Origin of the sequence: Enterobacter sp. MALB-1, from assembly GCF_041021625.1 — a bacterium.
Taxonomy (GTDB): domain Bacteria; phylum Pseudomonadota; class Gammaproteobacteria; order Enterobacterales; family Enterobacteriaceae; genus Enterobacter; species Enterobacter oligotrophicus.
Window position 1 is genome coordinate 1,144,761 of the sequence record NZ_JBDPJL010000001.1, and the last position, 115,343, is coordinate 1,260,103.

The window sequence follows — 115,343 nt, forward strand, 5'->3', positions numbered from 1 at the left end:
CATCCATGACGGGCATATTGAGGTCGGTGATGAGCAAATCGTAGCGGCCTTGCCGGACGAGCTGTAAGGCCTCTTCGCCATTTTCGGCTTCATCGGCGATAATCCCCAGCGTCGCGAGCTGACGTTTCAGTAGCAACCGGCTGGAAGGGTGATCGTCTGCGATCGCGACGCGCAACGCACCCTGAATAACCGGTGGCGGAGGCACGTCCACGGGGGCCACAATGGCCTCCGGCGACGTTTGCACGGGCAGGGTTAACGTCAGGGTGGTTCCGTGATTAACCTCGCTTTGCAGTGCGACCGTTCCCCCCATCTGCGTCATCAACGCCCGGCTAATCGCTAAACCCAGACCTGAACCGCGATGCTGTTGTCCCGTTTTTCCCTGACTGAAAGCGGTGAACAGGCGACGCTGCTCTTCGGTGCTGATGCCGGGACCGGAGTCACTTACCGACAGGAGCAGCGTATCGTTATGCTTTGTCGCCGAGACCCGGACGTAACCCTGCTGAGTAAATTTCACTGCATTGCCAATGAGATTGGTGAGCACCTGTCCCAGCAACTGCGGGTCCAGCCGCATCGCTTCTTTCGGTTCCAGCTGCGAGTCATAACGCAGGTCGATCCCTTTTTGCGCAGCCAGGGCGCTAAACAGCGACATTTTTTCTGTCACCAGCGCATCAATATTTACCCACTGCGGCACCACGTCTATCAGCCCCGATTCAATCTTTTCCAGATCGAGGATTTCGCCAATGAGCTTTAACAGCGAGCGAGATGCCTGAGCAGCCTGGTCAATGGAGGCTTTATCCTCAGGCGTGAAGCGTGCGGGAGACAACTGCAGAAGCTCCAGAAAACCCATAATCGCGCTGACCGGGGTACGGATTTCATGGCTCATATGCGAGAGAAATTCCCGCTTCTCTTGATTGGCCTGTTGCGCTTTGTTCCGTTCTGCTTCCAGTAAACGTTGAGAACGTTTTTTTTGACGAACTTCCCGCGCAAGATAAACGGCCCACAGCAGGCTGCTCACCACCAGCAGAGTCGCGAGTATCGTTACCCAATAGAACGGCCGGTTGTACAACTCCCAGGTGTCGATTTTGACATCTGGCAGGCGTATCCATTTGCTGACGATCTGGAAAATCTCTTTTTGCGGAATATCGTCAAGCGCTTTGTCCAGGATCTGCCGAAGCTCCGGCTCGGAACGGGGAACCGCAAAACTGATTGCGGCGGGATCTTCACCCGCAACAGGAAACCAGCTGAGCCGATCGGGATAATAATGCTCACTCATATAGCGGGCGGTCAGTTGATTGGTAATGGCGGCATCGACTTTCGCCGTCGCCACGAGATTTAGCGCAACGCTGGAGTTCTCCACCTCTTTCCAGCGGATGCCTGGGTAGCGGGCTTTAAGTTTCGCCAGTAAAACGTGATCGGAGCCGATCGCCACATGCATCCCCGATCGCAGGGCGCTCTCCTGTGCATTCTCTTTTCTGACTACCGTGACAAATCGGGTGGTAATAAAGGGATGGGTAAAGGAGAGATAGTTTTCGCGACTTAAATCGTAGGTTGCGGCCTGCACAATATGCCAGTTGCCTTTCTTCATCTCTGAAACCATCTCTTCATTCGATTTCACGATAATGGTTTCAAACCGCATGCCGGTTTGCAGGCCGATCAGGTTAAGAATATCTCCTGCCACACCGCGCATTTCCCGGTTACTGTCGACCATCGTGTACGGCGCAAACCACGGATTAACAATGACGCGGAGCGTTTTGTGAGTATGCAGCCACTGTTTTTCTCGCTGGGTCAGGTTCAGCGGTTCTAACAGAAAGGAGAGATTGCCTTTGTCGATCATTGACTGGGCAATTTGCCCGTGAATATTTTCATCGATCGCACTGAGCGTGTTATTCACAATGGTTCGCAGGCGTTCCTGCGTTGGTAAAAATAAAAATGCGCTTTTTTTCTGCGGCTCAGGCCAGTATTTCACCGTTGCCAGCGCCAGACTAAATTCCTGAGACAGCCAGGTGCTGGTGGTCAGCGAATCGCCAATGAACCAGACGTTTTGGCCGTGAGCGACGGAGCTTAACGCTTCCTGATAGCTGGAGTAATTTGCGATCTCCGCATTCGGAAATGACTGGCGGATAAAATCGTTATCAGGGTAGTGATCCACAATTGCGACGCGGGTCGGTTGTGTGCTCTGCAAGGGAGCCATCACGTTCGCCAGCGACGTCACCAGATTGGGCCATGAATGCACCAGCGGCTGCGAGGCCTGAATCCCTGCTTCAGCTAAAGGCAGAGAATCCAGCCCGGTCAACACCATATCGGCCTTGCCCGTTTTCAGGGCGTTAATTGCCGACGCTTTATTCGGCCAGGCCGTCACGCTGACGCGGATATTGAGCGAATGCTGGATCAGCGCAAGATAATCGGCATTCATCCCACGGTAACGCCCCGTGAGCGTGGTCTGAACGAGAGGAGGCTGCGCGGGTTGATAAACCGCCACCTTAAGCGTTTTTTTCTGCTTTAACCAACGCCTGTCATCGTCACTCAGATAAACGGTGACCGGCGTGGTGTAATTGTAGCCCGACAGTTCCAGCTCAACGGGGGACTCATCCTGCGCATAAACGACTCGCCAGGCAACGGATAACATGATGAGCACGACAGCGAGCCATTTGTTCATTTTCAGGTCAGCTTATTTTGATGGGCAAATGAGAGCAATTCGATTAATGATTTGCAGCCTAACTTTTCCATTAAACGTGTTTTATAGGTACTGACCGTTTTACTGCTGATATGCATTGCATCGCCAATCCGGGCATTATCAAGGCCGCTAAGCATATAACTCATGACCTTCATCTCTTGCGCTGAAAGCGACTCCAGCCGTTGCGCATCCGTGAGCGTCACAGACGGTTCTTGCGGGAAGAAAGGGAAATAGCTGTAGCCCTTTTGCGCCGCGTTAAGCGCTGCAAGAATATTGTCCAGATCCTGTTTTTTGCTGATAAACGCGTTAGCACCCGCCTGGGCACACCGTTTACTGTAATAACGATCGTTTTTGGCTGACACGACGATCACTACACCGGTGAAGTGCCGCGCCCTGAGCTTTTCGACCAGTTCAACCCCATTCACGCCGGGGATCTCGACATCGACGACCACAATGTCCGCTGTCGTCCTTGCCAGCGCGTTTAACGCAGCCGTCCCGTCTTCAAATTCATTGATAACGGTGATGCGCTCTTTCTCCAGCACGCCACGAATCGCCAGACGCGCGAGAGGGTGATCATCCACAATGATTGCTGTGTGTAACGCTGCTCCGCTCATGTTCAGCCTCAACGTTGCCGTTATGAATATAATATCTCATTGCCTCATGCCCGTGTTGTTAAGGATTGCCTTACCTCTCGTTAAATGATATTAATTATCATTCTTATAATAAAACAATAATGACAGTAAAAAATATCTGGCAAGGATGTGAGCTTAACGATCAACCACTTTTAAGTTAGGCATTTATTAGGGAATGGGTATGAGAATTAACAAGATCCTCTGGCCGCTAACTGCGCTCCTGGTAGGGTTGAATAGTCAAGTATCAGTAGCCAAATCCTCCGACGATAACGACGAGACCCTGGTGGTGGAAGCCACCGCTGAGCAGGTACTCAAACAGCAGCCGGGCGTGTCGATTATTACTAGCGAAGATATTAAAAAGAACCCTCCGGTCAACGACCTCTCCGATATTATTCGCAAAATGCCTGGTGTCAATCTGACCGGCAATAGCGCCTCGGGCACACGCGGTAATAACCGCCAGATCGACATTCGCGGTATGGGGCCGGAAAACACCTTAATTTTAATTGATGGTGTACCGGTGACGTCGCGCAACTCCGTGCGTTATAGCTGGCGTGGAGAGCGTGATACCCGCGGCGACACCAACTGGGTGCCACCTGAACAGGTTGAGCGTATCGAAGTGATCCGCGGCCCTGCGGCGGCGCGCTACGGTTCGGGCGCAGCGGGCGGGGTGGTGAACATCATTACCAAACGCCCCTCCAACGACTGGCACGGTTCGCTGTCGTTATACACCAACCAGCCGGAAAGCAGCGATGAAGGCGCTACGCGTCGCGCCAACTTCAGCCTTAGCGGGCCGCTGGCTGGTGATGCGCTGACCATGCGCCTGTACGGAAACCTGAATAAAACCGATGCCGACAGCTGGGATATTAACTCCTCGGCCGGTACGAAAAACGCGGCCGGGCATGAAGGGGTGCGCAACAAAGATATTAACGGCGTTGTCTCGTGGAAATTAAACCCGCAGCAAATTCTCGATTTTGAAGCCGGATATAGCCGTCAGGGGAATATCTATGCGGGCGATACGCAAAACAGTTCTTCCAGTGCCGTCACTGAAAGCCTGGCGAAATCCGGCGAAGAGACGAACCGCCTGTACCGGCAGAATTATGGCATTACGCATAATGGTATATGGGACTGGGGACAAAGCCGTTTTGGTGTCTATTACGAGAAAACCAATAACACCCGCATGAATGAAGGATTATCCGGCGGCGGTGAAGGGCGTATTTCGGCGGATGAAAAGTTCACGACCAATCGCCTGAGCTCCTGGCGAACCAGCGGCGAGCTTAATATTCCGCTGAATGCGCTGGTCGATCAAACGCTGACCGTGGGGGCGGAGTGGAGCCGCGATGAACTCGACGATCCTTCCTCTACCAGCCTGACGGTGGATGACAGTGATATCGGCGGCATTTCTGGCTCGGCTGCGGATCGCAGCAGTAAAAACCATTCCCAAATCAGTGCGCTGTATATTGAAGATAATATTGAGCCGGTTCCCGGCACGAATATCATTCCAGGCCTGCGCTTTGATTATCTCAACGAGTCCGGCGGTAACTTCAGCCCCAGCCTGAACCTCTCGCAGGAATTGGGCGATTACTTCAAAGTCAAAGCGGGGATTGCCCGAACCTTTAAAGCACCAAACTTGTATCAATCCAGCGAAGGTTATCTGCTCTACTCGAAAGGCAACGGTTGTCCAAAAGATATTACATCGGGCGGCTGCTACCTGATCGGTAATAAAGATCTCGATCCGGAAATCAGCATCAATAAAGAAATTGGGCTGGAGTTCGCCTGGGAAGATTACCACGCCAGCGTGACCTACTTCCGCAATGACTACCAGAATAAGATCGTGGCCGGGGATAACGTTATCGGGCAAACCGCTTCAGGCGCATATATTCTCCAGTGGCAGAATGGCGGGAAAGCGCTGGTGGACGGTATCGAAGCCAGCATGGCGTTCCCGCTGGTGAAAGATCGTCTGAACTGGAATACCAATGCCACCTGGATGATCACCTCGGAGCAAAAGGACACCGGTAACCCGCTGTCGGTCATCCCGAAATATACCATTAATAACTCGCTTGACTGGACCATCACCCAGGCGTTCTCCGCCAGCGTCAACTGGACGTTATACGGCAGACAAAAACCGCGTACCCATGCGGAAACTCGCAGTGAAGATACTGGCGGTCTGTCAGGTAAAGAGCTGGGAGCTTATTCGCTGGTGGGGACGAACTTCAATTACGATATTAATAAAAATCTGCGTCTTAACGTCGGTGTTAGCAATATCTTCGATAAACAGATCTACCGATCTTCCGAAGGGGCGAATACCTATAACGAGCCTGGCCGGGCTTATTATGCCGGTGTTACCGCGTCATTCTGATCGTAGTATTACAGGTGTACTGCCCGCGTAAAGGCGGGCAGTGTTTAGCGGCTTAATTAATGACAGCCTGCTGTGTTACCTGCGTTTTCACCACTGATATCTAACAGCGCTCCGCGGAAGGAGGCGTTGAACATCGGCCCGTGTCCCAGGTTCGGGAAATCCCAAAAGGCGGCATTGACGCCTTTATCTTCCAGCGTGGCGAGGGTGGCATGAATTTTCGTCAGCACCCCGGCAGCATGCGTTTCCCGGTTATCGCCCGGCGTCGCCGAACCTTCCATTATCGCCAGGCGCTTAGCGCAGTATTGCGACGGCTCAACCGCCGTGATGCGGCTTAGCAGAGCATCATTGCCTCTGCCCAACGACGGGCTGGCGCTGTAGTACGTCCGGAAGTAAGAGGAGGACAGCCAGGAATCCAGCACGAACAGGCCGCCGTAGGAGTGCCCCCACAGGCCGCGGCGCTGCCGATCGATATTCAATCCCTGTTCCACTTTTGGCGCAATACGCGTTTCCAGTAACTGGCGGAAGTCGTTGCTGCCACCACTCTTACGGCTAAAACGCCCGTTGCGGGTATCAGTTTTGCCGCTTTCTGCTGCCGGCGTATAGTCGTAGGCCCTGCCGTTGAGATCGAAGGGGAGGTTGGTCTGATACCCGATAGCCACGATCACCGGCGGTGATTTTTCTGCCAGCTGTTTGAGCAGTTCGTCATTCAGGCGGTCCATAACTGCGTTGCCGTCGAGCATATATAAAATCGGGTAGCCCGATGCCGGTGCGGCTTTATTCGGCACGGCCGTCCATACCCGATAATGGCGGGTGCCATCGGCGGAGTCGAACGGGTTGACGCTGAAATGGTAAAACGCGGAGCCTTTATCGGCGATATTCGGCCCCAGCGGCTGCATATCCGGCTTCGCAAAACCTTGCGCGCTACAGATAAGAGTGAGACCAGAAAGAAGAGAGAAAAGCGCCTTGCGCGGGCGTGTCGGGCGATACTCGCGGGCATACATCTGATGATAATTCCTTTTCCGCAGGTGACATTTTATTTATTCAGGAAGCCTATACAGTTGCCTGAAAGTGTTCGCGGGTCAAGTCAACCCTGCAGTAAACCAAGCCCGTCAATCAATGCGCCGCGCCACCATGCGTAATCGTGACCACCGGTATAAATTGCGCAATGGCTGTCGACGCCAGCGGTAAGCAGCCGCTGATGAAGCTGCTGAACGTGCGGCACCGTCGAACCTTCCAGCGATCCCACGCACAGGCGGATGCGCACGCCCTGCGGCGGGGCCGAAAGCAGATGTTCGCTCACCCATGACGTATCGGTTTCGCTGAACAAGTTTGGTCGGCTGGCACCTTCTGGCGTCCACCACATTGAAGGGGAGTGGCTGAGCGCCAGGCCGAACGTTTCCGGTGCGTGACGAGCGGCCATTAGCGCGCTGACCCCGCCGAGGCTCTGCCCCGCCAGCACGGTGCGCGAACGGTCTGCCCACTGCCGCTGCGGTTGTTCGGCGCGAATCGTCGGCAACAAATGCCCGGCGATATCTTTTATCAGCTCGCTGCGCCCGCCGAGTATCGCAGTGCGCTCGTGTTCATCGATGTTGTCGATGCCCAGTACAGCCATGGGCACGATGCGTCCGTTATTTATGGCGGCGTCAATTGCCGCGCATACGCCAAGGTGATCGAACCAGGTTTCACCATCGGGCAGCACCACCAGACCGAGGGGCTGCGAAACATCAACGTCCGGCAGATAGAGCCGAACCCGGCGCGATTGCCCGGCGATAGTGCGCGCGGAGGTAAGCAATTGCCCGGTGGGTGAGCCGCCGCGCCATTCGGACTGGGCGGGGGCTTTATCAAGCGCCAGCACCGATTCCTGTGCGCCTCCCCGAACGTTGATCCCCGGCGTTTTGTTTAGCGGATCGGCCTGCCCGGCGAGGGTGGCAAAGCGGCCTCCGGACTGTGCAATCGTCTCGGCCGGGGTGCCGGGGGGGATTTCCACCAGCGAATAGGAGCCGCAGTAGCTTGCGGGTAAACGCAGCGTCAGAGTCCAGATATCCGTCGCGGGAAGGGCGGTCATCATCCCTTTTACTACGTGCTCTTTATCCGTCACCCGATTCAGACGCAGATAAACGCCCTGCAGAGGCTGCCGGGCGCGCCACAGAAAGGTCACTTCACGCTCGTCTTCCGCCCCTTCGACCGGCGTCACCAGCGGTACATTCAGCGACTCAGCGTCGCGCCAGAAGTCAGAAAGGTTAGCAATGTGGCCTGCTGCCAGCTGGCTGCGCAGCCTGGCGATAGCAGAGGGATGTTGTTGCATGTTCAGCATTCACTCTCTTTGAAAATTAAGGGTGTCAGTATAAATAGCTAAAGCGGCTATTCCCGGAACAGCCGCTTCAGAGCGTGTTTTTTAATGTCTTACGTGCGCAATAACTATCCCACGATTTCCCCCGTGATGTCGTGCTGGCGATGGGGAACAGCACTGCCGACGCTGTCATGCCATAAGCGGGTATAGAGGCCGCCCGCAGCTAATAGCTGTTCGTGGGTGCCGTATTCCGCAAGCTGCCCCTTATCGATAACGGCAATCAGATCGCAGCGCTGCGCGGTGGTCAGGCGGTGCGCCACAATCAGCGCCGAGTGCTTCCCGGCGTGCGCAACGTCTGTTAACGATGACATCAACCGCTCTTCTGATGTGCGATCCAGACGCGACGTAGCTTCGTCGAGCAGCAGGATGTGAGCATTCGCCAGTTGCGCGCGAGCCAGTGCAATCAGCTGGCGCTGACCTGCGGACAGATCGGCACCGCCGTTATTCACCGGTGTCCGGAATCCCTGCGGCAGATTGCGCACCGTCTCATACAGCCCTGCCCGCTGTGAGGCAATCTCAACGTCGTCATTGGTGCTGGATGGCCGTGAATAACGAATGTTTTCCGCAATATCACCACTAAACAGCGCCACATCCTGATCGACCAGCCCAATCTGGCGACGGTAATCGGCAAGCGAAGCATCATCAATCATCCGATCGCCGATGCTGATCCTACCGTGGGTGGGGGAATACAACCCGGCAATCAGCTTAATCAGCGTTGACTTACCCGCACCGCTGCGACCGACTACCGCGACGACCGTTCCCTCAGGGATCGTCAGGGTAAGTTTGTTCAGCGCCGGTTCAGGACTGTCGGGATAACTGAACGTGACCTCATCAAGATGCAGCGCGCCGGTGGCGGGCGGTGCGGAAGAGGGCTCGACGTTCTCTGTGCCTTCGGTCGCCAGCAGTTCATCGATATGTTTGCCGCTGGCCGTCGCCTGTTGCCAGGCGTCGACAATCCCTGATAACTGCTGAACTGGTCCGTAGAATTGCCCCAGCAGCAGGAAGAAAGCCGCCAGCACCCCGGCGGTCATTTCACCTCCGGCGACCCGCGATGCACCCACCAGCAGAACGGCGGCATAGGAGGCCTCGGTGCAGAAGGTCAGGAACGGGAAATAGACGGCAAGGTATTTTTGCGCACGCACGCGGGTCGCGCGGAAGCGATCCGATAACGCACGCAGCCGGGCGGCCTCCTGTTCCTGCTGACCATGCGATTGCACGACGCGCAAGCCGGAGACTTTCTCCTGCAGGGTGCTGTTGACTTTGCCTATTTCCAGCCGCGCCTGCGCATAAGCAGGGGAGCTGAGGCGGCGATAAATCCAGGTTGCCAGTGCGACCACTGGCACCGCGCTTAATGCCGTCAGCGCCAGGAGCGGGTCGAGCCAGAACATGGCGGCGGCGATAGCGAACATCGTCACCAGACTGGTGGCCGCACCGGCAAGGCCGTTTTGCAGAAAGCGGGCGAGGGAGTCCACATCAACGGTCATGCGGGTCAGACGCGAATCGACATGCTTTTCATGCCAGGGGAGGCCAAGACGCAGCATATGGCCGAAGCTGCGCAAGCGCACCGTATGCTGGACCGACTCCGCCGCTCTGGCGGCGAAGACCGTCTGCAGCGAATAACAGCACCAGCTCACGGCCACCAGGCACAGGGCGAGCAGGGCGCAGAGGCCGATAGTCGACATATCGCCTGCGGCGACGCCGGAGTCAATGCCGCGCTGCAGCAGTATCAGTACCCCGACGCCGGCCGCCGAATCGAGTGCGATCAGCAGGGCGGCGATGACGAACATCCACGCCACGGGCTTCAGCAGCGACGTGACTTTGCGGCCTTTACCGGACAGCGCCTGCTGTACTGCCTTTTCCGGCACGCGGGTCATACGGGCGACAAAGCCTTTATCTCCCTTCTCCGGCGCATCGTCTTGTGCCGCTGGTACGGTTGGCCACAATTCGTTATGTCCACTGTGGGAAGGCGCGAGGAAATCGCCGTCGCCGGTCATCAGCGCACGGAACGCCGGACAGCGCGCTTCAAGTTCTGCCTGGGTTCCGGTATCCACCACCCGGCCCTTATCCAGCACCACAATTCGGCTGGCTAACTGAAGCGTTGAACGGCGTCGGGCAATCACCAGCAGCATATGCTCTTCGTCAGCATAGCGACTCAGCGCGGTGTTGATCTCCGCTTCAGTACCGGCATCGACCGCCGAAGTGGTGTCATCGAGGATCAACACTTCCGGCGCGGTAATGAGCGCCCGCGCCAGCGCGATTCGCTGCCTCTGCCCGCCGGAAAGATTCGTGCCGCGTTCGGTTAACCGGGTATCGAAGCCTTTCGGCAGGGCGTTGATAAAATCGCTGGCTCCTGCTGCCGTCGCCGCGCGGCGAATGTCGTCCGCCGTTGCCTGAGGGTGGCCATAGGCGATATTTTCCGCCACCGTACCGGCAAACAGAAAAGCATCTTCAAACACAACGCCTACCCGACGACGAAGCGCCTCCAGCCTGAGATCGCGGAGGTTCTGTCGGCCTGCGCTGGTGTTGAGCCATATCTCTCCGGCGCTGGGATCGTAAAAACGCGCCAGCAGCATCAGCAGCGTCGATTTCCCGGAACCCGATGCGCCCACCACCGCCACGGTTTCACCGGCGCGCAGGGAAAAGGAGACATCGCTGAGGATGCGTCTGCCGCCACGGTAGTCGAAGCTCATATTCTCCAGTTCCAGCCCGACAACCTGACCGTTAACCGCCTCCGTCCCGTCTTCCATCTGCGAACGGGTGTCGATCAGAGCAAACACTCGCTCCACGGACGCCTGGGTGCGCTGAGCGATAACCAGAAACGATGCCAGTACGCGGGTTGGCCCGGTCAGCATCGCGAGGAAGCTGGCAAACGCCACGAAGGTTCCGAGATCGATCCGCCCGTGCATGACCGACCAGCCGCCGTAGCACAGCAGAACGATTTGCCCGAGCACCGGTAGCGCCAGCATGGTGGCACCTGGCATCGCCTGCGAGATGGCCGCGCCGATGCGTACACGCACCATCTGCCGCGACTGGCGATCCAGCCAGCGCGTTTCACGCAGCTCCGCCACGCAGGATTTCACCACGGAGATCTGCGCCAGCACCTCGCGCATATGTTCGGTGAGATTCGCCAGGCGGTCCGAGGCCAGACCGGTCTGCGCGAAGACCCGACGACGCGCGCGCAGCGCAGTGATCGCCAGGCACGCCAGTACGCACACGACGATGAGCGTCATGGCGGGTGACATCCACAGCATCACGGCAATGCCGGCGATGTAATAAGTGAATACTGCCAGTGGCACCGGACACATCTGCAGCAGGGTATGCACCTGCTGCAGATCGCTGTTGGTCCGGGAAATCACCTGCCCGGTGCGCAGCGCGTCCTGGCCTGCGCCGTCAAGTTTCTGAATACTGTCGAATGCCCGTCCTCGCAGGGTGTGCTGTACCCAGAGCGAGAGCTCCCCGGCATAACCGCGGCGCACGTAGTTACCGATGAAATCAAAAAAGGCGATCAGCAGTAGCCCGCAGGCCAGCCACGGCAGGCGGGCCGGATTGCCCGCCAGCGCGTCGTTCACCGCTTGCCTTGTCAGCAGCGGCGTCAGCGCGGCCAGCAGAATAGTCGATACCGACGCTACCACCACGATGATGCTAAGTTTCTTACGTTCCCAGCACACGCGTGCCAGGCGAACTATCCAGGACCGCGCAGGTGTGGGAGAGTGAGTCGCAGGCATTAAGCCTCCTCCGTCTGTAAAAAATACGATCCGAGCCGGATCGCTCCGCAAAAAAAAAAGCGCCAGCGCGATCCGGTCCCGCATTGTTACGGGTGTATGACTCCTGGATGCGTGCTGGCGTATGATCGTCATGACGGCGTGGTGGCTACCCTTTCTGTACCATCGCGATCAGGCTTTTCGCCACTTCGCTCGGGCAGGGTTGCGCCGCCATTTCCGCCGCTACCTCTTCAGAGGCGTCGCGAAGCGCGCGATTGTCGAGGAAAGCATTGATCATGTTGCTCGACAGGCCGCCGTCGCCGGGGATGATCCCGCAGCCGCGCTCGACAACAACGCGGGCATTTACCGGGCGATCGGCACCCTGGCCGAAGACGATCTGTGGAATACCGGCGTGTAGCGCCGTCAGGGTATTGCCTGCGCCGCCATGATGAATGAAGCCATCTGCGCCGTTCAGGAAGGCACCCATGGGTATCCAGTCGACCAGGCGGACATTTGACGGCAGCGAGCGTAGATCGGACCGCGCATTGGCCGAAAGATGCAGGATGATCTCGGCATCGACTTCACTGGCGGAATCCATCACCCAGGCGATCAGATCAAGGCCGTCGACCATCGGTTTGACGGTGCCGAGACTCACCAGCAGACGTTTACGATCGGGCTTCCTCTCCCACCACGGTTCCCACACCGCGCCGCCGTTGTACGGGACGTACTGCATAGGAATAATGGGTTCGCCGTCGTTTTCCAGAATGCTCATGCTCGGCGGTGTTACGTCGATCCAGGCCATATCGCGCGGTGCGGCCCCGACGCCGTGGCGATGATAGGCGTCCGCGAGCGAACGCGTTACGCCTTTGATATGCCAGGGCGTATGGCCGAAGCCGACGGTTTGCATCACGACCGGGATATCGTATTTGGCCGCAATCAGCGGCCCGATGACTCCGAGCGGAGGGTAGATGATGAGATCGGGCCGCCAGTGTCCGGCAAACTCTACCAGGTGGTCGGCCATCTCTTCGCTAAAGAATGAGAAGTTGCCCATTTTGGTGCCGATGTTACTTTCTTTTCGCTGTGCCTCGCGACGGCGATAGTCGGCTTCGGAATCAAAACCGGGTGCGGCGTCGAACACCACCAGCCCTGCCTCTGCCGCTTTTTGGGCGAATTTTCCTCCGCTGGCGATCAGCACTTCATGGCCGTTAACGCGAAACGCCTGTGCCAGAGACAGCACAGGATACAGCAGCCCATAGAGAGGCGGGCCTACAAACAAAATACGCATGAGAAAATCCCTCTCCGCTTGACGATCTAAATCAGGAAGTCGACGCAGTCATATGCCAGCAGCAGGACGTTAATTTCGTTAAGCCTGCTTTGACAGACGCTGCGCCATTTTTGAGTTTCACCAGCGTTACGGACGGTCCTGTCGGTGACTTTTCCGTGACGTACGCTGGTGAATCGGGTATTCCGTGTCCCGACTTCCATTAACGCTTGCGCGCCGTTGTCCTGTTGAACAGCCCAAACGGCGTCGTGCTGCCACGCCGCGGTGTTCTGACGCATTTGTTGAGTGTGAGACCGGTCAACAAGCCTGGAGCGGTTTGTTTCCTGATACCTCTGTATACCTTGCCAGATAAACCACCAATGCAAATGCTAATGATAATAATTACTAATATCATTTGATGATTGCAACTATAATTAAGCACTTAATGCACAGTGAAACGGTTATAGGAAAAATCGCAGGTGGGTTTCAGGAAAGGGGGGGAACCAGTCTTCCGGATTTAAGCCTGGTGAGCAATTGCAGCAGCAGCGTGCTGAAGTTTCAGTGTGCGTCACCCTGGCAGGGGACTGGGTAACGCAGACTGACCAGACAATCAGTGAAACGTCTGTGGTGCCAGGGGAGCGATTCGCAAAATCAAACCATTACCGTCAAACAAGTTGATTTCGGTGTCAGTGAGTTTCGTGGCGAGCTTTGCCATTAGGGGACCCTCGGTTTTTGGGGCCTTCTTAGTGGGTTCCATTCAGGGGGCCATAAGTGATACTTATCAGCAATTCTCATTGGACGACAATTGACGTAAAAAAGGCTGGCGTCCTTGTAATTGGTGGGGGAGGTGGTTAAGTTTGTTGGATATTTTGATTTTTTGCGCGAAGGGGAAGGCGCAAAAAGAGTGGCGATGATGTTGATATGGAAGGAGTTTTTTTATCTGTTTGATTTTTAATTTGATTGTTGGGAACGGGATTTTCCGTGCTAGTTTAGGCTCTGGTGGACGCTATAGGCTTGTCGTTCGTTTCCGGAAGTGAGCGTTTCTGTCGGATAATTCACTCTCTTGAATTTTCCAGACTGTAGACCATGCTCATCTAATACACGTGAAAAACAATAACGTCATCTATCGCAGAAGGCGATACAGGTAGATGGCCTTTGGTATATCTATGATGTCCCTTTAACAATAAGAGAGTACCATGCTTGAACTTCGTCCTAATTGCGAATGCTGTGATAAAGATCTGCCACCTGAATCAAAAGAGGCATACATCTGTTCATTCGAATGCACATTTTGCGTCGATTGCGTGACCCAACGACTTAATGGCCAGTGTCCGAACTGCGGAGGGGAACTGGTGCGACGTTCAATACGCCCCGAAGCATCCCTCCTGCGACATCCTGCATCCAGTCAGCGTCACTATAAATAGTAGAGATGAAAACTATGTTCGCTCCTTGCTTATAACGGCCTTCGTGCTCCTCCTAGCCGTCCGCTTAGTGCCAAAAGAGGACATCGCTAACATCTACAAAGAACAGTCTGCGGGGAAAAGATTAGAGAGTACGCGCATACTACTCTAAAACAGGCCATAAAGTGAAGATAGTTATAGTGACATTGAATATGGAAGTTGGTTATAATTGGATTTTACAATAGATTGTAGACTCAAAAGGAAGTTAAGAAATTAATTTATGGTTTAGTTTTAATATTTAAATTAGGAGTGTAGCGTATGAGTAAAATAAAGACTATTTTTATAGAGAAAATGTGGGGTTATAAAAACGTCCACCTAGAATTAAATGAGTCCATTAACTTTTTAATAGGAGTTAACGGTTCAGGTAAAACTACAATAATAAATATTATTAGCAATGCACTTTCTGTTGATGTTGGGCAGTTGCTGGCGATGCCATTTAGTGAATTAGCAATTCTATTTACAGAAGGAGAAATGATTAGGGTCGAAAAAACAAGCAAGACTAATGTGATTTTTTTTATTAGTTTCAAGGACAATGTATTTACATTCAATCTAGAGGATGATGAGTATAATTTCGCCATGGACCAAAAGATAGATGAGGCGAAGTCTATAATTTCTAAGTTTTCAATGATTGACTTTTTGCCACTATCCCGAACCGGGAGAAAAGAATATGAACACGATCCTTTTTCTGACTCACCGTCCGACCCAGTAAATAATAAACTAGACATAATAAAAAATGAACTCGTCAATAGGTTCTCCAGACAGTCAAAGATTTATAACAAAATTGCTAGCAACTTCCAAAGAGATATATTTAATAAGTTACTGGAGATTCCTGGAGAAGATGAGCTTAAATTTTATAATAACTACTCCAACTTAGATAAAGAAGAGGCTTCCCTTCGTGAAATATCTAACTTTATGTCTCCACAAAAAGAGGGGGTTACCAACAAAAGATTAGAAAATTATTTTCATAAATTACGCGGCGTTATGTCTAGCTTTGAAAGGAAAGAGCATAATTTTTCAGTGACAGATCTAGGGATAATATTTAATGCTTGGAGGACCAGTTCATTAATCGCAGATTACGAAAGCCTTAAAAAGAAAAAGGATGATATTTTTAGAAGCCAAAATGAATTCTTTGAAGTATTCAAGCTCTTTTTTCCTAAAGAAAAAGAGATAATACTGTCAAACCAAAATGACTTGGTAATGAAAACTAAAAATGGTCATATTATCTTGAATGAACTTTCATCAGGCGAGAAGCAGATGATAATTTTACTTGGTCAGATTTATCTAAGTGAAAATAAACCAATTCTATATATTGCCGATGAACCTGAAGTATCACTGCATGTAAAGTGGCAAGATAAAATAGTTGATGCTCTTTTGACTATCAATCCTAGAGCTCAGTTTTTATTAGCAACCCATTCTCCTGATGTTATTGGGAGAAGAAGAGATTTTGCGTTAAAGGTATAGAACATGGAAGATGATTTCATTTCAAGAACACCAAATGGATTATTTGCCGAAGCAACGGTCAGAGATGTTAATTTCATTTTCCATATTGAAGGTAAAGGTGACAGCAAAGACATCACTAAACTTCCAGACTATATCTATTATGACTCAATTATATCTAACTTCTTTGATGGGAAATATGAGATAAAAGTTGAAGGAGGAAAAACAGCCCTGCAATCCATGGTGGAGAACTTATCGACCTTATCAGATAGAGATTCCCATATCATTTTCATGGATAGAGACCATGACGAAATGATATCAAATGGTTTATTTAATGATGATTTCGTTTTTTATACCTTAGGATATAGTTATGAAAATGATTTTTGGACAAGTAAAATACTGAAGAAAGTATTAACCTCTCTTTTGGCGGAAAACCCAATAGTTGATGTATTTATAATTGATTGGAAAAAATTAGAAAAAAAGATAGCCTTCATTCATAAGTTTAACCTCCTGTCGAAAGTTAATGGTCAACAAATTTTCAAATTCAAGGGGTTGTGTGGAGTCATATTTGAATACAAGAATGGCTCTTTTATTGTTGATTCTGAATGTCTTTTACGGTTAAAGAGCATATGGGATGGATTTGGTGTGCGTTTTACGCCACAAACAAGAAAGACCAATAAGTTACTTAAAAAAAAATTCTACTCGCATCCGGGATACTTAATCCAGGGGCATGCGTATGAGTCTTATGCACTAGAAGCCATCCATCAATTAAACAATTCCTGCCAATTATTTGAGCAGAATATAAAGAGCTTTTCTATTTATAAGAATATTGCTTTTTCTCATTTTCGTTCATCTCCACGTTGCTACATGTCTACTTCAACTATCGATTATTACGAAAAAATATTTTCCAATATCCAGCAAGTCTAAAATTAAATATACTCGGCCCTTTTTTAAGGGCTGTTTTTCCACATAAAACGTTTATGTTATTTTCGAACTGAATTGCCCTAATCTATATTAATATTATACATTTGCAGTTGAGGCATAAGGTCCGCTTTTTGCTCAGGAGGTTGTGTGAAAACGTTAGTGATTACATAACCGGCCAGGAATAGAGCCGAAAAATGCCCTTCTTACGTAAAATTTGACGTTGTTGACCAGTCGATCGATTCCAGATTTTGCATAGCCTCACGCATTTCGGTTTTTGGTTAGGGTTTTCACACAGACTGCGCTCTTAAAGGACGTTCCTATTCTGTGATAGCAATTCCAGCCAGAGTTGGTTAAAATCCGGTCATCCCAGAGTATTTATTTACCATGCCTGCAAACCTGCTCAATATACCTCCCGCGACCATCCCCATGCCCTAGATCCGTGGATGTTACTGCCAGCGCCCAGGCATAGCGCAGGGAGTGAGGGGGAGTATTCCCCCGTCAGCCCGGCATCGCGGAGATGGTTGTGCCAGTAGTCCATCGCTGATTTCAGATCCGGTTTGTCAATCAGATGCCCGTCACGCTCCCCGGCAATCTCAAGTGCCGCTTTCACCGCCTGGCGTACCGCTTCCCGGTCCGTCACCTGCGTCATGCGCGGTCGTCCGCCTTTGGTGTCAAAGATCACCGACAGACGTTCAGCCCCTTTTTCCAGCTGTTTATCCCAGGTTTTCAGCGACTGGCAGTGTAAGCATCCCTGCAAACCGAACCATTCACTTTTAGAGATCTTCCGACATACTGATTATGTCCCCTGAGGAGATCGTCATGCGTAAAGCCCGATTCACTGAACACCAGATCATTGCCGTTCTGAAGTCCGTCGAAACCGGACGTACCGTCAAGGATGTCTGCCGTGAAGCCGGTATCTCTGAAGCCTCGTACTACAACTGGAAAGCAAAATATGGCGGTATGGAAGCCTCTGATATCAAAAAGATGAAAGACCTGGAGGATGAAAACCGACGCCTCAAACAGATGTTTGCTGATCTCAGCCTTGAGTGCCGGGCACTTAAAGACGTCATCGAAAAAAAACTTTAAAACCAGCGATAAAGCGTGAACTCGTCAGCTATCTGACGGCGCAATTTGCCATGAGTTTACGCCAGGCTTGCAGGACGTTATCGCTGAGCAGGACGGTGTATTTTTATCAGCCTGATACCCGGCGTGATGAACCGGTGATCCACGCGCTGGCTGAGCTGGCAGAACGCTATCCGCGCTACGGTTTTAAGAAGCTGTTCCATCTGCTGCGCAGGCAGGGCAATACCTGGAACCATAAACGCGTTCACCGAATTTACTGCCTGCTGAAACTGAATTTTCGTCGTAAGGGAAAACAGCGGCTGCCGGTGCGTAATCCAGCACCACTGGCTACGCCGCAAGCGTTAAACCAGAGCTGGTCCATCGATTTTATGCACGATGCGCTGGTCTGCGGCAGACGCTTCCGGACCTTCAATGTGGTGGATGATTTTAACCGTGAAGCGCTGGCGATAGAAATCGATCTGAATATCCCGGCTCAGCGAGTCGTCCGGCTGCTGGACAGGATCGTGGTAAACCGCGGCTACCCGTTGAAGATGCGGATGGATAACGGGCCAGAACTGGTCTCGCTGGCGCTGGCACAATGGGCCGAAGAACATGGCGTGCAGCTCGAATTTATTAAGCCGGGTAAGCCTACACAAAATGCTTTTATCGAACGGTTCAACCGGACATATCGGACAGAAATCCTGGATTTTTATCTATTCAGAACACTGAATGAAGCACGGGAAATTACAGAGCGCTGGCTGATGGAATATAACAACGAGCGGCCTCATGAATCCCTGAACAACCTGACGCCGGAAGAGTACCGGCTGATGGCTGAAAAACCGGAACTCTCAAAAAGTGCGTGGAACTAAAGCTGGGATGCTTACAAATGGCGAGGGTTCCCTTTTAAGGGGTCCGCTATTGTTCTTGATGAAACATAGATTAAAAATTTTTATGGGTGGGTGATTCACGTAGTGAAACATTCCACCTATTAGACCGTCTTAGCTCGGCCTTACATGAAAAAGTATATTCTTAGATTTTCTGAAATATTCTTGGTACAATCATAAATTATTCTTTAGCGGTACTTCTCTTTGCATGTAAATACCGTCTTTTGGGCGTTTGCGCTCTTCAAAATGGATAGCTAATGATAGATACATTATTGAGTTACGAGCTAAGCCAATGAGCTGCATAATTCTTGATTCGAATTGGCTTATTGGCACTAAAAGACAATGTGATGATAGTTTTTCTTTTTCATGGATTTTTGCTTTTAAGTCTGTATGCTTAGTATTTAGTTTGTTAATTTTTTCTTTAAGATGTTTAGATAAATGAGGGTCATTATCTTCATTTATTTTTTTTAGCTTTAATTCCATTTCTCTAATTTCATCTGGTATCGTATTGACCTCTCTTTGCAATTTTGTAAATTCTTCATCATTGTAAGTATTATGTGATGTTGCGAGTTCATAGCCAAAATCATCAACAATTTTCAATGAACGATGTTCCATAGCATTTCTAATTTCAGCAAATGCTACAGCATTTGGATCTAACCATTTTGATACTGAATCAGAGCTACCAACTTTGCGAATGTCTTTTAATATATAGAATAAAGCATGGATAAAATGATTATCACTATCCTTAAGTTTTTTATGGGGCTTCCATTCATTATTCTTTCCTGTGAAGTCACGAAATAAATTGTCGATGCTTATTTTTCTGTCATGCTTTAAGTCGTTTAAATCAAAAAAATGGCTAATTAGGTATGCTATTTTGTCAAAAAGTGAATATATTATTCTGAATGCTGATTTGTACTGGGCAACCTTTAAATTGCTAATTGAGTAAGTCATATCTTCAACGTGTTGAAAAGTTGAGTTGAATATATGAGGAGTGTCGTCCGGTATATCCTTTGAGGAATATATTAAATATCGCGCATAACAGTAATCATTTTTTAATTCATCATAATTACCATGGTAGGATAATTCTTCATGCATTGTAAGTGCACTATTAAGAGATTGGATAAATGATGGTAATGAAAAAATATCTTGGTAAGTAATCTGGTAATCGCAAGCATCATTTAAGTCGTTAAGAAAAAGTTTATTTTCTGCACACCATTCAAAATATTTTTTCTGTTTTATTGATGTGAGTTTTTCAGTGTACTTCATGAAATAATCGAAAGATGATATCTCAAAATTATCCTCAAACCATTTTTTGAAATTGTGTAATCTCCCCCCATCCTCAAGTGATTCTTTTTGTTCTGGATATTGTTTTTTGAAATTATCGAGTCCTTTTTTTAAAAGATTATAAGCAATGAAATAATGATATTCAGAATGTCCTTCATCGTAAAGTGAATGGCCAAGAAATAATTCATTATTGGCTTTTGATATAATTGCTGCGGGATTATTATCTATAGAAATAGCTTTGTCATAGTGAGGGATACAGCATAGTGCTCTTCCCTGTGATGAAAGACGATTAGCTAAATTTGTCTCAATCATAGATCTAAGACTATCATATGCATGAGTGTTATTTACGTGTTCCTGCCAGTTTGCTTTAGGGAGGGTATGTATGGCTTTTCTGTAAAAGATGACCGATTTCATCAAATCATCTGAATACCACTCTGTTTTACGTGTTTCATAAAGTTCGGAATAACAATTTCCTAGACAGTAGAGATAATGGGCTTCGTACAAGGGGTGAGAAAAGGTGAAATCCTGTTTTGTATAACTTTCGACTAACGCAGCTAAAGAAGTGTGATCACATGTCATGATGTATTGATCCGCAAGTTTACTGAACTCCTCAAGTTCATCTTTTACCATTAACATGGGAACTCCTTAAATATTGATAATTATTGATTACCGAACTTCGATATTAAATGATAGTATACATTTCTGTGTTTTATCATGCGGCAATAGAATTATATTTTTGTATTTGGACGTAATCACTCCACCATTGCATTAACTCGGCACGCTCGGCTAAATATTCTGCACGGTTGTATGCCGCAATGATTTCATCTTTTTTAGAGTGAGCGAGGGCTGCTTCAAGAACTTCTGTTCTGAACTTACTGGATTCCTCGGCGGCTGTTCTGGCAATAGAACGCATACCATGTGCCACCAGTTCACCGCCAAAACCCATGCGGATGATCGCTGCGTTAGCTGTTTGCTCGTGCATATGGCTAAGAGGAGCTTTGATACTGGGGAAAACCCACTCACGATGACCGCTGATTGGTTTCATGGATTCAAGAATACGCATAGCTTCTTTACTCAATGGAACCTTGTGGGGCCGTTTCATCTTCATGAACTCAGCGGGGATGTTCCAGAATCGGTTCTCTTCGTCGATGTCAGTCCAACGAGCACGGACAGCCTCTCCGGGGCGAACCCATGTAAGAAGTTGCCATTCAATCAGCAGGCGTGTTTCTAAGCGTATAGATGCGTTTGCTAAAGCCACTATGAACCTTGGTTACTCGTTGGGGGGGAGAGCTGGCATGTTTTGCTTTTTTGGCTTGCTGAAACGCTGTGTGAGATTATCTGCGGGGTTGAACTCGATAAGCTCTTCTGTGGCCGCATAACGGAAAATTTCGTTCAGTCGGGAAATTATACGGCGTAGAGTTTCAAGAACACCTCTTTGCTCGATAGGGTCAAGATGTTGTTTCAACATCTTAGGGCGGATCTCTTTAATAGGAATATGCCCCAATGTTGGAAAGATGTTTCGTTCAAGGCTACGCCAGATATCCTTAGCATGATCTTGCGATATGCCTGATGTTTTAATTTTTTCATCAAGCCACTTTTTCGCCACTGTTTGGAATGTGTGTTCAGTGGCATCTTTGAGCGCTTGAGCTTTTTGCTCATTGTGGGATTGGGGATCGATACCCTGTGCGGCTGGCGTCTCTGTGCTTTGAGTTATATCTTGTTGATATTTAATATTTTAGTTTAAATTCATTTCGTAGAGGGTTCCAAAAAGGAACCTTAAAATATAACCATAGCACGTTGAATGGTTCCAGTACGCCAAGTGAATTTAAAATAACATGCCAGTGTAGTCATGTCTGCTATGAGCTAGGTGCGGACACTGGGTTTACCGTTTCGGCAAAACTTAACTGGCAGATATCGATACGACACCAGACCCGCTAAACAACATGCGGATACCGAGGCTTATCATGACAACGCCAGGGTGTTTACCTGGCCAGTTTTCAAATGTTCCTGATGCCTTCACGACTGACCTCAGGGAAACAATTCCAGCCAGCTTCTAGATACTGCCCAAGACAAGAAATTGCAGCCAGACAGGATCCGCGGCGGGATCGACAAACTGAGGAAGAAAAGCAAACTCGTTGCAGTTGAGCAGTTGAGCCGCAAGAGACAGAGGATAGTATTCCAACAGGTTTTTTAGAGCATTGATGCATGTTCGCCTTACACGCCACCGACTTGAGAAAATAGGTGAGGCAAGCTGCAAGGCATGATCACTTTTCTCCCCGTCGGGATAGACTCAATTCTCTTATTATACCGCTTTATTTCAGAGCAAAAGTACAACTTAGGTACTATCGGGTCGATAAAATAAATATCATCATCAATGTTATTTTTCGCGTAAAGGAAATTTTTTGATGTTTTTTTGTGGACACACGAAAAAATATGGGTGTAAAATCACGTCTATCAGTGACAGTGATAGGAAATGGTCGTGAAAAAATCAAAAGTGGCAGATCTCATTGTTCAGCATGTTCAAAAACAACTCTTCATGGCCCTTTCTGACGCGATTTACGCGGCATCAAAGCGTTCTTACGATTATGCGCAAAAGAAGAAGCTAGACCACAGAGCGACCGCGCTTGGTTATGATCGTCATTTAAACCTGAATGAAACTATTTATGAGGTGTTTGAGGCCAACGGTTGTAATCCCGGCAAGCTGCGTGGTAACCGTATTGTAGAAGGCCATAGCGGTATTTTCACGATTGTTCGTGAAAGCTACAATGATAACCAGTGGAAGAGACTATTTCGCAGCAAACGTAAGCAAGAGCTCATTGCCGAAAACGTTTCTGTGGAAAAAGTGGTGCAACCGGATTTATTCTCCGATGGTTCTGATGTACCGAAAGCTACACTGTTCGTAGTATGCCGTTTTTCCGGTTCATTGCAGAATCAACCCGAAGCCCCGATGTCTATAGAGCTTGTCGTTCCAAGTTCTGACGGGAAGAGCTGGGTTTTCCATGAGCCACTTGAACTTTTTTTAACCCGATATGATGTAGTTCCATTCCAAGAAGATAATGCATTCTCTGCACTCAAAAAGGGCATTATCAAAAAAGATGGAACCGAGGAAGATGATGTATGAGCCGAGGCATCGCTGAATTTCAACCGGATAGGTTAGTGCAAGTACTAGCCGCCCGGCGGCTATCCCAAACTCAATTAGCTACGATGGTTGGCGTATCGCCAGCAACCATCAGTAAATGGCGTTCTGGCCAGCAGGCTCCAGAATCCGAGGCCTTAGAACGCTTGGCTACAGTCGTAAATGTTACTCCTGAATGGTTTACGCGCCCTCTGTTGCCGGGTATGTCAAAGCCCCTGTTCAGAAGTAATGCATCAGCCCATGTAGCAGCACGAGCAATGTTAGAAACTCGAATCCATTGGGCTAATGAGTTCGTTACTAAGCTGACTGAGTTTGTAGATCTGCCGGAGCTAAAATTACCGCACCGTAGTTTTACAAACATCGATGAAATTAGTGATGCAGATATCGAAGATGCCGCTAGTGAGTGCCGTGCCCTTTGGAATCTTGGTACAAAGGAAATACCGGACCTTACTTTAGCCGCAGAGAGTAACGGTATTATCGTTGTCAGAGAGGAAACAGGTGTCGCGCAGATTGAAGGGCTTTCCGCCTGGAGTGAGACTCTAAGTGTTCCTTTTGTTCTCCTCTCTTCGGATAAAGGTAATGCTTTTCGCAGCAGATTTGACCTTGCTCACGAAATTGGACATCTAATCCTTCACCGCTACGTTGGCAACGAGCTCGAAGCTGAACGTTATAAGCTGAAGGAAAGCCAGGCTCATAAATTTGCGGGGGCGCTGCTGCTTCCTGCCGAGACATTTGCCGAAGAAATTAGAACCCCGGTCACATTAGATAGCTTGCTTTTAATTAAACAACGCTACGGTATTTCTGTCGCGGCAAGCATCATGCGTTTGCATGTGCTGAATATTATTACTGAAGAAGAGAAACAAAATCTTTATAAACGCCGTTCAGCACGTTGGGGAGTGAAATCAGAGCCGGGAGATGATTATCGTGAGCCTGAAAAACCACGTTTGTTGAAACGTACTATTGAATTGTTGGCGTCTTCTGGAATTATTTCAGTTGAACGGCTTGCTGCCTTTGCGGGATTGTCTGCTATCGATGTCGAAATGATGGTTGGTTTACCAGAGGGCTATCTGACCGGCAAGAAGGCTGCTGTTGTGCATCTGGCAAAATTAAAATCTATGCTGGCCGAGCGGCGTGAAGAGCAGGCTAACGAGCATAAAGGAGCTTTGGTACAATTTACGAGACCACCTAAGCGCTCTAATTCTTAAGGTTCACATAGCCATGCATGTTAAATGCATGGCTTCATTATAGTAGAAACAATCATGGACGGATTAGTTACAAAGCTTGCCAAAGACCTGCGGAGTGTCTTTGAAGAAAATTTCGATTATTTTGATGAGTCGGGTGTGCCATTCTTCGGCATGTTTCCTGAGAATTCTTGCCAAGGTGCATCTGTATTTCTGGGGATGCTTCTTAGCCACTTTTTTACCCGCGATATCATAAAAGTAGTACATGGCTCTACTCGTAATAGGCTATATCATCATTTTTGGGTAGAGGTTGATTCAAAAATCTATGATCTTACCTTGGACCAATTCTATAAAAATATGGGGGATAAGTATACTGGGATCGAATTTCCAGCATATGGCGAAGATAAACATCCACTAAGACAATACTTTTTCTATAAAGAAAAAATGAGTGCGGTTCTGGCTTTTTCAATCTTCGTACAAAAACATGCGAATCTGGAAGAGATACTACCTGCATACCAATTCATTTGTAGAGAACTCGAAGTTATGGGATGGAAAATCCCATCCCCAGAATAAATTTAATACTTACGGCGGTATTTATCGATAAACGCTTTCAGATTGCGCCGTTCATAGCGCATCCCCTTCGCAGAAAACCGGAACGGTGCCAGCAATTGGCGTTACCGGTGCATATTGCTCCGTTCATAAAGTGTCTTTTGGGTTATCCGTAGGAGCCCGCATACCTCGTCTGGAGTGAGTAGATCATCATCTTTTTCACCGGGTTTTGTCATGATGCCCATCCCTTTATGTTCGGAGGGTAATTGTATATTTCATCATTAATGGTAAAGTTATGGCCACATGTATAAAGAATTAACAACGGCTCTGGATACCCTCAACGCCTTCAATTCGGTGGTTCAGACAAAACTCTGCGAATAAATATCATAGCCTTCCACCGTTTTTGACTTTTGAAATTTTATTTTTAGCATGTTTGAAATTTCTAGATATTTCTTTTTGCTCGTAACTGGTTTTGTATTTTAATATATGTTCATGATTTTTATCATCAGAAATTTTTGTAAGATCAATGAGGAAATTATTTCTTATCATCCACTTTACAATTCGCTTATCTATATCTTTGTAAAGAGGAACACCGTCATAATTATAGAAATTAACATCTTGAATGTCACTGATACAATCAAGAGTGCTTAAAATATCTTTGTAATCGCTAATGTAACTGTTAATTACGAAACGGTCTTTATTGAGCTCAATTTTGAATCCAAATTCAGAGAGTTTATATAAAAATAATACTGAGTTGGTATTGCAAAAATCGACATGCAACGTTCTTCTTTCAAATTTATCAATATGGCGGAGAATGATATTATGCAACTCATCGTCATATTCCTCTTCAATAAAACCTTTTCCTGCATGATTAATATGATTGACATTGCATCCGGAATCTATTGCTATGGATAAAACTTCCGGGGAGAGGGGCAGGAAGAGAATATTTCTTTCTTTGTTATCGACGTGATTTATATCACAACCTGCATTAAGTAATACTTTTAGTCCTTCAGGGTCCCTGTAATGTGCAAAAATGCAGGTATAGCCCTTAGTATCTGTATGTGAGGTGTCTAAACCCAGATCAATCAGCTTCTTCAGAATTTCTGGATTTTTTTGATGAAAGAGCGCATTTTGTCCCTCCTTGTTGATATGGTGTATATTGACTTCATTGCTAAGTAGAAAATCCAGTGCTTCCAGTGTCCTGCAGCCAAAAATAGCACTGTTGCCGCTACTATCAACAGTATTAATATCATAACCCGCTTTTAAAGCGTACTTTAGGTTATCAGGCGACTCTGCATTGAAGAATAATTGTGATGTGATGAAGTCGAGAGCCCTTTCGGTTAATCCCTTTTCTGATAAGTACTTTAATAAGTCCATAAACAACCCCATGAAAAAATGCTTTAATTTATTAGATATCAGAAATTCTGTGAAATGCAACAGCGGGGACAGGCGTTTCTGATTTAAGGAAGTAAAATTTTAACAAACCACTCTTGGATACGTCAGAAACACCTGCAGTAAATTTACGCCTGCAACCTGCCATTCGGACAATGGGACCAAACCTTCACAGGAGATGCTGTTCTTACAACAGCAATGTTGGACCGGACTTTACATCACTGACACGTCGCACAAATAAAAGGAGAAAGCTATCGACTGAAGTAAAAACGGAAATCCGGTGTTATTGCTGAGTTAACAAGCAGGATCAATATTAGGTCGTTGGTGGAGGCAGTAAGTTACCTGTTGTTGATCCCCGGCGCTCTCTGGCCATTTCGAGTGCTTTGATTGTGAGTTTGCTGTCAGGTGAGAATGACATTGCTCCCCCACCGGTTTTCTGACGAACAGGTCGAGAACAACGGCAAGATACGCCCAGTGTTTTCGCGCCCAGAGCAGAGTAAGAGGCAGAGTGTAGTCGGACTATTTCCCGGCCTCTTCTCTCAGAACCGAGCGTGCACTCTGGCGAGGTGCATTAAAAGATAACAAATTTTTCCGTTCAACTTCCTTCTGACAGGTGAACTTGCAGGCAGGAACTGCTTTTCATCGATTAGTGAATACGGTAGTTTTTTCAAACTAACTGAACCCTATTCGTATGACTTAAATCTTTAAGAAGGCAGGAGATTTGAATTTTGAAAAACTGGTCACCAGAGCATACTAAAGAAATCAAAGCTTGGCTTGACATAGATAACTATCGCAAGCTCGAAGACATCAGTTTAAATGCCTTGTATCACGAACTTTGGGCAAGAGCACTTCTGTACAAGCCATGGCCTACTGAAGAAGAAAAGAAAGGGCTGTGGGTGTACATGACTGAAATTTTCAGTGGTAATCCCCATCTATTCAAAGGGAAGCAACTCGATTATCCAACCGTTAACGATACCCTCTACAGTCCTCCACACATTTTTATCACCGATATCACCAGACTTGCTGAACTTAGTGTAATGGCCCTTAGTGTCAATCTTTTCAGCTGGGAGGAAGGAAACGATGAATATTGTGTTAATGCGCCTCATCATGAAGCTTATGTGTCACAACTCTTGTCCCCCTTATGTGAGAAAACGGTGTTGCTTGAAATCGATCTTGGTAGTGGTACTGACGATGAAATAGCCGAATCGATAAAAGCGGCCCTGCCACAATGGAGATCGGTGAAAGGAGTGGAAGTTAATGAAACCGGTATCGTTCGTTTCGGCTATGGAACCATTAAAAAAATCATAAATTACAGGTTGGTTGCGATGCTGGACATCTTACTTTGGGCAAAAAGGAAAGAACTACGAATCTCAGATGATCGCCTCTCCCGGCTTCTTTATACTGATGAAGATGAAGAAACAACTATCCGTTTAGGATATCACATTAAAGACTCGGATCGACCGCTTGCGATGAAAGCTGCAACGATAGACTTCATTAGGCAGTTCAATTTTTTCATGAACCGAAATCCCCACCTGAAAAATATGAGAGTTTCAGATGTGATGAAACTCTCTGATTCTAACTAATCCCGAATTCCCGAAGTCTACTACTGCAGGGCAGATCGTAACCCTGCAGTTAATAAGCTCGCTTCTTTCTTTTCCCAACTGTTCGTATAGTGATCCCATCACAACGACAAAGGGGAAATAAAATGAACAATCAAAATACCCGCCTAATTCGCTTGCCAGAAGTTATGAACAGAACCGGCTACGGCAAAGCATGGATTTATCGTTTGATTAGTGAAGGCTTATTTCCAAAACCGATAAAAATTGGCACGCGTGCAATTGCATTTGTAGAAAGCGAAGTTGATGAATGGATCGCATCTGCAATTGAACGTTCACGTAAAAATGCAGCCTGATTACGGAGTTAATAATGAAAATGTTAAATTCAGGGTTTAAAAATAAATGGTGCTATTCAGCAATGGGCAGAGGCCCCCCTGATACTTAATAAATATTACTAGGTCAAATTTAAGTATTAAGCAGTAATAGCAATAGTTAGTAGTAAGAATCATGGTGACTTTTTTACCATGACATTCAAGATTAAAAAGTACAGGAGAGTTAAAATGAATAATTCAATCAGAGTGCCGGAAGATAAAGATTTTGTATGTGCGTTTGTAACTTCACCGGATAGTTTTTATGAGGCTATTGAAAGTTATCGTAATTATGTGGATCCTGTCGGAGTGATAGAGTTTCATCGTGTCCTTATCTTTATGCTGTATGCTATACTTGAAGTAGGTGGCGCTGAGGTTTCCATTAATGACGAAGTGCAGAAATGTATTGAGCACATTATTAATGAAAAAAATATCATCAGAAAAAATAATGCATGTAATAATTCGTGAAATTTGCAACGAATTATCATGGGTACAGACAGTATAAGTCTGTACCTTTTTATTTTAACTTTACTGGTAATGGGATGTAAAATGAAAGGATATACTTTTGATAGTAATTTATAATGGATATGCGGAGTTTGCTATGGAAAGTGTTTTTGGGAAAGATATTTTTAATGTTTCCCTAATTGTTTTATTTAGGAAAACTGAAAAATTCAGGGTTTAAACGATACTGGTATTTAAATTCAGTACGCATAATAATATTTGTATCAATCAGTTTATCGATGGCCTGATAAAATCGGGCTGGTGTGATATGTATCTCTTCATGTTGTGCGATGGATGTTGCACGGTGAAAACTCAGGTAAACAGTGCTTTTATCTGGTGTGTATGAAGCAATTAATGTGAGAAGCCAAAATGCATTGTGAGCAGTATTGTTCAGATTGCTTTGTTCATCTGATAATTTATTCTGGTAAAGGTAAGTAGGGAGTCTATTCTTCATAAAGATATCCTTTGTTTTGTTAAGTTTTTCGCTGGCATGGGGCATAAAATCACCAGCGCTGTTATGTCTTTTAAAAGGGAATGCCGTCAGTTGGATATCTGTTTCTGGATTTTTTTACAGGCTTTGTTTTGCGCCCTGCGCGATAAAAGTTGAATGAAGTGCCAAAATCTTCAGTCTCAAGTCTGGATTTACTAAATTTATCCATCAGATCTTCATTGAAACGATGAGGAATTCCTTTTACACATAAATTAGAATTCAGGTAAACCTGACCGTCTTCAGCGTTACGGATCAGTATTTTCCTCTCAAACAATTCTCTGAATGCACGTGAAACATTCGATTTATTCAGTCCTAACTCTCTGGCAGTACGTGACTGTGAAAAGTCAGGGATAATATTTCCATAATCAATGACTGAGAAGAGATAAATAACAATTCTGAATGCCGTCGGTGTCAGATCCATTCTGGCGAGTGTGGCTGTATTATTTTTAAAGACCATCGAAAAATCGTCACGAAAGGATGTCTTTTTACAGGCACTTGCTTTAACTTTTATTTCTTCCAGATCTTCGGGCATAACATCTAATGCTTCTGCAATTATTGCTTTTTGTTCTTTAGTTAACATAACACTTGTGTTTGACATAATGGCTCCTTTTTTATTATTGTGATAACAGATATGGCATATTAAATTTGTTTGTCAATATTATTAGTAATAAAAATTCAAAAAAACATTAAATTTATTACTCTGTGTTTTTTTGGGGTGGAATATTGATGGTTGTCAGAGTTATTACGAAGGGTGCTAAATTTCACCATCACCTGTTATGTTATTAATAATTTTTGGTTCTGAAAGATATAACCAGATGTTATCTTAAATTGTTGATATAATTTATTAATTTTCTTCGTGGATTTGCAAGATAAAAGAGTGATAAAGAAACAAGAAACCGAAATTTTGCTTTAGACTGACACAAAATTCCTTTGTACACAGTTTGATAAACACTGCCATTGCTGATTTTCCTTCGTAATATTATTCCTTAAGTGAAGCCTGCGCACCTGTGTGTTGCGCCACTGGGCTTCAGAACATTCTATAGTGTTTAACTGTCAGTAGAAATACGCTTCGCGCAAAATGTCAGAAAACTGAGTTTAGCGGAAGAGCGGAACCGACTACATGATTTACCCGTTAACTTAAGACGGCTCACGCCTAGACCCTCACGGAAAAATCCTTTCTGCTTCAGCGAGTGAGTGCTGAGGGCACTCAGCGGCGCTGCAAGGAGGATTAAACGTTGGGTTTTCATCTGACGGGTAAAAATAATTAACATATATCTGTCGTCGGGGGCGTGAGCCGGTGCGTAGCACTCTCTCAAAAAAAATTCCTGAGGGGTTTTATCTGAAATCTGGAAACTACTTGGTTTTTGAAAAAAGAAAGTGGTAATGCAATCGATCGGACTCAACCTTGCAACAGCGAAAGCTGTTTCCAGTATTAACAGGATAAATAGTTGTCATTTTAAAATAAAATATTTTCAATTTTGTATTGATTTAAATTTTAAAGCTGATAGTACTTAATTATAAAAACAAAAAAGGAGAGGGTTATGAGTAATATTTGTGTTTCTTCTCAGGAAGAAAAGTTTATATTTGTTGTTGATAAATATATAACACACCATCGCGACAGTGTTAATAACAATAATTTTTACAGAAAACTTTATGTGCTTTTCGCTGGATACCATCTGAAGTATTTTTATTCACGGGCGCAATATCGCAATTCGTGTTATCACGTTGATAATATCATGCAGATGTTTATGGGTGTCGTTTCTACCCTGAAGGCCCCTCTGCTCAGGCAACTCGCAAACAGTGACACATTGCTGCATTGCCTGAATTCGCTCGTGAATTATATTTCAGGCAATCTGGATGAAGCAGAGCACATCTATGCTGATTTACTGGCACAGTATGAAAAGAAACGCATTGCACGTTCTCTGGCTTATACACCACCAGGATCCGTGGTCAGGAAAAGGCTGTGAGATAGCGGAAATGCGCCGGACAAGGCTGAGTATGGCTGAATGACATAAAAGCAGTCGTTTCCCGCAAGACATTACCGGGCATTAAAAAGGCAGGAGCCACCGGTTTGGTGTCCTGCCAGGCGGGATTGTTTTACTGTGGTCTTACTTATCAACGACCTGCCAGCCATCATCCGTTTTAACCAGCGTGACAGCCGCTGTGCGTTTTTCGTTATCGACAACAGCTGTTACATTGCATTTATAGCTTTTATCCGATAGTTTTTCGCAGTCGTGTTTTTTGACTGATTTTAACGTCCGCAGCATGTCAGGCGTGATATCGTTTCTCGCTATGGATTTAACGATGGCATTCGTCTGCTCCACGACCTTATTCATCGCAGTGTAAATATCCTGCTCAGACGGTTCACCGGTACAGCCGCTCAGCAAAAAGATGGACGCAATGAGTGTGGTAAATGTATATGTTTTCATAAAATAATCCCAGACTGTAGAGTACGTTATTGAATAAGACCGGTTTTCATCTTGCTGTTGTTTTCAGAGAACGTCCACTTGCTGACCGTTTCGCCTTGAAATTCGATTTCCAGCGTTTTGGCCTGCGTCTGTGAACCCCCTGTCAGCAGTCCAATCACGGGAATGAATGTGGTGGCATCAAACTGATTGTTATCCATCGAATAAGTCCATTCTTCATTTCCACTATCAAGTGTAGTTTTGGTTTCGGGCTCACCGAATGCGGTAATGATTTCTGATTTCGTTGTTTTATTTTTGATAATTTTCGACTGCAGACTTTGTGATGTTTCTTTTTTTAGATGCTGGTTGCCTGATATTGAACAACCAGAAATAAGGAAAACAGAAATAAAAAACACAGAAATCATGAATCTGTTCATAAGTTCTCCCATATTGATTTTTTATGTTTGCGGTGGTGTGAAATTAATATCACCGTATAAAAACAACTCTGTCTGCATATTTCTTTTTAATTATGCAGATAAGAATAATGACGCTGGCAAAAAATGTAATGACTGAGACAGGAGTGCTGTCGGTCAATGAAAATACTAACCAGGCGAGACCGAATGCCACGAATTGAAACAGGAATGCCACACTGAGCGGACTTTCACCATAGGCCACTTTTGCATGGCAACCTTTGCAAATCCGCACGCCGTGCGGGCTTTGTGTAAAGCAGAAGGGGCAGCTAATCGTTTTATTATCCATCATGACTCCGTGGCCTGATTTAAGGTGATGTATTTATGAACATTTTCGATGAATGATCTGCTTTAGTAAAATTGCTTGTACCGATCGATGGATTCCTGTTGATAGATAATGGCTATCATAATAAGATTATCGATCTATATAAACGATCAATATTTTATTGACTATCACTAAAGTATGGACTAGGTAACTTATAGTGCAGGATGGGAGTTATTTTTAACTAATTGTTCTTTAATGGGATTTGTTGTCATGGAATGACAGGGTGTCAGAAGATGCAGGTGCAGGATTTGGTGGAAAGGTTGTACAGTGGCATGTAACAGAGACATACCCCTGCGCCTGAGAACTGCCACAATATGGCCAAGCAATGCAAGCCACGAATACAGCCGACGCTGGCGGGGTATCTGACGAGCTGTATTGTGCAGTTTGCTCCTGAGTTGAATGACTCTCACTGTTTCCTGTTGTCTTTCCAGGCGAATTTTTTCTTCAAGCTGAAGGATTTTCTCCAGAATCGTTTCCCGGCTTGCAACCTGTTCTTCAGGCTCGCATGATGGCACTGGCACTGGCACTGGCACTGGCACTGGCACTGGCGCAGTCTGCTGTTGCTCTTTTTTCAGTAACGCCAGGCGCTCTGGTGTAAAATCAATCTGCGTTTGCAGAGAAGACCAGCCATACTTTTTTCCAAGCTGAGATGCTTTAAAGGCAATGCCCTGGTACTGAAATGAAAATCCATTCATTTTTCCGGTCGACGCGATATTGGGTTTACAGGTCACACCTTTCCGTTCCAGCATGTCGATAAAAGTCAATAAATCGGGACGATGCGTTAAGACATTATCAATCAGACCCTGCAGGGCTGACCTGGGGCAGGGCGTTGCCGTTCGTTCCGCCATCTTCAGCTCATTGCGGGAAGGTTTACCTTTATCCCTGCGACGGCTGCCTGTGGCGGGGGGCGTTTCAGTGAGTCCGTGTATTCGCTCCAGTTCGCTGATAATGCGGGTGCTGATGAGATTTTCATTTTTCCCCAGGTACAGCTTTCCACCGGCCATGTTAATGCGACTTGCAATGATATGGATATGCTGCCCGTCGGCATCGTCGTGAAGGATATAACAGCGAAGGTGCGTTTCAGTGAACCCCATCCGGGCCATATAATCGTCGGCGAATGCCGCCCACTGTCTGGCTGACAGTGTTTCTCCCTTTGGCAGGCGAAGTGAATTATGCCAGACGGGTTTGGTGACATCGGGACGCAATTGTTTAGAACTTTCAAACTCACTGATAAGCTCAGCCACCGAACTTCCGGTCATATTACCACCGATGACATAAGGCATAACGTTGTGGTGTGGGCCGGATTTGAGGCTGTAAAGCAACACGCCTGCAAACTGTTTACCCCTTTTTATTTTCTGCATGCCTTTCATCGGTCTGGCTCCAGAAATGTTGAGGGAATAAGGTGATCCCGAAGAGTTTTGATTTGTCTGCGCAGGGCAAAGAGTTCTGTACGGGTTAGTTCGCTGTCAGGACTTTTCTTGTCAAGATGATTCAGCAGGTAATTTAAATCATGGGAAAGGCTGCCGAGTTTAATCCATGCTTCGCGATTTATTTCGGGCAGAATCGGTGGGAGTTTATCCAGGGAAGCCATTCTTAGCCATTCCCCTTTTTTATACTGGCCTCTTTTACTGTCGAGAATAGTTAATTCTTCTTCATTTAATCTGACACTGACACAGTGGCTTCGTATTTCATCAGGTGGAAGTTTGTCAGTATGGAATTTTCCACGCCTTGATAACCTTGTTATGTCATTATGATTATTTATTTTATTATTCATAGTCATCCTTGTATTGTGTATTTATTACTACAGATAATGGATGAAATAAATAAGTCAAGCTGTTGCGGTGCAAATAATAAAATTAATCAGTAAATGATAAAATGAGTAAGCCATTTGTCAGAAAACTTACTCGTCAGGAATTATCCGATTATTTATCATGAATGGAGCCTTTCAGGCCGGACAGGGAATGATTAACGCAGAAATTTCATATCCTTTTTTTCTTCGGTACCGGGGTGAGTTCAGGTTTCATGACCCTGAATAAGTCCTTTTTCTCTCTTCCTGCTATATAATCAAAGACTTTATCAGAGTCGGCACGTTTTCTCAGAATGTCGTCATCCATTCTGATACCATTCCGGATAAACCATTTGATGATTTCAAAACCGGTATAGCTGCAAATGTGTTTATTTTTATCATTATAAAAATGAACATGACTGATGCCCGTGTATGTTTTTAATTTCCCGAAAAATTCTTTCATATCTTTTACATACAGCGAAAGGGTACAGTGGTCAGCAATGGTAAAGTTAAGTCCTTTCTGATGAAGTAAAGCTATCAGGGATAATCCTTCAGCAGAAAGATGCCTGAACAGAACAGGGGTGTTATCTATCCTGTCGATATGACGATTGACAGCGCTTAATTTATAATCATACACAATCCCTTTTCTGTCTGGCAGGTGCAGTGCAGTATTACCGTCATTATCCCTGTGGTTAAGGTCACAACCCGCATTTACCCAGTAATCAAGACTGTCATGCCTGAACAACCGGTAAAGAAGCGTTTGTCCGTCATTATCGGTACTGTTAACATCCACCCCGGCTTTAATGAGAATGGCGGAACATTCTTCATTATGCCACTGATGGAAAAGGCAGGTCTCTCCCCGGTTATTTATATGATGAATATTAATGCCGGAGTCGATTAACAGTCTGAGTATTTCCGGCGTTGTTCCACGAAACAGAACCGTATTGCCGTGACTGTCTGTGTGGTTCAGGTTTATTCCCGCTTCAATCATGGCCTCAATCGCACTGAAGTGATAGTTGTAAAATAATGCATTTTTACCTGACTGGTCCAGCGCATTAATATCGATTCCTGCTGCAATGCAGTCTAGGACGTCTTTTTTTGTCTTACTGAAAAATAAACTGTTAACTGTATGATTATTCACGGGGGTTCTCCTTTCTTAAGCTGTTATTTTTTTATAAGTGTCAGGATTGTGTCCATAATCTTTTATCCTTACGATATCGTCACAGACGCCTGAAACATAATGAAGGTAAAAGTCCTGTGCTTCATTGTACTTTTCGGTGAATTCAGACAGGTAAGGATTATACACTCTGCAGAGTTCTGTATTATTTTTTTTGTTTTAACAGGATAGCTGGTCAGTGTCGGGTGACAGTGTTTTTTCATTCTTATTCTCCTTTTTTTTTATGATAATAATATATATTATTAAATTACTATAAATCAAATTTATTTTTTTTAATTAAAGGCTGTATGATGGATTTGTATTTGTTATGTTGTTTTAATATGATGTTTTGCATGATAAATGGTTTAATTTAACTAAAAGTAATGTATTTACTGTGGAATTAAATGGTGTTGCTTTCCTTGAGGGCGCAAAAATATACCGGTCAACATTGTTGTATCAAGTAAAGATGCTCTTTTGAAAGACTGGATGTAGCGAAAAATGAATTGCCATGGCTGATTCAGACATCTCTGGGACGCTGATAATATTGATGTTTATATTCCCCTGGTGACAGCTGAACACCCGAACGATAATGCAGAGTGCACGCTGACCTTGTCCTCAGCCAACGAAACTGAACTGACTGTATTTCGTCGAAGTTTTATTCAGTACGGTGATACGGGCGAGGTAATCCTGAGACATCGCCACTTTTATTACGCAGCCATGATTTTTTTCAACATTGTTAGCGAGTTAAAGCGGGATGTTTCTGGCCGGTGTCACTCCGGTTTATCAGGCAGAATTACCAGCTGCGAAAGAGTAATGGTCACCTTTCCGTCATGCACTGCAGGCCAGACGAACCACCATTCCTTAATGAGGGGAAGACCATCTCATCACTTACAAAAAGTCGGCGTTACGAATCGCATATTCAGTTTCGTAAAATGGAGTCTGATGCCAGAAAAAATATTGGCTTTAAAGCGCATAGATGGGTTGAAGAGAGACGCACCGTTGGATGAACCTCTTGGATACTGATCCGTTGGGAGAAAAAGATCGAAAATTATGAAGCGATGCTGCGTTTAACCTGTGGCATCATTGTCTGCAAAAAATTCTGTTGGGACAGGATTTAAAATATATAGATTTAAATGTTATTAGTTTATATATGGATTACATTAGTATTTAATAAAGGTTGCACAAAAAAGCAAGATCCGACCAAAGCGGTAGTGATGTTGGTTGCAGGAGTCCGGGATGACAGGAAATTGAAGGTTAGCAAAACAGACGAGCTCATAGCATAAGTAGTATCTCCGTTAAGAAACATAAAGTGTCCCCGACTGATGGCTCAGTATGGAAGTTTATTGATCGGCAATGAAAAATATCAAAAAATGGAATCTAATTAGCAAAAACTGGAGAGTGCCGATAAGTTACATTTTCGAGTTCGGTGACCATATGAGTGATTAATACAGTGGCAGTAACACAGAGTTGTTTACCTGTTCCTACAGGAACAGATCTCTTGAGCGTTTAACATTCATTTTTTTTAAAGAATTAAGGGTGTGGTTGTGAATCGTATTTGGATTATAACCCAGGTTCAAATATGGCGAAGATTTTACAGGGTGATTCTATATATTGAAGAGCAATAATGTCATCCGATTTTATCAATTTGCAAATGTTACCTGGATCAAGGTATTCAATGCCTTTTTGGACGTAATTATCTTCATAGATAATGATTGTTTTATCGGGTTCTGTTTTTATCATGGAGTTATCCTGTGTTTTTCTGATACTATGATTATAATTTTATTGCTGAAAATATCAAGTATTACAAGCGTTATACTGGATTGATAGATTCCCGATTGTAATGGATTGATATTATTTTTTGCATAAAAAAAGTGTTCCTGGCGATAATGGTTACCCCTTGTTCATTTCTGGTGATGTTTACGATATTGCAGAGGTGATTCCCCGATGCCTTTTTTAAAGGCAGTAATAAAGTATGTCGTATCGGAATAGCCGACCATATTTCCTATCTCATTAATACTCAGCTTGCTTCGCAGCAGAAATTCACAGGCCTTTCTTAACCGATAGGTGGTGATATATTCATTCATTTTTTCTCCTGTTTCAGTGTGAAATCGTCGGGAAATATAACTTTTTGACTTTTTCAAATCTAATGACATATTATCCAGACTGATTTTTTTCATATAATTTTCCTCCACCCATAACATCACCTGAGCAGAAAGCTTGTATTCATCCACCTGAATATCTCGTTCTTGCGATGGAAGCATACTGAACAGGGAAAGCAGTAAAGTAGCAACATTTTCTCTGTCCAGTTCATGCTCTTCTGCCAGCATACTGTAATGTGTGAACAGTGTATTAAGCCAGATGTGCAAATCGGTAAGGTCGGCAACAAACGCCTCACTTCCTCGTGCGGATAACTGACTGAATTTCTGCTGATGATGTGGAAAGGCATCGAAGGCATGAAACACCGCACTCTGGTCAACATGAATGATTGTCCGACGATATGCATTGGCTGTGCTTTCCTCCACCATAATTTTATGCAGAGTAAAAGGAGGGAATATGAAAAGCCTTCCCGGACGCAAAGTGTAATGCCGGTTATTGGCAATAACGACCCCATATCCTTCCTCCACATACATGACTTCAAGGCACTGATGCCAGTGATGATATCGGACCGGATTTGCATTCAGCCGGCTGAAAGAAATGATACTGTCCCTGAGAGGGATATGTTCAAGCCTGTCGGCAATGGGTGTTGGATGCATGGTGCAATATTTTCAACTTTTTGAGCAGATGCTGTCATTAATAAAACGTATTTTTAAATTTTCAATAACGGCGTGTCATAACTGTGCCGGATATGTGATATTGATAACATTTTAAGCAATAAGGCCTCCCTATCCTCTGTGCATCCACCGACTCTGCGTTATGACCGGATATTTCTGTACTGATGCAGGCGGGAAAAGAGACGATACACCAGAGGTAACATCATGAGTTGCGGGAAAATCAAATCAAATCCCTTGTCCTCCAGGCAGGATGTCATTCAGTTCCTTTCCACACTTCTGGAGCCGCTGAATAACCATTTTTCTCCGGACAATGCCGGGTTTTCGCTCGGAGATACTTGTGCGCATTACGGACCGGAAATCGCCCGCATGGAAGGATTTTCACGGGCTCTGTGGGGAGTATTCCCCCTTATGGCTTCCGGAGAGGCAGAGCATTTCAGCAAGCACTATATTGAGGCAATTAAAGCCGGAACAGATCCGCAGTCGCCTGCATACTGGGGAGACGCCGGTCCGTACGACCAGCGTCTTGTTGAAATGGCGGTCTATGGTCTGGGACTGGCGCTGTTACAGGACAGACTGACGGAGCAATTCTCTGAAAAAGAATTGTCGAATTTATATCACTGGCTGAATCAGATCTCGACATCCGTTATGCCGGACAGTAACTGGAATTATTTTGCCATTATGGTTCAGTTGGGCTTTAAACGGGCTGGTTTACCCTGGGACAATGACGTCATTAATCAGCGTTTCGAAATGATGGAAGCCTATTATCTGGGGGGCGGATGGTATTCAGACGGTAATGGCCGTCCGCGTGATTATTACATTTCCATGGCATTCCACTTCTATGGGCTGATTTATGCCACGCTGAATGAAGACGACGATCCGCTACGGGCTGAAGAGTTGCGTCACCGGGCACGGCTCTTTGCAAATGACTTTGTCTATATGTCCGCATCAGATGGTTCTTCCATTCCTTTCGGCCGGAGCCTGACTTACCGGTTTGCCACCGTCGCGTTCTGGTGTGCCGTGGCTTTCTCCGGGCTGGACGTTCTCAGCCCTGGACAGGTGAAGGGGATTATTCTGCGCAATTTACGATGGTGGCAGAATAAACCTTTCCTTGATCGGGACGGCATTATGACGCTCGGTTATGCCTACCCCAACCTGGCATTCTGTGAAGATTATAATTCACCGGGTTCACCCTACTGGTCACTGAAAAATTTTCTGATCCTGGCCATCCCGGAGGATGATGAATTCTGGTTGTCTGCTGAACAGTCGCTACCGGCGATGAAAGAAAAACACGCCATTCCACAGGCTTCGCAGTTAATTATGCACCCGGCAGACAGCGAACACGTTTATATGCTGACATCCGGACAACTGGAACTGAACAATTACGTCAATACCGAAGCCAAATACACTAAATTTGCTTATTCCAGTCTTTTCGGATTTACCATTGAACGGGGACGTTACGGCATTAAACATGCCGCCTGCGATTCCATGCTGCTTCTGAGTGAAAACGATGATTACTGGCGTGGAAGGAGGGACTGTGAGCTCGTTTCTGTTCATGATGACTATATCTGGTCCCGGTGGTCACCATGGCACGATGTCCATACAGACACCTGGCTTATCCCCTGCGGGGAATGGCACGTCCGTATTCACCGTGTTGACAGCGCACGAAACCTGAAATCGGTGGAAGGCGGTTTCGCTGTGATGAACGGTACTGACATATTCACACCTGATGATGACCGGGAAAGTCGGCTTTGCGCAGGAAACGGTACCAGCGTTATCCGTGACTTATCGCCTTATATCCGCCGGGTATCGGGTTATGTTATCACCCCGCCCAACAGCAGCATTATGTTTGCTGAATGTGCAGCAATTCCCACCTTGTCCGGGCTGGTTCCGCAGGGAGTCAGCTGGCTTGTCAGCGCTGTTGCTGCTGAAGGTGAGGTAAACAGAAAATACACTACCAGACCTCAACTGAGTATTCGTGATAATACCCTGTGTATCCGGCATGCCGGTACAGAAAAAAATATCTCTGTCAGTCTCTGACCCCGCAATGAATGGCTGCATTTTAACGAGGCGTTTATGAAAAATATAACATCAGCAAACCGGTCTGAATATTATAAAATCAGCTCCTTTATTTTCATGTATTTCTTTACCTGGTCTGCAAGTATTGGTTTGCTGGCTATCTGGCTGGGGCAAAAAACAAACCTCAGCGGTACTGTCATCGGTACTGTCTTTGCCGTAAATGGTGTTTTTTCCGTTATCCTGAAGCCCATCTACGGGTATATTCTCGATAAGCTGGGAATGAATAAATACCTGCTTTATTTTGTGGTTGCCATGTCAGCCCTGATGGCACCGTTCTTTATTTATGTTTACCAGCCCCTGCTTATTTCCAGTACCATGCTGGGAATTATTGTCGGCGCAGTGTACCTGAGCTTTGCCTGGTATGCCGGTGTGGCTGCCTGTGAATCCTATACGGACCGCTACAGCCGCCTTAACGGGATGGAATTTGGACAGATAAGGATGTGGGGATCACTGGGCTGGGCTGTGGCCTCCTCTTTTTCCGGTATTCTGTTTAATCTTTCTCCGGCTTACAACTTTATCCTAGGCAGTGTCACCTCGGTCATCATGCTGTTTGTTCTGTTCAGTCTGAAGGTCAACACACATACCACGCATGCCAGTGAGGTGCTTTCGAAGGAAAAAATTGTTCCGGCTGATGTGTACGCGTTGCTGAAAAGCGGTAAATTCTGGGCGTTCTGCATGTATATCGCCGGTGTGGCCTGGATGATGTTCATCGCAGAACAACAATTCTCTCGCTATTTTGTGACCTTCTTTGACGATGTGCATCAGGGGAATGCGGTATTTGGATACCTGGGCACCGTGCAGTCAGGTATGGAATTTATCATGTATATGATTATTCCGGCCTTTGTGAATTATGTCGGGGCTAAAAAGGGTCTGCTGATTGTCGGCCTGGTGGTGGGTGCCCGTCTAATTATCTCAGGTATGTGCGATTCGCATCTGTTGATTTCCGTACTCAAGCCTCTTTACGGGCTGGAAATCTGCCTGTTGCTGGTGTCCATTTTCAAATACATTGCCGAGCATTTTGACAAACGTGTGAATGCAACCATGTACCTGCTGGGCTATCAGGCCATGCTGTATGTGGGGAACGTTGTAGTATCGGCACCTGCCGGTCAGCTCTATGACAAAATCGGCTTTGAAAAGACTTACATCATCATGGGATGCATTGCACTCGCATTCACGCTGATTTCGTCCCTGACACTCTCTGCCTGCCGGAACAACAGAGACCGTCCGGCCAGCGTCAGCAACCCGAATACACCCGAAAAAATCCATCAATAAACAGGTAAAATGCAACCTGGCCGTTAAGGAATCGAAATATGTTAAATAATATCGTGAAAGAGCCGTTACGTGACATGACGGATGAATCGCCGGAAGACCGTCAGTTTTATGATGAGTTAACTCAGGCACGTCTGCGGGTTCTTGAGCTGATCAGCCGTAATTTAACGGATTTCGGTGAGCGCTTTCCCGCAGAGACCTGCGTTGGTGGCTATTATCCGCTGACAGATAACGTGGAATGGACAACGAGTTTCTGGACCGGCCAGTTATGGCTTGCCTGGGAGATGAGCGGGGATGAGAAATACCGCTCAATGGCTGAAAAAAATGTCCGGTCCTTCGGGCTGCGTATTGCCGGTCGCCACGACACCAATACCCATGACCTCGGCTTTCTCTACACACTCTCATGTGTGGCGGCCTGGCGGCTGACAGGGAACAGGGATGCCCGCAGTTTTTCACTGATGGCCGCAGAGGCCCTGCTGGAGCGCTTCCATGAGAAAGCCCGTATTATTCAGGCCTGGGGAGACCTCTCTGATCCTGAACAGGCAGGCAGGATGATTATTGACTGTAATATGAACCTCCCGCTGTTGTACTGGGCCAGTGAGCAGACTGGTGATCTGCGGTTTGCGCAGGCCGCGTACGAGCATGTCTGCCAGGCTGCACGTTATCTTATTCGTGAGGATGCATCGACATTCCACACCTACTATATGGATATCGTGACCGGAAAACCCCGGTATGGTAATACCCAGCAGGGTTATGCGGATGATTCCTGCTGGTCGCGGGGACAGGCGTGGGGTATTTACGGTTTCACACTCAGTTATCTCTATACCGGCGACAGAGAATTGCTTGAGCTGGCGAAACGACTGGCAAATTATTTTCTTAATCGCCTGCCGGAAGACTATGTCTGTCACTGGGACCTTGCCCTGGTGGGTACTGACGCCCTTCGCGACTCGTCGTCAGCAGCCATTGCGGTCTGCGGACTGCTGGAGCTGTGTAAACATTTACCGGTGACCGACCCGGAACGGAACCATTATCTGAATGCATCCAGAAAGATTATGTCTTCTCTGACCCGGAGCTATCTGGCCGATAAAAATGAACCCTGTAACGGGCTGCTTAAACATTCAGTCTATCACCTTGCCAGTAATAAAGGGGTGGATGAATGTGCAAGCTGGGGGGATTATTTCTATGTCGAGGCTCTGATACGTATGACCCAGTCATGGAAAACATACTGGTAACACAAGATGATGGGACCAGCATGGTACATGAGATATTTCGTTGACGAACCATGCAGAAATCCCGGAGCAAGGATGCTCCATTTTCTGGATAAATGAAAATTATACCCCTGTGTTAATCTGGAATGTTAAACCGCATCCGGGAGCATATGAATACATGAGGTGTGCGGGAATGCAGAAATAAATAGAGGGCTGATTCTGACAATAAATACCCATGTATAATGAGGATGTACGCATATCCTTTACAAGGAAATTCACTGTTCCGGGCGGTGTTTCTTTTCCGGAAAGTAATGGAGGGGGGATGATTGAAAATGTGTTATGTCTTTTTACAGTACAATTTACAGTACAACTGGAGGAGTGATACATAATACGCTGATATAAAAATAATGTTGTGTCTGAAATTTGAAACTGTGCTGGTTACATATAAATATATAGCCATACAGTTCCTTTTCTGCTAAACGTGAATCTAGAAGGTATAAATATGAAAGCCATAAAAGCAGTGATTTTATCTCTGAGTGCCCTTTATTCTGTTCATTCTTTTTCTGCAGGGCCCTGGATTGAAGTCAGGGAGGCCTATAATACTGCATCTAAAAAACATGAGTTTGTCTTACGCGGCGCATATAACTTTGCCAATGGTGCCGGGATTATGCTGACTAATGCGTATAATACAAACAAGTATGATGAGCTAAAGCACAGTTATAATGAAATCGAAGGGTGGTATCCGTTTTTTAAACCCACACAGGAATTTACTGTTTCTCCGGCGCTGATTATCACTGACAATACTGATGGCTCCACGGTATCACCTTATGTTGATATGAATTACAAATTTACACCGGATTTTAATGTCACATTCCGCTACCGTTACAACCATAAAAACTATGAAACGCCAGACCTCAATGGCAATAATGACAAAGACAGTACGCACCAGCTTGTCATGTACTGGAACTATAAAATCAATGACACCTGGGCCTATACGTTTGAGCCTGATTATTATATGAATATTAATGACTATCACAGAGCAAACGGGAAAGACCATAGCTGGGAACTCAATAATAAATTAGTCTATACGTATAACCAACACTGGAAGCCTTATGTTGAGGCTTCATGGTTAGATCGTTCGGTTCAATATGATAAAGAGCAGTATCGGTTCCGCGTCGGGATCCGCTACTATTTTTGATGTAATCTATTACAAATAATCTTGTGGGCTGTATCTCCAGGTATTGCCCACAAATAAATAAGTATCTGAAGTTTATCATACAGCAGTAGCGCCTGCTGCGGAGGATGCATGAAAGCCGCTTTACTGATTGACACTGGTTTTGAAGAAGCCGAAGTTGTCATTGTTTATGATATTTTGCGAAGGTTGGGTATCGATGTGGATATCATATCCTGTACCGGATCGATAACGACCAGCGCGTATTTTTCTCTGTCGGTAAATGCGGATAAACGTATTGAAGAGATTATGGAGTTGGTTTATGATGCTGTTATTATACCAGGCGGACCTGACTCCACGGTATCGTTATCAGGAAACTCGCACGTGCTCCGTTTTATCCGGCAACATGACGTATTCGGACGATGGATATGTGCATTATGTTCTGCACCGGTACGGGTACTGGGTACGAATAATCTTCTGAAAGGTCGAAAATATACCTGCTCCGGTAGCTTGTGGGAAAGCTGTACTGACGGAATATATACCGGAGAGAATGTTGTGATTGACGGTAATCTTATCACAGGAAAAGGGCTGGGAGTGTCCTTTGAATTCGCTTTTGCCATTGCAGAGATGATGACCGGGACCTCCGATAAGACCAGGGAGCAGGCTGAACATATTTATTTCATCCAGACGGCGGACAACTGACGGAGTAAGCCATGTTTACACCGGAAACTGGCGTACCTGACAGAAACCGTATCAAGGCTGTCGACTATATCAGTGAAGAAGGCGTTCTTGCCATAACGTTCATGGACAGTGGGATTATGCACTATTTTCATGTCCCGATAGCCGTGTATATGAGCATGATGGTTTCCGTTTCAAAGGATATGTTTTTCGTAAAAAATGTGAAGAATAAATATCGCTACAGGTTTTTAAAGTATCAGGAATGATAAATTTCATCAGAGATAATTTGAAGATTTAAATTCAGGAGTCAGATACGAACAGCAAATGAGTATATAACACATTAAAAGACAGGGTTGTGTTGTTCAGATTTTACTGCGGAATATACTCTTCTGGTGAAATATAAATTTTATATGCTTACTATGTTCCTGGTCATTGTCTCACGGTTGCCTGTCCGGTTTGGAAGACTGTGACTGGGTATACAGAAACATCAGGGAGAATGGCTCCAGGATAAAAATGTTTTATGCACCAGACCGAATTTGGCAGCCATAATTATCTGACGTTGTCGACGGGTTACGTTATGAGATTGACTACAGTGGACCCTTTATATTGGTAAAGCGACACAAGAAATCATTTTTTCCAGCGTCGACAGTAAACAATCAGTTGAGTTCTATTACAACTGCGTTCGGGCACATGCAATGCATTCTGTAAGAAAAATGGCTTCATCAGATATTGTTCCTGTCTCGTTTGGCGATGACCTTAGCGGTAACTGTTGAACCATCAATTTGTTAAAGTACCTTGCCGTTGGCGCTAATTATTATTTCAATAAAAACATGTCTACCGCCGTAATGTATAAATTTAATTTCCTCAATGACAATGACTTCACCACTCGCAGTGGCATCAATACAGATGATGTTCTGGCACTAGATTTAGTCTATCAGTTCTAATTGTCCCATTTCATGCGCCAGGGATGGTGAATGGATGTTGTAGATTAGTCTGATTGTCTATCTTTATTATTGACAAGTCTATGTTATTAAAGGGATATAGAAAAATGCAATTAACAACTCGTAAATTACAGACACAAAAAAATATTGCACTTGTTGCACATGATAATTGTAAGGAAACTTTTTGACGAGGATCACTCAATCCGTGCCCGGCTGGTTTCAGGGTTTAACTCTGTGATGACTGAGTTGGTGAGAGTTGTGCAGAGAATGCAATATCCCACATAAACCCGGTCAGCTCACGTGCCACTGCAGTAATGGCAATTTGCGATTTTTTCCCCTTGGCTATCAAACTTCGATACCTGAAACACAGCCGCTGCTGGGCTTTCCATGCAATATCTTTCGAGCGCTGAGTAACGGAATCAGGTCGGTAATACATTAACCATGCTCCAACTTTCGCCGGGGTACGATAAGACCATGCGGCTTCGTAAAGTAACCGTCTATCACTGGGCGGTGTGGGGAGCGATGGTAGTGCTGATTGGGTTGATGTTATTCAGCATAACCAGAGGGACAGTCTCACTGTCGCTAATGCAGGTGCTGGGAGCACTGAAGCTGGTGGATGAGCCGGTATCTGCCATGGTCAGCAGAATTGTGACGGATTTACGCGTACCGAGGATGTTGCTTTCTGTGCTGACAGGAGCGGGACTGGCAATAGTGGGGGCGTTGTTACAAACTACCACCCGTAACGATCTGGCCGATCCTTTTTTGTTCGGGCTATCCTCCGGCGCGTCAGCGGGAGCGGTGCTGGTGATCACTCGTTTTGGTGATCAACTCGGTGTATTAACGCTCCCCGTATCGGCGTTTGTTGGTGGTGGGTGTTCCGCCATAGCAGTAATGCTGTTGTTTCATTTTAAAAAGCAACGCGGAGCTGAGCATCTAATTCTCTGCGGTCTTGCCATCTCTTTTTTGTTCGGGGCGCTGACCAGTTATTTCATTTTTTCGGGCGATCAGCGAGCTGCCAGCTCTGTACTGTTCTGGTCACTGGGCGGTCTGGGATTAGCCACCTGGAATAATTTGCCTTTTGCAGTGTTCAGCCTGGTGTTGCTGATTGCTTTTGTCCTGGTGCGGTGGCGCTCTCTGGATGGTGTGCTGGCAGGAGAACAGACAGCGTTGTCGCTGGGGATTAACGTGAGTCGTCTGCGCATCGAGATTTTTCTTTGTTGCGCACTGGCAACATCGTTGATGGTGGCATTAACCGGCGTGATTGGATTTGTTGGCTTAATGGTGCCTCATCTGTGTCGGCATTTTGCAGGCGTTAAGCATCTGTTGTTGTTACCTTTGTGTGGCGTGTGGGGTGCAATATTACTGTGTGGCGGTGATATAGTCAGCCGGACGATACTGGCTCCGCAGGAACTACCAATTGGAATTATCACGGCGGGTATTGGAGGGTTGTTTATTATCATTTTACTCGCACGTAATTCGTCCAGAAGTACGGCCTGTTAAGGTCATTTAAGACAGTGGAATATAAAAATCAGGCTCTGACGTCTTTTGTTCATTGTGAATGATTGAGGTTGTTGACGCCAATTATGAAAGCAACCGACAATCCTTGTTGACGGTTATATTTATTATGGAGTCAGGCAATAGTGTGATGGCTTTTAGATATTTTAAAATTGATTTGCCGCCTGGCTCGATTTCAATAATTATTCGTATTGGTGATTTAACCCTTTCCTCGACAATCAGGGCAAATCACTTTAACTTCAATATCTTTTTTTTGTACAGTACAACCATAATCTATTGCTTTTTTCTCAATGTAAGTATGAATGAGGTGGTCAGTATGTTGAATTATTGTTCCACAATTTGAGCAAATCAAAAAAAGAGTCACAACATCAGAGGATAAATTATTTTTTTTGATAAATTTACTACAGCATTCTATTTTTACGATAATCCCTGCCTGTTGCAAATAATCCAGAGAACGGTAAACCGTAGCCGGTTTTGCATTCGGATTATATTGCTTCATTAATTCCAGGATCTGGTATGCGCTAATGCCTTTTTCTTTAGCATGACTGACGAAATTATAAACACTCTCCCGGAGCGGTGTGATTCGTATTTTCTTACTCTCAATCAGCTCTCTCAGCCCGGAACAATCCGCAGACGATAATACAGTGTCCCTTGTACTTAGAGAATATGGGCTATTACTCACCGGGCCTCCTGTAATTTTCAAGCGATGTAACCTTTTCTTGTCCTGAAACGATGGAAATCTACTGATGTTTTGATCGTGCCATGTAAGTAAAGAAGAACTGGCAAACTTGATTGTTATGTTATAACATAACACATAATGAGTGAGGTGCCAATGTTTCTCTTACTGGAAAAAGCCCATGCAGGTGCAGTTTTTAAACTTGAAGATATCCTGGCATCAATACCCTGGGATTCTCATGGATTGATCGCTGCGATTGCACAGCAATATGACACTGGAGAGGTGTTGATGCTGGCCTGGATGAATCAGCAGGCTCTTGATGAAACCTTATTGACTGGCAGAGCCTGTTACTGGTCGCGATCCCGATCATGCCTTTGGCGAAAAGGTGGGACCTCCGGCTGCGTTCAGCAAGTACATGATATCCGTCTGGATTGCGACGGAGATGCGGTACTACTGCTTGTGGATCAAAAAGGTGGAGCCTGCCACACAGGTCGGCGGAGTTGTTTTTACAACGCCATTAAAGGCGATGAGCTAACCGTGCTCAACGATCCTGGTTAATCCGAACACAACGAATATCTGAGGAGATGTAAGGTAATGTCCGAAGTCAGTGCAAATTTTCATGGCGATAAACGCCTGCCGGTTACCGTACTTTCGGGATTTTTGGGAGCAGGGAAAACAACCCTGCTTAACCATATTCTGAACAACCGGGAAGGCCGTCGTGTTGCTGTCATTGTTAATGATATGTCTGAGGTGAATATTGATGCTGCCCTGGTGAGGGAAGGTGGTGCAGAACTCTCCCGGACTGATGAAAAACTGGTAGAAATGAGCAACGGTTGCATTTGCTGCACATTGCGCGAAGATCTTCTTCTCGAAGTTAATCGTCTGGCAAATGAAGGGCGTTTTGATCAGCTTGTCATTGAGTCCACCGGTATATCTGAGCCTCTGCCTGTTGCTGAAACTTTTACCTTTGCGGGCGATGACGGTGAAAGCCTTTCGACGGTGGCCCGCCTTGACACTATGGTCACTGTGGTGGATGCGTACAATTTTCTGAAGGACTATGGTTCGCAAGACAGTATTCAGTCACGCGGAGAATCGCTCGGTGAAGGCGATGAAAGGAACGTGGTTGACCTGCTGATCGATCAGATTGAATTCTGTGATGTGCTGGTCCTTAATAAAGTCGATCTTATCAGTGAAGCGCAAAAAGAAAAACTGATGGCGGTTTTACGTTCGCTTAATCCACGGGCCAGAATCGTTGTTTCACAGTTTGGACAGGTTCCCCTAGATAATGTACTAAACACCGGACTGTTCGATTTCGAGCAGGCCGCTCAGGCACCTGGCTGGCTTAAAGAATTGCGCGGTGAGCATACACCCGAGACAGAGGAATACGGGATCACCAGCTTTGTCTATCGCGCCCGCCGGCCTTTTCATCCGATCCGTTTCTGGCAGGTGATGAATAATGAGCTGGATGGCGTCGTCAGATCAAAAGGGTACTTCTGGCTGGCCAGCCGTCCGGAATTCGCAGGTTCATGGTCACAGGCTGGTGGCATTGCGCGCCAGGGGCTGGGGGGCATGTGGTGGGCGAGCGTGCCGAAAGAACGCTGGCCAGAGGATGATGAATCGCTGAAGTTCATCATGTCTAACTGGATAGACGGCATTGGTGATGCCCGCCAGGAACTCGTTTTTATTGGAATGGATATGAATGAATCAGAACTGCGCAACAGACTGGATTCCGCCCTGTTAACGGATGCAGAAATGGCAGAAGGACCTCAAAAGTGGCGGCATTATTCCGATCCTGTTGAGCCCTGGTTCGAAGAATGAATCGAAGGCACCCGCATTTGTCGGGTGCCTTCGTATAAAAGCGAAAGGGGGCAGATTTACAACAATTCTTCCCCAGCTTTTTTGAACCACTGTATAACACTATTCAGATGATGTTGCCCATATAACGAGACAAAACGTCTGGTTTCCTGATGGTCCTGGGACTCAAGGACTGCCAGACGGGATGCAATAAATGCCTGCGTTATGGGAATTCCACATTCTTCTGTGATGCACCGGTACCATTGCTGGTAAGTCTTGGGGATCATACTTATGCCTCATGAATAAATAACTGGGATATCACCAGAGCCACCACCAGAGAACTTAATACCTGTTTTCCAGCCACTGCTGCTGCAAACCGCCAGTTTATTTCCCGGGCGATGGTAAATACCGTGACAAGGCAGGCCATCAATGTAGAGGCGAGCCAGACAAGTAGCAGTAACTGAGATGTGCTGAGAGACTGTATTAAGCTGCCGCCATCCTGATTGAGCACCATCAAACCATCTTTCCTTAGCAGTGAAAAAATGATGCCGGGCATCAGTTCTGCCGGCAGTTTAAAAAGATGAAGTAAAGGTGCCGTCGTTTCACTCAGCCAGCGAGTGATCCCTGCGTAATCAAGCATCCCCGCAACAATGCAGATAATCAGGAATAACGGCATGGCTTGCGTAATGAACTGACGGAGAATATTTTTCAGCATCCATGTCACATTTCGCCAGCGTGGCCATTGTAGCCAGGTGAGCTCTGTCAGACGCTGGTTTTGGCCAGGCTTCAACGACCCGTTCCAGAGTCGCGTATGTATTGCGCCTGTGATAAACAGCAGACTGAGATAGGGGATAAAGAGCCAGGGTTGATGGGCGGCATTAAAAAGAGAAAGCGTCGCCCCCGTCTGATAGCTGCAAGCGGACCCAAAGCTAATCATACTTATACAAGCCTGCCGGGTGCATCGCGAACACGAACGGCTCTGAAAAACCGCCACGACATTACAGCCGAAACCGCTTAATACAGGAATAAGGTCCTGGCCGCTGAGGCCGAGTTTTCTCAACCAGGGATCCAGCGTCGCTGTAATTCTTTCCTTAAGTCCACTGTCGTCAGTCAGCGAAAGAGACAACCCTATCAGTACCACCACAGGAAATGCCCATACAAACGAATAAAGTCCCAGACTAAAAAGACCGTAATTGCCGACAAATAGTGTCTTCAGAAAGTCGGGCCAGCTCGTCGTTATATTCTTAATCGGCTGAATAATCGCATAATCAGCAACAGGCTGAATAAAATCTGACAGAAGCCATGCCCCCCATACTGGAACGGCAAACAGCAGGAAAAGGCATACTATTGCAGCAACTTTTCCACACCAACGATGTTCAAATATCGTTTGTTGAGGAGATTCAGCCAGCAGATTAATTACCGGTATCTTTTGACGGGGTAAAGAGACAGCGGAGGGTGCAGGTTTATCCTGCAACAGCAACTGCACTATTCCCTGGCGAACATTGCTGCCAGCTTCCCGGGCATTGACTGCCAGTACCGGCGCACCTGATGTTTCAGTCAGGTATTCAGTCACTTCCAGAAGGCCCTTTCTGATCTTATCAGCAAAGGTCAGGAGTATAACAACGTGTTTTGCCTGTGGCGGTATGAGGTGACAGAGCGTTTGCCACTCCTGCTGAGCGTGCGTGGCCCGCAGAACCACCAGAATGCCATCATGCTGATTTAGCGCATCAAGGGCGAGTTTTGTGGTTTCACTGTCGCTCTGAAAACGTATGCCTGGCGTATCAACCAGGCAGATCCCTGCATCATTAATGAGACCTTCCCGACATACAACGGTCGATCCCCTGAAATTACGCTCATCACTGGCAGCACTTTCCGTCAGGATATTAAACAGGGTAGATTTTCCTGCACTTTCTAATCCCATTAAAACAAATGATTGCATAAACACGGACCTCAGCACGCACAGTCCTCATCGGCACAGCAGTCAGGCTCTGAAGGCAGAACCCACCAGTCCCGTACTCCTTCAGAGGACAGGCCCAGATGACGCGTGATACTTTCTGCCACGACGGGAAAGCGCTGACGGAACTTATAGATAAAGCAATAAATATTACCGGCATGCCGCACATGAGGGCCGACAAGGTACAAACCAGGAAAAAGGGTTGAGCAGTCTTCGTCCGTTAAGACCGGATAGCCATCATCATTCCATTCAAAAAAAGCAGCCAGTTGCCTTGCTCCCCCGCCACACTGGAAGCCGGTAGCAAGCACAGGCACCTCGTCAGTAGCCCAGGCGCGTCCGTTTGTGGTATGGACTTTGTACGAACTTCCCGGGCCGGGCATTCTGATTACTTCACAGACATCCGCATCTTCATAAATTTCGAAAAGACGGTGATTCATCACTCTGTTCAAACGCTCACGGGTATAAGGGGAAAGCGATAGACTGGGATCGCTGATGTGGTTAGTTGACCAGGGGGCTGAGCGGGTTAACATTTTTACCGATGAGCCATTTTCCAGCAGGTTTACAGCGGCATCCACCGCGCTTTCATAGCCGCCTATAACAATGTATTCACCTTTCCTGAAATCCTTCCAACTGGTCACATCACCGTAATGGCAACAAATATCTGCTCCAGGAAAAATCTGCCAGTCTGGGAACTGGAATTCGCCTGTAGCCCATATTAAAGAGCGTGTTTCCAGCTTCTCTCCTGCTTCTGTTGTCAGTATAAAATTACCGGAACTGAGCAACGCAACCTTTGCAATCCTGGCGGGAGCCATGACGGGTATCTGATACTCATCCAGTACGACCTTAAGGTAACTGGCATAAGTTTTCCCCCCAGGATGTTCTTCACCGCAGAAAAGCGCCAATGAACTGTCAGGGGTCACAGAGTTCAGGTCTGGTTGTCCAAACGGATTGGAAAAAAAAGAAGGAGTAATAAAACGGGTTTCTTCCGGCCAGCGCATAAAGGAGGCACCTACTTCGTGACTGTCAACGACCAGGATATCCTGTATGGCACTCCGACGAAGAAGCGCCGCCATACCCACCCCGGCCGGACCCGCACCGACAATAACGACTTCGCGTGGTTGGTTCATAAAATTACCCTTTGCATTACGTTATAACATAACAATTGATATTGAAATTTTTTACATCCAGAGGGACAACTTATCGGATACGCCATGAGGTATTTTCGCCGACATCTTCAAGATCAATGCCTTGCTCCGCTAATTCATTTCTTAAACGATCGGCCTTGTCCCATTTGCCCATACGTCGTGCCTCACTGCGCTGGTGAATTAACTTTTCAATAAGTTGCAGTTCTGCAGGATGAAGATCACTGCGGTTTTTCAAAAAGGCATCCGCTGATTGTTCAAGCAAACCCAGCACATTCCCCAGGTCTTTCAGCGTGGTGGCAAGTGCTGCGGCTTCATCATCATTCGTTCCGCAAAGCCTGTTAATCTCTCTTGTCAGTTCAAATAAGATGGCAAGCGCCTGGGGTGTATTGAAATCATCATCCATTGCCTCACAGAATCTGGCCCGCCATGCATCGTGCTGTTCAGATCGAGACCCGTCAGCGAACTGGCATGCGGTGTAGAGCCGTGTTAGAGAGGCGCGCGCGAGGTGAATATTCTCCTCGCTATAATTCAGCGGCTTACGATAATGTGCGCTTAGCAGGAAGAAGCGCACACTCTGGGCATCGAACCGATTCAGAATATCGCGCAGGGTAAAAAAGTTATTCAGCGATTTCGACATCTTCTCTTTATTCACCGTCACCATGCCGGTGTGAAGCCAGTAATTTACGTAAGGGCCATCATTGGCGGAGGTGGATTGGGCAATCTCATTTTCATGATGGGGAAATATCAGGTCAGAACCACCGCCATGAATGTCGAAATGGGTACCAAGGTAATGGCAGTTCATTGCGGAACATTCAATATGCCAGCCAGGTCTCCCTTCACCCCAGGGTGATGGCCAGACGGGCTCGCCGGGTTTTGCCCGCTTCCAGAGAACAAAATCCAGCGGATCGCGTTTATACTCATTCACTTCGATGCGGGTCCCGGCACGAAGCATGGTAATATCCTGTCCCGAAAGCTTTCCATAGCCTTTTGCCGATGCAGTGGAGAACATGACGTCACCATTCTCTGCAATGTAAGCAAATTGTCGATGCAGAAGTCGTTCGATCATACTGATGATTTGTGGGATGTGCTCTGTGGGACGAGGTTCGATGTCTGGCGGCAGGATGCCTAACTTTGCAAAATCAATGTGCATTTCATGCACCATCCGCTCTGTCAGGCTGCGCCAGTCTTCTCCCGTATCACGGGCGCGCTGAATAATTTTATCATCTATATCAGTAATGTTACGCACGAAAGTCACATCGTATCCGCGAAAACGCAGATAGCGGACAATCATATCAAAAGCTACAAAGGTTCTGGCGTGCCCAAGATGGCAAAGGTCATAAACCGTCACGCCGCATACATACATGCCGATTTTGCTCTCTTTAACCGGAACTAATAGCTCCTTTTGCATACCAAGCGTGTTTGTTAGTTTAATCATTACGTTTACCTCATTATTTTTAGATAGCAGCACACGAACACGCCTGGCGCTAATTAACAGTCGTCCGGAATAAGAAAAAAATTATTTGGTGATAGTACGATTACAGTCCGGACAGATACCATGACTGGAAAGGGTAATTTCCCGTTCGGTCATACCATGTCCAGTGAGATGTGATTTTACCAATTCAATGGCCGCTTCCAGGGCTGGATCCTGCTCAATAGGAATAACATGATGGCAGTTATCGCATTCAAAAAGTCCTACGGCAGCCCGTTGGGTCAGAGCGAAACGCTGAGTTCTTGCCGAGTCGGTATAACGCTGGACAATACTGACCTGCATTAGCCGCTCCAGTATTCGGTAAAGGGTCACACGATCGGGAGCCTGCTCGCCCAGTTGCTGAGTTAAATCGTCATGGCTCATGGCCTGGCTGGCATGTTCAAGGCACTGCAGTGTAGCAAGGGTGGATGGCGTTGCCCGCAAACCATGTGTGCGCAACGTTTGCTTCCAGTCATACGTTTTGGCTACTGGTGTTGTCATATTTCCCCCTCCGAGTCATGTCATTTGAATTTTGGCAGGAAGCCGGTATTATTGCAACTTGATTGCATTAACGTTTAGCGGCATAAGGCTGGATGCTATGAAAAGAACACCGCTCATTATCCTTAATGGTTTTCTGGGGGCAGGGAAAACGACTCTGCTAAAAAACCTTCTTACACAGGCACACAAACGGCGAATGACTGTATCCGTCATCGTTAATGACATGAGTGAACTTGATGTGGATGGCGTCCTGATAGCCAACACAGAAATCGTTGATGCAGCCAGTAACAATTTTGTGAGTATTTCAGCAGACAGTATCAGCAGCAGAAGCGGGATCCAGAAGCTGGATTCCGCGCTGAAAAACCTGCTCGAAAAACGGTCTGCGGATTTTATTTTACTGGAAACCTCAGGCAGCAGCCATCCTCTTCCCCTGGTCCGCTATCTGCGAGAACATACCCAGGTAAGTCTCAAAGCATTTTTGTCTCTTGTTGATACGGTCATGCTTAATGATGACTACGACGGTGGAAAGAAGCTTATTCCGGTTTTCCAGGAGCACCTCAATAAAGGAACCCGGGGAGTGGAAAGCCTGCTGGCAGAACAGATTATGTTCTGTAATAAGCTCTTATTAACCAAAAACGACCGGTTACCCTTCTATGTGGTTACTGAGGTAGCCAGAGCCATACATCCCCTTAATCCCCAGGTTGCAATTATGGCCGTGCCCTGGGGAAATTTACAGCTGGATGAATTGCTTTCCATGCCGGATTACGATTTTCATCGGGTGGCGTTACTTATCGATGAGCTTCAGGATGCCATTGACGCAGTTTTGCCGGATGAAACCGATAAAAAATACGATATTTCGTGGAGGGTCATTGAGGATGACCGTCCATTTCATCCGCAGCGGCTGTGGGATACCTGCCATCGCTTCATGGGCGCAGGCGTTTACCGCAGCAAGGGGTTTTTCTGGCTACCGGGAAGGGATGACCTGGCATTATTGTGGAACCAGGCAGCAGGGAGCATCAATCTCGAATTCATAAGCTACTGGAAAGCCGGGGTCCTGACTCACACTGATAATTCATTGACAAAGGAAGAACGCGCAGCTATCCGTCAGCAACTGGCAAAAATGCCTGGCAGATTTGGTGACCGGCGCTGCCGCCTGACTGTTATTGGCGAGAGCGGCGAAATTGACGATTTTGCCCTCGCATTGCGCCAGTGTTTACTCACTGAAGAGGAAATTCTCTGGTGGCAGCAGGGGGGGATTTTCCACGATCCCTGGCCCACGAAAGTGGCCCGGCTGGCTTAACAGGTTATTTTGCAGCGGCAGTTAATGTTATGTTATAACGTTTCATTACGCAATTTTATCGGTACAGGACATGACTAAACCTACCCGCGCTGAACGAGAAAAAATCCTGGCGATGCTGCCAGAAGATTACATGAATCCTGTGCAACAGGACTACTTCCGGCGGCTTATCCGCCACGAAAGGCAGGAGGTGCTTGATCATATAGACCAGATGAAGCAACAACTGCAGGATAATCCAGAAACGGGTGACGAAGGTGACATCGCCATTCGTGAAGAGCAGTTACGTCTGCTGTTCAGACAGATAGACAGAGAAAGCCGCCTGTTGCCGAAATATGATGCAGCGCTTATGCGGCTTGAAAAAGGAGAATATGGCTTCTGCCGGGATACAGGCGAACCTATCGGTCTGCAACGCCTGCTACTCAGGCCCACCGCAGAATTAAGTATTGAAGCCAAAACAAAGGAGGAAAAAGTTGAGATTCAGTACCGAAAGAAATAAAGCGGTGGCTCAGGCAGGGGGCAGGGTAGGGATGAGAGTAAATATCAGATCAGGCAGGTATATATGAGTATTGCAGCCAAACAAACCTTATGCCCCGGAATGCTACCGGATATTCAGTCCACTAAGGGTGACGGTGAGGGCGAGTCATTATCCTGGGTTGGCATGGAACAAATTGACCTGCCGATAGACATCGCAGGCAGGCCGGTATCAGCAAAGGTCAATGCTGGCATAAACCTTCTCAGTTCACCTGAAGCTGAAAAGGGGATCCATATGTCTCGCCTTTATCTTCTTCTGGACGAACTGACACAAGGGGAAATCACACCGGCATTATTGCAACATGTGTTGAAAGCATTTCTGGTATCTCATCAGGGACGTAGTGATGAAGCCAGTATTGAGATTTCAGGGGATTTGTTACTGTCGCGTAAGTCGTTAAATTCTAATCACTCCGGCTGGAAAGCTTATCCTCTGACTCTGAGCGCCGAACTCAGGCAATCTTTTACGGTTACCCTCAAAGTGGGTATCCCTTATTCGTCCACCTGCCCGGCTTCCGCTGCACTTAGCCGCCACGTCGCGGGTTTGCAGTTTAGCAAAGACTTTGGTAACAGGATCGACAGGCTCCCGGCAGCAGAAATAGCCGACTGGCTTGTTGAGAAAGGAATGCCGGCAACCCCGCACAGCCAGCGAAGCTGGGCATGGGTGAGTATCCGTCTTAATCCTGAAGCAAAATCACTGCCTGTGATTGAACTGATTGATTATGCTGAAGTTGCTCTCGGGACAGCCGTGCAAACGGTTGTCAAGCGGAGCGACGAACAGGCTTTTGCGGTGGCTAACGGTCAGAATCTGATGTTTTGCGAAGATGCTGCCCGTCGGCTCAATAACGTTTTTCGTTGTGCACCCTTTTGTGAAGCATTTGATATCAGGGTTGAGCATCAGGAAAGCCTGCATCCTCATAATGCCGTTGCCCGTATTCACTGGAAAGGAAGTAAAAATGTTACGTAAAAACCCATCAGGTCATACCCCAGTGGTGTCAACAAAGGCCTATATCGATCCCACCGCGGTAATTTGTGGACGTGTCATTATTCATGATTATGTTTACGTCGGACCTTATGCGGTTATCCGGGCTGACGAGCTAAATGCAGACGGGGATATGGATCCTATCATTATCCATTCCCACTCTAATATTCAGGACGGGGTGGTTATTCACTCAAAAAGCGGCGCGCCAGTGACAATAGGAAGCGGAACGTCTATTGCCCACCGTGCAATAGTGCATGGCCCCTGTCAGGTTGACGAGCGGGTATTTATTGGATTCAACAGCGTGTTGTTTAACTGTCATATTCAGACTGGTTGTGTTATTCGCTATAATGCAGTTGTGGATGGCGTTACCTTGCCTGAGAATACCTATATTCCATCAACGGAACGCGTGGGGCCTGATTCCGATCTTAAAAGTTATTCGAGGGTAGACCCCGCTTCTTTACAATTTTCAGAAGAAGTGGCCAGTACCAACGTTAAACTGGTCGAAGGTTATCAGAAGTTACGCAATGAATTCTGAGTATGGCTCGGCTAGTGCCGTTAACGTAACACCGTATTATTAACGATTTGTTATTAATGTAGCAAAATGATACTTGCCTCTTCTTTCCTTTTGCGGAAGAGGCTTTTCTGTTTTATTAAAGAGGTAGCGGTGAAACTTTTTATTAATGATCTGACGGTCATGGATTTTAGTTTCCTTGATGCGGAATCCGGGTTGATTGGCGATAGCCTTATTGTTGATATTATTCTTGAGGGAGATCTGAATGCTGAGTCAATGGTAATGGATTTCTCACATGCTAAAAAAAGTATCAAACATGAAATTGATAAACTGGCCGATCATGTCCTGATTGTGCCGGAACAAAATAGTCATATTATTGTTAGTCATGCAGGCACTACGACGGAAGTCGCCATGCTGCGTAAGAATGGGGAGACCCAGTGTTTTATTTCCGGGCCGCAGGAGAGTTTCTGGCTGGTCCAAACAGATAATATTAATTCCCGTTGCCTTGAATCCCAAATAGAAAAACATTTACTGGCGTGTTTGCCGCAAGGAGTAAAAGACATAACGATAACGTTACGGCCGGAAAGTATTAATGGGGACAGTTATCACTACTCGCATGGACTGAAAAAACACCGCGGAAATTGCCAGAGAATAGCGCATGGGCATCGCTCTGCGATCAGAATTTTTGTGGATGGTGAGCGAAGCCATATGTGGGAACAGAAGTGGGCAACGCGATGGAATAACGCTTATCTATTAAGCCGGGAAGATGTCGTTACAGTGACAACACTTTCACCGCGTGCCGTTGCATACTGGCATAAGGGGCTGACATGTTCTTCCTGGCGGAGTTCTCAGGGATACTTTGAAATCATGCTTTGTTCTGAGGTAGTAGATATTCTGCCGTGTGATACCACGGTTGAGTCACTGGCTTTATTTATCAGGCAGTCAATTGAGCACGGTTTACCCGCAGCGAAAATAGAAGTCCATGCCTTTGAGGGAGTGGGGAAAGGCGCTATTGCCTGACACACTATTCTACTTTTCAGGGGTATTGATCTGTTCTGTCTCGTAAAACTACAATACCCGGTTTTGTAGCCATGTATCTAATAAAAGGTGAGTCAACTACCTTTCTGTTTTTCGCTAATGACGATGCATTTCTGAACCAGATGTTATTGTGGTCTTTGATAATGATCCCAACATGTGAAACATCCAGGCCTCTTTTTGTTGAATAAATACCCACATAATCACCTGTTTGCAGTTTATTTATTACCTCTTTATCTATTGCAGAAGCCGGTATGTAACTTATCCGTCGTGAGATAATGCCGAGACCCTTAACATATTCTTGTTTTTTATTCTTTTGGTTTAGCTGTTTGTTGACCGTAATAGTATACGGGCTGATGTCCTGAGTAACATCTTGTGCATTTCTCGGAGATGTGACCGCCCAGTCCGTGAAAAAATGTTTTCTGCCAGTAAAATCAATCATTCCGTTTGTATAACGGGTCTTAACAAGTTCAGATACATAAGCTTGCCAGCTACTGGCGTGCGCCATGGAGCGAACATAATCAAGAAAAGTAAAACAATCCACGGTGCTGGGGTTTGTGACCAGCCTCTCTTGCATCGAAGATGATCCAATCAATGTATGCGCCTGGTAAGGCGTTCCGAGGAAACGGGAGGATATCTCAGCGACGCGTTCATTATAGCTGAGGCCATTTCTGTACAACGAAGTGGTATGAAGGATTTTGTTAACTTTAGCCTGACTTTCTTCAGTAGAATAGTCGCTTCGTGCCTGCTGAGACTCAGCAAATCCCGTGCAGCTATAAAACGAAAGGAGAAAGATGATTGCTTTTTTCATAAAACATTAACTTCCTCAGCGGTATTTCTCATTCCCCCCTGAGCGCGCTTTATAACTCTGGTTGTAGGCTGATATTCATGGATTTCTGCGCCAGGCCGGGTAATCGAACTGGCTTCTGCGGCGTCCCCGCCACGTTCTGTGCCATATCAGCAATTACCGTGAAGGTCGTGATGGCCTTACACTTTGCAGCAGCGTAAGCCCCCTGGATAGCTGTCAATCCTGTGATAGGCGTGCTTAACAGGATTATCTTTACCGTGTTGAGTTGAAGCATGGTTATCTCCTGATGACATCACTGCTTGTTAATGCTAGGTGATGTTATATCATATCATTTGTATCTAGCACCGCAATTTTTTATGCCTTACGCAGGGATTTATATTTCCAAGCAGGCGGCTTTTAATGCAACATGGTTGCGTTAATTTGTAGGTTAATGCAACATAGTTGCTGTTAATCACTGAGCTATGTCGAGATACGAAAATGTCAGAAGCGCTTATAACAGAGTCAGAACCTCTCACCTTTACTCTTCCTGATGGCTCTCTGAAGCTCGTCAGAAAAGGGACAACGTTGCAGGAAGTCACCGAAAGCATCGGTTCTTCCGTCGCAAAAAACGCCGTGTATGCTGAAATTGATGGTCAATACATCGATCTGACCGAGGCAGTGCAGAAAAGTGGCACGCTCAATATCATCACACTTTTTGACGAAGAAGCGTTGGACCCGATTCGCCGTGGCTGCCTTCTCCTTCTTGCTGCGTCTGTAAATCAGCTGTTTCCCTCTGCCAGGGGGGTTGAAGGGCATCTGACCGAGGAAGGGTTTTATTACGATTTCGCGACAGATAAGCCTTTTACTCGCGATGACCTGGTGATGATTGAGCAGCACATGACAAATCTGATCGCTGAAAACCCGTCGATTGTTAAAGAGCAGGTCACGCGGGCACAGGCAGTTGGCTGTTTTGAGCTGCAGGGAGAGAAATTCAAATCAACGAGGCTGATGGAAATGCCGGCAGATGAGCCGGTGACATTATGCCATCTCAGGCAGTTCACGGACTTATTTAATGGCCCACTGATTCCGGATCTTCGTTTTCTGAAAAATATGAAGTTGCTTAACGTATCCGGTGCGTACTGGCAGGGGGAAGCCAGCAACGTACAGCTACAGCGGATTTATGGCACGGCATGGGCCAGCAAAAAACAGCTTGATGGCTGGCTTGAGAAAACGGCCGAAGCGGAGAAACGCGACCATCGTAAGCTGGGGAGGGAGCTGGATTTGTTTCATTTTCAGGAGAATGCGCCAGGCGCAGTTTTCTGGCATCCCCGTGGCTGGACGATATTTCAGTCACTGATTGCCTATATGCGTAACCGCCATGAGGTGGCGGGTTACGTTGAGGTCAATACGCCTGATGTTATGGACCGCAGCCTGTGGGAAATATCCGGTCACTGGGACAACTATCGTGATCATATGTTTACGACACAAACCGAGGATGGGCGGAATTTTGCTCTCAAGCCAATGAACTGTCCGGGGGCAGTATCACTGTTTAAATACGGGATCAAGAGTTACCGCGATTTACCCGTTCGCCTGTCTGAATTTGGTAAAGTCCATCGTTATGAACCCTCTGGATCGCTGCATGGCTTATTACGGGTCCGCCATTTTACTCAGGATGACGCACATATCTTTTGCACGCTGGAACAGGTAGAGGGGGAGTGTAAAAGTATCCTTCAACTGGTGCTTGATATTTATAAGCAGTTTGGATTTGAAGAGGTCGCAATCAAGTTATCTACCCGTCCTGAAAAGCGCATGGGAAGCGACGCTGACTGGGATCGGCTGGAAAACGCGCTTTCAGCCTCTCTGGAAGCGCAGGAATTACAATGGTCGGTAAATCCCGGTGAAGGTGCCTTCTATGGCCCTAAACTAGAGTTTGTGTTACGCGACGCGATTGGCCGTGACTGGCAGTGCGGAACGCTACAGGTAGATATGAATCTGCCTGAGCGATTTGATATTGGCTATATTGCCGAGGATGGCTCGACAAAACGCCCGGTGATGTTGCACAGGGCGCTCTTCGGCTCTCTTGAGCGTTTTACCGGTATTCTTCTTGAACATTACGCCGGTAAACTGCCCGCCTGGCTGTCGCCAGTTCAGGCCGTGCTCATGACGATTACCGACAAGCAGCACCGGTATGCGGAGCAGGTTTTGAAGGCGCTTCGCAAAAAAGGGCTGCGTTGTGAAGCTGACCTCCGTAATGAAAAAATTGGATTTAAAATCCGTGAACAGACGCTGGCCCGCATCCCTTTTCTGCTCATCGTTGGCGATGCGGAGGAGAATGCGGCGCGTGTTACCGTACGCGATCGTACCGGGAAGTGCATGGGAACGCTGTTACTCAATGAAGCGGCTGATTGCATTGAAATGTGTTGTCGGCCACCGGAGGTTCGCCTTGATTAATCAAAGCGGAAGCGATATCCCCCGGCGCGAGAGCGGTCGTCATGTCTGGCCAGTGAAGAAAGATGATACCCAAAGCAACGATATCGTTTTTTATAAAACGGCGTTCAGAGAACAGTCCTGGCGATGGGGACTTTCCGAGATTATTCTGGGTAATATAGGAGATGGAGAAATATCACTCTATCAGTCTGTTAATCAGGGGGCAAAGGTACCTCACGTACTGATTGCGGCAGGGTTTCATGGAGAAGAACCCGCGGGATGCTGGGGGATGCTGGATTTTCTGCGCGAGGGCTCCCCTGAATTGTTTGATAACGTGGCCGTGAGTTTTTTACCGCTTGTGAACCTGTCTGGCCTGAGTGCTGGCTGTCGGCTCAACAGTACTGGACAGAACCCAAATCGCGGCTTTACCAATGGGGCAGAGGTCGAGCCTTCTGTTGAAGGAAAAGTACTGCTCAACTATGAAACGCTTCTGAAAAACGCAGCCAGTCATGGTGTGCTCTGTTGCCATGAAGATATTCTTCGCCACAAGGCATATCTCTACACTTTCGAACATGCTACTCGCCCGGGTCATTTCAGCGTGGCATTACGTGATGAGCTTGAGCGCTTTTTCCCGGTCATGGAAAAAGAGCAAGTTGATGGCTGTGAATGTGAGGATGGCATTATTTTTAACCATTTCGATTCGTCATTTGAATCCTGGTTGTTTTCTTCCTGTTCCGATGTCGCAGCGTGCACTGAAACGCCGGGATTGCAACCCTTTGCAAAACGAGCAGAAGCAAACCGTTATTTAATCGGCGCGTTTATCTCATCGATACTGGAGCGCAACAGCATCGGGGGCGGGATGTCATGAGGCCTTTATTACTGACCAATGCATTAATAATCAATGAAGACTTGCGCTATCCGGCCGACATCCTTATTGATAAAGGACGGATCCAGAAAATTGCCTCGCTTATTCCCTCCCGACCGGAATGGCTGGTTATTGATGTGCGAGGGAAATGGGTGATCCCCGGTATGATTGACGATCAGGTTCATTTCCGCGAACCCGGTCTGACGCATAAGGGAAGTATTGCCACTGAATCCGCCGCCGCAGTAATGGGAGGCATTACCAGTTTTATGGAAATGCCGAACGTTACGCCACCCACGACAACCCGTCAGGCGTTGCATGAGAAATTTCAGCGTGCCTCGCGCTCTTCGCTGGCAAACTACAGTTTTTACTTCGGCGCGACGAACGATAATCTTGACGAACTGAAAGCGCTTACGGCTTCGCAAGCCTGCGGGGTGAAGGTCTTTATGGGGGCTTCTACCGGGAATATGCTGGTGGACGATGAACAGGTGCTGGAAAGTATTTTCGCTAATGCCCCTTGTCTTGTGGCAACACATTGCGAGCATACCCCGACAATAAAGCAAAATGAGGCGATATGGCGGGCTCGTTTTGGGGACGCTATTCCTGCCGGCGAGCATGCCGCTATTCGTTCTGTGGACGCCTGCCTGACATCTTCCCGCCAGGCCGTCGCTCTGGCGAAAAAACATCGTACCCGATTACATGTTCTGCATATCACCACCGCAGATGAACTTGTTCTCTTTGATGCTGCTCCCACGCTGGAGGCGCTGCGCCAGAAAACCATCACGGCTGAAGCATGCGCTCATCACCTGTTTTTTAATTATGACGATTATGAAACGCTGGGGCATAAGCTCAAATGTAATCCATCCGTAAAATCCTCTTTTCATCAGGAAGCCCTCTGGAGAGGCGTTAATGAAGGCATTATCGACGTTATCGCAACTGACCATGCGCCGCATTTACTGGAGGAAAAGCAGAATGACTATTTTGCTGCGCCTTCCGGCTTACCGCTGGTGCAGCATGCTCTTCCTGCACTGCTGGATATGTGCAGCAGGCGGATTTTTACCCCGGAAATGGTGGTGAGAAAGACCAGCCATGCTGTAGCCGAGCGCTTCCAGCTCAAAGATCGCGGCTATATCAGGGAAGGCTATTGGGCGGACCTGGTGGTTATCGATCCGTTCAGTCATCAACAGATAATCCGGGAGGATGTGGCATACAAATGCGGATGGTCCCCCTTTGAAGGCCGGATTTTGTCAGGCGGTGCGGTTGATATGACGCTGGTAAATGGCCTCGTTATCTGGAATGGGCACACCATACAGCAGAAGTACGGCCTGCCACTGGAATTCTGTCGCTAGCCACGTATTTATTTTGCTCAGGCTTAACTTCTCCCTGAGAACGCAGAAGAAAAGGTACATTTTTTGAGTATTATTATTCCTGGTTCTTTCCCGGCGCGACGACTGCGTCGCTCTCGTACCCATTCTTTCAGTCGCCGTCTGGTCGCTGAAAATCAGCTGACCGTAGATGACCTGATTTTACCTGTATTCATTATTGAGGGGCAAAATCTGCGGCAGGAAGTGCCGTCGATGCCGGGCGTATTTCGTCTGTCGGTTGATATGTTGCTTCATGATGCCGCGCAATTTGTTCAGGCAGGTATACCTGCTATTGCACTATTTCCGTGTATAGAAAGTTCTGCTAAATCGCTGATGGCAGACGCTTCGTGGGATCCATCCGGTTTAGTACCGCGAGCTGTAAGGGCGCTGAAAAAGGCTTTTCCTGAACTCGGGGTGATAACTGACGTTGCTCTTGACGCCTATACGACACATGGTCAGGACGGCATCACTGACGAAAATGGATATGTACTTAATGAGCCGACAAAAGAAATTCTCACCAGACAGGCGCTTACCCACGCCGAAGCAGGCGCAGATATTGTCGCTCCAAGCGACATGATGGATGGCCGCATCGGTCATATCAGACAAGCGTTTGAAACGAATGGACTGCTTAATATCCAGATCATGGCGTATTCAGCAAAATACGCGTCGAACTATTATGGTCCTTTTCGCGAGGCGACGAAATCTGCTGTATCACTGGGTAAACGGGACAAAAAAAGCTATCAGATGGATCCGGCGAATGCAATGGAAGCTATGCATGAAATTGCCCAGGATTTGCAGGAAGGGGCAGACATGGTGATGGTTAAGCCGGGCATGCCTTACCTGGATATTATCAGGGAAGCCAGGAAAACTTTTGCAGTACCCGTCTTTGCCTATCAGGTTTCAGGGGAATATACGATGCATATGGCCGCTTTCCGAAATGGCTGGCTGGACGAAGAAAAAACGGTGCTTGAATCACTTATGTGCTTCAAACGCGCCGGGGCGGATGGAATACTGACTTATTTTGCCAATACAGTAGCCCAGTTGCTTAATCAACATAAACGGGAATATTGATTCCCTGTTGACAAATTCCTTAGTCGCTAAGTAGGAGCACCGCTGAGAGTAAACGTCATAATCAGCGAGAATTTCTATACTTTAATTCTTATCTTTATTGCGAATTCTGACGAATCGTTTGTATCAGCCCAATAATCTGGAGGAAGCAGTTATGGTCGAAACCAGTAAACAGGACCGTATGCCTTATCTACTTTTCCTGTGTGAAAACCGCATTCTTGCACAGAATATCGATGGTCATGTCATTGATCTTGGTGGATTAACCAAACAAAACGGCACCATTGACTGGCTTCTGGATGGCAATAAGGAAAAGGGGGAAAATCTCAAAACAGAAATCGAAGCGCTGGAGGATATTGCCAATAAGATAGATTTTCTTTTTCTTGATGGTCAGTTTACCAGCCTTCCTGACATATCGGCTGAATATAAAGATAAGCTTACATCAGCCCCTTCAATGGAAATCGTATTGAATGAACCTGGCGATAAGCCATAAGAAAGCCCAACGTCAGGAAGCTGATAAAAAGGAGGAAAGGCATGTCGGTCAAAAAAATAGCAGTTATTGGTGCAGGCGTACTCGGCCTGTCCGTGGCCCGCACCCTGGCGCAACAGGGAGCAAAAGTCACTGTTTTTGAGCGTAGCCATGTGGGGGCGGGGACAAGCAGCACGACTTTTGCCTGGATTAATTCAAATGGCAAAACACCAGAAAGTTATCATCATCTCAATGCTTTGGCGATTGACGAGCATATCCGGCTACAACAGGAACGGACCACAGAAGGACATTGGCTAAAAGCGACTGGGACTTATGAATGGGCGGCTGGTGCGCCAGAGCAAAAACGGTTACAAGACCGGGTTAGCCGTCTTTTGGAACTGAACTATCCTGTTCAGAACCTTTCCGCAGATGAACTTAAGCGCAAAGTTCCTGAAATCCGCGTGGGATCTCATGCCGGAGATATCTGGTATTTTCCAGGTGAATGCTTACTGGTACCTTCCGTTTTTATGGCATGGCTGGTGTCCGAGCTTCATGTTCATAACGCCGAACTGAAAACACAAAGCGAAGTGACAGAGTTAACTGAAGAAAAAAACAGGGCAGAGATAAGCCTTGCCAATGGCGAACGTTGGCAGGGAGACAGTATAGTCATTGCGGCGGGAAGATGGTCTGCCGAACTCGCTTCGCTACTTGGGCAGCAACTGGCAATGATCGATCCGAACCAGCCGAATAAAATCGCATGTGGTTTTCTGGGCTATACGCGCCCGGTGTTAACCCAGTTACAGGCGAATTTAATCACGCCAGGGTTAAATGTCCGGCCAGAAGGAGGGGGGCGATTACTGCTTCAGTGTCCCGACCTTGACAGCTTTGCCAATCCTGCAAATCCGGCACCGGTAGATAGCTATATCGGTGAAGAAATGCACAAAAGGCTACGGAAGCTATTTAATAATATGGAAATGGCACAGCTGGAACGTATAGCTGTTGGGCAGCGTTCCCGACCGGCAGATGGTCTTCCAGGGCTTGGTTATATCTCTGGTAAGCGACGGATCTACCTCATGGTGACACACAGTGGCATGACACTGGGGCCGTTGATCGGACGGCTTTGTGCGGAAGAGATTCTCCACGACAAGCGTTCTTCGCTTTTGAGTGATTTCTCTCCTGAAAGATTACTTGGGAAAACGGCAAAGGATTTTCCTGCTTTTGCTACGTTACATTTCCCGGCCGCACAGTAATTTTTCGGTCGATATTCACCACCGAAATGAGGATCAGAAAGCGAATAAACTAGATCCTGTTCAGCAGCATTAATAAAAAGCCTGCCCAACATGGGCAGGCCTGAAGCGTTTAAGCTTGCAAAAATACGATAAGGTGTGTGATGTCAGGCTATATCTGACCATTATAGCCCGCGTACGCTTTGGTTACAGTCAGCCAGAACGCCTTCTGTAGAGTAACATCACTACCCAATAGTATCATTTTTTTGTGGGTGTGTTATGTTATTTTATAACATCCAGGCTCATATTCCGCATACCGAAAGATAACTAGTTGTTATGCGTTTTCTCATACTGTAGTTTCAGAGGAAGATTTAACAAGAGGTTAACATGAAAATCAGTAAGATAGTTGCATTCTCCCTGACAATGGCTTCGACTCCGGCTCTGGCATTTCAGGCGAAAGATACGACTGGTTCAGATCTTTCAGGAAAGCAGTTGCGCACAACAGAAGACAGCATCATCAGTAACTTTTACAGCCAGCATAGCAGGCAGTTCCAGACGACGACTTTAGGAACCTGTGCTGCTGTGGCAGTACCTGGATGCAATTGCCCTTTCTGTTCAATGTTGCGTAGTCAAAAGCTTTGAGAGAGTTAAATAAATATATTACTTGTAAGAGCTGAAAGCTGAAAAGATTCTGGTGTAATCAACTAGAGCAGTAAATGCTGTAAAGTGGGGTGAATAGTATGAAAGGGAATTTGATATTCATGGATGTTATTCCCAGAGTAAATTCAAAAAGATTATTAAAGCCAGAAAGTAGATCTGCTATCAGCAGATCTACTATGAAAGGCGTTGTTAGGTTTGACAAGTATTAATGAGCGTGGTCATCATGATGATGAGCTTCATGATCGTGATGTTCACCATGTACTTTTCCTGAACCGCCGACTGCAACAATATTAAATGGCTGCCCTTCGACGCTAATTTCACTGGTCTTTTTAAAAGAAGTAGCGTCTAACACAATAATTTTACTTTTCAACGGATCGGTGACGTAAATTTTATTGTCAGCGACTGCGATTCTCGGCCGTGGATCATTCCAGTGGCCATCCATTGAATAGGGATCAGTGACACGCACTGACTGCGAAATTTCCCCTTTCAGGACATCTATTTGATTAAGCTTTCCGTCTTCTGTAAACACATAGGCGAATTTCGCCCGTACCGGGTCTACAACGAAATGGACTCGACGGGTAGGCAACTGAATCAAACGGAAGCTATCCGATTCGGTAGGGTCGACCAGAATAATCCGGTCTGGCCCATAATTACCGATAAAATATTGCATTCCCTTACCACCGATCAAGGTCGATGTGCTTCCCTCTGGCAACGTTTTCGCGTAGGGAAGGTGCCTGATAACCGGTGCCGCATTTTTTTGCGTAATCAGCAGGAGGCCAGTCTCACATGATAGGGCAAAAGTATCACCCGAGCCGGCTGAGCCGTGAAGTCCGGGGCATAAGGCATCATCACCCACTTTTTTACCTTGCAGGTCCACCACGCGAGCGCCGACAGGTCGTTTTGAAGTATCATCAGGGTTGGGAATGGATACGACAGCATAATTATCGTAAGGAACAGCAACGCCGTGATGTGGTGCAACAACATTTACTTTAGTTATATTCTTCTGACCTTTAAGAACGGCGCTTTCACCCAGGATTTGCGCGCTATCTTCCCCGTCAAACCACTGGGCAATTTTGCCCTGACGTTCAACAAAATGACCAGGTTTTTTACCCGTTAGTTCCAGCGGTAATAGTTTTGGAGCGTCAATATCAATGTCTGCATGATCTCCGTGATCATGGAAAGCAATGCCTGAAGCGATTGTCGATACTACGCCAGCACTACCCTGGATAGCGAAAATTGTGGCACCACTTTCGCTGCGAGATAAATTTGCAGGGCCTTTAACATTAAATGTTGCGAGCTTATCTCCATCCAGTGCATCAATAACATTCACCACGGGTTTATCATGATCGGCGACGAACAGACGCCATGCGGTTACGTCTTCATCTGCGAAAGCAGGCATCACAGAAAGGCCCAAAAGCAGCGTTGAGATTGAAGTAGATAATAAGCGTTTCTTCATAATGTTCTCCATCATATATAAAACTAATCGGCGAGTATTTATGGCTGGGTATTACGGCTATTGCTCGCCGCTGTCTCAATCGCCGTTACGTTATGTTCCATCATTTCCAGGTAGGTAGAAGCCGGTCCTCCTGGTTCTGACAAGGCATCTGTATAAAGCACGCCAGCCACGTTAAGGCCAGCTTCTCTGGCAATTTGTTCAACCAGTCGTGGATTGGAAATATTTTCAGAAAAAACCGCTGATGCGTTATTTTGTTTAATTTTCTTAAGGATGCCTGCAACGTCAGCGGCAGAGGCCTCTGATTCGGTGGATATACCCTGAGGGGAAAGGAAATATATACCATATTCCTGTTCAAAATATTTGAATGCATTATGACCTACGACGACAGTACGCTTCTCCTGTGGGATCGTAGCGACTGTCTTAATAATTTTATTTTCCAGAGCCGCAAGTTTTGCATCATAAGCACGGGCATTAGCCTGATAAAAATCACAATTACTTTTATCTTGTGCACAAAAAGCTTCTGCAATATTTTTCACATATATTCTGGCATTCCCTACTGATTGCCAGGCATGTGGATCAAACGGTGCAGCATGAAAGACCGCTTTACCGTCATAAAAGTGATAGTGTCCGCCGGCCGGGTCCTGGAGAATATTTGCTCCTTTTGTTGTTTCAATTATCGGTGCGGAGGTTTCACTTGCCTCGATCAACCGTGAAATAAATCCTTCAAGTTGTAAACCATTTACCAGTATGACATCCGCTTTAGACATAGCGATCGCGTCAGCAGGAGAGGGCTCATAAACATGAGCATCGCCATTAGGGCCGACAATAGTACGCAGTTCGATGCGGTCCCGACCGATGTTATTTGCCATATCGCCAATAACAGAAAAGCTTGCTATGACATTAATTTTCGCTTTCGCCGGGAAAGTAAAAAGTAAAAAAAGCATAGATGTCGTCAGGATGCATAAAGATATAAAACCGGGTTTTCTCATTAAATAATTTCCTCGATTTGTAGTGAAAAGATTAACGAAGTTTTTTTAAGCGGATGTTTTTCACCATCATGGCAGCAGCAGAGACAAGATACATAATTCCCACAGATAATATGATTGACGGTCCTGAAGGGAGTGAAAAATGAAATGAAAATAACAAACCGCTTATACATGCAAGCATTCCTGTCAGGACAGAGGCTACGCACATTGTTGCTACACGTCTCGTCCAGAAACGAGCCGTCACAGCTGGCAAGACCATTACCCCGACAGAGAGTAAAGTGCCGAGCGCCTGAAAACCAGCGACAAGATTCAGTACCACCAGGGCCAGGAAAATAAAATGGACTGGCGATCCCAATCGTGAAACTGAGCGAAGAAATAAAGGGTCAAGGCACTCAGCAATAAGTGCGCGCCAGAATATAGAAACCAGCAGAAGTGTGAGCAGCGCGACAGAGAAAATTAACAACAGCGCTTCGTGATTGAGTGCAAGCACAGTTCCAAACAGGACATGCATAAGATCCACGCTTGAGCCTCGAAGCGATACAATGAGCACGCCGACGGCGAGTGAGATTAAATAAAAAGCCGCCATTGAAGCGTCTTCTTTTTGCACTGTTAAGCGGGAAACCGCCCCTGCAAAAATAGCGACTATCAGCCCTGCGACAAGCCCACCAATAGTCATCGGTAATATATCTAATCCGTAGAGTAAGAAGCCAAATGCAGCACCGGGCAAGATAGCATGTGACATGGCATCACCAACCAGACTCATACGGCGTAATGTTAAAAAAACGCCAACCGGGCAAGCGCTTAAACAAAGCAGAAATGAACCATAAAGCGCCCGGCGCATAAAACCGAAGCCGACAAAAGGTGCTAGAACCCATTCATGAAGCCAGCTCATGAATGTGTAGCCTCATGTTGCCCAGGTAAAGCACCTGCTGTGCCCATATTCTGTGTCGGTAGAAGTGAGGTATGGCGCAGAACTTGTTCTGTTTCGTCCCATGCCACTAATTCACCGTTTAACAAAATGGCCTGTGGAAAATGATTTCTAACCAGACCGATATCATGCATGACAGCTAAGACAGTACGTTTCTGAGCATGCCAGCGGTTTATCAGCACAAGCAAGTCATCAATAGTAGTGGCGTCAATGGCATTAAAAGGCTCATCAAGCAAGATGATGTTTGCCTGTTGAAGAATGACCCGTGCGAAGAGAGCGCGTTGAAGCTGCCCGCCGGATAATGCACGAAGCTGTCTTTTTTCAAACCCTGCTAATCCTACTGACTCCAGTGCATCAGTAAGCCGTTTACGATCCTCAATTCTGTGATGACGGAATAACCCTCTTTCAGGCCATAAACCCAGGGCAACTAAATCTGAAACAGTTGCAGGGAAAGTGCGATCCAATTCCGATATTTGTGGCAGATAGGCAATGCGCGCCTTTGGTTCTACGGTACAGGAGCCACTTAACGGAGCCAGAATCCCTGCGATACCTTTAAGCAGTGTTGACTTACCAGAACCGTTAGGGCCAATAATGGCTGTAAGGGAGCCTTTTTGTAACGTCCCGGTAATATTTTGTATCGCAGGTAAACCCTCATAACCCAGCGCCAGATTTGCAAAACGCAAAGAGTAGTCGTGCATGACATCCATTCCACATAATTAGTTACTTTTTGGAACGTTATAACATAACAATTGCAATGTAAACGTTTAATCGATTTTTTGATATGGAACGTGCATGTACGAAGCCAGGCTTAAGGTAGCGCTAAAATTGATAATCGTTTCAGCGAGTAAGAGAAAACATAAAAGGCTAAGGTTAATTCCTTCAGATAACAGCGAGATTAAATATTTGATACCTGGGGAATGTTGGGAGGATCAAGCTGTTGCCATAAAAAATGGTGCCCAAAAGGGCACCAGATGTATCAGGTACCGATTATCCCGCCATTCGATTTAGTGATAACGACTGTTGAAGAACGTGGTCGTCCGTCTGATCTTGAATCTGGCCAGTTGGAGACAGCCCGAGGGTTGCTCGGATCGGTAATGTCGTCGCCGCCTTCGCCGGGATGCTGGATATTAATAAACAGCGTACGGTTGTCCGGCGTAAAGGCGATACCGGTAATTTCACACCCTCGTGGCCCGGTCAAAAAGCGGCGATACTCATTGGTGCCGGGCAGGGTCGCCACCATCTGGTTATTTCCCATCCCTTCATACGCTTTTTTATTAATCGTACTGGAGGAGACATCGGTCTGGATCCACAGCACGCCGCGGTGATCGAAGCAGAGCCCATCAGGGCTACCGAATTCTGCCCCCTGCATGGAGCCTTTCGCTTTAGGATCGTCACTGTCAGTACGCCCGGCGAGCACCAGAATATCCCACGTAAATTTCGCTGAGGCGGGGTCTGCGCTCTCTTCGCGCCAGTGCATGATGTGGCCGAACTGGTTGTTGGCGCGCGGGTTGGCTGCGTCTACCGGGGCTTTGCCCTCTTTACCGCGATCGGAATTGTTGGTGAGCGTGCAATACACGCTGCCTTTCGCATGGGTATCAACGGCTATCCATTCCGGGCGATCCATTTTTGTTGCGCCCACCATATCGGCAGCAAGGCGCGTTTTGATCAGCAGATCGCCCTGATTGTCGAAACCCTTGCTTTGATCAAGGCCATTTTCACCGAAGATCAGCGGCAGCCAGTCGCCGGAACCGTCGTCATTGAATCTGGCGACATAGAGCGTGCCTGACTCCAGCAACTGCATATTTGCCTTGCGATCGCCAGGGTCATATTTGTTCTCGGAGATGAATTTATAGATGTATTCAAATTTCTGATCGTCACCCATATAGACCACAACGCGATTATCCCCCGCCAGCGTCACGGCAGCACCTTCATGCTTAAAGCGACCTAATGCGGTATGTTTGCGCGGTGTGGAGGTCGGATCGTAGGGGTCAATCTCCACCACCCAGCCAAAGCGGTTTGGCTCGTTGGGCGTTTTATCGACGCTGAAACGTTCGTCAACCTCGTTCCAGCGGTAGGATTCATCGCTATCGCTAATACCGTAGCGCATCTCCAGCACGTTACGCGGCGCTTTCTTAACAAAAATATCCGACCAGTTCTCTTCACAGGTCAGGTACGTTCCCCACGGGGTTTGACCATTGGCGCAGTTTTGCATGGTGCCCAGTACCACTTCGCCTTGCGGATCGGCGGCGGTTTTCATCAACACCTGATGACGCGCCGGACCGCTCAGTTGCATGGGTGTATTGACGGTAATGCGACGAGCAAAGCTGGAGGGACGGACCACCTGCCAGCCCACGTTATCTTTTTTCACCTCGATAACTGATATACCCATCGCATTCTGACCCTTACGGGCCTTATCAAGATCCCAGTTGGCGGTACCGTCTTTAAATAGCATACCGTTATCAATGTATTCATGGTTGAGCGCCAGCAGACCGTGTGCCGGGTTCTCTTCGCCCTGCGGCAGGCTAAACCAGGCCATGCCGTCATGGTGCATACCGGCCTGCGCCGCCTGTTCGTCGGTGGTGTTGCTGGCGTCGAATTTAAATTCTGGCAGATTGCCCTTTATGCCCACAGCATCGCCCCAGCGATAAAACGGACGGGCGATATAGCCTTCCGGCACGGTGACAGTGTCTGCGGTCGAAACGGGAATGCTGGTGAAGCCCAGCGACACCGCTTTAGATAATGCTGAGGGATTTGCCTTCGCCGCGAAGGCGTTTTCTGGCTTGACTAGATAAGGAAAGGAGACGGCAGCGCCCGCCACCATTCCCATTTGCAGAAAGCGGCGACGGGACATAAAAGCGCTGACTACCTCAGAAAAAACGGGGTTCACGCTGTGGTTACTGATTTCATCGCTGTGTTCCTTTTTAAACACCGATTTAAGGGGTCTGCTCATATCGTTTTCCTGTAATTTCCATAGATTTGCGTGGCAATACAGGACAGTTTAAAAAGTATTTGTTACAAATTTATAACATCAGAAACAACGGAGGTTCAGGAGAAAAAGCTCACTGGCATTTTTTGTATTACTGATAAATAAAGCCGTCCCCATATAAGCGGAGACGGCTTCATTATACTAATAATTCAGCGGTTCTCCTGAACCATTATATAAGGCGACTGGATTGGCCCCTATATTTCCATACACTTTTTATCACTTAACCCATTACCGGTTCGCCGCCGCAGATATTCCCGTGGCGAACGATATCCCAGTGCACTATGCGGACGCCAGAAGGCCTCCGCAAGGTTCTTTACCGCTGTTAACCCGTCAGGTTTCGGCATGACGCTGATGTAGTCGCGCTTCATCGTTTTGACGAAGCTCTCTGCCATACCATTGCTTTCCGGGCTGCGTACTGCCGTAAGTTTGCTCAAGTCCTACCATTCTGGCGAACTGACGCGTCTGATGAGACCGATAGGCCGAACCGTTGTCCGTCAGCCACTCAATGGGGGATGCCGGCAGGTTGCTGGCGAAGCGGCGTTCCACCGCACCCAGCATAACGTCCCGTACGGTTTCGCTGTCATATCCACCGTTACTGGCTGCCCAGTGCAGTACTTCACGATCGCAACACTCCAGTGCGAACATGACCCGTAGTTTTTCTCCATTATCACAGTGGAACCCGAACCCATCTGAGCACTCACCGCTGGTTACTTTCCTCGACGGCCACTTTCCCTGTATGCGCCCGTTTCGAGGGCTGTATTGCAGGTTTACGCTCAAGCAGCAGTGCATTCTGACGCATGATGCGGTATAAGCGTTTGGCATTGATAACGGCCATGTCGTCAGTTTCTGATTGTCTGCGCAGCAGTGCCCACACCCGACGATAACCATACGTTGGCAGATCCCCGATAACGGTATGGATACGAGCCAACACTTCAGTATCATCAGGCCCGCGCTTGCGTCGGCGATCCTGCCAGTTCTTCGACCGACGGGCCATGGCATGCAGTTGCGCACGTGAGACCCGCAGGCAACGACTGACAAGGCTTATTCGCCATCCTCCGGCAACAAGGGCACGTGCGCTATCCACTATTTTTGTCGGCCATATTCAACGGCTTCTTTCAGTAGCTCATTTTCCATGTTTTTTTGCCCAGCAGGCGCTGCAGCTCTTTAATTTGCTTCATCGCAGATGCCAGCTCTGACGGAGGTACAACTTGTTCAACAGCGGCAACAGCGGTGAGACTGCCTTCCTGATATTGCGTCTTCCACTTGAACAGCAAACTGGGGGCGACACCATGCTGGCGGCAACGTGGGATACTGACATCCTCGGTTCCATCGTCTGAACCGATCAGGGCCCGGAATTTACCTGCCGCGCGCTCGATCAATGGGCCTTTGAGCATGGTGTGGAGTTGCGACTTATCCAGCTAGGTAAGCCAACGCAGAACGGATTTATTGAGAGTTTCAACGGTCGCTTTCAGGATGAATGCCTGAATGAACACTGGTTCAGTGATATTCTTCATGCCCGGAAAATTATTAATGGCTGGCGGCAGGACTATAACGAGTCCAGACCTCATTCATCGCTGAATTACCAGACGCCGGCTGAATTTGCAGCAAGCTGGAGAAATGGAAAATTAGAAGGTAAATAAACCGACATTACTAACTGATCGTTGTATCTAAGACTGGGGGCAGGTCAATGTATCTACTTTATCGCTCACGTCTTCTCGTTAGCTGGCTACCCGGCTTGTGCTTCGGTAAAGCTTCAGGGTTAAATATTTTTGTATTGAATTATTTCATCGTAAAGATCGCGATCTTTCAGTAAATCTGTTTCTACTGTTATATTGCAGTCGATAAGGAATTTTATAAAAGATTTACTTGCATACTTTATAATAGGTAACTCAGCGTGAGCAAAACAAAATGTTACATGACTAAGGTCAGTGATTTCTCTGACTACCGTAATGATTTCCTTAGCCTCGTTTTCATCGATAGATATTCTGCATTGGTTATCTATGTTAAAATCTATGCCTTGATTATTTAGTTCGAACATTAGTTCTACACTGGCATATGTTAAATGTTTAAAAGTGACGGGTGAATGGTCTTTTAAATGAATAGAATAAGCTAACGCGATATCATATTGACTTGATTGAAGAAAATCGAAAGCAGTCTGGCCATTATGATCTCTGTGGTTTATATCACAGCCCGCTTCAATTAATAAAATATAGATATCAGCGAACAAGGGATTGAAAAGGATTGTGCGTCCATTATTATCAAGTGAATGGATATCAAGACCTGACTCGATAAGTAGTGTCATTACTTCTGGTGTGACGGAAAACTTCGGAAAAGCTAACCGACCAGACTGATTTCTGTGATTGATATTAATTCCTTTGCGGATAAGGAACTCAATTATATTATTATCATTGATATGAAATAATGCATTTTCTGCCTTATTATCCAGGTGGTGAATGTTGATTCCTGCATCAATCATGGCCTGCATAGCCTTAGCGGTTCGACAGTGAAATAATGCATTTTGTCCATGCTCATTGAGTGTATTAATATCTGTGCCCATTTTTAGCAAACGGATGATATCATTTTTTGATTTGGCGTTAAAAAGATCGTCATTGCTTTTTTTAATTTTGTTTTCCATTGTGTTTCTCCTTTGTTGTTATATTAAGAATAACAATAATCAATTATTTTTTGATCATCAAGTTTATTTTTATTTTTTTTACAAGAAAGCACGGTATGTATTTATAATGAGCATTATTAATCTCAGGGGGAATGATGAAGTTAACTTCAGATTGTAGAACAGTAATGGTATTTGTTTATCAGGATAAATAAAATGGTAGTTCTTGCTGCTATTCATATAAAAGTACAGTAAACTTTGTTGAGGAATGATGGGCTATAGCGTCAATACCTGCTTATTTAGCCAAAATATTTACAGGTTGGTATAATATATAATTGTCATATATTTTCACTCTGCTGAAAAATCGTTGTTAATATTAAAAATGAAGATAATCGATACAAATAACTTTTTATTTATTGCTATTGAACTTTAATGTGATGTGAGAAAATAAAGGTCAGCTTATTTCTTGATTATTTCTGCATCCTGTTGCAGCTTACAAAATCAGGATTTAAGTTAAATTGGCGGGGAATTTTTTTTCTGCACTTGATAAATCGCGGTATTGTTTATTTCTGTTATAACGCCAGGCTCGCCATTTATACAACTATTATTATTACGTAGCAGGTCAGGAGGCGCTGACAGCTTTAACACGCTGTACAGTGGCCCTATTGACTGTCGGGGCATAATATTTTTATGTAAGTACCACGGGTTGAGTAAGCCTGCGTATGAAAAAATAATGCTCACAGCCTTCTTTTAGAGTCAGAATTTTTTATATCTGGCTTAATGACGGCTTTGATTTCTTTATTTTCCCTCAGTGCAAGGTAGGCAAGGATTTCAGTACGAATGCTCTGTTCTTCAATGTCACTAATGTTTACCTTTACATTGTTTCTTATAAACCATTTAATGATTTCCTTGTGTTTTAAGCTGACCAATGGAGTGTCATACCATGAACACAGGGTGATATGGCGGATATCAATGACTTTCTGTGCTTCAGTAATAAATTTTTTAAGGTCTTTGTTGGGATATCTTACCACACACCGCTCATTACTTTTGTATTCGATATTCTGATTTTTTAGTATCTTAATCAGCTCAAGACAGCCAAAAGTGAGACGATTGAAAGTTAATGGTCTGGCTTTAAGGAGGTGAATATAATGTGTAAGCACACTGAGACACTGATCAAGTTGATGATTACTGAATAACATGGTCTGCATGTATTCAAAAACCGTTTACCCGTTGTTATTAACCCAATTGATATCGCAGCCATTGTTGATTAAAATGTCTGTAATTGATTTTTTATTAGGGTAAAATATTAAGCTATTTCCGTAGTAGTCCTGTATATCAGGATCAAGGCCCGCGGAGAAATAAAAATTCAGTAAGTCAGCGTCAATTCCGGTAATGTTAACAGAGTTGTTACCATATATGTCTCTGTGGTTAATATTTATACCTCGCTGAATGAGCTGGCGTACAACGTCAGGCTCACAGGCGGAAAACAGGGCATTTCTTCCATAGCTGTCAGTGTGATTAATACTGATTCCGCTGTCGATTAGTTCTCTGACTGAGCCTTCGCTGGTTGAAAAGAAAAGAGCATTTTTATCTTCAAGGTCAGTATGGTTTATGTTGATTCCATTTTTTACCAGTAGGCTGGCAGATTCAGCGTCATTTGTGTAAAAGAGCGCATTTCTGCCCAGCGTGTCTGTATGGCTGATATTAATCCCGTTTTCAGTCAGTACATTCATAGTTTTTGCACAGGGTGCATAAAAAAGCGCATTTCTGTTAAATGTGTCAGTATGGTTAATATTTATCCCGGCGTTAATCATTGCTTTCATAAGCTCAGGGCAACTGCAATGAAACAAAGCGTTCTGGTTCGATGAATTGAGCATGTTTATGTCCACCTCCGTTTTTAATAGTCTTTTGAGTTCTTCTGGTGATTTTATTTTGAAGAGGTTCAGGGTATTTCTATTTTGTGAGTTTTGGTTCTTACGTTATCTCCTTTATTATAATGTAAAATAACAATAACCAATGAGTTTCTGTTTTTCAAATTTATTTATAATTATTTTCAATATAGGTGATGCATTGTCATTGAGTATTAATGTGAGAGTTAACTGTCTGGTATAAAGAAAAGAGTGTAATAATTACAAAATTGCGTATGAATCAATTGTTTTTTGGTATTCTAATCTATCATCATTTGGGATGCGTCTTCTATTGTGGTTTGGAATACGCAATAATATCGGGTAAACTGAGGTGATGACCTCACATAGCCTGTAGAAGAACGAACGCAGTAAGTATAAGCGTATCAGCAGAATGAACAGCATTACAGGCAGGTGGCTCCGGGGCTTGCTTTTCTTTTCTAACCGAAGGGCAGAAAAGCAAGGGCAATCCGGAGAAGCAAGCGCAGCGGCTTCGCAGGGTTAGCCCTTGCTTCATTTCGTATAATAATAAAAAATCGTAGTGGACGATGTTATTATATAAATACATAAAGCTTCGTTTGCATTTATTTTAAAGCTTCTATTGCAGTTCAGGAGAAGTTCCGAGTCCATCGCTTTGGTAGCTTAAAGGAAGCTAAATGAAAAGGCTATTTAAATGCTTCGCTTACAATGATTTTAACAACTTCTCTTATAGTTTAGGAGAAACACCAAATTCATTGTTTTAGTAGATCAAAGGAAGCTAAATGAAACGGTTGTTTAAATGCTTCACTTGCATTGATTTCAAAGGCTTATCTTGCAAAGTTGCTAGGGCTTGTAATATATACCTTCGATTGTGCAAGTGAAGCCCTTAAATACACTTCTTCAGATCAATATTATAATGGCTATAAAAGTGAGTGGTAAGTATGTAGGTGTGAAATCATTATCGAACATAAAGTTTTCTTAGTTCTTTTTTTAAAGTTGATTGCCTGTAAGTAAAAAATTAGTTTTATTTAGCAGGTTTGTGATGAATTAATTTTTCATTTAATTATAAGTAACGAGGGGAATGGTGTGGATTTTTTTAAAAAATATAATGGCATTACCAGATTTATTCTTAATTATAGAAATAAATTATTCACAGGCATGGACATTATTGAAAAATGATTTATTAATAATATATGTCATCAAGAGTTTTTGCTGATATGTATCCTGTACTATGTACAGTGTGTTATTTGCCCCATGTATGGGGATATTGGAAAGGCTACTGATTAGTAGCCTTTCGTCCATTCAGGCAGCAAAAATTTTAAGCTGTTGCGCCTGGACATAATCTCCCCACCACTGCATGAGAGCTACTCGTTCGGTGATATATTCCGCCCGATTATATGCAGCGATAATTTCGTCTTTTTTTGAGTGGGCAAGGGCCGCTTCAAGTGCATCTGTCCTGAATTTTCCTGACTCTTCCGCTGCCGTTCTTGCAATAGATCGCATTCCATGGGCAACAAGTTCACCTCCAAAACCCATACGGATAATTGCTGCGTTGGCTGTTTGTTCATGCATATGGTTTAAGGGAGCCTTTATGCTGGGAAATACCCACTCGCGGTGCCCACTGATTGATTCCATAGATTTAAGTATCCGAAGAGATTCTTTGCTTAATGGAACCTTATGAGGTTTTTTCATCTTCATAAATTCAGCCGGGATGTTCCACATGCTGTTATCCATATCTATATCAGACCATCTTGCGCGGACAGCTTCACCGGGGCGAACCCATGTGAGAAGTTGCCATTCAATCAGTAGTCTTGTTTCTAAACGGACAGATGCATTGTTCAGTGCTGCCAGAAAACGAGGGAGTTCAGAGGGGGGGAGGGCAGGCATATTCTGCTTTTTAGGCTTACTGAAACGTTGGCCCAGATTATCTGCGGGGTTGTATTCAATCAGCTCTTCTGTAGCCGCCCAACGGAAGATTTCATTCAACCTGGAAATGAGCCGTCGCAAAGTTTCCAGTACTCCTCGTTGTTCAATTGGATCAAGATGCTGTTTTAAGAGTTTGGGACGGATCTCCTTGATTGGCACATTACCCAGACCGGGGAAAATATTTCGTTCAAGGCTTCGCCAGATGTCGTTAGCATGATCCTGGGAGATGCCTGACGTTTTGACTTTCTCATCAAGCCACTTCTTGGCTACTGCTTGAAATGTATGTTCCGTGGCATCTTTTAGGGCATTGGCTTTCTGGGTGTTATGAACTTGTGGATCTATACCATTGGCAAGCAAGGAAAGGTATTCATCTCGCAAGGCTCTTGCTCTTGCCAGTGTGAGGTGAGGGTAGGTCCCAAGGCTCATTTTGGTCCTTTTCTTACTCACCGGCACTGCATACCTGAAATACCAATTCTTCTTCCCTCCTTTCGAGAGGGGAGCGATTCGTAGGATCAAACCATCACCGTCAAACAAGTTGATTTCTTTGTCGGCTGGCTTAGTGCTTTTGATTTCAGTGTCAGTGAGCTTCTTAGCGATTTTTGCCATTTTGGGACCCTCGGTTTTTGGACCCTTTTCAGTGGGTCCCATTAAGGGTGCCATAAGTGATAGTTCTCAGCAATTCTCACTGGACGACAATAGACGTAAAAAAGCCCGCAGAGCTTGTGCTGTGCGGGCTTAGTAGACTTCAGTATACTTCAAACAACTAAAAAGTGGTGGAGCTGGCGGGAGTTGAACCCGCGTCCGAAATTTCTACATCCTCGGTACTACATGCTTAGTTTGTCTTTACATTCGCACGTCAGCTGCGGACAAACACGCCACTAACGAACTAGCCTGATTAGTTTTAACGCTTCAACCCCAGGCAGGGCATCCACGCGATCTCTTTTGGGTTTGACCTCTCTTTGATCCCCGTCTTAAGAGCGGAAGCTAGGGAGAGAGGGCTCAGAGCAGGTTATTAAGCTGCTAAAGCGTAGTTTTCGTCGTTTGCGACTATTTTTTTGCGGCTTTTAACGAGGCAAACCGCCCCTCGGCATGCACCTTGGGTTTCGCAAATCCCGTCGAATCCAGAATCAGCCCCAATAGTGTTGAACTCAGTATACCAGATTTTACTTCCAGGTTACCAGCCCGGAACGCTAACTTATTGAATTGTACAATAAGTGCGCAGAATCAACGCCCTGCGTTTTTCATAATACGTGCTTTATCGAGCTGCCACTCGCGTTCTTTCAGGTCAGTACGTTTGTCGTGCTGTTTCTTACCTTTGGCAACGCCAACTTTCACTTTGCACCAGGCATTTTTCCAGTACAGTGACAGCGCGACCACGGTGAAACCTTCACGGTTAATACGTCCGTAGAGGGATTCCAGTTCACGCTTGTTCAGCAGCAGCTTACGGGTGCGCGTTGGGTCACACACATAATGTGAAGAGGCGACAGTCAGCGGTGTAAAGTTGGCACCGAACAGGAAGGCTTCGCCGTCTTTCAGGATCACATAGCTATCGCCGATGTTCGCTTTCCCGGCGCGCAGCGATTTAACTTCCCAGCCCTGCAGTGCAAGACCTGCTTCGAATTCTTCTTCGATAAAATACTCGTGGCGAGCACGCTTGTTGAGCGCAATGGTCGCCGAGCCTGGTTTATGTGCTTTTTTCTTCGTCATAAGTGTCGTAAAGCCGTCGGTAATCTGATTTCAAAAAGTCACCTCATTGCGTCCTGTGAGGTCTAACGCGCTATCTTAGCACGAGATAAGGCTTAGCGTTTTTTTAACAAGGGATAAATGTTATTATTTGTTTGTTGTGTGACCATGGAAAATGCTATGCCTCAGATTAGCCGTACTGCGCTTGTCCCCTACAGCGCGGAACAAATGTATCAGTTAGTGAACGATGTCCAGTCTTATCCGCAGTTTCTTCCGGGATGTACCGGCAGCAGGGTACTGGAATCAGGCCCGACGCAGATGACGGCGGCGGTCGATGTCTCCAAAGCGGGGATCAGCAAGACGTTCACCACCCGCAATACGCTGACTGATAATCAGAGTATTTTGATGCATCTGGTGGATGGTCCATTTAAAAAATTGATGGGAGGGTGGAAATTTACGCCGCTGAGTGCTGACGCTTGTCGCATCGAATTCCATCTGGACTTTGAATTTACCAATAAGCTGATTGAGCTTGCGTTTGGCCGCATCTTTAAAGAACTGGCGTCGAACATGGTTCAGGCGTTCACCACTCGCGCCAAAGAGGTTTACAGTGTCGCATAAGATATCTGTAGAAGTGGTGTATGCGCTGCCGGAAAAGCAGTATCTGCAGGGCGTGACGCTGGAAGAAGGGGCAACTGTTGAAGCGGCTATACGTGCTTCTGGTATCCTTGAGCTTCGCAGCGACATTGACCTTGCGAAGAATAAAGTCGGCATTTATAGCCGTCCGGTGAAACTGTCTGACGTGCTGAAAGAAGGCGACAGGGTTGAGATTTATCGCCCGCTTATTGCTGACCCTAAAGAGTTGCGTCGTCAGCGAGCGGAGAAATCGGGTAAGTAGTACGTTTGTCCCTGGTGGCGCTGCGCTTACCGGGGCTACGAGTCTGTGCTAGCGTTCAGATACAAAAAAAGGTGCTCAATGAGCACCTTTTTGCATTTCTGACACCGGATTACCTGGTCAGGGCAGGTTTATTGTCGATGTTGGTCAACACACCAGCGCTGCTGAAGGTCAGCGTCAGGGTCTGCTGGGTCACACCTTCGTGGCCTGGTTGCTGACGGAAAACATAGAACCAGGTGTTTGTTCCGAATGGATCGGACATCATCGGGGTTCCCAGTGCATAAGCGACCTGCTGTTGTGTCATCCCCACACGGATTTTGGACACATCGTTAGGGGTAAGGTAGTTCCCCTGGTTGATGTCAGGACGGTAAACCACTTTCTCCAGAGTGGAACAGCCTGCGGTCAACATCAGAAGAACCGCTGCGGCAGCGGTCAGCATTTTACAACGCATAGTGATTTGATTCCTTTTCGGGCCCGAGCAGAACGCGGCTCATATGTTATATGCCGATGATAATAGACCTTGCCCCACTTTGAAACCGGTCTGGCGGCGTTTTTGTTGTTCTGTATGACCCTGAGATCCCGAAAAAGTTTATGCCGCCAGCAGTTCTTTTGCGTTCGCGAGCGTATTGCGGGTGACTTCACTGCCACCGAGCAGGCGCGCCAGTTCCTGCAGACGTGCGCGTTTATCCAGCGGTTTCATGTGCGTTTCGGTCATTTCTCCGTCTGTTTCTTTGCTGACGATAAAGTGATGATGACCACAGCCCGCGACCTGCGGCAGGTGGGTAACGCACATTACCTGCGTTGATTCACCCAACTGGCGTAACAGTTTGCCCACGACCGCCGCCGTCGGGCCACTGATCCCCACGTCCACTTCATCGAAAATCAGCGCCGGGGTTTCCATTTTACGTGCGGTAATGACCTGAATCGCCAGTGCAATACGCGACAGCTCGCCGCCGGAGGCAACTTTAGAGATGGCCTGTAAAGGCTGGCCTGGGTTCGTGGTGACGCGGAATTCGATGCGATCGGCCCCTTCTGCCGTGAGATGGTTCTCTTCAAAGCGGACATCAATCGTGAACACGCCGTGTGGCATCGCCAGTGTGTGCATGCTGTCGGTGATGTGCTGGCTTAACTCTTGCGCGTAATGCTGACGGATATCATGCAGCTGTTTTGCCGTTGCCAGTGCCTGCTGGTGATGCAGGTTTACCGCCAGGGATAAGGTTTCCAGCGAGTCAGCCTGATCGTCGAGCTGCTGCTGTTCTTCCAGCAGAGACTGATAGTAGTTTGGCAGCTCTTCCGGCGTGACGTGGTGCTTGCGCGCCAGTGAGATCTGACGGGAGATGCGTTGCTCCAGTTCAAACAGACGGTTCGGGTCGAGATCCAGACGTTCACAGTAGTGACGCAGTTCATCACCAGCTTCTGAGAGTTGAATTGCAGCCTCTTCCAGCATATCCAGCACGCCAGAGAGTTTACTGTCCATGCCAGTCAGTTCGGTAACAAGTTGACGCACATTGTACAGTTGGCTCTGCAGGTTTACGTCTTCACCATCTGCCAGCATATTCAGGGCGTTCTGGCTGGTTGAGAGCAAGTGGCCGCTGTTCGCCAGGCGCTTGTACTCTTCGTCGATTTGCTCAAACTCACCCGACTGAGGATTAAATTCGTTCAGTTCTTTAAGCTGGTATTCCAGCAGTTCTGCGCGGGCGGCACGCTCCTGGCTTTGCTGCTGGTGCTGGGCGAGCTCACGGCAGCTTTGATGCCACTGACGGTAGTGCTCTGCCATCAGTTGAGTAAGCGCGTACTCACCTGCGTAGCCATCAAGCAGTGCTTTCTGCTGTTCCGGTTTAACGAGTTGCTGATGTGCGTGCTGTCCATGGATCTGAATGAGTAACTGGCCGAGCTCACGAAGCTGGGAAAGCGGGACCGCAGTGCCATTGATAAAACCACGTGAACGGCCATCGCTGCTGATCACTCGGCGAAGTAAACACTCACGTCCATCTTCCAGCTGGTTCGCTTCCAGCCAGCGGAGAGCCGCAGGGGTATCTTTCAGGGAGAAGCGGGCACAGAGGTCTGCACGGTTTGCTCCCGTGCGCACCATGTCACCCTCTGCACGGCCGCCGAGGCACAAGCCGAGGGCATCAATGGCAATGGATTTACCTGCACCGGTTTCCCCGGTGATCGCCGTCATGCCGCTGTGGAAATCGATCTCAAGCTCACGAACAATGGCAAAGTTGCTGATGGTCAGTTGTGCCAGCATAATTGTTTTCCTGTATGAAAAACCATAACTGTGTTTACATACAGTATAAACTGGTTTTTTATACAGTAAAGTGCTGGATGCAAAATCAGAACAATTTTTTTGACCAGCCAAGTTTTGAGCTTAACGTATTGAAATAGCTGTAATCTTTCGGATGAATCAGATTCAGGTGATAATCACACCGACGAATCAGGACATCTTCGCCCTCCTGGATAGGCAGCGCGATCTGGCTGTCGCAGCTGATCTCCAGGTCATTACGGCGGTGCGAGAAGCGCAGGCGAATGGTGCTGCTGCCGTTAATCACCAGCGGGCGGGCAGAGAGCGTATGCGGGAACATCGGCACCAGCGTGATGGCGTCCAGCGAGGGAGTCAGAATCGGGCCACCCGCAGAAAGGGAGTAGGCGGTTGAGCCCGTCGGCGTGGAGATAATCAGCCCGTCTGAGCGCTGTGAGAAAGCAAAGATTTCGTCGATATACACTTCGAACTCAATCATGTGCGCCACCTTTCCGGGGTGGAGAACCACCTCGTTAATGGCGGTGCTGATGCGCTTCTGGCAGTCCTGCTGGCACACCTGCGCTTCCAGTAAAAAGCGTTTTTCACTGATATAGTGGCCTTCCAGCACATCGGCCAGTTGTTGTTGAGCATTGTCCGGGTCGAGGTCCGTCAGAAAACCGAGATTGCCACGGTTAATACCGATAACCTTGATATCATAGCGAGCAAGGGTTCTGGCTGCGCCCAGCATGTTGCCGTCGCCGCCAACCACCACGGCGAGATCTGCCTGTTGGCCAATTTCCGCCAGCGTGCCGGTTTTGACGCCCTTAAGCTGCAGCTCCTGGGCGATTTGCTGCTCGACCATCACTTCATAGCCTTTACCACACAGCCAGCGATACAACATTTCATGTGTCGTCAATGCAGTAGGGTGACGCGGATGCCCGACGATCCCAATGCACCTGAAATGATTATTCATTTTCTGGAGGTCCTTGTGCCTGATGAATGATGACAATCTGTCTTGTTCCCTTGAATCCCGGAAACTGATCCCCATAATAAGCGAAGTTAGCGAGATGAATGCAGAAAAACGCGGAGAAATTCATGAGTAGTAAAGAACAGAAAACGCCTGAGGGGCAAGCCCCTGAAGAAATTATCACGGAACAGCACGACGAAGTTGAGGCTGTAGAGCCAGACGCGTCTGCTGAGCAGGTGGACCCGCGCGATGAAAAAATTGCGAATCTGGAAGCTCAGTTAGTCGAAGCGCAGAATCGCGAACGCGATGGTGTGCTGCGCATCAAAGCGGAAATGGAAAACCTGCGTCGTCGTACCGAGCTGGACGTTGAAAAAGCGCATAAATTTGCGCTGGAGAAATTCGTCAACGAACTGCTGCCGGTGATTGATAGCCTGGATCGCGCGCTGGAAGTGGCGGATAAAGCGAATCCGGACAACGCGGCGATGATCGAGGGTATCGAACTGACGCTGAAATCCATGCTGGATGTGGTGCGTAAGTTTGGCGTGGAAGTGATTGCCGATACCAACGTACCGCTGGACCCGAACGTTCACCAGGCGATTGCGATGGTGGAATCAGAAGATGTCGACGCCGGTAACGTACTTGGCGTGATGCAGAAAGGTTACACCCTGAACGGCCGTACTATTCGCGCTGCGATGGTGACCGTGGCGAAAGCGAAAGCGTAATGTGCCATCCGTAGTGCCGGGTGGCGGCGTTCGCCTTACCCGGCCTACATTTTATTCGGCAATACTTTCCCGAAGTGGCGTGACGGGCAGAACCTTCACCTGCTTGATCATATTGTCCTGCACGTCCAGGATATCAATATCGTACTGTTCAATACGCACCCGTGTGCCTGCCGCCGGGATCTCTTCCAGCGCTTCCAGAATCATCCCGTTCATCGTGCGCGCCTCATCTTCCGGCAGATGCCAGTTGAAGGCTTTGTTGATTTCACGAATATTGGCGCTCCCGTCAATCAACACCGAGCCATCGTTTTGCGGGGTGACTTCCTCTGCAAGAGAAGGTGACATTGACGTGGTGAAGTCTCCGACAATCTCTTCCAGAATATCTTCGACCGTCACAAGCCCCTGAATATCACCGTATTCATCAACCACCAGGCCCACTTTTTTCTTATTACGCTGGAATTTCACCAGTTGCGTGCTGAGCGGTGTTCCTTCGGGGACGTAGTAAATCTCGTCGGCGGCGCGCAGCATTACCTCTTTGGTGAACTCGTTTTTCTCCGTCATCAGACGGTAGGCCTCGCGCACGCGCAACATGCTAATGGCATCGTCCAGCGAGTCGCGATAGAGCACAATGCGCCCGTGCGGGGAGTGCGTCAGCTGACGGACGATGGCCTTCCAGTCATCATTGATATCAATACCAACAATCTCATTGCGCGGCACCATGATATCGTCGACGCTGACTTTCTCCAGATCCAGTACGGACAGGAGCATGTCCTGATTGCGGCGGGAAATCTGCGAGCGGGATTCATTCACAATAGTGCGAAGCTCGTCTTTGCTGAGTGCGCTGCTGATGGTGACGTCTGCTTTGATGCCCACCATTCGCATCAGCAGGCGGGTGACCATATTCAGCAGCCAGACCAGCGGCATCATCAGAATAAGCAGCGGTGCCAGCAGGAAGCTGCTCGGGTAGGCGACCTTCTCCGGGTAAAGTGCGGCGATGGTTTTGGGCAGCACTTCGGCAAACACCAGCACCACGAACGTCAGGACACCGGTGGCAATGGCGACCCCGGCGTTACCGTACAGGCGCATGCCGACGATGGTGCCCAGCGCAGAGGCGAGAATGTTGACCAGGTTGTTACCGATAAGCACCAGGCTAATCAGGCGGTCGGGCTTACGCAGCAGCTTTTCGACACGGCGTGCGGCACGATTACCGTGCTTCGCGCGATGACGTAACCGATAGCGGTTCAGCGTCATCATGCCGGTTTCCGAGCCAGAGAAATAGGCAGAGATGACCACCATGATGATCAGCGTGACGATCAGCGCGGTGGTAGAGATGTGTTCCAGGGGGAACTCCTTTGTTACTTAGCCAGCAAATTGCTGTATGAAGCGGCTGCCAAAATAGGCAAGGGTGAGAATACCCGCACCCGCGACGTTGAACCAGACCACGCGACGACCGCGCCAGCCTTCATGATAATGACCCCATAACAGGACAATATAGACAAACCACGCGATGATGGAGAGAACGGCTTTGTCGATATTCTCCACGCTGAACAGGTTCTTCATGTAAAACAGGCCGGTACAGAGCGTCAGCGTCAGCAGTACGACACCGACCTGAGTGATATGAAACATCTTACGCTCAATGACCATCAGCGGCGGCATTTCATGGTTAAAGGCCAACTTTTTGTTTTTCAACTGGTAATCAATCCAGGCGAGCTGCATAGCGTAGAGCGCAGCGATAATCAGCGTCGCGTAGGAGAACAATGACAGGCCAATGTGCACCAGCATTCCCGGTGTGGCTTCCAGATGAGTAATGAATTCATTGGGCATAAAGGTGGCCAGGGCCAGATTGATCAGCGCGAAGGCATACACAATTGGCAGCAGCAGCCAGCCGCGATTTTTTGAGGCGACAATGGTCATCACCGTACAGATCATCAGGCTGACCAGTGAGCCAACGTTCAGCACGCTCAGATTTTGCACGCTGCCATCACCGGGAATGATGCGAGATTCCAGCGCAAAAGCGTGACTTACCAGTGCGATCACTGCCGAAAGGATAGCCATGCGCCGCCAGCCGCTGTTTTTTTGCAGCAGGCCGGGAATGATCAGCGCGAGGCTGACAGAGTAGGCAACAAGAGCGATCAGTGCGAAAACAGGCATATAGGCGTCGACAGTTGTCTTAATAAGAAAGAGAAGCAGTATAACGTTACGTGACGCCTGCTCCAACCGTTGCATAACAACAAAGCTGCCTTCATGTTATACTCCGGCAAAATTCTGTGTATGTGTCGCTCACGCGACCCAACGTTTCTACCCCAGGCGAGAGACAATGTTTGATAATTTAACCGATCGTTTGTCGCGCACGCTGCGCAACATCAGCGGCCGCGGACGCCTTACCGAAGAGAATGTTAAAGAGACGCTGCGCGAAGTGCGCATGGCGCTGCTCGAAGCCGACGTGGCGCTGCCTGTCGTGCGTGATTTTATCAACCGCGTGAAAGAGAAGGCGGTTGGTCATGAAGTTAATAAGAGCCTGACGCCGGGTCAGGAGTTCGTCAAGATCGTTCGTAACGAGCTGGTTGCGGCGATGGGCGAAGAGAATCAGGTGCTGAACCTGGCCGCTCAGCCACCGGCGGTTGTGCTGATGGCGGGTCTCCAGGGGGCGGGTAAAACGACCAGCGTCGGTAAGCTGGGTAAATTCCTGCGCGAGAAGCACAAGAAAAAGGTGCTGGTGGTTTCGGCGGACGTTTATCGCCCGGCGGCGATCAAACAGCTGGAAACCCTGGCGCAGCAGGTTGGCGTGGATTTCTTCCCGTCCGACGTCGCCCAGAAGCCAGTCGATATCGTTAATGCGGCGCTGAAAGAAGCGAAGCTGAAATTCTATGACGTGCTGCTGGTGGATACCGCTGGTCGTCTGCACGTTGACGAAGCGATGATGGACGAAATCAAACAGGTGCATGCCTCTATCAACCCGGTAGAGACCCTGTTTGTTGTTGATGCCATGACCGGTCAGGACGCGGCGAATACCGCAAAAGCGTTTAACGAAGCGCTGCCGTTAACCGGCGTGGTGCTGACTAAAGTGGACGGCGACGCCCGCGGCGGTGCAGCGCTCTCTATTCGTCATATTACCGGCAAGCCGATTAAATTCCTCGGCGTGGGCGAGAAGACGGAAGCGCTGGAGCCGTTCCACCCGGACCGTATTGCTTCCCGTATCCTCGGCATGGGCGACGTGCTGTCGCTGATCGAAGATATCGAGAGCAAAGTTGACCGCGCGCAGGCTGAGAAGCTGGCAAGTAAGCTGAAAAAAGGCGACGGTTTCGACCTGACCGACTTCCTTGAGCAACTGCGTCAGATGAAAAACATGGGCGGCATGGCGAGCCTGATGGGCAAACTGCCGGGCATGGGTCAAATTCCTGATAACGTGAAATCACAGATGGATGACAAGGTGCTGGTGCGTATGGAAGCGATCATCAACTCGATGACGCTGAAAGAACGTGCGAAGCCTGAAATCATCAAAGGTTCCCGTAAACGCCGTATTGCAGCCGGCTGCGGCATGCAGGTGCAGGACGTCAACCGCCTACTGAAACAGTTCGACGACATGCAGCGCATGATGAAGAAAATGAAGAAAGGCGGAATGGCGAAGATGATGCGCGGCATGAAGGGGATGATGCCGCCAGGATTCCCTGGCCGATAAACCGTGTTTAATGCTCAGTATCAAGATGCTGATTGCAATTTCCCCAGAAATCAGTAAAATTTTCGGGCTTTTAATATGACACCGGGCTCCGTTCCTCGATGGGGCCCGGTTGTTTTATTCACACAAGAGGATGTTATGGTAACTATTCGTTTAGCTCGTCACGGCGCTAAAAAGCGTCCGTTCTACCAGGTTGTTGTAACCGACAGCCGTAATGCACGCAACGGTCGCTTCATTGAGCGCGTTGGTTTCTTCAACCCACTGGCCGCTGGCGCAGAAGAAGAAACCCGTCTGGATCTGGATCGTATCGCTCACTGGGTTGGCCAGGGCGCGACTGTTTCCGATCGCGTTGCTACGCTGATCAAAGCAGTAAACAAAGCAGCTTAATCTGTCACGGTGGTCATGATGAGCAATAAAGCACCTGTTGAACCGATCGTATTGGGAAAAATGGGTTCTTGCTACGGTATCCGTGGTTGGCTCAGAGTGTTTTCCTCCACTGAAGACGCTGATAGCATTTTTAATTACCAGCCCTGGTTTATCCAGAAAGGCGGTAAGTGGGAAGAGGTCGAGCTGGAAAGCTGGCGTCACCACAATCAGGACATCATCATCAAGCTGAAAGGCGTTGACGATCGTGATGCCGCGAATGCGCTGACTAATTGTGAAATTGTCGTGGATTCGTCGCAGTTGCCTTTGCTTGCAGAGGGCGACTACTACTGGAAAGACCTTATGGGTTGCCAGGTGGTCACCACTGAAGGTTACAGCCTGGGGAAAGTCATCGATATGATGGAAACCGGGTCAAATGACGTTCTCGTCATTAAGGCAAACCTGAAAGATGCATTTGGCATCAAGGAGCGGTTGGTTCCGTTCCTCGATGGACAGGTTATCAAGAAAGTCGATCTCGCTACTCAAACGATTGAAGTAGATTGGGATCCTGGTTTTTAAATTCTCCGGATAAACGGTAAAAGACGGCGCTATGTGGATTGGCATAATTAGCCTGTTTCCTGAAATGTTCCGCGCGATTACCGATTACGGGGTAACTGGCCGGGCAGTAAAAAATGGCCTGCTGAGCATCCAGAGCTGGAGTCCTCGTGACTTCACGCATGACCGGCACCGTACCGTGGACGATCGTCCTTACGGCGGCGGACCGGGGATGTTAATGATGGTGCAACCCTTACGGGACGCCATTCACACAGCAAAAGCCGCGGCAGGTGAAGGCGCAAAGGTGATTTATCTGTCACCTCAGGGACGCAGGCTTGATCAAGCAGGCGTGAGCGAACTGGCGACGAATCAAAAGCTGATTCTGGTCTGTGGGCGCTACGAAGGGATAGATGAGCGCGTAATTCAAACCGAGATTGACGAAGAATGGTCTATCGGCGATTACGTTCTCAGCGGTGGTGAGTTACCGGCAATGACGCTGATTGACTCCGTCGCCCGGTTCATTCCGGGTGTTCTGGGCCATGAAGCATCGGCAACGGAAGATTCGTTTGCCGATGGATTGCTGGACTGTCCACACTATACTCGTCCTGAAGTGTTAGAAGGGATGGAAGTACCGGCAGTGCTACTGTCTGGAAACCATGCCGAGATACGTCGCTGGCGTTTGAAGCAGTCGCTGGGCCGAACCTGGCTTAGAAGACCTGAACTTCTGGAAAACCTGGCTCTGACTGAAGAGCAAGCAAAGTTGCTGGCCGAGTTCAAAACCGAACACGCGCACCAGCAGCATGAACATGATGGGAATGCGTAATACGCGCCCGAATATCAGTTTACCCAGGATAAGAGATTAAATTATGAGCAACATTATTAAGCAACTTGAACAAGAGCAGATGAAGCAGGACGTACCTTCCTTCCGTCCAGGTGACACCGTGGAAGTGAAAGTATGGGTTGTTGAAGGTTCCAAAAAACGTCTGCAGGCATTCGAGGGCGTGGTTATCGCTATTCGTAACCGCGGTCTGCACTCTGCATTCACTGTTCGTAAAATTTCCAACGGCGAAGGCGTTGAGCGTGTCTTCCAGACTCACTCTCCGGTAGTTGACAGCATTGCTGTTAAACGTCGTGGTGCTGTACGTAAAGCTAAACTGTACTACCTGCGTGAGCGTACCGGTAAGTCTGCTCGTATTAAAGAGCGTCTTAACTAAGATTCGCTTAAGCGACATCCTGTTAAAAGGGGCTGGCCGAAAGGCTGGCCCTTTTTTTATCCTATCGCACCTCTCGCGTTAACCCTTTTTTCATAAATCATTTACAATACTTGCCTCTTCAGTGGAGGGTAAGTGGATAACGTACTGCATCAGCATAAACGGAAACGCGCAGCGGCATTGATCGCGCTGTTTGCGATCTTGCTGATCGTAGTCGCACCGCTTATCTCCGTCTCGCTGCAGAAAGATCCTATGAGCGCCATGCCGGGAATGCATCATGACATGAGCATGATGTCGATGGATGCGCATCATGGCGATATGCAGCACACTATGCCTCTCGATCACGCGGAAGCGTGCGGCTACTGTGTGCTGCTGGCGCATGTGCCGGGCGTGATGCTGGCGCTGATTGTGCTGCTCAGTGTGGTTCTGCAACGACTCCGCGTGAAGCCGCCTCGTCAGGCGGTCAGTTACTGGCACTTTTTCCCCTGGCTCTATCCTGATACCCGTGCGCCGCCGCGCAGATCTGCTTTTTCCCTCTAAAACAAAATTGATAACTTTTTGCTATAAAAAGGAAAAGTATGACTACCTGCACTCCGCGCGCGGCATGGGGAAACCTGCTGCGTCGACTCCATTTCTATGTCGGGCTGTTTGTCGGCCCGTTTATCTTCTTCGCCGCGCTGACCGGTACGCTGTATGTGGCGACGCCACAGCTGGAAAATATGTGGTACAGCCATGCGCTGCACGCTGATTCGACAGGGGAACCACAGCCTCTGGCGGAACAAATTGCCGTGGCAGAAAAAACCGTTGGTTCAGAATTGCGATTGCATGCCCTTCGCCCTGGCCTGGTTAACGGTGATACCACTCGCGTGATGTTTGCTGACCCACAGCTAGGCCCGTCTGAAAATCGGGCTATTTTTGTTGATCCCGTTAGCCTTGAGGTGCGTGGTGATATGACGGTATATGGCACCAGCGGGATTTTGCCGTTGCGCCAGAAAATCGATTATTTACACACATCGCTGATGCTGGGTAATGTTGGACGGCTCTACAGCGAGCTGGCTGCTTCCTGGATGTGGGTTGCTGCTCTGGGCGGTATCGCTTTGTGGTTTTATACCCGACCGAAGCGCCGTATTAACAATCGCTTCCAGAATCGCCGTCGTGTGCATGTGGCCTTAGGCTGGATTCTGCTCAGCGGGATGCTGCTGTTCTCCGCGACCGGTCTGACCTGGTCCCAGTGGGCGGGCGGTAACGTTGATAAACTTCGTGCAGAAATGAACTGGCTGACGCCACAGGTAAATACAACGCTTTCCGGTACGCCGGAAATCCGGGATGAACATGCTGAACATCACGGCCATCATAATGGAATGATGATGCCAGAGATGGCTATGGATTTATCGCAGTTTGACGGCGTATTACAGGCTGCCCGCAAGGCAGGAATTGATGCGAATAACGTGGAGATCTGCCCGGCAAGAATGGCTGACCAGGCCTGGACGGTCACGGAAATCGATCGCAGCTGGCCCACGCAGGTTGATGCCGTTGCTGTTGATCCGCACTCCATGCAGGTGCTGGACAGAACGCGCTTTGCCGATTTCCCGTTAATGGCGAAACTTACCCGCTGGGGTGTGGATTTCCATATGGGCATTCTGTTTGGTCTGGTTAATCAGTTGCTGCTTATCGCGTTCGGTATTGCGTTATGTGTGCTGATTATCTGGGGATACCGGATGTGGTGGCTGCGACGCCCTGCTATATCTGCAGCAAATCCGGTGCAAACACTCAGCCAGAGCTGGCTGGCGTTGTCATTGTGGGGAAGGGCTGTCACGGTGGTCATTAGCGCACTACTGGGGCTGGCACTGCCGGTAATGGGCGTCAGTCTGGCAATATTCATTGTCATTGACTGGCTGCGCTGGCGAGCGGCATCAACGGTGTCGCTCGCCGGATCATCTGCAAAATAACGTTATGGCGTGCTGATGACCACCGCAACCCGGCGGTTTTCAGCACGCCCTTGCGGAGTGCTGTTACTGGCAACAGGGTATTTTTTGCCTAATCCCTGCGTGGTGAGATTGCTCCGCGGGATATTGGCTCCCTTCGCCCAGGCATCTGCAACGACATTCGCGCGTTTTAACGAAAGAGCTTCGTTGTAGCTTTCTTCACCGTAATTATCCGTGTGGCCGTCCATTCGGGCATGATTCAGACCGGTTGCGGCCAGGCGAGAAGCCATGCTCTGGATCTGAATTTCACTTTCTGGCCGCAGTCTGGCGTCATTTTTATCAAACAGGATCGTATCCGACAGACCCAGGAACCAGTCACCGTTCAATTCGTTAAAGCCGTAAGATTTCATCGCCGCAATTTGTTCTGGGGTGAATTTGCCTGCTGGTGGCGTCTGACAGCCAGACAGGATCAGTGATGCCAGTAACAACGGCGCGAGGTATCGCTTTAACATGTCATATTCCTTCCTGGGATAATGTTTTCGAACGCTGGTTTTTCACCTGGTACATATTGCGATCGGCTTGTTCCAGTAATGCTTCCACCGAGGCATTTTCCCATGCCAGGGCAAAACCAATGCTCAGTGACATTGATGCCGTGTGACCGTTATGCAGATCAAACGGACGGACAAACTGCTGCGACAGGGCAGCGCAAATGTGTTGAACCTCAGGTTCAGTGTGGACGCCATACAGTATCATGGCGAACTCGTCACCGCCGAGGCGGTATGACTGGTAGCGTTTTTCGCCAAACTCAACCATCCTGCTGGCGACTTCAATCAGCACACAGTCACCCGCTGCATGGCCCCAGGTGTCATTGATAAATTTAAAATTATCGCCATCCAGAAAAAGCAGGGCAGAGTTTCTCTTTGCGGAAGCATCGTGCATTAACGCCGCAATGCTGTTTCGGAATGCGGCACGATTCGCCAGGCCGGTCAGCGGATCGTGCATGGCGGTGCGCAACAGCTGGGCATTTTTCGCCTGCAGCTTGAGCTGCCACTCTTCCATTTCATCCAGCAGACTGTTGAAGTCTTCTCCGAACTGATGAAACTCTTCGATGCGGCCTTCCTTCACGCGGCGTGAGAAGTTGCGGTTGGTACGGACGTCATGCACAACATCGGTAATATTTTGCATCTCCGAGACCATACCATGATGCAAAGAGCGCGTAATGGTAAGTGCAATCGCTGAGGCAAAAAGAATACAGCCGGTAAGCACGGCAAATGACATCCAGATAAAGTGGCTGATCAGGCTATCACGCGCGGTAAGACGAATTTCACCGATCATATTATCGTTATGCATTATCGGCTGTGCAACCGGGACAGGAAACAGCCAGCGGCTGACCAGCGCGCCCAGCGTGTCGGTATTATCCTCCGGGTTCCATGACCAGTACGCAAACCGTTGATTATGAACGTTGAGCACTTCTGCAACGGCAAATTGCCCCTGTTTGCCAAGCGTGGCCAGGGTTTCATTCGCTGCCAGAGAATCATTGAAAACCAGAGAGGCTTCAAGGCTGTGGCTCATTGTTGCGCCAGTTAATTCGAGATTTTTTTGTGCGTATTGCTTTAATGTCACCACGGACGCAAAACACAATAAAAGCCAGATAAACGTCATTGTGATGATGACGCTCGTCATGCTGATACGCCGCAACGTTCTTTTAAACGTAGGGCGCGGCGTAGAAGTGAAATCCTTATTCATGCTTCGTATTCCGTGCAAGCATTAATACATCCGGACTGACTCTTACGCCACTGCGAGCCAGCGCATCCAGATTGACGGAAAATCTGACCTGGTTGTGATCTATTTTCAGGCAAAATGCACTGCCAATAATACACTCTGGATTCTGCTCTGAGATTAAAAGCAATGCTCTGCCCTGATATTGACTTATTAATTCACGTTGTTTTACAGGCGATTCCGTTCCGAAATAAATAGCGTCACACGTCGCTGACAGTGCTTCCTGATCGTTACGCACAATGACAGGGGTATAAGGTAACACGCTTTTCCCGTCATCACTGCTGAGTGCTTGCGCGTAACGGGAAGAGGCAAAAACGCAGAGTTTAGGCTGCCCGGAAAGTGACGGCCAACGGGTATAACTCACAATGCCAGAAACAATCGAACGCACCGATTTATCAGTTTCCGTGAGCGCACCTGCAGTCGCCTGGCCCACAATAATGAACAGCGTTAACACCAAAGTGAGTCGGTACAAAGAGATCAAGAATGAATTTCTCACCAGAATCCGCCGAACCGCTCTGGAAATAGTTGTCCTTAAGAGTTGGAGGCAGAATACCATTGTTTATCAAAGCCGTCATTATGTCAGAAATGCAACGACTCAGGCTTGAGTTAAATCTTACATTTGCATTTATTCTGCTGGTTAAAGACAAATTCAATTAAGCCTGCTGGCCTTCATGCTTTCATCCATCCCTTGTTGCCATGCGTCATGCAGTTTTGCTGCATTTTCTGTGGTATCACAACTGGCAGGGAATGATTTCCCTGTTAATCCCCAGGCATGGATAAAACCTTCTTCACAGATTTTCTTTTGCCCTTCGGCGTAGCCGCGTAGATATTCGCTCTGATCCACATCGGGATCGTTAAAGTCATCAGCCAGTGCCTGGCTATCTTTAACCGGCGCACCGTTCATCGCGTCTTCTTTCCCTGCACCAAACCAGTCAGGGCTTGTCCAGTCAGGCTGAAAGGTATAAGGATTGATCTGACAGCCCGTTAAGATCAGCACCAGCAGCGTAAGCCCCATTGAACGCATCGCCATTCTCCTTTTTTCTTCAGCATAGCCTGGCAAATGAAAAGGTGAGTGTAATTTTAACTTTACGTTTTTAGCGGCTGATTTTTGCAGTTTAGTGGTTTTTGTAAAGTAATCTGTACGTATTTTGGATTGAAATCTTTACTTTTTATGGTATCGTTGTTTCACCTCTCTGAGGAAACCAACTATCGCAAACGAGCATTACAGGATCGCCATCATGCAAAAAGACGCGCTGAACAACGTACATATCACTGACGAACAGATTTTAATTACGCCGGATCAACTGAAAGCGGAATTTCCGCTGAGCGCAGCGCAGGAAGCGCAAATTGAGCACTCTCGCCAGACCATTTCTGACATTATCGCTGGCCGCGATCCGCGCCTGCTGGTGGTGTGTGGTCCTTGCTCCATTCACGATCCTGAAACCGCCATTGAGTATGCTCGTCGTTTTAAAACATTAGCGGAGGAGGTCAGCGATAGCCTCTATCTGGTAATGCGCGTCTATTTTGAGAAGCCACGTACAACCGTTGGCTGGAAAGGATTGATTAACGATCCGCACATGGATGGCTCGTTTGATGTGGAAGCTGGCCTGAAAATTGCGCGTCGGCTGCTGGTGGAACTTGTCAATATGGGGCTGCCGCTGGCAACCGAAGCGCTGGACCCGAACAGTCCGCAATACCTGGGCGATCTCTTTAGCTGGTCTGCGATTGGCGCACGTACCACTGAATCACAAACACACCGTGAGATGGCGTCTGGTCTTTCAATGCCGGTCGGCTTTAAAAATGGCACGGACGGTAGCCTGGCGACGGCGATCAACGCGATGCGCGCCGCGGCGATGCCACACCGTTTTGTTGGCATTAACCAGGCGGGTCAGGTATGTCTGCTGCAAACGCAGGGCAACCCGGATGGGCATGTGATCCTGCGCGGCGGTAAAGCGCCGAACTACAGCCCGGCAGATGTCGCGCAGTGTGAAAAAGAGATGGAGCAGGCGGGACTGCGTCCGGCACTAATGGTAGATTGCAGCCATGGTAACTCGAATAAAGATTACCGCCGTCAGCCTGCGGTTGCGGAATCTGTGGTCGCGCAGATTAAAGATGGCAACCGTTCTATTATCGGCCTGATGATTGAGAGCAACATTCATGAAGGTAATCAGTCGTCTGAACAACCGCGTAGCGCAATGAAGCAGGGTGTGTCCGTGACGGATGCCTGTATCAGCTGGGAGACCACCGATGCGCTGCTGCGTGAGATCCATAAAGATTTAAACGGCCAGCTGGCGACGCGTCTGGCTTAAGAGGGTAGTTATGGTTGCTGAATTGACCGCGTTACGCGATCAAATTGATGAAGTGGATAAGGCGTTGCTGGATCTGCTGGCGCGCCGCATGGCCCTGGTTGCCGAGGTAGGTGAGGTCAAAAGCAAATACGGCCTGCCGATTTACGTTCCGGAGCGCGAAGCATCAATGCTGGCCTCCCGTCGTAAGGAGGCACAGGCGCTGGGCGTTTCACCGGATTTAATTGAAGATGTCCTGCGTCGCGTGATGCGGGAATCCTATTCCAGCGAAAATGACAAAGGCTTCAAAACCCTTTGTCCGTCGCTTCGCCCGGTAGTGATTGTGGGCGGTGGCGGGCAGATGGGGCGTCTGTTTGAAAAAATGCTGACGCTTTCTGGCTACCAGGTGCGTATTCTGGAAAAAGAGGACTGGGCACGAGCGTCAGACATCATGAAGGATGCGGGGATGGTCATCGTCAGCGTACCGATCCACGTGACGGAGCAGATTATTGCAAAACTTCCTCCACTGCCGGAGGATTGCATCCTTGTTGACCTGGCCTCTGTGAAAAATGGTCCGCTGCAGGCGATGCTGGCTGCACATAACGGCCCGGTTCTCGGTTTGCACCCGATGTTTGGCCCGGACAGCGGCAGCCTGGCGAAGCAGGTGGTGGTTTACTGTGATGGACGGCAGCCGGAAGCGTACCAGTGGTTCCTGGAACAGATTCAGGTGTGGGGCGCGCGTTTGCACCGGATCAGCGCCGTTGAGCACGATCAGAATATGGCGTTCATTCAGGCGCTTCGCCACTTTGCGACCTTTGCGTACGGTCTGCATCTGGCGGAAGAGAACGTTCAGCTTGAACAGTTGCTGGCGCTCTCCTCGCCAATTTATCGCCTGGAGCTGGCGATGGTCGGACGTCTGTTTGCTCAGGACCCACAGCTATACGCCGACATTATTATGTCGTCGGAGAACAATCTGGCGCTGATCAAACGCTACTACCAGCGCTTTGGTGAAGCCATAACCCTGCTGGAGCATGGCGATAAACAGGCATTTATCGACAGCTTCCGAAAAGTTGAACACTGGTTCGGTGATTATGCGACACGCTTCCAGAGCGAAAGCCGCACGCTGTTGCGCCAGGCAAATGACAGTCGCCAGTAATACGATGATGTATATACTCAAAGCCAGCAATGCTGGCTTTTTTCATTTTGGGGAACTGTCATGTCTGAACCGCAACAGTTGTTGAACTACATCGGGCATTTGCCGGAGTGCCCGACGTGGAGCGCAGAAGAGAATGCGCTGTACTGGGCCGATATTCTGGAAGGGGAGATCCACCGTTACCTTTTAGCCACGGCAGAACACACCGTACTTTCTTTCCATGAAGAGGTCGGCTGTTTTGCCTTGCGTGAGCGCGGCGGATTTATTGTGGCGATGCGTAACGCCATCTGGCTCACGGACAAACATGGGTTACTCCAGCGCAAGGTGTGTGATAACCCGTCTAACCCGCAGCTGGCGCGGTTTAATGACGGTGGAACCGATCACCAGGGACGTTTCTACGCGGGCACCTTCTGGGGGCCGGGAGATTACAACGGTGCCATGCTGATGCGCATCGACAATGACCTGACGCCGAAAGTGATCCAGTGTGATATTCACGGACATAACGGTTTGGCGTTTAGCCCGGATAATCAGTGGATGTTTACCTCAGACACGCCAAACGGCGTTATCTACCGTACGCCGCTTGACGAGCAAGGCGAACCCGGTAGGCGTGAAATATTTCGCCGGTTTAAAGAGGGCGAAGGGATACCGGACGGTGCGGCGATGGATGTGGAGGGTTGCTACTGGAGCGCACTCTTCGATGGCTGGCGCATCGCGCGATTTTCCCCACAAGGGGAACAGCTGGAAGAGTACCGCTTGCCGGTACGTTGCCCGACGATGGTTTGCTTTGGCGGTGAAGACATGAAAACGCTGTTTATCACCACCACGCGGGAAAATATGGATGCGGGTGAGGTCGCTAAATATCCGCTCTCCGGTGCGATCTTCACCCTGCCTGTGAGCGTGGCAGGGATGAAGAAAAGCGGTTTTATTGAACGTTAAGCCGGGTCAACCGGAACAACGTTTTCGCTCGGATAGCAACCCAGCACTTTCATTGAACGGGTGATCTCGCCCAGTTCGCGCAGGGCTTTCTGCATGGAGGCAGATTCCAGATTGGCCTGAATATCGAGATAGAACATCTCTTCCCACGGGTTGCCGTTAATCGGACGGGATTCCAGTTTGGTCATAATCAGGTTGTGGTTACGCAGAACCAGCAGCGCTTCAACCAGTGCGCCTGCCTGCTGGCCGGTGGCCATGAGCAGGGTGGTTTTGGCTGGTACCTGGTCGGAGACATCAATAGCCTTGCGCGCAAGCACCACGAACCGGGTGATGTTTTGCGTCTGGTTCGCCAGGTTGCGCTCCAGCACCTGCAGGCCATACAACGCACCGCCCGCTTCGCTGCCGAGCGCGGCAATGGTTGGGGAATTTGCCTGAGCGACCTTTTCCATCGCCGCTGAGGTGCTTTCGGTGTACTCAATTTTCCAGTGCGGATAGCGGTTCAGGAACTGGCTGCACTGCTGGAATGGCTGCGGATGGCTGTAAACCGTCTCGATTTTACTTAAATCCGTTGAGCCAGAAACCAGCACGCAATGATCGATAGGGATCGTCAGCTCGCCAACCAGCGACAGACTGGTGTGCTGCAGTAGATCGTACACATCGTTGATAGCGCCGGAACTGGTGTTTTCAATCGGTACGACGGCGTAATCAGCCTGTCCCGTTTCAACCTGATTGAAAATATCCGCAAATTTCGCGCAGCCGCTCTCAATAAACTCTTCGAAATGACGCGCGGCGTACTGGCGCGCCGCCAGGTGTGAGTAAGAACCTTTTGGGCCCAGAAATGCGATGCGCGCAGAGTGCGGATTGGTTTTGTTGAGATGCTGCTGAAGTAGTGCCTGCTGGGTAAGAACGGAATCTTCAATAATAAGCTGGAACAGACGGGTGATGTAATGCGCATCCAGGTGATGCGCTTTGCCGAGTTGAATCAGACGCTCCAGCAGATCGCGTTCGCGGTCGATGTCGCGCACGGGGCGATGGGAGTCCAGTTTGGCTTTCCCCACTTCGATGGCGAGGGTGCGGCGTTCTGCCAACAATGCCAGTAATTTCTCATCCAGTGCGCTGATTTTTACTCGCAGATCCAGTAACGGGTTTTCCGGTGTCATAGTGTTGCCTGTCTCGTTTTATCGTTATCAATAAAAAAGGCCTCCCGGTGTGGGAGGCCTTGTTGTTCGTCTTCGCATTCTTTATCACACGACGAAACGCCTCCCGGTCAGGGGAAGGTAAAAAAGAATGCGAAGAAGAACGGCGTAAGTTTCATAAAGTCATCCTGAAATTGATACCGTTAAAGTACCCGTACTGTTTTCACCCTGTCAATAAAAAACGCGCCCGAAGGCGCGTTGGCGGTACACTCAATTTAAAGGATTACTCTTCTTCAACTTCTTCCGCGAAGCTGGCGTCTTTCACCGACGTTGCGGCGCGACGGGCTTCACCTTTGTGTTGCACTTTATTGAGCTGCCGTTCCAGCTTGTTGATCAAATCGTTAATCGCGGTGTACATATCCTCGTGTTTTGCGCTGGCGACCAGATGGCCGTTTGGAGTATTGATAGTTGCGTCAGCGATGAAACCCTGCGGCTCCTTGGACAGGATGATATGTGGGTTAATCAAATGTGTTTGCCATTTATCCAGTTTGGCGAGACGGTCTGCGACGTGCTGGCGAATTGCCGGAGTAATTTCCATTTGTTTACTGGTAATGTTCATTGTCATAAATTTTACCTCTTGTCTTTCCGTCTTGGTGATTCCAGCATACCTGTCCTAATGTCAAAATGTGTGATTTAGATCACGTTATTTTGTCGGTTTTTGTCAGGGAATCTTTTTTGTGAGGCAGGGCAGGAAGAGGTGAGATTTACCTTGTCGAAGCTGAAAATAGCGGTCATAGTTGACTGGATTGGTTGAAGCTAAACCGCTTCAGCGTGGTATTCAAATGAACATAAAAACGGCAGCCTGGTGGCTGCCGTTTTGCATTATGGTTGGTATCAGGTGTTGCTGCTGTTTGCGGCAATGATTTTCGCCACTTTATCAGCCTGCGAAGTCATCTGCATCTGACGGTAAGCATTTTCCATCAGCTTCAGGCCATCGCGCGTTGCCTGCGTATCCGGATAATCACGCAGCATGCCTTCTACACGGTTAACGACGGCGACCCATGCGCCACGACGGGTGTAATACTCAGCCACGGAGTATTCGTATTTCGCCAGACGATCTTTCAGGAACACCAGACGCCTGGTGGCATCGGTAATGTACTGGCTGTTCGGGTAGCCGCGCACCAGTTTGGAGAAGTCATTGAAAGCATCACGCGCGTGCTGCGGGTCGCGGTCAGAACGATCCACGCCGAAGAAGCCCTGCAGTGCACTGTCATCCAACGCCATGTTGGTCAAGCCGCGCATGTACATGACATAATCAATGTTAGGATGGGTCGGGTTCAGACGCATGAAGCGATCGATGGTGGCCTGAGCCAGCGGCAGATCGGCATTTTTATAGTATGCGTAGATAAGATCTAACTGTACCTGCTGCGAATAAGGGCCAAATGGATAGCGATTATCCAACGCTTCCAGTTGCGTTATCGCCTGTTTCCAGTTACCGTCCTGCAACTTTTGTTGTGCAGTCGCATAGATTTCATTCGGCGGATTGTCAGGGACCTGTTCATTCGAACCGGAGCAGCCCACCAAAGCCAGGCTCAACGTGGCCGCTGCCACCAGATATTTCATGCGCGTCATGACGTTTTGACTTTCCTCAAATGTTTGTCCGGGAGAATCTCTTTCCTGCTCCCGATTAAGACCAGCTACAATAGCACACTATATTAAACGGCAAAGCCGTAAAACCCAACGTTAAACGAAGAAGCAGTTTATGGCACAACGAGTAGAACTCACCGCAACAGTCTCCGAAAATCAGCTCGGTCAACGCTTAGATCAGGCTTTGGCCGAATTGTTCCCTGATTATTCGCGTTCACGCATAAAAGAATGGATACTTGACCAGCGCGTGATGGTTAACGGCAAGATCTGGGATAAACCAAAAGAGAAAGTGTTAGGTGGGGAAGCTGTCGCCATCAATGCTGAAATCGAAGAAGAAATCCGCTTTGAGCCGCAGGATATCCCGCTGAACATCGTCTATGAAGATGATGACATTCTGGTGATCAATAAGCCGCGCGACCTGGTCGTTCATCCGGGCGCGGGGAATCCTGATGGTACGGTGCTTAATGCACTCCTCCATTACTATCCACCCATCGCTGATGTCCCGCGCGCGGGCATTGTGCACCGTCTGGATAAAGACACCACCGGTCTGATGGTGGTGGCGAAAACCGTTCCTGCTCAGACCCGTCTGGTGGAATCCCTGCAGCTGCGCGAAATCACCCGTGAGTATGAAGCCGTGGCGATTGGGCATATGACCTCTGGCGGCACGGTTGAAGAGCCGATTAGCCGTCACCCAACCAAGCGTACGCATATGTCAGTGCACCCGATGGGTAAACCGGCGGTAACGCATTACCGCATCATGGAGCATTTCCGCATTCATACGCGCCTGCGTCTGCGTCTTGAAACCGGGCGTACTCACCAGATCCGCGTTCATATGGCGCACATCACCCATCCGCTGGTGGGCGACCAGGTGTATGGTGGCCGTCCGCGTCCGCCAAAAGGCGCATCGGATGAGTTCATCTCCGTACTGCGTAAGTTCGACCGTCAGGCACTGCACGCGACCATGCTGCGTCTTTACCACCCGATTACGGGGATTCAGATGGAATGGCATGCGCCGATCCCACAGGATATGGTGGAACTTATCGACGCAATGCGTGCTGACTTTGAAGAACATAAGGATCGCGTGGACTGGTTATGACCAAACTGATTGTCCCGGAGTGGCCACTGCCTGAAGGCGTGGCCGCCTGCAGTTCGACCCGTGTTGGCGGTGTGAGCCAGGGCGCATGGGCGTCGTTGAATCTCGGCGCGCACTGTGGCGACAACCTGGAACATGTCGAAGAGAACCGCAAGCGCCTGTTTGCTGCAGGAAACTTGCCGTCGAAACCGGTCTGGCTTGAGCAGGTTCACGGCAAGGACGTCCTGACGTTGTCGGGAGAACCCTATGCGTCTAAACGTGCTGATGCCTCTTACAGCAATATTCCGGGAACGGTTTGCGCCGTGATGACGGCCGATTGCCTGCCGGTTCTGTTCTGTAACCATGCCGGTACTGAAGTGGCAGCAGCCCATGCTGGCTGGCGTGGCTTGTGTGAGGGCGTGCTGGAAGAGACCGTTGCCTGCTTTAACGACTCCCCTGCCAACATCATTGCCTGGCTTGGCCCGGCCATTGGCCCTCGAGCGTTTGAAGTGGGTCCAGAGGTACGTGAAGCCTTTATGGCAAAAGATCCGCAAGCGGTACAGGCCTTTGTGTCGGCAGGTGAAAAGTACCTGGCCGATATTTACGAACTTGCTCGCCAGCGTCTGAATAACGTTGGCGTGACGCAGATCTTCGGCGGCGATCGCTGCACCTTCACCGAAAAGGGTGATTTTTTCTCTTATCGCCGCGACAAGACGACGGGCCGTATGGCAAGTTTTATTTGGCTGATATAACCTAAAGAATCAAGACGATCCGGCACGTGCCGTTTTCTTTTCACATAATTCAGGTCATTAACCTTGAATAATTGAGGGATGACCTCATTTAATCTCCAGTAGCAAATTTGACCTGTTATGGGAGGAGTTATGCGTCTGGATCGTCTTACTAATAAATTCCAGCTTGCTCTTGCCGATGCCCAGTCTCTTGCACTGGGGCACGACAACCAATTCATCGAACCTCTTCATTTAATGAGCGCCTTGCTGAATCAGGAAGGGGGATCGGTACGTCCATTATTAACCTCTGCTGGCATTAATGCTGGCCAGCTACGCACCGCCATTGACCAGGCGCTGAGCCGTTTACCGCAGGTAGAAGGGACTGGCGGCGACGTTCAGCCATCTCAGGAGCTGGTGCGTGTGCTGAACCTTTGCGACAAGCTGGCGCAAAAACGTGGGGATAACTTTATTTCGTCAGAGCTGTTTGTTCTGGCGGCGCTTGAATCACGCGGTACTTTGACCGACCTGCTGAAAACTGCCGGCGCAACCACCGCCAATGTGACCCAGGCGATTGAGCAAATGCGCGGAGGTGAAAGCGTGAACGATCAGGGAGCCGAAGACCAACGTCAGGCTTTGAAGAAGTTTACGGTCGATCTGACCGAACGTGCTGAGCAGGGCAAACTTGACCCGGTTATCGGCCGTGATGAAGAGATCCGCCGTACTATCCAGGTACTGCAACGTCGTACCAAAAACAACCCGGTGCTGATTGGTGAACCTGGTGTTGGTAAAACCGCCATCGTTGAAGGGCTGGCACAGCGTATCGTAAACGGCGAAGTGCCGGAAGGGCTGAAAGGCCGTCGCGTGCTGGCGCTGGATATGGGCGCGCTGGTGGCTGGTGCGAAATACCGCGGTGAGTTCGAAGAGCGCCTGAAAGGTGTGCTCAACGACCTGGCGAAGCAGGAAGGCAACGTCATCCTGTTTATCGACGAACTGCACACCATGGTGGGTGCGGGTAAAGCGGACGGCGCGATGGACGCCGGGAACATGCTGAAACCTGCTTTAGCGCGTGGTGAGCTTCACTGCGTCGGTGCGACAACGCTGGATGAGTACCGTCAGTACATTGAAAAAGATGCTGCGCTGGAACGTCGTTTCCAGAAAGTGTTTGTTGCTGAGCCAAGCGTTGAAGATACCATCGCGATCCTGCGTGGTTTGAAAGAACGCTATGAGCTGCACCATCATGTGCAGATTACTGACCCGGCCATCGTTGCGGCGGCGACGCTTTCGCATCGTTATATCGCTGACCGTCAGCTGCCGGATAAAGCGATTGACCTGATTGATGAAGCGGCATCGAGCATTCGTATGCAGATTGACTCGAAACCGGAAGAGCTGGACCGACTTGACCGTCGTATCATTCAGCTCAAGCTGGAACAGCAGGCGCTGAAAAAAGAGTCTGATGAAGCGAGTAAGAAACGCCTCGATATGCTTAACGAGGAGCTGGAAGATAAAGAGCGTCAGTATTCCGAGTTAGAAGAAGAGTGGAAAGCGGAGAAAGCGTCACTTTCTGGTACCCAGACAATCAAGGCCGAACTGGAGCAGGCAAAAATTGCCATCGAGCAGGCTCGCCGCGTCGGTGACCTGGCACGGATGTCTGAGCTTCAGTACGGCAAAATCCCTGAACTGGAAAAACAGCTTGAAATCGCCACGCAGTCGGAAGGCAAAACGATGCGTCTGTTGCGTAATAAAGTGACGGATGCGGAAATTGCCGAAGTGCTGGCGCGCTGGACCGGTATTCCTGTAGCGCGCATGCTGGAAGGTGAACGCGAAAAACTGCTGCGTATGGAGCAGGATCTGCATAACCGCGTGATTGGCCAGAACGAGGCGGTTGAAGCGGTCTCGAATGCTATTCGTCGTAGCCGTGCAGGATTGTCCGATCCAAATCGTCCAATCGGTTCGTTCCTGTTCCTCGGACCAACCGGTGTCGGTAAAACCGAACTGTGTAAAGCGCTGGCTAACTTTATGTTCGATAGCGATGACGCGATGGTGCGTATCGACATGTCCGAGTTTATGGAGAAACACTCCGTCTCGCGTCTGGTCGGTGCGCCTCCGGGATATGTCGGTTATGAAGAAGGCGGTTATCTGACTGAAGCGGTTCGCCGTCGTCCTTATTCCGTTATCCTGCTGGATGAGGTGGAAAAAGCGCACCCTGATGTGTTCAACATCCTGCTTCAGGTTCTGGATGATGGTCGTCTGACCGACGGGCAGGGGAGAACGGTCGACTTCCGTAATACGGTTGTCATCATGACCTCGAACCTGGGTTCCGATTTGATTCAGGAACGCTTCGGTGAGCTGGATTATGGACATATGAAGGATCTGGTTATGGGAGTTGTCAGCCATAGCTTCCGTCCGGAATTCATCAACCGTATTGATGAAGTGGTGGTGTTCCATCCTCTGGGTGAGAAACACATTGCGTCGATTGCCCAGATCCAGCTGCAGCGTCTGTACAAACGTCTGGAAGAGCGTGGATATGAAATTCACATCTCCGACGATGCGCTGAAACTGCTGAGCGAGAATGGGTACGATCCGGTTTACGGGGCGCGTCCATTGAAACGTGCTATCCAGCAGCAGATTGAAAACCCGCTGGCGCAGCAGATCCTTTCCGGAGAGCTGATTCCAGGAAAAGTTATTCGTCTGGAAGCCAACGACGATCGCATTGTAGCAGTGCAGTAAGTCACAAAACGCAAAAACGGGCCGCTTGCGGCTCGTTTTTGTTTAAAAACCAGGCGAAAATGAAGGTCTGGGTAACGATTTGCCTGGAAAGTGAGCGGTCAGTAAATAATTTTCACTTTATCCTTGCAGCTTCAAAATTACCCCCTATAATGCGCCTCCACTGACACGGAACAACGGCACACACGCCGCCGGGTCAGCAGGGAAAAGCGAAATAAACGCTTGACTCTGAAGCGGGAAAGCGTAATATGCACACCCCGCGCCGCTGCGAAAGCGAGGCGGCACTGCTCTTTAACAATTTATCAGACAATCTGTGTGGGCACTCAAAGTGACATGGATTCTTAACGTCCTCGGACGAAAAATGAATACCAAGTCTCTGAGTGAACATACGTAATTCATTACGAAGTTTAATTCACGAGCATCAAACTTAAATTGAAGAGTTTGATCATGGCTCAGATTGAACGCTGGCGGCAGGCCTAACACATGCAAGTCGAGCGGCAGCGGAAAGTAGCTTGCTACTTTGCCGGCGAGCGGCGGACGGGTGAGTAATGTCTGGGAAACTGCCTGATGGAGGGGGATAACTACTGGAAACGGTAGCTAATACCGCATAATGTCGCAAGACCAAAGAGGGGGACCTTCGGGCCTCTTGCCATCAGATGTGCCCAGATGGGATTAGCTGGTAGGTGGGGTAACGGCTCACCTAGGCGACGATCCCTAGCTGGTCTGAGAGGATGACCAGCCACACTGGAACTGAGACACGGTCCAGACTCCTACGGGAGGCAGCAGTGGGGAATATTGCACAATGGGCGCAAGCCTGATGCAGCCATGCCGCGTGTATGAAGAAGGCCTTCGGGTTGTAAAGTACTTTCAGCGGGGAGGAAGGTGTTGTGGTTAATAACCACAGCAATTGACGTTACCCGCAGAAGAAGCACCGGCTAACTCCGTGCCAGCAGCCGCGGTAATACGGAGGGTGCAAGCGTTAATCGGAATTACTGGGCGTAAAGCGCACGCAGGCGGTCTGTCAAGTCGGATGTGAAATCCCCGGGCTCAACCTGGGAACTGCATTCGAAACTGGCAGGCTGGAGTCTTGTAGAGGGGGGTAGAATTCCAGGTGTAGCGGTGAAATGCGTAGAGATCTGGAGGAATACCGGTGGCGAAGGCGGCCCCCTGGACAAAGACTGACGCTCAGGTGCGAAAGCGTGGGGAGCAAACAGGATTAGATACCCTGGTAGTCCACGCCGTAAACGATGTCGACTTGGAGGTTGTGCCCTTGAGGCGTGGCTTCCGGAGCTAACGCGTTAAGTCGACCGCCTGGGGAGTACGGCCGCAAGGTTAAAACTCAAATGAATTGACGGGGGCCCGCACAAGCGGTGGAGCATGTGGTTTAATTCGATGCAACGCGAAGAACCTTACCTGGTCTTGACATCCACGGAAGTTTTCAGAGATGAGAATGTGCCTTCGGGAACCGTGAGACAGGTGCTGCATGGCTGTCGTCAGCTCGTGTTGTGAAATGTTGGGTTAAGTCCCGCAACGAGCGCAACCCTTATCCTTTGTTGCCAGCGGTTAGGCCGGGAACTCAAAGGAGACTGCCAGTGATAAACTGGAGGAAGGTGGGGATGACGTCAAGTCATCATGGCCCTTACGACCAGGGCTACACACGTGCTACAATGGCGCATACAAAGAGAAGCGACCCTGCGAGGGCAAGCGGACCTCATAAAGTGCGTCGTAGTCCGGATTGGAGTCTGCAACTCGACTCCATGAAGTCGGAATCGCTAGTAATCGTGGATCAGAATGCCACGGTGAATACGTTCCCGGGCCTTGTACACACCGCCCGTCACACCATGGGAGTGGGTTGCAAAAGAAGTAGGTAGCTTAACCTTCGGGAGGGCGCTTACCACTTTGTGATTCATGACTGGGGTGAAGTCGTAACAAGGTAACCGTAGGGGAACCTGCGGTTGGATCACCTCCTTACCTTAAAGAACCTGCCTTTGTAGTGCTCACACAGATTGTCTGATGAAAAGTAAACAGCAAGGCGTCTTGCGATTGAGACTGTACGTCCCCTTCGTCTAGAGGCCCAGGACACCGCCCTTTCACGGCGGTAACAGGGGTTCGAATCCCCTAGGGGACGCCACTTGCTGGTTTGTGAGTGAAAGTCACCGACACCTGTATCTCAAAACTGACTTGCGAGTCATGTTTGAGATATTTGCTCTTTAAAAATCTGGATCAAGCTGAAAATTGAAACGACACACAGTTAATGGTGTGTTCGAGTCTCTCAAATTTTCGCAATCAGAAGTGAAACATCTTCGGGTTGTGAGGTTAAGCGACCAAGCGTACACGGTGGATGCCCTGGCAGTCAGAGGCGATGAAGGACGTGCTAATCTGCGAAAAGCGCCGGCGAGGTGATATGAACCCTTGACCCGGCGATGTCCGAATGGGGAAACCCAGTGTGATCCGTCACACTATCGTTAACTGAATACATAGGTTAACGAGGCGAACCGGGGGAACTGAAACATCTAAGTACCCCGAGGAAAAGAAATCAACCGAGATTCCCCCAGTAGCGGCGAGCGAACGGGGAGCAGCCCGGAGTCTGAATCAGCGTGTGTGTTAGTGGAACGGTCTGGAAAGTCCGACGGTACAGGGTGATAGTCCCGTACACGAAAATGCACATGCTGTGAACTCGAAGAGTAGGGCGGGACACGTGGTATCCTGTCTGAATATGGGGGGACCATCCTCCAAGGCTAAATACTCCTGACTGACCGATAGTGAACCAGTACCGTGAGGGAAAGGCGAAAAGAACCCCGGCGAGGGGAGTGAAAAAGAACCTGAAACCGTGTACGTACAAGCAGTGGGAGCCTCTTTATGGGGTGACTGCGTACCTTTTGTATAATGGGTCAGCGACTTATATTCTGTAGCAAGGTTAACCGAATAGGGGAGCCGCAGGGAAACCGAGTCTTAACTGGGCGTTAAGTTGCAGGGTATAGACCCGAAACCCGGTGATCTAGCCATGGGCAGGTTGAAGGTTGGGTAACACTAACTGGAGGACCGAACCGACTAATGTTGAAAAATTAGCGGATGACCTGTGGCTGGGGGTGAAAGGCCAATCAAACCGGGAGATAGCTGGTTCTCCCCGAAAGCTATTTAGGTAGCGCCTCGTGAACTCATCTTCGGGGGTAGAGCACTGTTTCGGCTAGGGGGCCATCCCGGCTTACCAACCCGATGCAAACTACGAATACCGGAGAATGTTATCACGGGAGACACACGGCGGGTGCTAACGTCCGTCGTGAAGAGGGAAACAACCCAGACCGCCAGCTAAGGTCCCAAAGTCATGGTTAAGTGGGAAACGATGTGGGAAGGCACAGACAGCCAGGATGTTGGCTTAGAAGCAGCCATCATTTAAAGAAAGCGTAATAGCTCACTGGTCGAGTCGGCCTGCGCGGAAGATGTAACGGGGCTAAACCATGCACCGAAGCTGCGGCAGCGACACTTAGGTGTTGTTGGGTAGGGGAGCGTTCTGTAAGCCGTTGAAGGTGGCCTGTGAGGGCTGCTGGAGGTATCAGAAGTGCGAATGCTGACATAAGTAACGATAAAGCGGGTGAAAAGCCCGCTCGCCGGAAGACCAAGGGTTCCTGTCCAACGTTAATCGGGGCAGGGTGAGTCGACCCCTAAGGCGAGGCCGAAAGGCGTAGTCGATGGGAAACAGGTTAATATTCCTGTACTTGGTGTTACTGCGAAGGGGGGACGGAGAAGGCTATGTCGGCCGGGCGACGGTTGTCCCGGTTTAAGCATGTAGGCGGAGGTTCCAGGTAAATCCGGTACCTTTTTAACGCTGAGGTGTGATGACGAGGCACTACGGTGCTGAAGTGACAAATGCCCTGCTTCCAGGAAAAGCCTCTAAGCATCAGGTAACACGAAATCGTACCCCAAACCGACACAGGTGGTCAGGTAGAGAATACCAAGGCGCTTGAGAGAACTCGGGTGAAGGAACTAGGCAAAATGGTGCCGTAACTTCGGGAGAAGGCACGCTGATATGTAGGTGAAGCCCCTGCGGGTGGAGCTGAAATCAGTCGAAGATACCAGCTGGCTGCAACTGTTTATTAAAAACACAGCACTGTGCAAACACGAAAGTGGACGTATACGGTGTGACGCCTGCCCGGTGCCGGAAGGTTAATTGATGGGGTTAGCGGCAACGCGAAGCTCTTGATCGAAGCCCCGGTAAACGGCGGCCGTAACTATAACGGTCCTAAGGTAGCGAAATTCCTTGTCGGGTAAGTTCCGACCTGCACGAATGGCGTAATGATGGCCAGGCTGTCTCCACCCGAGACTCAGTGAAATTGAACTCGCTGTGAAGATGCAGTGTACCCGCGGCAAGACGGAAAGACCCCGTGAACCTTTACTATAGCTTGACACTGAACACTGGTCCTTGATGTGTAGGATAGGTGGGAGGCTTTGAAGCGTGGACGCCAGTCTGCGTGGAGCCGCCCTTGAAATACCACCCTTTAATGGCTGGTGTTCTAACGTGGACCCGTAATCCGGGTTGCGGACAGTGTCTGGTGGGTAGTTTGACTGGGGCGGTCTCCTCCCAAAGAGTAACGGAGGAGCACGAAGGTCAGCTAATCCTGGTCGGACATCAGGAGGTTAGTGCAATGGCATAAGCTGGCTTGACTGCGAGCGTGACGGCGCGAGCAGGTGCGAAAGCAGGTCATAGTGATCCGGTGGTTCTGAATGGAAGGGCCATCGCTCAACGGATAAAAGGTACTCCGGGGATAACAGGCTGATACCGCCCAAGAGTTCATATCGACGGCGGTGTTTGGCACCTCGATGTCGGCTCATCACATCCTGGGGCTGAAGTAGGTCCCAAGGGTATGGCTGTTCGCCATTTAAAGTGGTACGCGAGCTGGGTTTAGAACGTCGTGAGACAGTTCGGTCCCTATCTGCCGTGGGCGCTGGAGAACTGAGGGGGGCTGCTCCTAGTACGAGAGGACCGGAGTGGACGCATCACTGGTGTTCGGGTTGTCATGCCAATGGCACTGCCCGGTAGCTAAATGCGGAAGAGATAAGTGCTGAAAGCATCTAAGCACGAAACTTGCCCCGAGATGAGTTCTCCCTGACTCCTTGAGAGTCCTGAAGGAACGTTGAAGACGACGACGTTGATAGGTCGGGTGTGTAAGCGCAGCGATGCGTTGAGCTAACCGATACTAATGAACCGTGAGGCTTAACCTTACAACGCCGAAGGTGTTTTGGCGGTGAGAGACATGATATTTTCAGCCTGATACAGATTAACAGAATTTGCCTGGCGGCTGTAGCGCGGTGGTCCCACCTGACCCCATGCCGAACTCAGAAGTGAAACGCCGTAGCGCCGATGGTAGTGTGGGGTCTCCCCATGCGAGAGTAGGGAACTGCCAGGCATCAATCAAGAAGAACCCCGTACCGTAAGGTGCGGGGTTTTTTGCTTTTATGGCCCTTCTCCGAATCCCTTATCCTGCTAATGAAATATGTGATCCTGATCTCAATGTCGATTATAACAAAATTATAACATTTCATTTACGAAGCAATTGAGCCCTCTATGGCTCAGCACGCCGTTTTTTATGGCAGGAGCATCATCACAATGACAGAAAGTATTACAACACACGGGACACTGGTTAACAGTGATACCCGTAGAAGGGTATGGGCAATCATCAGTGCCTCTTCAGGGAACCTGGTTGAATGGTTCGACTTCTATGTTTATTCATTTTGTTCACTCTATTTCGCCCATATTTTTTTCCCATCAGGAAACACGACAACGCAACTTTTGCAAACGGCAGGGGTTTTTGCCGCAGGTTTCTTAATGCGTCCTATTGGTGGCTGGATGTTCGGGCGCATTGCCGATCGTCGCGGACGTAAAGCCTCCATGCTGATCTCGGTCTGTATGATGTGCTTCGGTTCTCTGGTGATCGCTTGTTTACCGGGCTACGACGCCATCGGTACATGGGCACCCGCTCTGCTTTTACTGGCTCGTTTGTTCCAGGGACTGTCAGTTGGTGGAGAGTACGGCACCAGCGCTACTTACATGAGTGAAATTGCACTGGAAGGGCGTAAAGGTTTTTACGCCTCCTTCCAGTATGTCACGCTCATAGGGGGTCAGTTGTTAGCCATCCTTGTTGTGGTGATCCTTCAGCAGATCCTGACAGACGATCAACTCCACAGTTGGGGATGGCGTATCCCTTTTGCAATGGGAGCCGTACTGGCGATCGTTGCGCTCTGGTTGCGTCGCCAGCTAGATGAAACCTCCCGAAAGGAGGTCAGGACGCTGAAGGAAGCAGGGACATTCAAAGGGCTCTGGCGTAACCGCAAAGCCTTTCTGATGGTGCTTGGCTTCACAGCAGGCGGTTCTCTCAGTTTTTATACTTTCACCACCTATATGCAAAAATATCTGGTGAACACGACGGGAATGCACGCTAACGTCGCCAGTGTGGTGATGACGGTGGCTCTGTTCGTCTTTATGCTCATACAACCTCTTATTGGTGCACTTTCCGATAAAATCGGCCGACGAACGTCAATGCTGATTTTTGGTGGATTGTCCGCGTTATGTACCGTACCCATTTTGTCCGCGCTTCAACACGTCTCTTCACCGTATGCAGCATTTGCGCTGGTGATGGTAGCGATGGTGATTGTCAGTTTCTACACGTCTATCAGTGGGATACTGAAAGCAGAGATGTTCCCGGCACAGGTTCGTGCCCTCGGTGTGGGTCTTTCTTACGCGGTAGCGAATGCGTTGTTTGGCGGGTCTGCAGAGTACGTTGCGCTGTCACTTAAATCATGGGGTAGCGAAACGACTTTCTTCTGGTATGTCAGCGTGATGGGCGCTCTGGCATTTATTGTTTCCCTGATGCTGCATCGCAAGGGCAAAGGCATCCGTCTTTAATAATGCGCCAGCTGCCACACGGCGTAGCCGGTCGTTGCACCGGCTACGTCCCACGCAAAATCTTTCCAGCTCCAGCCACTCCCCGCCGGGCGGCTGTCCCAAAATTCTTTGGAAGCGCCAAGGCTGACAGAGAACATAAAGCCGATAGCCGCGCTGCGATCCCGATTATAGCCCTGGCGTTGAGCTACTTCATTACCGGCAGCGGAAAGCATTGCAGAAGCAATAAAGTGTTGGGCTTTATCCTGACCAGACCAGCTATCGT

The 115,343-nt window shown here is 48.1% G+C and carries 98 protein-coding genes, 1 tRNA gene, 3 rRNA genes, 1 other RNA gene, 12 pseudogenes and 1 other annotated feature (2 of these 116 cut by a window edge); of the genes and pseudogenes, 58 read left to right on the forward strand and 57 right to left on the reverse strand.

Annotation, left to right across the window (positions count from 1 at the left end; all coding sequences use genetic code 11):
• Positions 1-2,656 carry the 5' portion of a transporter substrate-binding domain-containing protein gene (locus ABGB15_RS05525; protein WP_215722657.1) on the reverse strand. 521 nt of this gene lie to the left of the window's left edge, so 2,656 of the gene's 3,177 nt are visible here — the first part of the coding sequence; its start codon is at positions 2,654-2,656; its stop codon lies off the left edge, out of view.
• 2 nt (positions 2,657-2,658) lie between these two features.
• Positions 2,659-3,288 carry an acid-sensing system DNA-binding response regulator EvgA gene (gene evgA, locus ABGB15_RS05530; protein ID WP_215722658.1) on the reverse strand — a complete coding sequence of 210 codons (630 nt, stop codon included), beginning with the start codon at positions 3,286-3,288 and terminating at the stop codon, positions 2,659-2,661.
• A 199-nt stretch (positions 3,289-3,487) separates the two neighbouring features.
• On the opposite strand from evgA, the gene iroN reads away from it, so the two are divergent.
• A complete protein-coding gene (gene iroN, locus ABGB15_RS05535; RefSeq protein WP_215722659.1) occupies positions 3,488-5,662 on the forward strand; it encodes a siderophore salmochelin receptor IroN in 2,175 nt (724 codons plus the stop codon).
• Between the two features lie 56 nt (positions 5,663-5,718).
• Here iroN and ABGB15_RS05540 read toward each other — a convergent pair whose 3' ends face one another.
• The 6 genes and pseudogenes from ABGB15_RS05540 to ABGB15_RS05565 all read right to left on the reverse strand — a co-directional run.
• The gene (locus ABGB15_RS05540) at positions 5,719-6,663 is read right to left on the reverse strand and encodes an alpha/beta hydrolase (protein WP_152081949.1); all 945 of its coding nucleotides are present in this window, start codon (positions 6,661-6,663) and stop codon (positions 5,719-5,721) included.
• 83 nt (positions 6,664-6,746) lie between these two features.
• Positions 6,747-7,976: an esterase family protein gene (locus ABGB15_RS05545; RefSeq protein ID WP_215722660.1), complete on the reverse strand. Its 1,230-nt coding sequence runs from the start codon at positions 7,974-7,976 to the stop codon at positions 6,747-6,749.
• Positions 7,977-8,080: 104 nt separating this feature from the next.
• A complete protein-coding gene (gene iroC, locus ABGB15_RS05550) occupies positions 8,081-11,737 on the reverse strand; it encodes a salmochelin/enterobactin export ABC transporter IroC (RefSeq protein ID WP_215722661.1) in 3,657 nt (1,218 codons plus the stop codon).
• A gap of 145 nt (positions 11,738-11,882) precedes the next feature.
• Positions 11,883-12,998, reverse strand: coding sequence for a salmochelin biosynthesis C-glycosyltransferase IroB (gene iroB, locus ABGB15_RS05555; protein ID WP_215722662.1), 1,116 nt, complete (start codon positions 12,996-12,998; stop codon positions 11,883-11,885).
• 26 nt (positions 12,999-13,024) lie between these two features.
• Entirely contained in the window at positions 13,025-13,273 is a 249-nt protein-coding gene (locus ABGB15_RS05560) for a hypothetical protein (RefSeq protein ID WP_215722663.1), read from the reverse strand.
• Positions 13,274-13,602: 329 nt separating this feature from the next.
• Positions 13,603-13,689 (reverse strand): annotated as a pseudogene (locus tag ABGB15_RS05565) (integrase); the annotation flags it as partial.
• A gap of 481 nt (positions 13,690-14,170) precedes the next feature.
• Between ABGB15_RS05565 and ABGB15_RS05570 the strand changes: the two are divergent.
• The 3 genes from ABGB15_RS05570 (at position 14,171) to ABGB15_RS05580 (ending at position 16,795) form a co-directional block, all read left to right on the forward strand.
• A complete protein-coding gene (locus ABGB15_RS05570) occupies positions 14,171-14,395 on the forward strand; it encodes a DUF1272 domain-containing protein (protein WP_215722664.1) in 225 nt (74 codons plus the stop codon).
• Positions 14,396-14,689: 294 nt separating this feature from the next.
• Positions 14,690-15,892 carry an AAA family ATPase gene (locus tag ABGB15_RS05575; RefSeq protein WP_215722665.1) on the forward strand — a complete coding sequence of 401 codons (1,203 nt, stop codon included), beginning with the start codon at positions 14,690-14,692 and terminating at the stop codon, positions 15,890-15,892.
• Positions 15,893-15,895: 3 nt separating this feature from the next.
• Positions 15,896-16,795, forward strand: coding sequence for a DUF4435 domain-containing protein (locus tag ABGB15_RS05580; RefSeq protein WP_215722666.1), 900 nt, complete (start codon positions 15,896-15,898; stop codon positions 16,793-16,795).
• A 372-nt stretch (positions 16,796-17,167) separates the two neighbouring features.
• Here ABGB15_RS05580 and ABGB15_RS05585 read toward each other — a convergent pair.
• Positions 17,168-17,531: pseudogene (locus ABGB15_RS05585) on the reverse strand (integrase domain-containing protein); the annotation flags it as partial.
• A gap of 80 nt (positions 17,532-17,611) precedes the next feature.
• On the opposite strand from ABGB15_RS05585, the gene ABGB15_RS05590 reads away from it, so the two are divergent.
• Positions 17,612-18,723 (forward strand): IS3 family transposase gene (locus ABGB15_RS05590; RefSeq protein ID WP_215722667.1). Its coding sequence is split into 2 segments (ribosomal slippage): positions 17,612-17,864 and positions 17,864-18,723, totalling 1,113 coding nucleotides; the frame shifts between segments, so codons are not numbered across the junction.
• A 189-nt stretch (positions 18,724-18,912) separates the two neighbouring features.
• Here the strand turns inward: ABGB15_RS05590 and ABGB15_RS05595 are convergent.
• The 3 genes and pseudogenes from ABGB15_RS05595 to ABGB15_RS05605 form a co-directional block, all read right to left on the reverse strand.
• Positions 18,913-20,658 carry an LA2681 family HEPN domain-containing protein gene (locus ABGB15_RS05595; RefSeq protein WP_215722668.1) on the reverse strand — a complete coding sequence of 582 codons (1,746 nt, stop codon included), beginning with the start codon at positions 20,656-20,658 and terminating at the stop codon, positions 18,913-18,915.
• Positions 20,659-20,734: 76 nt separating this feature from the next.
• Positions 20,735-21,709: pseudogene (locus ABGB15_RS05600) on the reverse strand (tyrosine-type recombinase/integrase); the annotation flags it as partial.
• A gap of 213 nt (positions 21,710-21,922) precedes the next feature.
• Positions 21,923-22,153 (reverse strand): annotated as a pseudogene (locus tag ABGB15_RS05605) (LysE family translocator); the annotation flags it as partial.
• A 342-nt stretch (positions 22,154-22,495) separates the two neighbouring features.
• Between ABGB15_RS05605 and ABGB15_RS05610 the strand changes: the two are divergent.
• From ABGB15_RS05610 to ABGB15_RS05620, 3 genes are read left to right on the forward strand one after another with little or no spacing between them, the layout of a single operon-like run.
• Positions 22,496-23,143 (forward strand): hypothetical protein, encoded by a 648-nt coding sequence (locus tag ABGB15_RS05610; RefSeq protein WP_058344389.1) that lies wholly within the window; start codon positions 22,496-22,498, stop codon positions 23,141-23,143.
• Complete coding sequence (locus tag ABGB15_RS05615; RefSeq protein WP_064161439.1) at positions 23,140-24,363, forward strand: ImmA/IrrE family metallo-endopeptidase; 1,224 nt, start codon at positions 23,140-23,142, stop codon at positions 24,361-24,363. The genes ABGB15_RS05610 and ABGB15_RS05615 overlap by 4 nt, the downstream gene beginning before the upstream one ends.
• A gap of 54 nt (positions 24,364-24,417) precedes the next feature.
• The gene (locus ABGB15_RS05620; RefSeq protein WP_154064011.1) at positions 24,418-24,912 is read left to right on the forward strand and encodes a hypothetical protein; all 495 of its coding nucleotides are present in this window, start codon (positions 24,418-24,420) and stop codon (positions 24,910-24,912) included.
• Between the two features lie 360 nt (positions 24,913-25,272).
• Here ABGB15_RS05620 and ABGB15_RS05625 read toward each other — a convergent pair whose 3' ends face one another.
• On the reverse strand, positions 25,273-26,265 hold the full coding sequence (locus ABGB15_RS05625) for an ankyrin repeat domain-containing protein (protein WP_369064117.1): 993 nt from the start codon (positions 26,263-26,265) through the stop codon (positions 25,273-25,275).
• Between the two features lie 153 nt (positions 26,266-26,418).
• On the opposite strand from ABGB15_RS05625, the pseudogene ABGB15_RS05630 reads away from it, so the two are divergent.
• Positions 26,419-26,547, forward strand: a pseudogene (locus tag ABGB15_RS05630) (ATP-binding protein); the annotation flags it as partial.
• Between the two features lie 85 nt (positions 26,548-26,632).
• Here ABGB15_RS05630 and ABGB15_RS05635 read toward each other — a convergent pair.
• Positions 26,633-26,781: pseudogene (locus ABGB15_RS05635) on the reverse strand (IS3 family transposase); the annotation flags it as partial.
• A 227-nt stretch (positions 26,782-27,008) separates the two neighbouring features.
• Between ABGB15_RS05635 and ABGB15_RS05640 the strand changes: the two are divergent.
• The 3 genes from ABGB15_RS05640 to ABGB15_RS05650 all read left to right on the forward strand — a co-directional run bounded on the left by ABGB15_RS05640 (position 27,009) and on the right by ABGB15_RS05650 (position 28,672).
• Complete coding sequence (locus ABGB15_RS05640; protein WP_191120500.1) at positions 27,009-27,863, forward strand: DUF6387 family protein; 855 nt, start codon at positions 27,009-27,011, stop codon at positions 27,861-27,863.
• A gap of 122 nt (positions 27,864-27,985) precedes the next feature.
• Positions 27,986-28,192, forward strand: coding sequence for an AlpA family transcriptional regulator (locus tag ABGB15_RS05645; protein ID WP_058648858.1), 207 nt, complete (start codon positions 27,986-27,988; stop codon positions 28,190-28,192).
• Between the two features lie 204 nt (positions 28,193-28,396).
• Positions 28,397-28,672: a hypothetical protein gene (locus ABGB15_RS05650; RefSeq protein ID WP_154064014.1), complete on the forward strand. Its 276-nt coding sequence runs from the start codon at positions 28,397-28,399 to the stop codon at positions 28,670-28,672.
• Between the two features lie 181 nt (positions 28,673-28,853).
• Here the strand turns inward: ABGB15_RS05650 and ABGB15_RS05655 are convergent, their stop codons facing one another.
• Together ABGB15_RS05655 and ABGB15_RS05660 are read right to left on the reverse strand one after the other, a co-directional pair.
• Entirely contained in the window at positions 28,854-29,159 is a 306-nt protein-coding gene (locus ABGB15_RS05655; protein ID WP_191120501.1) for a hypothetical protein, read from the reverse strand.
• A 70-nt stretch (positions 29,160-29,229) separates the two neighbouring features.
• Complete coding sequence (locus ABGB15_RS05660) at positions 29,230-29,793, reverse strand: helix-turn-helix domain-containing protein (RefSeq protein ID WP_154064015.1); 564 nt, start codon at positions 29,791-29,793, stop codon at positions 29,230-29,232.
• Between the two features lie 943 nt (positions 29,794-30,736).
• On the opposite strand from ABGB15_RS05660, the gene ABGB15_RS05665 reads away from it, so the two are divergent.
• Entirely contained in the window at positions 30,737-31,162 is a 426-nt protein-coding gene (locus ABGB15_RS05665; protein WP_022646896.1) for a hypothetical protein, read from the forward strand.
• A 141-nt stretch (positions 31,163-31,303) separates the two neighbouring features.
• Here the strand turns inward: ABGB15_RS05665 and ABGB15_RS05670 are convergent, their stop codons facing one another.
• From ABGB15_RS05670 to ABGB15_RS05695, 6 genes are all read right to left on the reverse strand, one after another.
• Positions 31,304-31,624, reverse strand: a complete 321-nt coding sequence (locus ABGB15_RS05670; RefSeq protein ID WP_369064118.1) for a cell wall-binding protein — start codon at positions 31,622-31,624, stop codon at positions 31,304-31,306.
• A 26-nt stretch (positions 31,625-31,650) separates the two neighbouring features.
• Positions 31,651-32,037, reverse strand: coding sequence for a hypothetical protein (locus ABGB15_RS05675; RefSeq protein ID WP_369064119.1), 387 nt, complete (start codon positions 32,035-32,037; stop codon positions 31,651-31,653).
• A gap of 49 nt (positions 32,038-32,086) precedes the next feature.
• Complete coding sequence (locus tag ABGB15_RS05680; RefSeq protein WP_369064271.1) at positions 32,087-32,359, reverse strand: hypothetical protein; 273 nt, start codon at positions 32,357-32,359, stop codon at positions 32,087-32,089.
• A 188-nt stretch (positions 32,360-32,547) separates the two neighbouring features.
• Entirely contained in the window at positions 32,548-33,765 is a 1,218-nt protein-coding gene (locus ABGB15_RS05685; protein ID WP_369064120.1) for a relaxase/mobilization nuclease domain-containing protein, read from the reverse strand.
• Entirely contained in the window at positions 33,762-34,169 is a 408-nt protein-coding gene (locus ABGB15_RS05690; RefSeq protein ID WP_369064121.1) for an ATP-binding protein, read from the reverse strand. Before ABGB15_RS05690 ends, ABGB15_RS05685 begins: the two co-directional genes overlap by 4 nt.
• A 205-nt stretch (positions 34,170-34,374) precedes the next feature.
• Positions 34,375-35,322 carry an ankyrin repeat domain-containing protein gene (locus ABGB15_RS05695; RefSeq protein ID WP_214144026.1) on the reverse strand — a complete coding sequence of 316 codons (948 nt, stop codon included), beginning with the start codon at positions 35,320-35,322 and terminating at the stop codon, positions 34,375-34,377.
• A gap of 908 nt (positions 35,323-36,230) precedes the next feature.
• On the opposite strand from ABGB15_RS05695, the pseudogene ABGB15_RS05700 reads away from it, so the two are divergent.
• Positions 36,231-36,455 (forward strand): annotated as a pseudogene (locus ABGB15_RS05700) (hypothetical protein); the annotation flags it as partial.
• A 783-nt stretch (positions 36,456-37,238) separates the two neighbouring features.
• Here ABGB15_RS05700 and ABGB15_RS05705 read toward each other — a convergent pair.
• A complete protein-coding gene (locus ABGB15_RS05705) occupies positions 37,239-38,090 on the reverse strand; it encodes a helix-turn-helix domain-containing protein (protein ID WP_369064122.1) in 852 nt (283 codons plus the stop codon).
• Positions 38,091-38,309: 219 nt separating this feature from the next.
• Between ABGB15_RS05705 and ABGB15_RS05710 the strand changes: the two genes are divergently transcribed.
• The 7 genes and pseudogenes from ABGB15_RS05710 to ABGB15_RS05740 form a co-directional block, all read left to right on the forward strand.
• Positions 38,310-40,145 carry a DUF2264 domain-containing protein gene (locus ABGB15_RS05710; protein ID WP_369064272.1) on the forward strand — a complete coding sequence of 612 codons (1,836 nt, stop codon included), beginning with the start codon at positions 38,310-38,312 and terminating at the stop codon, positions 40,143-40,145.
• 36 nt (positions 40,146-40,181) lie between these two features.
• Positions 40,182-41,456 (forward strand): oligosaccharide MFS transporter, encoded by a 1,275-nt coding sequence (locus tag ABGB15_RS05715; RefSeq protein ID WP_369064123.1) that lies wholly within the window; start codon positions 40,182-40,184, stop codon positions 41,454-41,456.
• A gap of 38 nt (positions 41,457-41,494) precedes the next feature.
• On the forward strand, positions 41,495-42,685 hold the full coding sequence (locus ABGB15_RS05720) for a glycoside hydrolase family 88 protein (RefSeq protein ID WP_369064124.1): 1,191 nt from the start codon (positions 41,495-41,497) through the stop codon (positions 42,683-42,685).
• A 478-nt stretch (positions 42,686-43,163) separates the two neighbouring features.
• Positions 43,164-43,859 carry a porin OmpL gene (gene ompL / locus ABGB15_RS05725; protein ID WP_214144019.1) on the forward strand — a complete coding sequence of 232 codons (696 nt, stop codon included), beginning with the start codon at positions 43,164-43,166 and terminating at the stop codon, positions 43,857-43,859.
• 108 nt (positions 43,860-43,967) lie between these two features.
• Entirely contained in the window at positions 43,968-44,534 is a 567-nt protein-coding gene (locus ABGB15_RS05730; protein ID WP_369064125.1) for a DJ-1/PfpI family protein, read from the forward strand.
• 11 nt (positions 44,535-44,545) lie between these two features.
• Positions 44,546-44,776 (forward strand): KTSC domain-containing protein, encoded by a 231-nt coding sequence (locus tag ABGB15_RS05735; RefSeq protein ID WP_369064126.1) that lies wholly within the window; start codon positions 44,546-44,548, stop codon positions 44,774-44,776.
• A gap of 513 nt (positions 44,777-45,289) precedes the next feature.
• A pseudogene (locus ABGB15_RS05740) lies at positions 45,290-45,454 on the forward strand (porin); the annotation flags it as partial.
• 223 nt (positions 45,455-45,677) lie between these two features.
• Here the strand turns inward: ABGB15_RS05740 and ABGB15_RS05745 are convergent.
• Positions 45,678-45,950: pseudogene (locus ABGB15_RS05745) on the reverse strand (IS110 family transposase); the annotation flags it as partial.
• On the opposite strand from ABGB15_RS05745, the gene ABGB15_RS05750 reads away from it, so the two are divergent.
• Positions 45,926-46,951, forward strand: coding sequence for a FecCD family ABC transporter permease (locus tag ABGB15_RS05750; protein ID WP_369064127.1), 1,026 nt, complete (start codon positions 45,926-45,928; stop codon positions 46,949-46,951). The pseudogene ABGB15_RS05745 and the gene ABGB15_RS05750 sit on opposite strands and share 25 nt — an antisense overlap.
• A 214-nt stretch (positions 46,952-47,165) precedes the next feature.
• Here the strand turns inward: ABGB15_RS05750 and ABGB15_RS05755 are convergent, their stop codons facing one another.
• Positions 47,166-47,648 (reverse strand): Fur family transcriptional regulator, encoded by a 483-nt coding sequence (locus ABGB15_RS05755; RefSeq protein ID WP_369064128.1) that lies wholly within the window; start codon positions 47,646-47,648, stop codon positions 47,166-47,168.
• A 150-nt stretch (positions 47,649-47,798) separates the two neighbouring features.
• Here ABGB15_RS05755 and hisI point away from each other — a divergent pair, with 150 nt between their 5' ends.
• On the forward strand, positions 47,799-48,200 hold the full coding sequence (gene hisI / locus ABGB15_RS05760; protein WP_369064129.1) for a phosphoribosyl-AMP cyclohydrolase: 402 nt from the start codon (positions 47,799-47,801) through the stop codon (positions 48,198-48,200).
• A gap of 36 nt (positions 48,201-48,236) precedes the next feature.
• Positions 48,237-49,460, forward strand: a complete 1,224-nt coding sequence (gene zigA / locus ABGB15_RS05765; RefSeq protein ID WP_369064130.1) for a zinc metallochaperone GTPase ZigA — start codon at positions 48,237-48,239, stop codon at positions 49,458-49,460.
• A gap of 265 nt (positions 49,461-49,725) precedes the next feature.
• Here zigA and ABGB15_RS05770 read toward each other — a convergent pair whose 3' ends face one another.
• The 4 genes from ABGB15_RS05770 to ABGB15_RS05785 form a co-directional block, all read right to left on the reverse strand.
• Positions 49,726-51,375, reverse strand: coding sequence for a nucleoside recognition domain-containing protein (locus tag ABGB15_RS05770; protein ID WP_369064131.1), 1,650 nt, complete (start codon positions 51,373-51,375; stop codon positions 49,726-49,728).
• An 11-nt stretch (positions 51,376-51,386) separates the two neighbouring features.
• Positions 51,387-52,517 carry an NAD(P)/FAD-dependent oxidoreductase gene (locus ABGB15_RS05775; RefSeq protein WP_369064132.1) on the reverse strand — a complete coding sequence of 377 codons (1,131 nt, stop codon included), beginning with the start codon at positions 52,515-52,517 and terminating at the stop codon, positions 51,387-51,389.
• 70 nt (positions 52,518-52,587) lie between these two features.
• On the reverse strand, positions 52,588-53,970 hold the full coding sequence (gene cysS, locus ABGB15_RS05780; RefSeq protein WP_039109384.1) for a cysteine--tRNA ligase: 1,383 nt from the start codon (positions 53,968-53,970) through the stop codon (positions 52,588-52,590).
• An 81-nt stretch (positions 53,971-54,051) separates the two neighbouring features.
• On the reverse strand, positions 54,052-54,504 hold the full coding sequence (locus ABGB15_RS05785; RefSeq protein WP_000211298.1) for a Fur family transcriptional regulator: 453 nt from the start codon (positions 54,502-54,504) through the stop codon (positions 54,052-54,054).
• Positions 54,505-54,601: 97 nt separating this feature from the next.
• Here ABGB15_RS05785 and ABGB15_RS05790 point away from each other — a divergent pair, with 97 nt between their 5' ends.
• The 5 genes from ABGB15_RS05790 to ABGB15_RS05810 all read left to right on the forward strand — a co-directional run bounded on the left by ABGB15_RS05790 (position 54,602) and on the right by ABGB15_RS05810 (position 58,839).
• On the forward strand, positions 54,602-55,801 hold the full coding sequence (locus ABGB15_RS05790; protein ID WP_000831732.1) for a GTP-binding protein: 1,200 nt from the start codon (positions 54,602-54,604) through the stop codon (positions 55,799-55,801).
• Positions 55,802-55,871: 70 nt separating this feature from the next.
• A complete protein-coding gene (dksA, locus tag ABGB15_RS05795; protein WP_000165782.1) occupies positions 55,872-56,294 on the forward strand; it encodes an RNA polymerase-binding protein DksA in 423 nt (140 codons plus the stop codon).
• Positions 56,295-56,357: 63 nt separating this feature from the next.
• The gene (folE2, locus tag ABGB15_RS05800; protein ID WP_000020322.1) at positions 56,358-57,293 is read left to right on the forward strand and encodes a GTP cyclohydrolase FolE2; all 936 of its coding nucleotides are present in this window, start codon (positions 56,358-56,360) and stop codon (positions 57,291-57,293) included.
• Entirely contained in the window at positions 57,283-57,843 is a 561-nt protein-coding gene (locus ABGB15_RS05805; RefSeq protein WP_000944851.1) for a carbonate dehydratase, read from the forward strand. Before folE2 ends, ABGB15_RS05805 begins: the two co-directional genes overlap by 11 nt.
• A gap of 129 nt (positions 57,844-57,972) precedes the next feature.
• Positions 57,973-58,839 (forward strand): isocitrate dehydrogenase, encoded by an 867-nt coding sequence (locus ABGB15_RS05810; protein WP_151393778.1) that lies wholly within the window; start codon positions 57,973-57,975, stop codon positions 58,837-58,839.
• Between the two features lie 16 nt (positions 58,840-58,855).
• Here the strand turns inward: ABGB15_RS05810 and ABGB15_RS05815 are convergent, their stop codons facing one another.
• Both ABGB15_RS05815 and ABGB15_RS05820 read right to left on the reverse strand, forming a co-directional pair.
• Positions 58,856-59,665, reverse strand: coding sequence for a DUF1460 domain-containing protein (locus ABGB15_RS05815; protein WP_369064133.1), 810 nt, complete (start codon positions 59,663-59,665; stop codon positions 58,856-58,858).
• A 35-nt stretch (positions 59,666-59,700) separates the two neighbouring features.
• Positions 59,701-59,936: pseudogene (locus ABGB15_RS05820) on the reverse strand (metal ABC transporter solute-binding protein, Zn/Mn family); the annotation flags it as partial.
• A gap of 203 nt (positions 59,937-60,139) precedes the next feature.
• Between ABGB15_RS05820 and thrS the strand changes: the two are divergent.
• The 7 genes from thrS to ABGB15_RS05855 all read left to right on the forward strand — a co-directional run bounded on the left by thrS (position 60,140) and on the right by ABGB15_RS05855 (position 67,696).
• Entirely contained in the window at positions 60,140-62,092 is a 1,953-nt protein-coding gene (gene thrS / locus ABGB15_RS05825) for a threonine--tRNA ligase (RefSeq protein ID WP_369064273.1), read from the forward strand.
• Positions 62,085-62,936 (forward strand): M14 family metallocarboxypeptidase, encoded by an 852-nt coding sequence (locus ABGB15_RS05830; RefSeq protein WP_369064134.1) that lies wholly within the window; start codon positions 62,085-62,087, stop codon positions 62,934-62,936. The genes thrS and ABGB15_RS05830 overlap by 8 nt, the downstream gene beginning before the upstream one ends.
• Positions 62,933-64,279, forward strand: a complete 1,347-nt coding sequence (locus ABGB15_RS05835) for a dihydroorotase (RefSeq protein WP_369064135.1) — start codon at positions 62,933-62,935, stop codon at positions 64,277-64,279. Before ABGB15_RS05830 ends, ABGB15_RS05835 begins: the two co-directional genes overlap by 4 nt.
• A 63-nt stretch (positions 64,280-64,342) precedes the next feature.
• Positions 64,343-65,365 (forward strand): porphobilinogen synthase, encoded by a 1,023-nt coding sequence (gene hemB, locus ABGB15_RS05840; RefSeq protein WP_004175376.1) that lies wholly within the window; start codon positions 64,343-64,345, stop codon positions 65,363-65,365.
• Between the two features lie 151 nt (positions 65,366-65,516).
• Positions 65,517-65,852 (forward strand): hypothetical protein, encoded by a 336-nt coding sequence (locus tag ABGB15_RS05845; RefSeq protein ID WP_040173845.1) that lies wholly within the window; start codon positions 65,517-65,519, stop codon positions 65,850-65,852.
• 41 nt (positions 65,853-65,893) lie between these two features.
• Positions 65,894-67,078 carry an NAD(P)/FAD-dependent oxidoreductase gene (locus tag ABGB15_RS05850; protein WP_369064136.1) on the forward strand — a complete coding sequence of 395 codons (1,185 nt, stop codon included), beginning with the start codon at positions 65,894-65,896 and terminating at the stop codon, positions 67,076-67,078.
• Positions 67,079-67,441: 363 nt separating this feature from the next.
• Complete coding sequence (locus tag ABGB15_RS05855; protein ID WP_072042418.1) at positions 67,442-67,696, forward strand: hypothetical protein; 255 nt, start codon at positions 67,442-67,444, stop codon at positions 67,694-67,696.
• Between the two features lie 223 nt (positions 67,697-67,919).
• Here ABGB15_RS05855 and aztD read toward each other — a convergent pair whose 3' ends face one another.
• From aztD to ABGB15_RS05885, 6 genes and pseudogenes are all read right to left on the reverse strand, one after another.
• Positions 67,920-69,170 carry a zinc metallochaperone AztD gene (gene aztD, locus ABGB15_RS05860; RefSeq protein ID WP_049235479.1) on the reverse strand — a complete coding sequence of 417 codons (1,251 nt, stop codon included), beginning with the start codon at positions 69,168-69,170 and terminating at the stop codon, positions 67,920-67,922.
• A gap of 38 nt (positions 69,171-69,208) precedes the next feature.
• Positions 69,209-70,159 (reverse strand): zinc ABC transporter substrate-binding protein AztC, encoded by a 951-nt coding sequence (gene aztC / locus ABGB15_RS05865; protein WP_369064137.1) that lies wholly within the window; start codon positions 70,157-70,159, stop codon positions 69,209-69,211.
• A gap of 31 nt (positions 70,160-70,190) precedes the next feature.
• Positions 70,191-71,048, reverse strand: coding sequence for a zinc ABC transporter permease AztB (gene aztB, locus ABGB15_RS05870; RefSeq protein WP_076737899.1), 858 nt, complete (start codon positions 71,046-71,048; stop codon positions 70,191-70,193).
• Complete coding sequence (gene aztA / locus ABGB15_RS05875) at positions 71,045-71,782, reverse strand: zinc ABC transporter ATP-binding protein AztA (protein ID WP_369064138.1); 738 nt, start codon at positions 71,780-71,782, stop codon at positions 71,045-71,047. The genes aztB and aztA overlap by 4 nt, the downstream gene beginning before the upstream one ends.
• A 278-nt stretch (positions 71,783-72,060) precedes the next feature.
• On the reverse strand, positions 72,061-74,034 hold the full coding sequence (locus ABGB15_RS05880) for a PhoX family phosphatase (RefSeq protein ID WP_369064139.1): 1,974 nt from the start codon (positions 74,032-74,034) through the stop codon (positions 72,061-72,063).
• Between the two features lie 230 nt (positions 74,035-74,264).
• Positions 74,265-75,406 (reverse strand): annotated as a pseudogene (locus tag ABGB15_RS05885) (IS3 family transposase); the annotation flags it as partial.
• Position 75,407: 1 nt separating this feature from the next.
• Between ABGB15_RS05885 and ABGB15_RS05890 the strand changes: the two are divergent.
• Positions 75,408-75,710 (forward strand): annotated as a pseudogene (locus ABGB15_RS05890) (integrase core domain-containing protein); the annotation flags it as partial.
• A gap of 119 nt (positions 75,711-75,829) precedes the next feature.
• On the opposite strand, the gene ABGB15_RS05895 reads toward ABGB15_RS05890, so the two are convergent.
• From ABGB15_RS05895 to smpB, 6 genes are all read right to left on the reverse strand, one after another.
• Positions 75,830-76,705, reverse strand: a complete 876-nt coding sequence (locus tag ABGB15_RS05895) for an ankyrin repeat domain-containing protein (RefSeq protein WP_369064140.1) — start codon at positions 76,703-76,705, stop codon at positions 75,830-75,832.
• 713 nt (positions 76,706-77,418) lie between these two features.
• Complete coding sequence (locus ABGB15_RS05900) at positions 77,419-77,889, reverse strand: hypothetical protein (RefSeq protein ID WP_369064141.1); 471 nt, start codon at positions 77,887-77,889, stop codon at positions 77,419-77,421.
• Positions 77,890-77,904: 15 nt separating this feature from the next.
• Positions 77,905-78,504: an ankyrin repeat domain-containing protein gene (locus tag ABGB15_RS05905; RefSeq protein ID WP_369064142.1), complete on the reverse strand. Its 600-nt coding sequence runs from the start codon at positions 78,502-78,504 to the stop codon at positions 77,905-77,907.
• A gap of 1,362 nt (positions 78,505-79,866) precedes the next feature.
• Positions 79,867-81,096, reverse strand: coding sequence for an integrase domain-containing protein (locus tag ABGB15_RS05910; protein WP_369064143.1), 1,230 nt, complete (start codon positions 81,094-81,096; stop codon positions 79,867-79,869).
• Between the two features lie 165 nt (positions 81,097-81,261).
• Positions 81,262-81,625, reverse strand: a transfer-messenger RNA (tmRNA) gene (gene ssrA, locus ABGB15_RS05915).
• Between the two features lie 89 nt (positions 81,626-81,714).
• Complete coding sequence (smpB, locus tag ABGB15_RS05920; RefSeq protein ID WP_008502505.1) at positions 81,715-82,197, reverse strand: SsrA-binding protein SmpB; 483 nt, start codon at positions 82,195-82,197, stop codon at positions 81,715-81,717.
• A 156-nt stretch (positions 82,198-82,353) separates the two neighbouring features.
• On the opposite strand from smpB, the gene ABGB15_RS05925 reads away from it, so the two are divergent.
• Both ABGB15_RS05925 and ABGB15_RS05930 read left to right on the forward strand, forming a co-directional pair.
• Positions 82,354-82,791, forward strand: coding sequence for a type II toxin-antitoxin system RatA family toxin (locus tag ABGB15_RS05925; protein ID WP_198440047.1), 438 nt, complete (start codon positions 82,354-82,356; stop codon positions 82,789-82,791).
• Complete coding sequence (locus ABGB15_RS05930; RefSeq protein WP_152081922.1) at positions 82,781-83,068, forward strand: RnfH family protein; 288 nt, start codon at positions 82,781-82,783, stop codon at positions 83,066-83,068. Before ABGB15_RS05925 ends, ABGB15_RS05930 begins: the two co-directional genes overlap by 11 nt.
• A 109-nt stretch (positions 83,069-83,177) precedes the next feature.
• Here the strand turns inward: ABGB15_RS05930 and bamE are convergent, their stop codons facing one another.
• From bamE to nadK, 3 genes are all read right to left on the reverse strand, one after another.
• Entirely contained in the window at positions 83,178-83,516 is a 339-nt protein-coding gene (bamE, locus tag ABGB15_RS05935; RefSeq protein WP_152081921.1) for an outer membrane protein assembly factor BamE, read from the reverse strand.
• A gap of 138 nt (positions 83,517-83,654) precedes the next feature.
• Positions 83,655-85,316, reverse strand: a complete 1,662-nt coding sequence (recN, locus tag ABGB15_RS05940) for a DNA repair protein RecN (protein ID WP_215722671.1) — start codon at positions 85,314-85,316, stop codon at positions 83,655-83,657.
• A gap of 85 nt (positions 85,317-85,401) precedes the next feature.
• Positions 85,402-86,280, reverse strand: a complete 879-nt coding sequence (nadK, locus tag ABGB15_RS05945) for an NAD(+) kinase (protein ID WP_152081918.1) — start codon at positions 86,278-86,280, stop codon at positions 85,402-85,404.
• A gap of 122 nt (positions 86,281-86,402) precedes the next feature.
• Here nadK and grpE point away from each other — a divergent pair, with 122 nt between their 5' ends.
• A complete protein-coding gene (gene grpE / locus ABGB15_RS05950) occupies positions 86,403-86,996 on the forward strand; it encodes a nucleotide exchange factor GrpE (RefSeq protein WP_152081917.1) in 594 nt (197 codons plus the stop codon).
• Between the two features lie 51 nt (positions 86,997-87,047).
• Here the strand turns inward: grpE and ABGB15_RS05955 are convergent, their stop codons facing one another.
• On the reverse strand, positions 87,048-88,334 hold the full coding sequence (locus ABGB15_RS05955) for an HlyC/CorC family transporter (RefSeq protein WP_152081916.1): 1,287 nt from the start codon (positions 88,332-88,334) through the stop codon (positions 87,048-87,050).
• An 18-nt stretch (positions 88,335-88,352) separates the two neighbouring features.
• Positions 88,353-89,144, reverse strand: coding sequence for an inner membrane protein YpjD (locus ABGB15_RS05960; protein WP_032674137.1), 792 nt, complete (start codon positions 89,142-89,144; stop codon positions 88,353-88,355).
• Positions 89,145-89,310: 166 nt separating this feature from the next.
• Between ABGB15_RS05960 and ffh the strand changes: the two genes are divergently transcribed.
• The 7 genes from ffh (at position 89,311) to ABGB15_RS05995 (ending at position 94,747) form a co-directional block, all read left to right on the forward strand.
• Positions 89,311-90,672 (forward strand): signal recognition particle protein, encoded by a 1,362-nt coding sequence (gene ffh / locus ABGB15_RS05965; protein WP_152081915.1) that lies wholly within the window; start codon positions 89,311-89,313, stop codon positions 90,670-90,672.
• 135 nt (positions 90,673-90,807) lie between these two features.
• Complete coding sequence (gene rpsP, locus ABGB15_RS05970; protein WP_032642860.1) at positions 90,808-91,056, forward strand: 30S ribosomal protein S16; 249 nt, start codon at positions 90,808-90,810, stop codon at positions 91,054-91,056.
• A gap of 15 nt (positions 91,057-91,071) precedes the next feature.
• Positions 91,072-91,611 (forward strand): ribosome maturation factor RimM, encoded by a 540-nt coding sequence (gene rimM / locus ABGB15_RS05975; RefSeq protein ID WP_152081914.1) that lies wholly within the window; start codon positions 91,072-91,074, stop codon positions 91,609-91,611.
• A 31-nt stretch (positions 91,612-91,642) separates the two neighbouring features.
• Positions 91,643-92,410, forward strand: coding sequence for a tRNA (guanosine(37)-N1)-methyltransferase TrmD (gene trmD / locus ABGB15_RS05980; RefSeq protein ID WP_215722673.1), 768 nt, complete (start codon positions 91,643-91,645; stop codon positions 92,408-92,410).
• Positions 92,411-92,453: 43 nt separating this feature from the next.
• Entirely contained in the window at positions 92,454-92,801 is a 348-nt protein-coding gene (gene rplS / locus ABGB15_RS05985) for a 50S ribosomal protein L19 (RefSeq protein ID WP_002914145.1), read from the forward strand.
• 132 nt (positions 92,802-92,933) lie between these two features.
• A complete protein-coding gene (locus tag ABGB15_RS05990; RefSeq protein ID WP_215722674.1) occupies positions 92,934-93,338 on the forward strand; it encodes a DUF2946 domain-containing protein in 405 nt (134 codons plus the stop codon).
• A gap of 38 nt (positions 93,339-93,376) precedes the next feature.
• Positions 93,377-94,747, forward strand: a complete 1,371-nt coding sequence (locus tag ABGB15_RS05995) for a PepSY domain-containing protein (RefSeq protein ID WP_215722675.1) — start codon at positions 93,377-93,379, stop codon at positions 94,745-94,747.
• 2 nt (positions 94,748-94,749) lie between these two features.
• Here the strand turns inward: ABGB15_RS05995 and ABGB15_RS06000 are convergent, their stop codons facing one another.
• The 4 genes from ABGB15_RS06000 to ABGB15_RS06015 form a co-directional block, all read right to left on the reverse strand.
• Entirely contained in the window at positions 94,750-95,235 is a 486-nt protein-coding gene (locus tag ABGB15_RS06000) for an OmpA family protein (RefSeq protein ID WP_152081910.1), read from the reverse strand.
• 1 nt (position 95,236) lies between these two features.
• Positions 95,237-96,469, reverse strand: coding sequence for a diguanylate cyclase DgcN (gene dgcN / locus ABGB15_RS06005; RefSeq protein WP_215722676.1), 1,233 nt, complete (start codon positions 96,467-96,469; stop codon positions 95,237-95,239).
• Positions 96,462-96,998: a YfiR family protein gene (locus ABGB15_RS06010; RefSeq protein WP_232623270.1), complete on the reverse strand. Its 537-nt coding sequence runs from the start codon at positions 96,996-96,998 to the stop codon at positions 96,462-96,464. Before ABGB15_RS06010 ends, dgcN begins: the two co-directional genes overlap by 8 nt.
• Positions 96,999-97,151: 153 nt before the next feature.
• Complete coding sequence (locus ABGB15_RS06015; protein ID WP_215722684.1) at positions 97,152-97,526, reverse strand: DUF2799 domain-containing protein; 375 nt, start codon at positions 97,524-97,526, stop codon at positions 97,152-97,154.
• A 214-nt stretch (positions 97,527-97,740) separates the two neighbouring features.
• Here ABGB15_RS06015 and aroF point away from each other — a divergent pair, with 214 nt between their 5' ends.
• Genes aroF through ABGB15_RS06030 form a run of 3 tightly spaced genes read left to right on the forward strand, consistent with a single transcriptional unit; the run spans position 97,741 to position 100,876 of the window.
• Positions 97,741-98,811 (forward strand): 3-deoxy-7-phosphoheptulonate synthase AroF, encoded by a 1,071-nt coding sequence (gene aroF / locus ABGB15_RS06020; protein ID WP_215722677.1) that lies wholly within the window; start codon positions 97,741-97,743, stop codon positions 98,809-98,811.
• A 10-nt stretch (positions 98,812-98,821) separates the two neighbouring features.
• Positions 98,822-99,943, forward strand: a complete 1,122-nt coding sequence (gene tyrA, locus ABGB15_RS06025) for a bifunctional chorismate mutase/prephenate dehydrogenase (RefSeq protein WP_215722678.1) — start codon at positions 98,822-98,824, stop codon at positions 99,941-99,943.
• A 60-nt stretch (positions 99,944-100,003) separates the two neighbouring features.
• Positions 100,004-100,876, forward strand: a complete 873-nt coding sequence (locus ABGB15_RS06030; RefSeq protein WP_215722679.1) for an SMP-30/gluconolactonase/LRE family protein — start codon at positions 100,004-100,006, stop codon at positions 100,874-100,876.
• Here ABGB15_RS06030 and pheA read toward each other — a convergent pair.
• From pheA to bamD, 4 genes are all read right to left on the reverse strand, one after another.
• Positions 100,873-102,033 (reverse strand): bifunctional chorismate mutase/prephenate dehydratase, encoded by a 1,161-nt coding sequence (gene pheA / locus ABGB15_RS06035; RefSeq protein WP_152081904.1) that lies wholly within the window; start codon positions 102,031-102,033, stop codon positions 100,873-100,875. The genes ABGB15_RS06030 and pheA overlap by 4 nt on opposite strands.
• A gap of 30 nt (positions 102,034-102,063) precedes the next feature.
• Positions 102,064-102,189 (reverse strand) — a sequence feature (Phe leader region).
• The gene (pheL, locus tag ABGB15_RS06040; RefSeq protein ID WP_100249759.1) at positions 102,141-102,188 is read right to left on the reverse strand and encodes a pheA operon leader peptide PheL; all 48 of its coding nucleotides are present in this window, start codon (positions 102,186-102,188) and stop codon (positions 102,141-102,143) included. (Overlaps the previous feature by 48 nt.)
• A gap of 103 nt (positions 102,190-102,292) precedes the next feature.
• Positions 102,293-102,634 carry a ribosome-associated translation inhibitor RaiA gene (raiA, locus tag ABGB15_RS06045; protein ID WP_003863162.1) on the reverse strand — a complete coding sequence of 114 codons (342 nt, stop codon included), beginning with the start codon at positions 102,632-102,634 and terminating at the stop codon, positions 102,293-102,295.
• Between the two features lie 269 nt (positions 102,635-102,903).
• On the reverse strand, positions 102,904-103,641 hold the full coding sequence (bamD, locus tag ABGB15_RS06050; RefSeq protein WP_313327661.1) for an outer membrane protein assembly factor BamD: 738 nt from the start codon (positions 103,639-103,641) through the stop codon (positions 102,904-102,906).
• 130 nt (positions 103,642-103,771) lie between these two features.
• Here bamD and rluD point away from each other — a divergent pair, with 130 nt between their 5' ends.
• From rluD to ABGB15_RS06090, 8 genes are all read left to right on the forward strand, one after another.
• Entirely contained in the window at positions 103,772-104,752 is a 981-nt protein-coding gene (gene rluD / locus ABGB15_RS06055) for a 23S rRNA pseudouridine(1911/1915/1917) synthase RluD (RefSeq protein WP_152081902.1), read from the forward strand.
• Positions 104,749-105,480, forward strand: coding sequence for a purine nucleoside phosphorylase YfiH (yfiH, locus tag ABGB15_RS06060; protein WP_215722681.1), 732 nt, complete (start codon positions 104,749-104,751; stop codon positions 105,478-105,480). Before rluD ends, yfiH begins: the two co-directional genes overlap by 4 nt.
• Before the next feature lie 129 nt (positions 105,481-105,609).
• A complete protein-coding gene (gene clpB, locus ABGB15_RS06065; protein ID WP_215722682.1) occupies positions 105,610-108,183 on the forward strand; it encodes an ATP-dependent chaperone ClpB in 2,574 nt (857 codons plus the stop codon).
• A 426-nt stretch (positions 108,184-108,609) separates the two neighbouring features.
• Positions 108,610-110,151: ribosomal RNA gene (locus ABGB15_RS06070) — 16S ribosomal RNA — on the forward strand.
• 84 nt (positions 110,152-110,235) lie between these two features.
• Positions 110,236-110,311: transfer RNA gene (locus ABGB15_RS06075), tRNA-Glu, on the forward strand.
• Positions 110,312-110,494: 183 nt separating this feature from the next.
• A 23S ribosomal RNA gene (locus ABGB15_RS06080) occupies positions 110,495-113,400 on the forward strand.
• A 69-nt stretch (positions 113,401-113,469) separates the two neighbouring features.
• Positions 113,470-113,585 (forward strand): 5S ribosomal RNA (gene rrf / locus ABGB15_RS06085).
• Together the 16S, 23S and 5S rRNA genes with 1 tRNA gene alongside form the textbook arrangement of a ribosomal RNA operon.
• 200 nt (positions 113,586-113,785) lie before the next feature.
• Positions 113,786-115,081, forward strand: coding sequence for an MFS transporter (locus tag ABGB15_RS06090; protein WP_152081899.1), 1,296 nt, complete (start codon positions 113,786-113,788; stop codon positions 115,079-115,081).
• Here the strand turns inward: ABGB15_RS06090 and ABGB15_RS06095 are convergent.
• Positions 115,078-115,343, reverse strand: partial view of a YfiM family lipoprotein gene (locus ABGB15_RS06095; protein WP_152081898.1) — the 3' portion only. 58 nt of this gene lie beyond the right edge of the window; the window shows 266 of its 324 coding nt (coding positions 59-324); its start codon lies beyond the right edge, outside the window; its stop codon occupies positions 115,078-115,080. The two genes, ABGB15_RS06090 and ABGB15_RS06095, sit on opposite strands and share 4 nt — an antisense overlap.

Coding starts and splice junctions, on each gene's coding strand:
- ABGB15_RS05960 (WP_032674137.1), bottom strand. CDS start 89,144: ATGCCTGTTTTCGCACTGATCGCTCTTGTTGCCTACTCTGTCAGCCTC.
- ABGB15_RS05625 (WP_369064117.1), bottom strand. CDS start 26,265: ATGGACTTATTAAAGTACTTATCAGAAAAGGGATTAACCGAAAGGGCT.
- ABGB15_RS05610 (WP_058344389.1), top strand. CDS start 22,496: ATGGTCGTGAAAAAATCAAAAGTGGCAGATCTCATTGTTCAGCATGTT.
- yfiH (WP_215722681.1), top strand. CDS start 104,749: ATGACCAAACTGATTGTCCCGGAGTGGCCACTGCCTGAAGGCGTGGCC.
- ABGB15_RS05905 (WP_369064142.1), bottom strand. CDS start 78,504: ATGAAAGCAATGATTAACGCCGGGATAAATATTAACCATACTGACACA.
- ABGB15_RS05580 (WP_215722666.1), top strand. CDS start 15,896: ATGGAAGATGATTTCATTTCAAGAACACCAAATGGATTATTTGCCGAA.
- ABGB15_RS05770 (WP_369064131.1), bottom strand. CDS start 51,375: ATGCAATCATTTGTTTTAATGGGATTAGAAAGTGCAGGAAAATCTACC.
- bamD (WP_313327661.1), bottom strand. CDS start 103,641: ATGACGCGCATGAAATATCTGGTGGCAGCGGCCACGTTGAGCCTGGCT.
- ABGB15_RS05835 (WP_369064135.1), top strand. CDS start 62,933: ATGAGGCCTTTATTACTGACCAATGCATTAATAATCAATGAAGACTTG.
- ABGB15_RS05675 (WP_369064119.1), bottom strand. CDS start 32,037: ATGAACAGATTCATGATTTCTGTGTTTTTTATTTCTGTTTTCCTTATT.
- bamE (WP_152081921.1), bottom strand. CDS start 83,516: ATGCGTTGTAAAATGCTGACCGCTGCCGCAGCGGTTCTTCTGATGTTG.
- ABGB15_RS05680 (WP_369064271.1), bottom strand. CDS start 32,359: ATGGATAATAAAACGATTAGCTGCCCCTTCTGCTTTACACAAAGCCCG.
- ABGB15_RS05895 (WP_369064140.1), bottom strand. CDS start 76,705: ATGGAAAACAAAATTAAAAAAAGCAATGACGATCTTTTTAACGCCAAA.
- ABGB15_RS05775 (WP_369064132.1), bottom strand. CDS start 52,517: ATGAACCAACCACGCGAAGTCGTTATTGTCGGTGCGGGTCCGGCCGGG.
- ABGB15_RS05645 (WP_058648858.1), top strand. CDS start 27,986: ATGAACAATCAAAATACCCGCCTAATTCGCTTGCCAGAAGTTATGAAC.
- ABGB15_RS05660 (WP_154064015.1), bottom strand. CDS start 29,793: ATGTCAAACACAAGTGTTATGTTAACTAAAGAACAAAAAGCAATAATT.
- ABGB15_RS05705 (WP_369064122.1), bottom strand. CDS start 38,090: ATGCATCCAACACCCATTGCCGACAGGCTTGAACATATCCCTCTCAGG.
- ABGB15_RS05735 (WP_369064126.1), top strand. CDS start 44,546: ATGTTTACACCGGAAACTGGCGTACCTGACAGAAACCGTATCAAGGCT.
- ABGB15_RS05690 (WP_369064121.1), bottom strand. CDS start 34,169: ATGAATAATAAAATAAATAATCATAATGACATAACAAGGTTATCAAGG.
- dksA (WP_000165782.1), top strand. CDS start 55,872: ATGACTAAACCTACCCGCGCTGAACGAGAAAAAATCCTGGCGATGCTG.
- aztC (WP_369064137.1), bottom strand. CDS start 70,159: ATGAGAAAACCCGGTTTTATATCTTTATGCATCCTGACGACATCTATG.
- ABGB15_RS06090 (WP_152081899.1), top strand. CDS start 113,786: ATGACAGAAAGTATTACAACACACGGGACACTGGTTAACAGTGATACC.
- ABGB15_RS05880 (WP_369064139.1), bottom strand. CDS start 74,034: ATGAGCAGACCCCTTAAATCGGTGTTTAAAAAGGAACACAGCGATGAA.
- ABGB15_RS05545 (WP_215722660.1), bottom strand. CDS start 7,976: ATGCTGAACATGCAACAACATCCCTCTGCTATCGCCAGGCTGCGCAGC.
- ABGB15_RS06030 (WP_215722679.1), top strand. CDS start 100,004: ATGTCTGAACCGCAACAGTTGTTGAACTACATCGGGCATTTGCCGGAG.
- ABGB15_RS05655 (WP_191120501.1), bottom strand. CDS start 29,159: ATGAAGAATAGACTCCCTACTTACCTTTACCAGAATAAATTATCAGAT.
- ABGB15_RS05715 (WP_369064123.1), top strand. CDS start 40,182: ATGAAAAATATAACATCAGCAAACCGGTCTGAATATTATAAAATCAGC.
- ABGB15_RS05855 (WP_072042418.1), top strand. CDS start 67,442: ATGAAAATCAGTAAGATAGTTGCATTCTCCCTGACAATGGCTTCGACT.
- thrS (WP_369064273.1), top strand. CDS start 60,140: ATGTCAGAAGCGCTTATAACAGAGTCAGAACCTCTCACCTTTACTCTT.
- smpB (WP_008502505.1), bottom strand. CDS start 82,197: ATGACGAAGAAAAAAGCACATAAACCAGGCTCGGCGACCATTGCGCTC.
- raiA (WP_003863162.1), bottom strand. CDS start 102,634: ATGACAATGAACATTACCAGTAAACAAATGGAAATTACTCCGGCAATT.
- ABGB15_RS05560 (WP_215722663.1), bottom strand. CDS start 13,273: ATGCGTCAGAACACCGCGGCGTGGCAGCACGACGCCGTTTGGGCTGTT.
- ABGB15_RS05910 (WP_369064143.1), bottom strand. CDS start 81,096: ATGGCAAAAATCGCTAAGAAGCTCACTGACACTGAAATCAAAAGCACT.
- ABGB15_RS05845 (WP_040173845.1), top strand. CDS start 65,517: ATGGTCGAAACCAGTAAACAGGACCGTATGCCTTATCTACTTTTCCTG.
- cysS (WP_039109384.1), bottom strand. CDS start 53,970: ATGATTAAACTAACAAACACGCTTGGTATGCAAAAGGAGCTATTAGTT.
- ABGB15_RS05995 (WP_215722675.1), top strand. CDS start 93,377: ATGACTACCTGCACTCCGCGCGCGGCATGGGGAAACCTGCTGCGTCGA.
- iroN (WP_215722659.1), top strand. CDS start 3,488: ATGAGAATTAACAAGATCCTCTGGCCGCTAACTGCGCTCCTGGTAGGG.
- ABGB15_RS05815 (WP_369064133.1), bottom strand. CDS start 59,665: ATGAAAAAAGCAATCATCTTTCTCCTTTCGTTTTATAGCTGCACGGGA.
- rimM (WP_152081914.1), top strand. CDS start 91,072: ATGATGAGCAATAAAGCACCTGTTGAACCGATCGTATTGGGAAAAATG.
- ABGB15_RS05790 (WP_000831732.1), top strand. CDS start 54,602: ATGAAAAGAACACCGCTCATTATCCTTAATGGTTTTCTGGGGGCAGGG.
- rplS (WP_002914145.1), top strand. CDS start 92,454: ATGAGCAACATTATTAAGCAACTTGAACAAGAGCAGATGAAGCAGGAC.
- clpB (WP_215722682.1), top strand. CDS start 105,610: ATGCGTCTGGATCGTCTTACTAATAAATTCCAGCTTGCTCTTGCCGAT.
- ABGB15_RS05805 (WP_000944851.1), top strand. CDS start 57,283: ATGTTACGTAAAAACCCATCAGGTCATACCCCAGTGGTGTCAACAAAG.
- iroC (WP_215722661.1), bottom strand. CDS start 11,737: ATGCCTGCGACTCACTCTCCCACACCTGCGCGGTCCTGGATAGTTCGC.
- ABGB15_RS05785 (WP_000211298.1), bottom strand. CDS start 54,504: ATGACAACACCAGTAGCCAAAACGTATGACTGGAAGCAAACGTTGCGC.
- trmD (WP_215722673.1), top strand. CDS start 91,643: ATGTGGATTGGCATAATTAGCCTGTTTCCTGAAATGTTCCGCGCGATT.
- dgcN (WP_215722676.1), bottom strand. CDS start 96,469: ATGAATAAGGATTTCACTTCTACGCCGCGCCCTACGTTTAAAAGAACG.
- ABGB15_RS05750 (WP_369064127.1), top strand. CDS start 45,926: ATGCGGCTTCGTAAAGTAACCGTCTATCACTGGGCGGTGTGGGGAGCG.
- tyrA (WP_215722678.1), top strand. CDS start 98,822: ATGGTTGCTGAATTGACCGCGTTACGCGATCAAATTGATGAAGTGGAT.
- ABGB15_RS05615 (WP_064161439.1), top strand. CDS start 23,140: ATGAGCCGAGGCATCGCTGAATTTCAACCGGATAGGTTAGTGCAAGTA.
- aroF (WP_215722677.1), top strand. CDS start 97,741: ATGCAAAAAGACGCGCTGAACAACGTACATATCACTGACGAACAGATT.
- rpsP (WP_032642860.1), top strand. CDS start 90,808: ATGGTAACTATTCGTTTAGCTCGTCACGGCGCTAAAAAGCGTCCGTTC.
- ABGB15_RS05730 (WP_369064125.1), top strand. CDS start 43,968: ATGAAAGCCGCTTTACTGATTGACACTGGTTTTGAAGAAGCCGAAGTT.
- recN (WP_215722671.1), bottom strand. CDS start 85,316: ATGCTGGCACAACTGACCATCAGCAACTTTGCCATTGTTCGTGAGCTT.
- ABGB15_RS05575 (WP_215722665.1), top strand. CDS start 14,690: ATGAGTAAAATAAAGACTATTTTTATAGAGAAAATGTGGGGTTATAAA.
- ABGB15_RS05720 (WP_369064124.1), top strand. CDS start 41,495: ATGTTAAATAATATCGTGAAAGAGCCGTTACGTGACATGACGGATGAA.
- ABGB15_RS06015 (WP_215722684.1), bottom strand. CDS start 97,526: ATGCGTTCAATGGGGCTTACGCTGCTGGTGCTGATCTTAACGGGCTGT.
- hisI (WP_369064129.1), top strand. CDS start 47,799: ATGTTTCTCTTACTGGAAAAAGCCCATGCAGGTGCAGTTTTTAAACTT.
- folE2 (WP_000020322.1), top strand. CDS start 56,358: ATGAGTATTGCAGCCAAACAAACCTTATGCCCCGGAATGCTACCGGAT.
- ABGB15_RS05925 (WP_198440047.1), top strand. CDS start 82,354: ATGCCTCAGATTAGCCGTACTGCGCTTGTCCCCTACAGCGCGGAACAA.
- ABGB15_RS05570 (WP_215722664.1), top strand. CDS start 14,171: ATGCTTGAACTTCGTCCTAATTGCGAATGCTGTGATAAAGATCTGCCA.
- rluD (WP_152081902.1), top strand. CDS start 103,772: ATGGCACAACGAGTAGAACTCACCGCAACAGTCTCCGAAAATCAGCTC.
- ABGB15_RS05650 (WP_154064014.1), top strand. CDS start 28,397: ATGAATAATTCAATCAGAGTGCCGGAAGATAAAGATTTTGTATGTGCG.
- ABGB15_RS05685 (WP_369064120.1), bottom strand. CDS start 33,765: ATGAAAGGCATGCAGAAAATAAAAAGGGGTAAACAGTTTGCAGGCGTG.
- zigA (WP_369064130.1), top strand. CDS start 48,237: ATGTCCGAAGTCAGTGCAAATTTTCATGGCGATAAACGCCTGCCGGTT.
- grpE (WP_152081917.1), top strand. CDS start 86,403: ATGAGTAGTAAAGAACAGAAAACGCCTGAGGGGCAAGCCCCTGAAGAA.
- ABGB15_RS05620 (WP_154064011.1), top strand. CDS start 24,418: ATGGACGGATTAGTTACAAAGCTTGCCAAAGACCTGCGGAGTGTCTTT.
- aztD (WP_049235479.1), bottom strand. CDS start 69,170: ATGAAGAAACGCTTATTATCTACTTCAATCTCAACGCTGCTTTTGGGC.
- ABGB15_RS05595 (WP_215722668.1), bottom strand. CDS start 20,658: ATGTTAATGGTAAAAGATGAACTTGAGGAGTTCAGTAAACTTGCGGAT.
- aztB (WP_076737899.1), bottom strand. CDS start 71,048: ATGAGCTGGCTTCATGAATGGGTTCTAGCACCTTTTGTCGGCTTCGGT.
- ABGB15_RS06000 (WP_152081910.1), bottom strand. CDS start 95,235: ATGTTAAAGCGATACCTCGCGCCGTTGTTACTGGCATCACTGATCCTG.
- nadK (WP_152081918.1), bottom strand. CDS start 86,280: ATGAATAATCATTTCAGGTGCATTGGGATCGTCGGGCATCCGCGTCAC.
- ABGB15_RS05665 (WP_022646896.1), top strand. CDS start 30,737: ATGAGTAATATTTGTGTTTCTTCTCAGGAAGAAAAGTTTATATTTGTT.
- ABGB15_RS05900 (WP_369064141.1), bottom strand. CDS start 77,889: ATGCAGACCATGTTATTCAGTAATCATCAACTTGATCAGTGTCTCAGT.
- ABGB15_RS05670 (WP_369064118.1), bottom strand. CDS start 31,624: ATGAAAACATATACATTTACCACACTCATTGCGTCCATCTTTTTGCTG.
- iroB (WP_215722662.1), bottom strand. CDS start 12,998: ATGCGTATTTTGTTTGTAGGCCCGCCTCTCTATGGGCTGCTGTATCCT.
- pheA (WP_152081904.1), bottom strand. CDS start 102,033: ATGACACCGGAAAACCCGTTACTGGATCTGCGAGTAAAAATCAGCGCA.
- aztA (WP_369064138.1), bottom strand. CDS start 71,782: ATGCACGACTACTCTTTGCGTTTTGCAAATCTGGCGCTGGGTTATGAG.
- ffh (WP_152081915.1), top strand. CDS start 89,311: ATGTTTGATAATTTAACCGATCGTTTGTCGCGCACGCTGCGCAACATC.
- ompL (WP_214144019.1), top strand. CDS start 43,164: ATGAAAGCCATAAAAGCAGTGATTTTATCTCTGAGTGCCCTTTATTCT.
- ABGB15_RS05850 (WP_369064136.1), top strand. CDS start 65,894: ATGTCGGTCAAAAAAATAGCAGTTATTGGTGCAGGCGTACTCGGCCTG.
- evgA (WP_215722658.1), bottom strand. CDS start 3,288: ATGAGCGGAGCAGCGTTACACACAGCAATCATTGTGGATGATCACCCT.
- ABGB15_RS05540 (WP_152081949.1), bottom strand. CDS start 6,663: ATGTATGCCCGCGAGTATCGCCCGACACGCCCGCGCAAGGCGCTTTTC.